The sequence below is a fragment of the Corallococcus sp. AB038B genome, assembly GCF_003668955.1.
Taxonomy (GTDB): Bacteria; Myxococcota; Myxococcia; order Myxococcales; family Myxococcaceae; genus Corallococcus; species Corallococcus exiguus.
On record NZ_RAWO01000013.1, the window covers coordinates 57672 to 171237 of the forward strand.

General features: G+C 69.3%; 94 protein-coding genes (2 of these 94 only partly in view). 30 read left to right on the forward strand and 64 right to left on the reverse strand.

The window, feature by feature from the left end; genetic code table 11:
* From D7Y04_RS34635 to sppA, 3 genes are all read right to left on the reverse strand, one after another.
* On the reverse strand, window positions 1-149 hold the beginning of the coding sequence (locus D7Y04_RS34635) for an AraC family transcriptional regulator (RefSeq protein ID WP_121762088.1). Its footprint begins 673 nt before the window's first position; only the first 149 of its 822 coding nucleotides appear in the window; it begins with the start codon at window positions 147-149; its stop codon lies beyond the left edge, outside the window.
* Window positions 150-152: 3 nt separating this feature from the next.
* A complete protein-coding gene (locus D7Y04_RS34640) occupies window positions 153-683 on the reverse strand; it encodes a YbhB/YbcL family Raf kinase inhibitor-like protein (protein WP_121762204.1) in 531 nt (176 codons plus the stop codon).
* A gap of 74 nt (window positions 684-757) precedes the next feature.
* Entirely contained in the window at window positions 758-2428 is a 1671-nt protein-coding gene (gene sppA, locus D7Y04_RS34645) for a signal peptide peptidase SppA (RefSeq protein ID WP_121762089.1), read from the reverse strand.
* A gap of 79 nt (window positions 2429-2507) precedes the next feature.
* Here sppA and D7Y04_RS34650 point away from each other — a divergent pair, with 79 nt between their 5' ends.
* Window positions 2508-2861 (forward strand): hypothetical protein, encoded by a 354-nt coding sequence (locus D7Y04_RS34650; RefSeq protein WP_120579930.1) that lies wholly within the window; start codon window positions 2508-2510, stop codon window positions 2859-2861.
* 19 nt (window positions 2862-2880) lie between these two features.
* On the opposite strand, the gene D7Y04_RS34655 is transcribed toward D7Y04_RS34650, so the two are convergent.
* The gene (locus tag D7Y04_RS34655) at window positions 2881-3957 is read right to left on the reverse strand and encodes an RNA 3'-terminal phosphate cyclase (protein ID WP_121762090.1); all 1077 of its coding nucleotides are present in this window, start codon (window positions 3955-3957) and stop codon (window positions 2881-2883) included.
* 103 nt (window positions 3958-4060) lie between these two features.
* Window positions 4061-5995 carry a CocE/NonD family hydrolase gene (locus D7Y04_RS34660; RefSeq protein ID WP_121762091.1) on the reverse strand — a complete coding sequence of 645 codons (1935 nt, stop codon included), beginning with the start codon at window positions 5993-5995 and terminating at the stop codon, window positions 4061-4063.
* Window positions 5996-6291: 296 nt separating this feature from the next.
* Here D7Y04_RS34660 and D7Y04_RS34665 point away from each other — a divergent pair, with 296 nt between their 5' ends.
* Window positions 6292-7884, forward strand: a complete 1593-nt coding sequence (locus D7Y04_RS34665; RefSeq protein ID WP_121762092.1) for an ADYC domain-containing protein — start codon at window positions 6292-6294, stop codon at window positions 7882-7884.
* Window positions 7885-8048: 164 nt separating this feature from the next.
* Entirely contained in the window at window positions 8049-9656 is a 1608-nt protein-coding gene (locus D7Y04_RS34670) for an ADYC domain-containing protein (protein WP_121762093.1), read from the forward strand.
* A gap of 9 nt (window positions 9657-9665) precedes the next feature.
* Here D7Y04_RS34670 and D7Y04_RS34675 read toward each other — a convergent pair whose 3' ends face one another.
* Both D7Y04_RS34675 and D7Y04_RS34680 read right to left on the reverse strand, forming a co-directional pair.
* Complete coding sequence (locus D7Y04_RS34675; RefSeq protein ID WP_121762094.1) at window positions 9666-12290, reverse strand: bifunctional serine/threonine-protein kinase/formylglycine-generating enzyme family protein; 2625 nt, start codon at window positions 12288-12290, stop codon at window positions 9666-9668.
* Window positions 12287-14071 carry a sigma 54-interacting transcriptional regulator gene (locus D7Y04_RS34680; RefSeq protein ID WP_253908874.1) on the reverse strand — a complete coding sequence of 595 codons (1785 nt, stop codon included), beginning with the start codon at window positions 14069-14071 and terminating at the stop codon, window positions 12287-12289. Before D7Y04_RS34680 ends, D7Y04_RS34675 begins: the two co-directional genes overlap by 4 nt.
* Window positions 14072-14198: 127 nt before the next feature.
* On the opposite strand from D7Y04_RS34680, the gene D7Y04_RS34685 reads away from it, so the two are divergent.
* Together D7Y04_RS34685 and D7Y04_RS34690 are read left to right on the forward strand one after the other, a co-directional pair.
* Window positions 14199-14693 (forward strand): peroxiredoxin, encoded by a 495-nt coding sequence (locus D7Y04_RS34685; RefSeq protein ID WP_120595737.1) that lies wholly within the window; start codon window positions 14199-14201, stop codon window positions 14691-14693.
* 123 nt (window positions 14694-14816) lie between these two features.
* On the forward strand, window positions 14817-16292 hold the full coding sequence (locus tag D7Y04_RS34690) for a hypothetical protein (RefSeq protein WP_121762095.1): 1476 nt from the start codon (window positions 14817-14819) through the stop codon (window positions 16290-16292).
* Here the strand turns inward: D7Y04_RS34690 and D7Y04_RS34695 are convergent, their stop codons facing one another.
* A complete protein-coding gene (locus D7Y04_RS34695) occupies window positions 16293-16658 on the reverse strand; it encodes a hypothetical protein (protein WP_121762096.1) in 366 nt (121 codons plus the stop codon).
* A gap of 186 nt (window positions 16659-16844) precedes the next feature.
* On the opposite strand from D7Y04_RS34695, the gene D7Y04_RS34700 reads away from it, so the two are divergent.
* The 3 genes from D7Y04_RS34700 to D7Y04_RS34710 all read left to right on the forward strand — a co-directional run bounded on the left by D7Y04_RS34700 (window position 16845) and on the right by D7Y04_RS34710 (window position 19532).
* A complete protein-coding gene (locus D7Y04_RS34700; RefSeq protein ID WP_233601717.1) occupies window positions 16845-18293 on the forward strand; it encodes a hypothetical protein in 1449 nt (482 codons plus the stop codon).
* A 115-nt stretch (window positions 18294-18408) separates the two neighbouring features.
* On the forward strand, window positions 18409-19050 hold the full coding sequence (locus D7Y04_RS34705; protein WP_233601718.1) for a hypothetical protein: 642 nt from the start codon (window positions 18409-18411) through the stop codon (window positions 19048-19050).
* 5 nt (window positions 19051-19055) lie between these two features.
* Complete coding sequence (locus tag D7Y04_RS34710; protein ID WP_120595741.1) at window positions 19056-19532, forward strand: SMI1/KNR4 family protein; 477 nt, start codon at window positions 19056-19058, stop codon at window positions 19530-19532.
* A gap of 283 nt (window positions 19533-19815) precedes the next feature.
* On the opposite strand, the gene D7Y04_RS34715 is transcribed toward D7Y04_RS34710, so the two are convergent.
* Window positions 19816-22116 carry a S8 family serine peptidase gene (locus tag D7Y04_RS34715; protein WP_121762098.1) on the reverse strand — a complete coding sequence of 767 codons (2301 nt, stop codon included), beginning with the start codon at window positions 22114-22116 and terminating at the stop codon, window positions 19816-19818.
* A gap of 235 nt (window positions 22117-22351) precedes the next feature.
* On the opposite strand from D7Y04_RS34715, the gene D7Y04_RS34720 reads away from it, so the two are divergent.
* From D7Y04_RS34720 to D7Y04_RS34735, 4 genes are all read left to right on the forward strand, one after another.
* Window positions 22352-23770 (forward strand): hypothetical protein, encoded by a 1419-nt coding sequence (locus D7Y04_RS34720; protein ID WP_121762099.1) that lies wholly within the window; start codon window positions 22352-22354, stop codon window positions 23768-23770.
* A gap of 69 nt (window positions 23771-23839) precedes the next feature.
* Complete coding sequence (locus tag D7Y04_RS34725) at window positions 23840-24652, forward strand: STM4013/SEN3800 family hydrolase (protein ID WP_121762100.1); 813 nt, start codon at window positions 23840-23842, stop codon at window positions 24650-24652.
* Window positions 24649-25962 (forward strand): STM4012 family radical SAM protein, encoded by a 1314-nt coding sequence (locus tag D7Y04_RS34730; protein WP_121762101.1) that lies wholly within the window; start codon window positions 24649-24651, stop codon window positions 25960-25962. The genes D7Y04_RS34725 and D7Y04_RS34730 overlap by 4 nt, the downstream gene beginning before the upstream one ends.
* On the forward strand, window positions 25959-26858 hold the full coding sequence (locus D7Y04_RS34735; protein ID WP_121762102.1) for an STM4011 family radical SAM protein: 900 nt from the start codon (window positions 25959-25961) through the stop codon (window positions 26856-26858). Before D7Y04_RS34730 ends, D7Y04_RS34735 begins: the two co-directional genes overlap by 4 nt.
* Here the strand turns inward: D7Y04_RS34735 and D7Y04_RS34740 are convergent.
* The 3 genes from D7Y04_RS34740 to D7Y04_RS34750 form a co-directional block, all read right to left on the reverse strand.
* Window positions 26825-27961: an STM4014 family protein gene (locus D7Y04_RS34740; RefSeq protein ID WP_121762103.1), complete on the reverse strand. Its 1137-nt coding sequence runs from the start codon at window positions 27959-27961 to the stop codon at window positions 26825-26827. The genes D7Y04_RS34735 and D7Y04_RS34740 overlap by 34 nt on opposite strands.
* A 9-nt stretch (window positions 27962-27970) precedes the next feature.
* Entirely contained in the window at window positions 27971-29326 is a 1356-nt protein-coding gene (locus D7Y04_RS34745) for a WGR domain-containing protein (RefSeq protein WP_121762104.1), read from the reverse strand.
* A 62-nt stretch (window positions 29327-29388) separates the two neighbouring features.
* Entirely contained in the window at window positions 29389-30612 is a 1224-nt protein-coding gene (locus tag D7Y04_RS34750) for an OmpA family protein (protein ID WP_233601719.1), read from the reverse strand.
* A gap of 298 nt (window positions 30613-30910) precedes the next feature.
* On the opposite strand from D7Y04_RS34750, the gene D7Y04_RS34755 reads away from it, so the two are divergent.
* Together D7Y04_RS34755 and D7Y04_RS34760 are read left to right on the forward strand one after the other, a co-directional pair.
* Window positions 30911-31633 (forward strand): biotin/lipoyl-containing protein, encoded by a 723-nt coding sequence (locus D7Y04_RS34755; RefSeq protein ID WP_158627637.1) that lies wholly within the window; start codon window positions 30911-30913, stop codon window positions 31631-31633.
* Between the two features lie 7 nt (window positions 31634-31640).
* Window positions 31641-32189 carry a hypothetical protein gene (locus tag D7Y04_RS34760; protein WP_121762106.1) on the forward strand — a complete coding sequence of 183 codons (549 nt, stop codon included), beginning with the start codon at window positions 31641-31643 and terminating at the stop codon, window positions 32187-32189.
* Here the strand turns inward: D7Y04_RS34760 and D7Y04_RS34765 are convergent.
* Complete coding sequence (locus D7Y04_RS34765; protein ID WP_121762107.1) at window positions 32177-33787, reverse strand: ribonuclease H-like domain-containing protein; 1611 nt, start codon at window positions 33785-33787, stop codon at window positions 32177-32179. The two genes, D7Y04_RS34760 and D7Y04_RS34765, sit on opposite strands and share 13 nt — an antisense overlap.
* Window positions 33788-33803: 16 nt before the next feature.
* On the reverse strand, window positions 33804-36224 hold the full coding sequence (locus D7Y04_RS34770) for a DEAD/DEAH box helicase (RefSeq protein ID WP_172817829.1): 2421 nt from the start codon (window positions 36222-36224) through the stop codon (window positions 33804-33806).
* Window positions 36225-36408: 184 nt separating this feature from the next.
* Here D7Y04_RS34770 and D7Y04_RS34775 point away from each other — a divergent pair, with 184 nt between their 5' ends.
* Entirely contained in the window at window positions 36409-37656 is a 1248-nt protein-coding gene (locus D7Y04_RS34775) for an SLC13 family permease (protein WP_121762108.1), read from the forward strand.
* Here the strand turns inward: D7Y04_RS34775 and D7Y04_RS34780 are convergent.
* On the reverse strand, window positions 37653-38465 hold the full coding sequence (locus D7Y04_RS34780) for a hypothetical protein (protein ID WP_171807475.1): 813 nt from the start codon (window positions 38463-38465) through the stop codon (window positions 37653-37655). The two genes, D7Y04_RS34775 and D7Y04_RS34780, sit on opposite strands and share 4 nt — an antisense overlap.
* Before the next feature lie 91 nt (window positions 38466-38556).
* Between D7Y04_RS34780 and D7Y04_RS34785 the strand changes: the two genes are divergently transcribed.
* Genes D7Y04_RS34785 through D7Y04_RS34795 form a run of 3 tightly spaced genes read left to right on the forward strand, consistent with a single transcriptional unit; the run spans window position 38557 to window position 43368 of the window.
* Complete coding sequence (locus D7Y04_RS34785; RefSeq protein ID WP_233601720.1) at window positions 38557-39315, forward strand: general secretion pathway protein GspE; 759 nt, start codon at window positions 38557-38559, stop codon at window positions 39313-39315.
* A gap of 7 nt (window positions 39316-39322) precedes the next feature.
* The gene (locus tag D7Y04_RS34790) at window positions 39323-41248 is read left to right on the forward strand and encodes a hypothetical protein (RefSeq protein ID WP_121762110.1); all 1926 of its coding nucleotides are present in this window, start codon (window positions 39323-39325) and stop codon (window positions 41246-41248) included.
* Entirely contained in the window at window positions 41245-43368 is a 2124-nt protein-coding gene (locus D7Y04_RS34795; RefSeq protein WP_121762111.1) for a hypothetical protein, read from the forward strand. The genes D7Y04_RS34790 and D7Y04_RS34795 overlap by 4 nt, the downstream gene beginning before the upstream one ends.
* A 7-nt stretch (window positions 43369-43375) precedes the next feature.
* On the opposite strand, the gene D7Y04_RS34800 is transcribed toward D7Y04_RS34795, so the two are convergent.
* From D7Y04_RS34800 to trpS, 23 genes are all read right to left on the reverse strand, one after another.
* The gene (locus tag D7Y04_RS34800) at window positions 43376-43888 is read right to left on the reverse strand and encodes a hypothetical protein (protein ID WP_120598872.1); all 513 of its coding nucleotides are present in this window, start codon (window positions 43886-43888) and stop codon (window positions 43376-43378) included.
* On the reverse strand, window positions 43885-47712 hold the full coding sequence (locus D7Y04_RS34805) for a type VI secretion IcmF C-terminal domain-containing protein (protein WP_121762112.1): 3828 nt from the start codon (window positions 47710-47712) through the stop codon (window positions 43885-43887). The genes D7Y04_RS34800 and D7Y04_RS34805 overlap by 4 nt, the downstream gene beginning before the upstream one ends.
* A gap of 2 nt (window positions 47713-47714) precedes the next feature.
* Window positions 47715-47996, reverse strand: a complete 282-nt coding sequence (locus D7Y04_RS44625; protein ID WP_158627638.1) for a hypothetical protein — start codon at window positions 47994-47996, stop codon at window positions 47715-47717.
* A gap of 32 nt (window positions 47997-48028) precedes the next feature.
* Window positions 48029-48670 (reverse strand): DotU family type IV/VI secretion system protein, encoded by a 642-nt coding sequence (locus D7Y04_RS34815; protein WP_121762113.1) that lies wholly within the window; start codon window positions 48668-48670, stop codon window positions 48029-48031.
* A 12-nt stretch (window positions 48671-48682) separates the two neighbouring features.
* The gene (locus D7Y04_RS34820; RefSeq protein ID WP_121762114.1) at window positions 48683-50329 is read right to left on the reverse strand and encodes a type VI secretion system baseplate subunit TssF; all 1647 of its coding nucleotides are present in this window, start codon (window positions 50327-50329) and stop codon (window positions 48683-48685) included.
* A 52-nt stretch (window positions 50330-50381) separates the two neighbouring features.
* Window positions 50382-51008, reverse strand: a complete 627-nt coding sequence (locus D7Y04_RS34825; protein ID WP_121762115.1) for a hypothetical protein — start codon at window positions 51006-51008, stop codon at window positions 50382-50384.
* A 13-nt stretch (window positions 51009-51021) separates the two neighbouring features.
* A complete protein-coding gene (locus D7Y04_RS34830; protein WP_121762116.1) occupies window positions 51022-52695 on the reverse strand; it encodes a hypothetical protein in 1674 nt (557 codons plus the stop codon).
* Window positions 52695-53084: a GPW/gp25 family protein gene (locus D7Y04_RS34835; RefSeq protein WP_120599258.1), complete on the reverse strand. Its 390-nt coding sequence runs from the start codon at window positions 53082-53084 to the stop codon at window positions 52695-52697. Before D7Y04_RS34835 ends, D7Y04_RS34830 begins: the two co-directional genes overlap by 1 nt.
* Window positions 53085-53089: 5 nt before the next feature.
* On the reverse strand, window positions 53090-54340 hold the full coding sequence (gene tssK / locus D7Y04_RS34840; protein ID WP_120579045.1) for a type VI secretion system baseplate subunit TssK: 1251 nt from the start codon (window positions 54338-54340) through the stop codon (window positions 53090-53092).
* Window positions 54341-54426: 86 nt separating this feature from the next.
* Window positions 54427-55011 carry a hypothetical protein gene (locus D7Y04_RS34845; RefSeq protein WP_120579046.1) on the reverse strand — a complete coding sequence of 195 codons (585 nt, stop codon included), beginning with the start codon at window positions 55009-55011 and terminating at the stop codon, window positions 54427-54429.
* 55 nt (window positions 55012-55066) lie between these two features.
* A complete protein-coding gene (gene tssC / locus D7Y04_RS34850) occupies window positions 55067-56554 on the reverse strand; it encodes a type VI secretion system contractile sheath large subunit (RefSeq protein WP_120579047.1) in 1488 nt (495 codons plus the stop codon).
* 41 nt (window positions 56555-56595) lie between these two features.
* Window positions 56596-57237: a type VI secretion system contractile sheath small subunit gene (gene tssB, locus D7Y04_RS34855; protein ID WP_120599256.1), complete on the reverse strand. Its 642-nt coding sequence runs from the start codon at window positions 57235-57237 to the stop codon at window positions 56596-56598.
* 136 nt (window positions 57238-57373) lie between these two features.
* Entirely contained in the window at window positions 57374-58270 is an 897-nt protein-coding gene (locus D7Y04_RS34860; protein WP_121762117.1) for a hypothetical protein, read from the reverse strand.
* A gap of 5 nt (window positions 58271-58275) precedes the next feature.
* Complete coding sequence (locus D7Y04_RS44630) at window positions 58276-59355, reverse strand: type VI secretion system protein IglI family protein (protein ID WP_158627639.1); 1080 nt, start codon at window positions 59353-59355, stop codon at window positions 58276-58278.
* Window positions 59348-59734: a DUF4280 domain-containing protein gene (locus D7Y04_RS34870; protein ID WP_120599259.1), complete on the reverse strand. Its 387-nt coding sequence runs from the start codon at window positions 59732-59734 to the stop codon at window positions 59348-59350. The genes D7Y04_RS44630 and D7Y04_RS34870 overlap by 8 nt, the downstream gene beginning before the upstream one ends.
* A gap of 13 nt (window positions 59735-59747) precedes the next feature.
* A complete protein-coding gene (locus D7Y04_RS34875; RefSeq protein WP_121762118.1) occupies window positions 59748-61463 on the reverse strand; it encodes a long-chain fatty acid--CoA ligase in 1716 nt (571 codons plus the stop codon).
* 6 nt (window positions 61464-61469) lie between these two features.
* Window positions 61470-62384 (reverse strand): hypothetical protein, encoded by a 915-nt coding sequence (locus D7Y04_RS34880; protein ID WP_147454792.1) that lies wholly within the window; start codon window positions 62382-62384, stop codon window positions 61470-61472.
* Window positions 62385-62492: 108 nt separating this feature from the next.
* Entirely contained in the window at window positions 62493-64394 is a 1902-nt protein-coding gene (locus D7Y04_RS34885) for a cyclic nucleotide-binding domain-containing protein (protein ID WP_121762119.1), read from the reverse strand.
* Window positions 64395-66512: a HEAT repeat domain-containing protein gene (locus tag D7Y04_RS46850; RefSeq protein ID WP_121762120.1), complete on the reverse strand. Its 2118-nt coding sequence runs from the start codon at window positions 66510-66512 to the stop codon at window positions 64395-64397.
* 97 nt (window positions 66513-66609) lie between these two features.
* Window positions 66610-69207 carry a pseudouridine synthase gene (locus D7Y04_RS34895; RefSeq protein ID WP_121762121.1) on the reverse strand — a complete coding sequence of 866 codons (2598 nt, stop codon included), beginning with the start codon at window positions 69205-69207 and terminating at the stop codon, window positions 66610-66612.
* Between the two features lie 27 nt (window positions 69208-69234).
* Window positions 69235-70236: an SMC-Scp complex subunit ScpB gene (gene scpB / locus D7Y04_RS34900; protein ID WP_121762122.1), complete on the reverse strand. Its 1002-nt coding sequence runs from the start codon at window positions 70234-70236 to the stop codon at window positions 69235-69237.
* Window positions 70223-71035 (reverse strand): ScpA family protein, encoded by an 813-nt coding sequence (locus D7Y04_RS34905; protein ID WP_167548464.1) that lies wholly within the window; start codon window positions 71033-71035, stop codon window positions 70223-70225. The genes scpB and D7Y04_RS34905 overlap by 14 nt, the downstream gene beginning before the upstream one ends.
* Window positions 71036-71237: 202 nt before the next feature.
* Window positions 71238-72251, reverse strand: a complete 1014-nt coding sequence (gene trpS / locus D7Y04_RS34910; protein WP_121762123.1) for a tryptophan--tRNA ligase — start codon at window positions 72249-72251, stop codon at window positions 71238-71240.
* Window positions 72252-72495: 244 nt separating this feature from the next.
* On the opposite strand from trpS, the gene D7Y04_RS34915 reads away from it, so the two are divergent.
* Genes D7Y04_RS34915 through D7Y04_RS34925 form a run of 3 tightly spaced genes read left to right on the forward strand, consistent with a single transcriptional unit; the run spans window position 72496 to window position 75438 of the window.
* Entirely contained in the window at window positions 72496-73683 is a 1188-nt protein-coding gene (locus D7Y04_RS34915; RefSeq protein ID WP_120597714.1) for a DUF4388 domain-containing protein, read from the forward strand.
* A gap of 4 nt (window positions 73684-73687) precedes the next feature.
* On the forward strand, window positions 73688-74668 hold the full coding sequence (locus D7Y04_RS34920; protein ID WP_121762124.1) for an RNA ligase family protein: 981 nt from the start codon (window positions 73688-73690) through the stop codon (window positions 74666-74668).
* Window positions 74665-75438, forward strand: a complete 774-nt coding sequence (locus tag D7Y04_RS34925; RefSeq protein ID WP_121762125.1) for a hypothetical protein — start codon at window positions 74665-74667, stop codon at window positions 75436-75438. The genes D7Y04_RS34920 and D7Y04_RS34925 overlap by 4 nt, the downstream gene beginning before the upstream one ends.
* Here the strand turns inward: D7Y04_RS34925 and D7Y04_RS34930 are convergent, their stop codons facing one another.
* The 3 genes from D7Y04_RS34930 to D7Y04_RS34940 form a co-directional block, all read right to left on the reverse strand.
* On the reverse strand, window positions 75439-75801 hold the full coding sequence (locus D7Y04_RS34930) for a DUF2019 domain-containing protein (RefSeq protein ID WP_121762126.1): 363 nt from the start codon (window positions 75799-75801) through the stop codon (window positions 75439-75441). It abuts the gene before it with no gap.
* Between the two features lie 71 nt (window positions 75802-75872).
* Window positions 75873-76235: a DUF2019 domain-containing protein gene (locus tag D7Y04_RS34935; protein ID WP_121762127.1), complete on the reverse strand. Its 363-nt coding sequence runs from the start codon at window positions 76233-76235 to the stop codon at window positions 75873-75875.
* Entirely contained in the window at window positions 76232-77485 is a 1254-nt protein-coding gene (locus tag D7Y04_RS34940; RefSeq protein WP_121762128.1) for a hypothetical protein, read from the reverse strand. Before D7Y04_RS34940 ends, D7Y04_RS34935 begins: the two co-directional genes overlap by 4 nt.
* Before the next feature lie 71 nt (window positions 77486-77556).
* Between D7Y04_RS34940 and D7Y04_RS34945 the strand changes: the two genes are divergently transcribed.
* Complete coding sequence (locus tag D7Y04_RS34945) at window positions 77557-77940, forward strand: hypothetical protein (RefSeq protein ID WP_121762129.1); 384 nt, start codon at window positions 77557-77559, stop codon at window positions 77938-77940.
* A gap of 18 nt (window positions 77941-77958) precedes the next feature.
* Here D7Y04_RS34945 and D7Y04_RS34950 read toward each other — a convergent pair whose 3' ends face one another.
* The 4 genes from D7Y04_RS34950 to xerD form a co-directional block, all read right to left on the reverse strand.
* Window positions 77959-78702, reverse strand: a complete 744-nt coding sequence (locus D7Y04_RS34950; RefSeq protein ID WP_121762130.1) for a glutathione S-transferase family protein — start codon at window positions 78700-78702, stop codon at window positions 77959-77961.
* Between the two features lie 62 nt (window positions 78703-78764).
* Window positions 78765-80681 carry a hypothetical protein gene (locus D7Y04_RS34955; RefSeq protein ID WP_121762131.1) on the reverse strand — a complete coding sequence of 639 codons (1917 nt, stop codon included), beginning with the start codon at window positions 80679-80681 and terminating at the stop codon, window positions 78765-78767.
* A 24-nt stretch (window positions 80682-80705) separates the two neighbouring features.
* Window positions 80706-82229 (reverse strand): hypothetical protein, encoded by a 1524-nt coding sequence (locus D7Y04_RS34960; RefSeq protein WP_147477260.1) that lies wholly within the window; start codon window positions 82227-82229, stop codon window positions 80706-80708.
* A gap of 291 nt (window positions 82230-82520) precedes the next feature.
* On the reverse strand, window positions 82521-83456 hold the full coding sequence (xerD, locus tag D7Y04_RS34965; protein WP_121762133.1) for a site-specific tyrosine recombinase XerD: 936 nt from the start codon (window positions 83454-83456) through the stop codon (window positions 82521-82523).
* A 125-nt stretch (window positions 83457-83581) separates the two neighbouring features.
* On the opposite strand from xerD, the gene D7Y04_RS34970 reads away from it, so the two are divergent.
* The gene (locus tag D7Y04_RS34970) at window positions 83582-83896 is read left to right on the forward strand and encodes a hypothetical protein (protein ID WP_147454726.1); all 315 of its coding nucleotides are present in this window, start codon (window positions 83582-83584) and stop codon (window positions 83894-83896) included.
* Window positions 83897-83921: 25 nt separating this feature from the next.
* Here D7Y04_RS34970 and D7Y04_RS34975 read toward each other — a convergent pair whose 3' ends face one another.
* Genes D7Y04_RS34975 through D7Y04_RS35000 form a run of 6 tightly spaced genes read right to left on the reverse strand, consistent with a single transcriptional unit; the run spans window position 83922 to window position 88998 of the window.
* Window positions 83922-84908 (reverse strand): hypothetical protein, encoded by a 987-nt coding sequence (locus D7Y04_RS34975; RefSeq protein ID WP_120598453.1) that lies wholly within the window; start codon window positions 84906-84908, stop codon window positions 83922-83924.
* Window positions 84909-84931: 23 nt separating this feature from the next.
* Complete coding sequence (locus D7Y04_RS34980) at window positions 84932-85552, reverse strand: L-threonylcarbamoyladenylate synthase (RefSeq protein WP_120581577.1); 621 nt, start codon at window positions 85550-85552, stop codon at window positions 84932-84934.
* A gap of 52 nt (window positions 85553-85604) precedes the next feature.
* Window positions 85605-86903: a cation:proton antiporter gene (locus D7Y04_RS34985; RefSeq protein WP_121762134.1), complete on the reverse strand. Its 1299-nt coding sequence runs from the start codon at window positions 86901-86903 to the stop codon at window positions 85605-85607.
* The gene (locus D7Y04_RS34990) at window positions 86900-88135 is read right to left on the reverse strand and encodes a sodium:proton exchanger (RefSeq protein ID WP_120598451.1); all 1236 of its coding nucleotides are present in this window, start codon (window positions 88133-88135) and stop codon (window positions 86900-86902) included. The genes D7Y04_RS34985 and D7Y04_RS34990 overlap by 4 nt, the downstream gene beginning before the upstream one ends.
* 32 nt (window positions 88136-88167) lie before the next feature.
* Window positions 88168-88506, reverse strand: coding sequence for a hypothetical protein (locus D7Y04_RS34995; protein ID WP_120579666.1), 339 nt, complete (start codon window positions 88504-88506; stop codon window positions 88168-88170).
* A 39-nt stretch (window positions 88507-88545) separates the two neighbouring features.
* Window positions 88546-88998, reverse strand: coding sequence for a general stress protein (locus D7Y04_RS35000; protein WP_120598450.1), 453 nt, complete (start codon window positions 88996-88998; stop codon window positions 88546-88548).
* Between the two features lie 349 nt (window positions 88999-89347).
* Here D7Y04_RS35000 and D7Y04_RS35005 point away from each other — a divergent pair, with 349 nt between their 5' ends.
* Window positions 89348-90058: a TVP38/TMEM64 family protein gene (locus D7Y04_RS35005; RefSeq protein ID WP_233597327.1), complete on the forward strand. Its 711-nt coding sequence runs from the start codon at window positions 89348-89350 to the stop codon at window positions 90056-90058.
* Here D7Y04_RS35005 and D7Y04_RS35010 read toward each other — a convergent pair.
* Window positions 90045-90950 carry a LysR family transcriptional regulator gene (locus D7Y04_RS35010; protein WP_121762208.1) on the reverse strand — a complete coding sequence of 302 codons (906 nt, stop codon included), beginning with the start codon at window positions 90948-90950 and terminating at the stop codon, window positions 90045-90047. The two genes, D7Y04_RS35005 and D7Y04_RS35010, sit on opposite strands and share 14 nt — an antisense overlap.
* A 102-nt stretch (window positions 90951-91052) precedes the next feature.
* Here D7Y04_RS35010 and D7Y04_RS35015 point away from each other — a divergent pair, with 102 nt between their 5' ends.
* On the forward strand, window positions 91053-91703 hold the full coding sequence (locus tag D7Y04_RS35015) for an NADPH-dependent F420 reductase (RefSeq protein ID WP_121762136.1): 651 nt from the start codon (window positions 91053-91055) through the stop codon (window positions 91701-91703).
* A gap of 144 nt (window positions 91704-91847) precedes the next feature.
* The gene (locus tag D7Y04_RS35020; protein WP_121762137.1) at window positions 91848-92900 is read left to right on the forward strand and encodes a hypothetical protein; all 1053 of its coding nucleotides are present in this window, start codon (window positions 91848-91850) and stop codon (window positions 92898-92900) included.
* A gap of 16 nt (window positions 92901-92916) precedes the next feature.
* Here the strand turns inward: D7Y04_RS35020 and D7Y04_RS35025 are convergent, their stop codons facing one another.
* On the reverse strand, window positions 92917-93837 hold the full coding sequence (locus D7Y04_RS35025) for a hypothetical protein (RefSeq protein WP_121762138.1): 921 nt from the start codon (window positions 93835-93837) through the stop codon (window positions 92917-92919).
* Between the two features lie 188 nt (window positions 93838-94025).
* Here D7Y04_RS35025 and thiD point away from each other — a divergent pair, with 188 nt between their 5' ends.
* A complete protein-coding gene (thiD, locus tag D7Y04_RS35030) occupies window positions 94026-94835 on the forward strand; it encodes a bifunctional hydroxymethylpyrimidine kinase/phosphomethylpyrimidine kinase (protein ID WP_120579660.1) in 810 nt (269 codons plus the stop codon).
* A gap of 347 nt (window positions 94836-95182) precedes the next feature.
* Here thiD and D7Y04_RS35035 read toward each other — a convergent pair whose 3' ends face one another.
* From D7Y04_RS35035 to D7Y04_RS44635, 9 genes are all read right to left on the reverse strand, one after another.
* Window positions 95183-98755: a DEAD/DEAH box helicase gene (locus D7Y04_RS35035; RefSeq protein ID WP_121762139.1), complete on the reverse strand. Its 3573-nt coding sequence runs from the start codon at window positions 98753-98755 to the stop codon at window positions 95183-95185.
* A 23-nt stretch (window positions 98756-98778) separates the two neighbouring features.
* A complete protein-coding gene (locus D7Y04_RS35040) occupies window positions 98779-100527 on the reverse strand; it encodes an N-acetylmuramoyl-L-alanine amidase (RefSeq protein ID WP_121762140.1) in 1749 nt (582 codons plus the stop codon).
* A gap of 84 nt (window positions 100528-100611) precedes the next feature.
* Window positions 100612-101379 (reverse strand): DUF3592 domain-containing protein, encoded by a 768-nt coding sequence (locus D7Y04_RS35045; RefSeq protein ID WP_121762141.1) that lies wholly within the window; start codon window positions 101377-101379, stop codon window positions 100612-100614.
* 60 nt (window positions 101380-101439) lie between these two features.
* Window positions 101440-102774 carry a hypothetical protein gene (locus tag D7Y04_RS35050; protein WP_121762142.1) on the reverse strand — a complete coding sequence of 445 codons (1335 nt, stop codon included), beginning with the start codon at window positions 102772-102774 and terminating at the stop codon, window positions 101440-101442.
* On the reverse strand, window positions 102771-104954 hold the full coding sequence (locus tag D7Y04_RS35055) for a hypothetical protein (protein WP_121762143.1): 2184 nt from the start codon (window positions 104952-104954) through the stop codon (window positions 102771-102773). Before D7Y04_RS35055 ends, D7Y04_RS35050 begins: the two co-directional genes overlap by 4 nt.
* Window positions 104944-106395, reverse strand: coding sequence for a hypothetical protein (locus tag D7Y04_RS35060; RefSeq protein WP_121762144.1), 1452 nt, complete (start codon window positions 106393-106395; stop codon window positions 104944-104946). The genes D7Y04_RS35055 and D7Y04_RS35060 overlap by 11 nt, the downstream gene beginning before the upstream one ends.
* A 249-nt stretch (window positions 106396-106644) precedes the next feature.
* The gene (locus D7Y04_RS35065) at window positions 106645-107742 is read right to left on the reverse strand and encodes a pectin acetylesterase-family hydrolase (RefSeq protein ID WP_121762145.1); all 1098 of its coding nucleotides are present in this window, start codon (window positions 107740-107742) and stop codon (window positions 106645-106647) included.
* Window positions 107743-108044: 302 nt separating this feature from the next.
* Window positions 108045-108395, reverse strand: a complete 351-nt coding sequence (locus tag D7Y04_RS35070; RefSeq protein ID WP_121762146.1) for a DUF2019 domain-containing protein — start codon at window positions 108393-108395, stop codon at window positions 108045-108047.
* Window positions 108392-108541, reverse strand: coding sequence for a hypothetical protein (locus D7Y04_RS44635; RefSeq protein WP_158620794.1), 150 nt, complete (start codon window positions 108539-108541; stop codon window positions 108392-108394). Before D7Y04_RS44635 ends, D7Y04_RS35070 begins: the two co-directional genes overlap by 4 nt.
* 120 nt (window positions 108542-108661) lie before the next feature.
* Here D7Y04_RS44635 and D7Y04_RS35075 point away from each other — a divergent pair, with 120 nt between their 5' ends.
* A complete protein-coding gene (locus tag D7Y04_RS35075) occupies window positions 108662-110014 on the forward strand; it encodes a hypothetical protein (protein ID WP_120598999.1) in 1353 nt (450 codons plus the stop codon).
* Window positions 110014-110364 (forward strand): DUF2019 domain-containing protein, encoded by a 351-nt coding sequence (locus tag D7Y04_RS35080; RefSeq protein WP_120599000.1) that lies wholly within the window; start codon window positions 110014-110016, stop codon window positions 110362-110364. The genes D7Y04_RS35075 and D7Y04_RS35080 overlap by 1 nt, the downstream gene beginning before the upstream one ends.
* A 32-nt stretch (window positions 110365-110396) precedes the next feature.
* On the opposite strand, the gene D7Y04_RS35085 is transcribed toward D7Y04_RS35080, so the two are convergent.
* A complete protein-coding gene (locus D7Y04_RS35085) occupies window positions 110397-111311 on the reverse strand; it encodes a DUF2381 family protein (RefSeq protein WP_121762147.1) in 915 nt (304 codons plus the stop codon).
* Between the two features lie 637 nt (window positions 111312-111948).
* On the reverse strand, window positions 111949-112656 hold the full coding sequence (locus D7Y04_RS45265; protein WP_199749782.1) for a hypothetical protein: 708 nt from the start codon (window positions 112654-112656) through the stop codon (window positions 111949-111951).
* A 245-nt stretch (window positions 112657-112901) separates the two neighbouring features.
* Here D7Y04_RS45265 and D7Y04_RS35095 point away from each other — a divergent pair, with 245 nt between their 5' ends.
* Window positions 112902-113566, forward strand: partial view of a hypothetical protein gene (locus tag D7Y04_RS35095; protein ID WP_121762148.1) — the 5' portion only. The gene runs 106 nt beyond the window's last position; only the first 665 of its 771 coding nucleotides appear in the window; it begins with the start codon at window positions 112902-112904; its stop codon lies off the right edge, out of view.

The window sequence follows — 113566 nt, forward strand, 5'->3', positions numbered from 1 at the left end:
TCGCCCCGCTGGATGTACATCAGGCCGGCCGAGAGCCACTCCACCCCCGCGTAGACGGGGTCGGCCTCGCGTTGACGGATCTTGAGGTACAGCGCCGCCGTCGTGTCCAGGAGCCTGGCGGTGCGTTCAATGGGCGAGGGCCTGCGCATGATTCAGGGCGTGACGGAGGTCGGGACGATCGTAGCGCGCGCCAGGGTGTGACCCAAGAGCACGAACGAGAGGTATGCGGGCGTGGCCTCCGCGGGGAGCGGAAGCGCCTCCACATCGAGTGCGTGCACGATGACGAAGTAGCGGTGCGGCCCGTGTCCTCGCGGCGGCGCGGCGCCGAGGTATTGGGCCAGGCGGGCATCGTTGGGGAGCTGCACCGCGCCCGACGGGAGGAGCCTTCCCTCGGCGCTCCCCGCGTTGCGCGGCAATGCGCTGACGCCCGCTGGGATGTTGAACACGGCCCAGTGCCAGAAGCCGCTCGGCGTGGGCGCGTCAGGGTCGAAGACGGTGACCGCGAAGCTCTTCGTCGCGGCCGGGAATCCAGACCAGGTCAGCTGCGGCGAGATGTCCTTGCCGCCCGTCTCGGACTGCGCGCTGCGGTGGTCCGTGTGCAGCAGCTGTCCGTCTTGGATATCCGTGCTCGTGACGTGGAACGACGGGACCACGGGGAGTGCTTCGTACGGGTTCGTTTTCATGAACAGCAATCTGCGGTTTTCGGACGAGGAGCGTTCGCCCGAGATCCGCAACGGCTGTCCCGTGAACCGCGAACTCACCGTCGGCGCTGGAGGCTCCACGCCGTGGAGCAGAACGCATACGTGGCCGGGTGCGTCGCGCCCATCAGCAGCTTGAGCAGCGACAGCCTCGCGCGAGCATCACCGTAGCGCACCAACTCGAAGTCGTCCGACGGGACGCGCGCCTCGTCCAGCGCGTGGCGGCAGACCTCCTCGAAGCCGCCGATGCGGTCCACCAGCCCCGCCTCCTTCGCGCGCAGCCCCGAGTAGACACGCCCCTCCGCGCGCTGGTGGATCTCCTCCTTCGTGCGGCCGCGTGCCTGGGCCACCAGCTCCAGGAAGGACTGGTAGCCCTCCTCCACCTCTCGCTCCAATGCGGCGCGCTCGTGCGGCGTGAAGCCCCGCGACGAGGAGAAGAAGGCCGCGTTCTCGCCCCGCGCCAGCGTGGTGCGGTGGATGCCCAGCTTCTCCAACAGCTCGCCGTACTCGAACTTGCCCACGAAGATGCCGATGGAGCCCACGACGGCATGGGGCGCGGACCAGATCTCCTTCGCGCCGATGGCCGCCATGTAGCCGCCGCTCGCGCAGATCTGATCCACGTACGCGATGACGGGCTTCTGCTTCGCCACGCGCTTCACGGCCTCCAATATCTGCTCGGACGCGAGCGCCGATCCGCCAGGGCTCCCCACCGCGAGCACCACCGCCTTCGCGCGCGGATCCCTCCCCGCCTTCCGCAGCGCCTTCACCACCGAGTCCGCCGCCGCGAACCGGCCCGCGCCACCGCTGCCCGGGATGATGATGCCCGCCACGTCCACCACCGCCAGCCGGGGCTTACGGCGCAGCCGGCGCCACTTCACCGGCGGGAATGCGAGCGTCGCCAGGTACGCGTCATAGGTGGGCACCGGGGGCTCCTCGTCCTTCTTCGCCTCCAGGCCCAGGTGCGCGCCCAGGTCCGCCTCGTGGACCAGCCCGTCCACCAGCCCCGCCTCCAGCGCCCGCTTCGCGCTGTAGGGCCCTGAATCGATGAGCGCCCGCGCCTCCTCCGGCGTCTTGCCCCGGTCGTTGGAGATGGCCTCCACCAGCACGCCGTAGCGCTCGTCCAGGAAGGACTCCAGCGTCTGGCGCTGGATGTCGGACACCTTGCCGTCCGTGAAGAGCTCCGGCGCTGTCTTGTAGTCGCCGCGCCGCGCGAAGTGCGCGTGGATGCCCACCCGCCCGAAGGCCTCGCCCAGCACCGTGGCCTCGGCGGCGTAGCCCACCAGCTCCACCCGGCCCATGGGTGCGAGCAGCACCTCATCCGCCGCGCCCAGGACGGGGTAGGCGTCCGTGTCCACCATCACCGCCCAGGACACCACCCGCTTGCCGGCGGCCTGGAAGTCCGACAGCAGGGTGCGGAGGGCCTCGCGCTTGGCGTCCGGGATGCCCAGGCCCTCCAACTCCAGGAGGATGCCCTCCACCTTCGGGTCCGCGGCCAGCACCTTGAGTGCGCGGCCCAACGCTTCCAGTGACGTCACCGTGGCGGGCTCTGGCGTGGCGCCGCCGAGACGGAAACGTTGCACGGGGCGCGGCCGGTACGGGAGCTCGCCCGCGAGCCGGAAGCGGATCCAAGTGGGTCTTTTGCGCGCCGCCATCAGACGAAAGGGCAGGCCCAGGAGGAGTCGCAGCCCCAGGAGGAGGTTCGCCAGGAGGAGGAAGGGAAGGCGGAGCATGCGCCGCGCGTAACGCCCCGCGCCGGGCGAAGCAACCCCTGTTCACCCGCGCCGGGAGGCTCTGTTAGGCTGAAGGCCCATGCCCTCCCCCTCCCTCCCCCGGCTTGTCCTCGTCCTCGCCCTTGTCTGGGGCGGCGCTGTCCTGGCGCAGCCCCAGCGCCGGCAGCCTCAGGAGTTCCAGAACCGCAAGGAGTTGACCCAGGAAGAGAAGGACGCCGCCAAGGCGCGCGCCATGGGCAACAACCTCAACGGTTACGGCAAGGACGTGCAGATCAAGGAGACGCCGATTCCCTGGATGGCCATTGGCCTCGTGGGCATCGTCTTCCTCGTCGCCGCGCCCTTCGCCATCCGCGCCTACCGCGGCACCGTCAAGGACATGTCGGACTCCAACACCTTCGGCGCCCGCGGCAACGCCACCGAGGACGAGGCTTAAGCGCCTCGCCCTTCCCTCCTCACGCCGGGCGGATCTCCACGCTTCCGCCCGGATCCACCTGAAGGTGCACCGGCAGGAAGCGCCGCAGCACCTCCGCCTGGACCGTCAGCTCGTCGGTGATGCGAGCGGCGGTGAAGCGCGTGGTTCCCGGCGTCACCGCCCCCAGCCTCCCTGACGCCAGGAGCGCCGCCGGCAGCAGCAACTGCTCCGCCAGGTGTTCGTCGAGCGCGCCGCCCGTCTCCATGAAGCGGGTCAGCGCCTCCGCCGCCTCGCGCCCCACCCCTTCGGCGTCCAGGCCCCGCTCGCCCAGCGACGTGAAGCCCGCCACGGTGTGCTCGAACTGCGCCAGCACGAGCGTCGCCGAGCCCTGCGAGCGCGTCACCGCCAGCGGCCGGTTGTCCGCCTCCGCCAGGATGCCCCGCTCGCGCAGCGCGGCCACCGCGGCGCGGGACTGACGCTCCGCCACCGCGAAGGGCAGCCCGCCCACGACGGACATCACTCGCACCTCTCGCAGCACACCGCGCGCGGGCAGGTCCACGCGCACGGGCGGCTCGGCCGGGGCGCCCACCTCCGCGGTGAACTCGCCCGCGCCCTCCGGAAGGAAGCCCGCGTGGGTGAGCGACAACTGCACGGGCAACCCGTACGCGCGCGCCACCGACTGCCACGCGCCGACGAGTTCGTGGAAGCTGGGCCCGCCCCGCAGGTGCGTGGCGCCTCGAAGCGTGAGCCTTCCGCCGCCCGCGAGCGCCAGCGGGTACACCAGACACTGGAAGAGCCGGGGCGTGCTGCCGGACGCGCCGGCCTCCAGCAGGTAGTCCCCCGCGCGCACTGGGCCGGGGGTGAAGCGCAGCTCCGTGGAGCCCACGGAGGCGCCCTCGCTGGTGCCGCCGCTCAGCGCCTCCGCGCCTCGCACGTAGGCCAGGTGATGGGGACGCAAGCCCGGCGGGTCGCGTTGCTCGCGCAGCCCACTGAGCTGGAAGGGACGGCCGGTGATGAGCGACAGGGACAGCGCGGAGCGGAGGACGTGGCCGCCCCCCTCCCCCAACTTTCCGTCGAGCAACACCCGCCCAGCGTCGGGCCGGTCGTGACCGGTCATGTCCCTCCCGTCATGGCGTGTCGTGGCGCGCGGCCCGGTGAAGGGCCACCCGCGTGGTGGCGGGCGCGCAGCCTAGCAGACCGCGCGCGAGCGGACCGGGGATCTACTCGTCCAACGCGGGCAGGACGTTCACCTTCAACGCACTGGGCTGGGCCGCCGTGTGGTGCAGCCGGTGCATCGCACGCACGAAGTCGGTGGGCTTCGCCTCGTAGATGCTGGACACGTAGGTCTGCGGGTTGCGGTCGATGAACGGGAACCAGCTCGACTGCACCTGCACCATCAGCCGGTGGCCTCGCTGGAAGGTGTGGAACACGTCGTTGATGATGAAGCGCACCTTCGTCACCTCGTTGGGCGTGAAGGGCTTGGGCTGGGAGTAGCTGTCGCGGAAGCGGCCGCGGAACGGCTCCCCTCGCACCAGCGTCTGCTGCGCGCCCCGGTTGTGCTCGCCGGACTGGTCCTGCTCCTTCGTCCAGCCGGGCACCTTCCCGGGGTTCACGTCCACCAGCTTCACCACCCAGTCCGCGTCACTGCCCGTCGTGGAAACCCACAACTCCGCCTCCAGCGGGCCCGCGAGCGTGAGGTCCTGGGTCAGCGGCTCCGTCTGGTACGTGAGCACGTCCGGCCGGCGCGAGGCGAAGCGCTGATCCTCCGTCATGTACGACTTGGACCAGCCGGGGCTCAGGTCCTGCGTGTACGGCACGGGCTTCGCCGGGTCGCTCACGTATTCGTCGAACGACGGCGCCGCCGCCTTGGGGGCCTGGAACGTCAGCGCGCCCTGCGGCTGGAAGTACAGGCGCGTCTCCTTGGTGCCCTTGGGCGGCCAGGCGTCCAGTTGGCGCCAGCGGTTGGCGCCGCCCTCGAAGACGAGCGCCTCCGGCACGGCCGCGTCCGGGCCGCCCTTCAGGTGCTGCTTGAAGAAGGCCAGCACCAGGTCCTGGTACGTGGCGCTGGTGGGGAAGCCGAAGTCCGCGTCTCCCAGCGACGCGCCCTCCCCGCGCATCCACCCGCCGTGGGGCCACGGGCCCATCACCAGCGTGTTGGCGATGCCGGGGTTCTGCTTCTCGATGGCGGCGTACGTGCGCAGCGGCCCGTAGAGGTCCTCCGTGTCGTACCAGCCGCCCACCACCATCACCGCCGCCTTGATGTTCTTCAGGTGCGGCAGCAGGTTCCGCGCCTGCCAGAAGGCGTCGTAGTTGGGGTGCGCGGTGATGTCCTTCCAGAAGGCCACGTCCCCGTGGAAGTGCTTCGCGTCCGCGTTGGCCACCGGGCCCAGGTCCAGGAAGAACTGGTAGGCGTCCGGGGTGCCGAAGTCGAAGGGCTTCCACTCCACGTCATCCGTGGGTGCGGGCCGGGGCTTGCCGAAGACGGAGAAGAAGCTGAACGCCAGCTGCAGGTTGAGGGCGCCATGCCGGTGCATGTCGTCCCAGAACCAGTCCGCGATGGGCGCCTGCGGCGACACCGCCTTGAGCGCGGGATGCGAATCGATGGCGCCCGCGGACGTGTAGAAGCCTGGATAGGACACGCCCCACATGCCCACCTTGCCGTTGTTGTGGGGCACGCGCTTCACCAGCCAGTCGATGGTGTCGTACGTGTCGCTGCTCTCGTCCACCTCCTTGCCCTTCTTGGTGTCGCGGTGGGGGCGCACGTTGACGAACTCGCCTTCGGACATGAACCGGCCGCGCACGTCCTGGAAGGCGAAGATGAAGCCCTCCTTCTCGAAGCCGGGCAGGCCCAGGGTCTTGGGATAGCGGCCCGCGCCGTAGGGGTGGATCGAGTACGGCGTGCGCATCATCAGCACGGGATAGCGCTTCTGGGGGCTCGCGTCGTTGGGGACGTAGAACGTCGTGAAGAGCTTCACGCCGTCGCGCATGGGGATGCGCACCTCGTACTTCGTGAAGTGCGACCGGACGAACGCGGCGCGTTCATCCTCTGGACTCGCGGGCGGCTTGGGCGGCGCGGCGGGGGCCTGCGCGAGTGCGGGACCGGACAGCGAGAACAGCGCGAGCGCGGCCACGAGGCCGCGGGGGTGGAAGGCCATGCTCCCCTCCTCTTTGCGGAAAAATGCGGGGGAAATTCGGAAGGAAATGCATCTTGGGCGATGCCGCCCGGGCACGGAAGCTGGATCGCCCGCCGCATCGCGCCGCGCTCGGAGCGTGCAAGGCTTGCACACGCTCCTCGCATGCGCGGCACGGCAAACCTTGCATGCACGGCAAGGTTTGCGCGCTCCGCACAAAACAGAAATCCGTAGCCAACTTCACGCGCACGGTCCGTTCCATATGCAGCGGGGACGCGATGGTGCGCCCCACGGATTCGAAGGCCTGTGGAGATGGACACATGAAGGCGAGCGGCAGGACGTTGACGCGGTGGTGCCTGGCGATGGGGCTCCTGACGGCCCTGGGCGCGGAGGCGGATCCGCCGCCGGTGAACAGCGCGCAGGGCACGAAGCTGCACGGCTCGGGGCGCTTCGAGAACGTGAACGTCCCTTTGAACTCCATCGAGGTCTCCGCGCCTCCCACCGGGCTGGTTTGCGAGCCACCCATGGCGGCGATGTCTGGCGGGCGGCTGGTCGGCGTCCAGATCTGTACGGGTGGCAATCCCCCGATGCCGGTGCGGGTCCTGGAGGGGGTGGGCCTCGTGGGCACGTCCTTCCGCGCGCCCTTCGAGGGGCGCTCGGTGAAGCTCACCATCGATCAGGTCCGGTGCCACGTCGGCATCACGGCGCCCACCTTCCCGTGCACGGACCAGAACGTGGCTGACGGCAAGGCGTTCTGGGAGTACCGCGTGACGGCGTCCACGGAGGACGCGGCGCCCCAGGCGCTGTGCCCCACGGGCAGCGGATTCGCGCTCGCGGTGCCGCATGCGTGGTCCACGGGCGGCGAGCTGATCCCCAACTACGAGTACTTCACCTTCGCCTGCGCGCCGAAGGACGAGGGCACGAGCCAGCCGTTCTTCGTGGGCGGCGGCGTCATCGCCAAGTGCATCGACTGGGGCTATCCGCCCTGGAACGCGACGTCCTCGCAGGGCGTCGCGCGGGAGTACCACCAGCTGTGCACGCGCATGGCCACGGCGGACTACTGCGGCGAGGGCCGGAGCAACACGCTGGACGGGACGCCGCTGAAGTTCATGGGCCCCCATGACGCGATCCAACTGAACGCGGGAAACCTGCCGGTCACCTTGGAGGGATACTCCCTGGAGGCCGTGTGGAAGGTGGATGACTGCGGCGGAGTGCGGCCGCTGTGCCTGAGCAAGAAGCGCTGGGACACGCTGCCCCTGGAGGCCACGTGCGTGAACCGCAAGCTCCTCCTGGCCCCGCGCGCGACGCGGCCCTGCGAGTCCCTGAACCTGTCGGCCTATGCCAGCTCGACGCTGCTCGTGTCCTATTCGCTCTTCATCGACCGGTCGCTGGTGATGTTCAAGGATGCCGCCAACAACGGCTACGTGACGACCACCGCGGTGACGGTGGATGAGTCGACCATCGAAGGCGGCAGCAGCGTGACCGGCGTCCACCTGGACCTGGATGCGGACGGAGCGGCGGACGTGACGCCGTTCACGCCGCAGCGCAAGGAGGGGCCCATCCTCTCCTCGAAGCTGCCGGCCGACATCCGCGCGCGCCTGGGCAGCCTCATCAAGCCGCTGTACCGGTGCGCGAACAGCACCGGGCGCTACCTGCTCACGGACGATCACCAGTGTGAACGCCTGGCGGGCTTCGCCCTCCAGCCCCTCAACGGAGACCAGGGCATCGAAGGCTTCGTGTACAGCTCCGTGGACGTCACCAGCGCGGGCCAGCGCCGGCCGCTGAAGCTGTGGCGGTCCCTGGTGGCGCCGGGCGTCTACGCCACGTCCACGCAGGCCCAGCCCGGGTTCTTCCTCGTCCGGGAGCTGGGCTACCTGCCGGCGGTGGGACAGCTGCCGGCGCGCGATCTCTGAGCGGTTCGGGATGCAAGACCTGCACGGGAGGCGGCGCGGACCCGTGCAGGGGTTGCATGTCCGGCAGGAGTTGCATGGGGGGAAACCACGGCCGTGCGTCGGGCGGGGCGTTGGCATCCGGCTCGCATTGAGGCGCGGGTGACCTCCGCCCGCGCGCGGAAGAAATGGGAGCCGTGGACGTGGGGACGATGACGGGCTGGAAGCGGTTGCTGGCGGGAGTGCTGTGCCTGGGGAGCGCGGTCGCGGGAGCGGAACCTCCCCCGACGAACAGCGCGCAGGGCACGCAGCTGCACGGCTCCGGGCGCTTCGAGTTCATCAACGTGCCGTTGCGGTCGGTGGAGGTGCCCGACGCCCCCGGGGAGCCCGACTGCGGGAAGCCGGTGGCAACGATCGCGGAGGGCCGGCTGAGGGTGACCCAGAACTGCGCAGTGGAGGGGACGCCCATGCCGGTGAAGCGGATCCTGGAGGGGCCCACGCTGGAGAAGGCCGTGTTCCGCGCGCCGTTCGAGGGCCGCACGGTGAAGCTCGTCATCGAGGCGGTCCGCTGTCACGAGGACATCACGCCGCCGACCTCCGCGTGCGACACCGGCAACGTGAGCGTCGGCAAGGCGCGCTGGGAGTACCGGGTCCAGGCCTTCACGGATGACAAGAACGCGACGCCGTTGTGTCCCACCGGCAGCGGCTACGCGCTGTCGGTGCCGCACGCGTGGTCCACGTCCGGGGAGCTGCTGGAGAACCCGAACTTCTTCACCTTCGCCTGCGCGCCGAAGAACGAGGGCAGCTCCAGCAAGCCGTTCTTCGTGGGCGGCGGCGTCATCGCCAAGTGCATCGACTGGGGCTATCCGCCCTGGGCCACGGAGTACCCGGAGACCGTCGCGCGCGAGTACCACCAGCTGTGCACGCGCATGGCGGTGGCGGACTACTGCGGCGAGGGCCGGAGCAACACGCTGGACGGGACACCGCTGGCGTTCATGGGGCCGGAGAACGCGGCCGTCCTGAGCCAGAACGGCAACCTGCCTGCGACGCTCGTACCCGATGGCTACGCGCTGGAGGCGGTGTGGACGATGGACTCCTGCGGCCTGGCGCGTCCGCTGTGCCTGGGCAAGAAGCGCTGGGACACGCTGGCCGCGGAGGCCACCTGCGTGGACCAGGCGCTCAAGATTCCGGTGCCGAAGCTCACCTGTGAGCAGGTGGACTTCCACGGGACGGCGCAGCGGATGCTGGTGTCCTATTCGCTCTTCATCGACCGCGCGCTGGTGCTGTTCAAGAAGGGCACCACCGACTACGTGACGACGACCGCCGTCGAGGGCATCCCAGGCGAATCCGCGGGAGGCGCGCTGCCGGGGGCCTTCATCCTGGCGATGGAGGGACTGGGGAGCGCGGCGCCCACCGACTACTCCCCGGTGCGGGTCGAAGGGCCCATCCTGTCCCCCACGCTGCCCGATGGCGTGATGGCGCGGATGAAGCCGTTCATCAAGCCGCTGTACCGCTGCGGAACGTCCACCGGGCGCATGCTGCTCACGGACCGGCAGGACTGCGAACTGGCGGCGGGCTATTCGCGCAGACCGCTCGCGGGGGATGGGGCCGTCGAGGGCTACATCTACAGCTCCGTCGACCCGGTCCGCGAGGGACAGCGGCGGCCGCTGAAGCTGTGGAGGCACCCGACGCTTGGTGTCTACGCCACGGCGACCCTGAACCCGGGCGCCTTCACGTTCGTGCGCGACCTGGGCTTCCTGCCCGCGGTGGGGCAGCTGCCGGGGCGGGACCTCTGAGTCATGGCGTCAGGGCATGGACGCGCACACGCGCATCCCGATGAAGGGGAAGCGTGTGCGGGGTTCGCCGTCGCCGTGGTTGAGGGCGCGGGCGGTGAGCGCGTCCTGGTAGAACGAACCGCCGCCGTACGCAGGCGTGCTGTTCGTGTCCGTCACCAGCCATTCCCACACGTTGCCGGATAGGTCCGCCACACCGAAGGGGCTGTCCGACGCGGGATGCGAACCCACCGCGTCCGGCCCGAAGGCGCGCGGCTTGCGGCCGTAGGTGGCGTCGAAGTTGGCGTCATCCGGCGCGAGCACCGGGCCGTGCGGGTAGTCGCGTCCATCCGCGCCCCGGGCCGCGCGCTCCCATTCGCGTTCGGAGCACAGGCGTGCGCGGGGCAGCCGGCCGGTGGCATCCAGCCACGCGGTGTACGCGCGGGCGTCCTCCCAGGAGATGCCGGACACGGGGAAGCGGCGCCAGTCCTGTTCGGCGCGCAGGGTGCGTTCCTGGTAGCGCAGTGGCTCCCCTTCCCTCGCCTGGTATGTGACGCCTTCGTGCTCCAGGTGGAAGGTCCAGGTGCTGTCGTTGGCCGGGCGCAGCTCGATGGTGCCGAAGTAGTTGGTGCCCCGGGGCCTGCGCGCGGCGCGCTCGGAGGCAGGCAGTTCGCGCAGCCAGGCGAGCCAGTCCGCATAGGTGACTTCGTGGCGCGCGATGAGGAAGGCGCCGGTGGTGAGCCGGTGCATCGGGCGCGTGCGGATGACAGTGCGGCGGATGGTCTCGTCGTCGCCGCTGCCGTAGAGGAAGCGGCCGGGGGGCACGTAGACGTAGCCTTCCGGGACGTGTTCGGGGATGGGGACCTTCGCCTGGAAGGTCTCTCCGCGCGTGAGCATGACCGGGTAGTGGACGGGAGGTCGGTCCAGGAGCGTGAAGGTCAGCCGGTGCGAGCCGGGCTCCAGCGTGAGGCCGGAGGTCATGGGCGTCTTGTCGAAGGCCCTGGGCTCGGACCAGCGCGGCGGGCCACCGGGCTGGGGCTCGAAGGATTCAACATGGATGACGGCGCCAGGGGGATCGCTGTCCAGCTCCATCCGGACGGGGGCGGTCAGCTTCTGGCTCGTGCGGGCGCTCGGGTCCAGTTCGTTCAGGCGTTGGGTCAGCGTGGTCTGGACGCCGGATTCGCGGTCGCGCTCCGCGAAGAGGATCCGCTGAAGGAGGACCTCCGCGACGCGTTGATCCAGGGCGAGGTTCGCGCCCCGGCCCACGCGTGTCTGCGCGGCTTCGAGGACGGTGCTGGCGTCTTCGTAGCGGCGGGCCTGCTTCGCGCCCAGCTCCAGGGCCTGGGCCCAGGAGGCCTCCGCTTCCGAGGAGCGGTCGGTGTCGAACGCGGTGAAGGCCTCCGTGCGGAGGGCTTCGATGCGGGTGTCCAGGGCGCGGCCTTCGTCGAGGATTGCGGAGGCGGAGGCCATGGCCTGCTCCGCGTCGATGCGCCGGGAGCGTTCGCCCCACCAGTCGCCGCCAGCGAGGATGGCCACCGCGAGCCCCGGGAGCGCGAGCACGCGGGTGATGCGCAGCCACCGTGGACGCGGGGGCGCGATGGCCGGGGTGACGCCGCGCGAGGTGATGGACTCCAGGGCTTCGCGCAGGGCGTCCGCGGATTCGAAGCGCGCCAACGGATCATGCGCGAGGCAGCGGGCGAGGATGGCGGCGAACGTCGCATCGGCGCCGGGGACCACGACGTCCAGGGGCTCGAAGCTCCGGGGGAGTCGGGGGGCCTCCGCGAGCGGTCCGGGCGTGGGGCCGCCGCACAGCTCGTAGAGGAGCACGCCCAGCGAGAAGAGATCGCTGCGGACCGTGGCCGGTTCTCCTCGCCAGACCTCCGGAGCCATGTAGAGCGGTGTCCCGATGCGGCCGGTGGCCAGCAGGTCCGCGGGACCGAGGAGGCGCTCCGGCGGGAGTGGCGTCGACGTCGCGGTCCGCAGTGCGAGGCCAGGATCCGAGGCCGCCGTCCCTGGACGGCCCGTGGCGGCCCCCTGCCTCGGCACATCGACGGTCGAGGTCCGTCGCGAATCCTCCACGCCGGGCAGATCCACCGTCGCCGCGCCCTCCACGAGCAGGGGACCTGCTCCTTCCGGTGGGCGCACGGGCCCGACGGGCGCCATCGCCACGTCGAGCAGCTTCGCCACGCCGAAGTCGAGCAGTTTCACCTGACCGTCCTCGGTCAGCAGCGCGTTCGCGGGCTTGAGGTCCCGGTGCAGCACCCCCTGCCGATGCGCCGCCGCGAGCCCCTTCGCCAGCCCGATGCCAATCTCCAGCACCCGCATCCAGGGCACCGGCCGGGCCAGCCGGTCCAGGCTGTCCCCTCTCAAGAACTCCGAGACGAGATAGGGCCGGTCCTTCACCTCGCCCACGCGGTGGATGCCCACCACGTTTGGATGCTGCACCCTCGCGATGGCCCGCGCCTCCGTGCGGAAGCGCTCGCGCTGCACTTCATCCGGCGCGACGCCCGCGATGAACTTCACCGCCACCAGCCGGTCCAGCACCGTGTCGTGCGCGAGGTACACCTCCCCCATCGCGCCCCGTCCCAGCGGCTGCAACAGGCGGTACTCCCCGAACGTCGCGGGCGGCTGCCAGGCTGGAAGCGGCTCGCTCCTCATTCACCCGCCGCGCCCCGGCCTCGTGAGGGTGCGATGCGGTGCTGCTTCAGCTTGAACGCGAACGTGCGCAGCGGCATCCCGATGAGCTGCGCCGCCCGCGTCTGCACCCCACCCGTCGCCTCCAGCGCCTCCACCATCCGCTGCCGCTCCAGCGTCCGCAGCTCCTCCGCCAGGTTCTGGAACACCCTCGGCGCCTCCGTGCCGCCCTCCTCCGCGCGCACCGCCTCCGGCTCGGGGGGAGGCAGCGCCCGCAGGGACTCCGGCAGGTGCGATGGCTCCACCACGGGCCCCGGAGACGTGGCCACCGCGTACTCCACCGTGTTCTTCAACTCGCGCACGTTGCCCGGCCACGCGTGCGCGCCCAGCACCTCCATGGTCGCGGCGGACAGGTGCAGCGGCGGACGCCCTGCCCTCGCGCAGGCGTCCTCCAGGAACGCCCGCGCCAGCAACGGCAGCTCGCGGGGCCTGTCTCGCAACGGCGGCAACATCACCACCGCCGCGGACAGGCGGAAGAACAGGTCCTGCCGGAAGCGCCCCGCCTTCACCTCGTCCGCCAGCACCCGGTGCGTGGCCGCCACCACGCGCAGGTCCACCGGCCGCTCGCGCGAATCGCCCAGCCGGGTGATCACCTGCTGATCCAACGCGCGCAGCAGCTTGGCCTGGATGGGCAGCGACAGCTCCGCTACCTCGTCCAGGAACAACGTCCCGCCACTGGCCCGCTCCAGCAGGCCCGCGCGCGCCCGGTCCGCGCCGGAGAACGCGCCTCGCTCATGGCCGAACAGCTCCCCTTCCACCAGGCTCTCCGGCAGCGCCGCGCAGTTGAGCGCCACGAAGGGCTGCGCCGAGCGCGGCGACCAGTGATGCACCGCCCACGCCGCGTTCTCCTTCCCCGCCCCCGTCTCGCCGTGGATGAGCACCGGCAGGGGGCTCGCCGCCAGCCGGCGCAGCAGTTCGAACAGCCGCATCAGCGCCGCGTCCGCCACCACCACTGAACGCTCACCCAGCGCCAGCCGGTACATCGAAGGTCCGCTGACCCGTGTCTCGCCGGGCGCCGCCGCCAGGGCCGCCGCCTTCGCCGAGCCCAGCAGCGCGTCCCCCTGCATCCCGTCCCCCGGCGCGGTCGCCAGCCCCGCCCGCACCCGCCCGGCCAGCGGCGTGAGCACCGACACCAGGTGCGCCGCCGCCGCTTCCGCTTCCTCGCCGGACAGGTCTGGCAGCAGCACCATCAGCGTGCCACCCACCTGTCCCACCCCGTCCATCAACCGCAGCGCGCCGTGCAGCGCCCGCACCAGCTCCACCTGCGGCACCCGCGCGGACTCCACCTCCAGCGCGAGCACGCTCACCGCCAGACCCGAGCTGTGCACCCGATCCAGCTCCTCGGAGAGCCGGGCCCGCAGCCCTTCGGTCTCCAGCGCCCGCCGCTCCGGCAGGGGCCGTTCGCCCCGGTGGAACACCAGCGTCACGTTGCCCAGCGTCACCACGTCGCCGCCGTCCAAGGGCCGCGTCCCCTGCACCCGCTCGCCGTTGACGCGAACGCCGTTGTGGCTGCCCAGGTCCGCGATGAACGCCTCGCCCTCCGCCACGCCCACCTTCGCGTGCTGGCGGCTCACCGACGCGTCCTCCACCACCACGTCCGCCCCCACCGCGCGGCCAATCACCACCGCCCCTTCCCGGGGCAACGGCACCAGCGTGGAGGTGTTCCCTTGCAGGAGCAGCAGGTACAGCCGGTCCGCCGGGGCGGCGCGGGAGGGCCCCCGGCGGGAGTCCTCGGTGTCCATCATGTCGCGTGGCTCCATTCCTCGAAAGAATGCCCAGGCCCTTGAATTCCGGGCAACCCGGTTGTCCTGATTGATTTGCGGGTCAGGCCGTGCGCGGTCCATGCTCCCACCCCGGAGGAGAGGGACTTTCATGGCCAAGATGCTGAAAGAAGGGGATGCGGTTCCGGATGTCACACTGCAGGGGCCGGGCGGCGCGCCGGTGCGCCTGCGCGACCTGCTGGGTGACAAGGCGCTGGTCGTCTACTTCTACCCAAGGGACGACTCGCCGGGATGTACGGTCCAGGCCTGCAGCCTGAGGGATCAGTACCAGGACTTCACGGACGCGGGCGCGGACGTGGTGGGCATCAGCAGCGACTCCGCGGAGTCCCACGAGAAGTTCGTCGCCAAGTACCGCCTCCCCTTCCGGCTCCTCAGCGACCCGGATGGCGCGGCGCGCAAGGCCTTCGGGGTGGGCACCAACTTCCTGGGGCTGCTGCCCGGGCGGGTGACGTTCGTCGCGGACAAGGGCGGCACCATCCGCTACGCGTTCGAGTCGCAAATCCAGGTGAAGAAGCACGCCGAACACGCGCTGGATGTCGTCCGGTCGCTCACGGGCCAGGGAGCCGCTCCCACCCGTTCTGCCTGACACACGTGTTTGCCGTGCGTTTCCCGGTAGACTGATTCCTGTCGTCCCGGCCGTGGGAGCCGGGACGCCGCACCCCCGTCGCTAGCAACATCGGAGCACATCGGGTGGGCCGGAGGTCATGCCATGCGGTTTCACTGGTTGCTGGGACTGTCGTTGTGCGTCGGCGGCTGCGCGAGCCTGACGAAGGACCTCCATGCCGACACGCCGGAGGACGAGGAGGTCCCCACCGAGGAGACGGTGTACCTGGTCCCGCTGGACGAGGCGCTCTTCACCATGCGGCGCGTCTTCGAGTCGCAGCGCTACGACGTCTTCGAGCGCGAGGGCCACCACGAGCTCTATACGTCCGCGCACGAGCCCGGGGTGAACCTGCCCGGCAACCGCACCTACGAGCGCTACTTCGTGAAGGGAGCGTCGCTGGGGCCGCGCCAGTCGGTCATCCGAGTCTTCCGGCTGAGCTACCGCGAGCAGGACACGAACATCGAGGTGAAGCCCAAGTGGCTCAACGAGCGCATCGCGGACGAGGAGAAGTACCTCTCCCGGAAGACGTTCGAGCGCTTCACGTTCGACGGCGTGCCGGACATGGAGGGCTTCAAGATGGTGCGCGGCACGCGCGACCTGCCGTTGGAGCGCAAGCTGCTGGCGAAGCTGGAGATGGTGCCGTCGCTGGAGTTGGTGGGTGGCAGGACGAACGCGCCCGTGCGCGCCGTGCAGGTGGAGGGCTGGGATGACGACACGGCCCAGCCGCCGCCGGTGAAGTGCGGTGCGCCGTTGCAGGGAGTGGAGCCGCTGCTCACGGCCGGGAACACGGTGCTGGTGGGAGATCCGCTGGGCACGCGTGAGCTGCCGGAGATCGCCACGCGGATGCTCTGCGACGCGGTGGAGAAGAAGCTGCCGGTGGCGTTGGCGCTGTCCATGCCGTCGGAGGACCAGGGCGCGCTGGACGAATACCTGGCCAGCGAGGGCCACGGCCCGGACCTGGAGCGGCTGCTGGTGGTCAGCTCGTTCTGGCGGCGCGTGTATCAGGACGGCCGCAGCAGCGGCGCCCTGCTCCGCCTCATCGAGCAGGCCCGGAGGCTGCGCGCGCAGGGGCACGCCGTGACGGTGCTGGCGTTCGATTCGAACAACGCCTCTGGCAACGCGCGCGAGGCGGAGATGGCGAAGAACCTCATCGCGTACCGCCAGTCGAATCCGGACACGTGGTTGCTGGCGCTTGCGGGTGACGTGCACGTGCGCACGAAGCCGGTGAGCTGGAACAAGGACTTCGAGCCGCTGGGTTGGCGGCTGACGAAGGCACTGCCCGCGTCGCCGGTGAAGGCGCTGGAGGTGGGCTTCGCGCGAGGTTCGCAGTTCTCCTGCCGGTTCAACGTCTGGGAGCAGGTGGACTGCAACGTCTTCGCGCTCAGCCCGACCCCGGAGCTGCGCCAGGAGCCGGGCACGCCGCGCAAGGTGGCCATGTTCGATGCGCCCAGCGACACGGGCTTCCACGGCCGGCTCTGGGTAGGAGCCCTCAACGCCTCACCCCCGGTCATCCAGCGCACCGCGCCGCCCGTGGCCCAGCAGCAGCCGGGCGCCGCGAAGCCCGCGGACACGGAGCACTGATCAATCAATGGAGGGAGGGAGCCCTTCGAAGGTCTCCCATCCGCCTGGAGGCGCCTGGACTCCCAGCGCATCCAGGCACTCACGGGCCTGGGCGTTCCATCCAGGGTCGAGGAGATGGCCGGTGGGCGCGGCCGCCAGGGACTCGGTAAGCGCCCGCACCGTGGGAGCCGCTGACCGGAAGCGCTCCGCATCCGGGCTTCCCCACGCCTTCTCACAGAAGGCGACGAGCGCCGCCATGCGAGTCTGGAGCACGGTCCGCAGTTCCTCCGCCGGAGCCTGGGTGCACCACCGCTCGTAGAGGCGCGGTGCGGCCAGGACGGTCAGGAGGTTGAGCGCCTCGACGACCCGGGTCGCTTCCTGAGCCAACGAATCCTCAGCTCGCGGCACGAGGCACCCCTTCGCTCCAGCAAATATCTGGAGTGTGGAGTGTTCCTTTCACGGCCGGGTTGCGCAATTTCCATACCCGGAGTGCTAGACTCAGGCGTCCGGGGATGGTGCTGCCTTGGGCCGTCCCCTTCCACGAAAGGGGGCAGGACCATGCGGATGCACTGGATGCTGGGTCTTCTGTGCATGACGGGTTGCACAGGCGTCTCACGTGGGCTGGATGGGGATCCTCTGGACACGGAGCCCATCCCCACCGTGGAGCGCGTGTACCTGGTGCCTCTGGATGAGGCGATGTTCGTCGCGCGCCGCCTGCTGGAAGAGCAGCGCCTGGACATCTTCGAGAACAACACCACGCATGAGCTGTACTCCCAGTCCTGGGAGATCGGCGTGAACGTCCGCGGCAATCGCACCTTCGAACGCTACCTGGTGCGCCCCGAGGAGGTCGGCCCGCGCCAGTCCATCGTGCGCATCTTCCGGCTCCAGTACCGCGAGGCGGACGACAACGCCATGTCGCAGATGCCGGAGCCGGGTAGCCAGAAGACCAACGACCACTACTACAACCACTTCCGCGAGGTGTTCGCCCACGAGACCTTCGAGGGCGTCCCGCAGATGGAGGGCTTCAAGCTGCGCCGCGGCTTCCGCGACCTGCCCCAGGAGCGCAAGCTGCTCATGCGCCTGGAGATGATGCCGTCGCTGGAACTGGTCGGCGGCAAGGCGTCCATCCCCGTGCGCGACGTGAAGGTCGCGGGCTGGACGCCGGAGACGCCGGAAGCCGCGCCCCGCTGCGGCGATCCCGTGGAGGGAGTGGACGCGCTGCTCACCCAGGGCGGCACCGTGCTGGTGGCGGACCCCATCGGCACGCGCGAGCTGCCGGACGCCGCCTCGCGGATGCTCTGCGACGCCACGGCGAAGAAGCTCCCCGTGGCGCTGGCCCTGTCCGTGCCGTCCGTGGATCAAGCCGCGCTGGATGAGTACGTGGCGAGCGCCGGCACGGACGCGGACCTGGAGCGGCTTCTGGTGCTGAGCGACTTCTTCCGCCGCGTGGATCAGGACGGCCGCAGCAGCGCGGGCGTCATCCACCTGCTGGAGGCCGCGCGACGCCTGCGGCACCAGGGCCACGCCGTGTCGGTGGTGGCGTTCGACTCCAAGCAGGCGGCGGGCAACGCGCGCGAGGAGGAGATGGCCGCGAACCTCATCGCCTTCCGCAAGGAGAACCCGGACGCGTGGATGCTCGTGCTCGCGGGCGACGTGCACGTGCGCACCGGTGGCGTGAACTGGGATGCGAAGTTCGAACCCATGGGCCACCGCCTCACCGCCGCCCTGCCCTCCTCACCCGTGCGGGCCCTGGACGTGGGCTTCGCGCGCGGCGCCCACTTCGCCTGCCGCTTCAACGTCTGGCAGCAGGTGGACTGTGACGTGCACGGCATCAACCCGGCGGCGGACGCGCGCCAGGAGCCGAACACGCCGCGCAAGGTGGCCCTCTTCGACGCGCCGGGCGAGACAGGCTTCCACGGCCGGCTCTACCTGGGCACGCTGAGCCCGTCCCTGCCCGTCCTCCAGCGCGCCACGAAGCCCGTGGTCCAGCAGCAGGCCCCCGCGCAGCCCGCCGAGCACTGACCGCGACGGCGCGGGCCCCGGATGCGACCGGAGCCCGCGCACGGAAGCGACCCAGAAGGCACGCCGCGACTTTCCGACTTAACTTGCCGCTTTCGCCGTGTTGTCATGGATTGAAGTGGCGGCCACTTTCACCATCCGCAGCCTCGCGAGCGCAGCCGTGCTCCTCGCCCTCGTCGGGTGCGGCTCGGCCACTGTCGGCGGGGGCGGCAGTCCGGCGCGCGCGAAGTGGGTTGGGTCGGTCGTCAGAACTCCGGACGGCGGACAGCTCCGCACGACCATCTACTACGGGCCCTGGCATTGCAGCGCCGCGTTCCTGTCTCGATGCGAGTCGAAATGCGCAGCGCAAGGCTACCCGCTCATGGGCTGCATGTGGCTGGCCGACATCAAGGGGGACTGGCAGGGGCGCTACCTCTTCCTGCCTGCGGAGGCCGGCGGCCGCCTTGCCATCACCCACTGCTGCTGCGACTACCCGAAGGTATCTGACGGAAAGTGGCGCCGGGACACATGGAAGAACTCTCGTAACGCGTTCCGCGATGAGTGGGGCCGCGAGTTCGGTGGCTGGCCATCGACGGGCGGTGCGAACTGGCAGGGGCACCATATTTTCGACCTGGGGCACGGCGGGGTGCCAGTGGCCCGCGACAACGTCCTCCCGGTGCCCGACGACGTACACGGCGTGCTCAACCGGGAGTATCCCGCCTGTTACGCGCCGGGTGGCCAGTGGCTGAAGCCGGGCCCCGAGCGCCCCTACGTGGATTGACTGTCATGCCCATGGACTCACTCCTGGCCGAAGTCTCCCGGCGCCACTTCCCCAACGCGCCCGCGACGCTCGCGCAGTTGGCCGCCTTCGAGGCGCGCGTCGGGTGGGAACTGGACGAGGACCTGCGAGCCTTCTACCTGCACTGCGACGGGTGCACACTCTTTGCGCCACGGGCCGATGCACTCTACCGCGTCTTGCCGCTCGCGGAGATCCGCCGCGCCCGCTTGGCCATCCGAGCCAGCGACGAGGACCGGGACGGGGCGCCGTCCGTATTCACGCTGGTGGACATGCAGGACTCCGACTACGTCGTCCTGGACAGCACCCAGCGCGAGGCGGGCCACTACCCACTGTTCGACGCCTTCCATGAGACATTCCCGGAGGAGATGGAGCGCATCGCATCCAGCTTCGCCGAGTTCCTGGAGCAGGCGCTGCGCAGCGGCAACCGTGCATTCTGGTTGAGCGGCGAGCCACCAAGTAGCTGAGGCTGAGACATCCAAGCGTCGATGCTGCTTGACCAGTAGCAGCTGACAGCAATGGATCCCGAGTATCCACCTCTTCGGGCTCGGGCGATTCCAGTATGTCAGGAGACGAAGGGCAGGCGCCGGAAGCCCAGGAGGTCGGGCCGGTGCTCCACGAGCCCGTCCCTGCCCGTCCTCCAGCGCGCCACGAAGCCCGTGGTCCAGCAGCAGGCCCCCGCGCAGCCCGCCGAGCACTGACCGCGACGGCGCGGGCCCCGGACACGACCGGAGCCCGCGCTCGCGACGGCTACGGCGACTTCGAAGTGACGGTCACGCCGCTCACCACCAGGGCGTAGTCAGCGTCCACCGCGGTCGTCTCCGTGTGGGCGTCCTGGACCACCTCATCCGCCAGGACCGTCACCGTCCACGTGCCCGCGGCCGGGTTCGCGAGGAAGACGTTCTCCACGGTGTCCACCTTGTTGGACACGCCGCCGGACGTGGACACGTTGCCCGCCGTCAGGCCGTTGTTTCCCCAGTACACGGTGCCGTTGGGCGCCGTCACGCGCAGGGACAGGTCGTTGATGCGCGCCCGCGCCGCGCCCACCGTGCCCATCGGATCCATGTAGACCATCGTGACGTTGAGCTCCGGCTCGCCACTGGCCACGGTGACGCTGTACGTCCGGGAGCCGAGCGGCGCGAGGACGTCCGTCTCGTCCACGACGAACGTCTTCGCGGCGCGGTCATACAGGCGCTTCACGTCCGACGTTCCCCAGCCCTGCTTGTTGCGGTCGATGTCCGCGTTGGCGCCGCCGGCCAGCCAGTTGTACTTGGACGCGCCGTTGATCATCAGCGCCTTGGCGGTGGTCATCTTCGGGCGGCTGGTGAAGACGTCCGCCTTCTTGCCGTGGCCGGCCCACACGCCCTCGTGCCACATCTGGTGCAGCAGGCCGAAGAAGCCCGCCGTCTGCGGCGTGGCGGAGCTGGTGCCGCTGAACTCCGTGTACGCGGTGTCCGAGGAGCCGTACGCGCCCCGCACGTTGTCGTAGTAGAAGGCCAGGTCCGGCTTGATGCGGCCGTCCGCCGCCGGGCCGATGCTCGCGCCCGACGACCAGCGATCATCCGTGCGGGCCTGCGTGTTGTAGTGCCGGATGCCGCCCACGGAGACGATGTTCTTCGCCCACGCCTGCGGCCGGGAGTTGCGCGTGCCGTTGTTGCTCTGCGACTGCGTGCTGAGGAGGGGCGCCTTGAACAGGTAGTCGTCCACCTCCGCGGAGATGGTCGTGTACGCCGTCGTCAGCGTGCTGCCCACGCTGGAGGTCTGGAACACCGCGCGGTAGGGGCCGTTCGGGTTGAGCAGCTCCTGGTTCATCGCGAGCCGGGACTTGGTGCCGCCGAACTGCGTGGTCTCCGAGTAGAGGAAGAAGATGCCCTGCCCACCCGGCAAGATGCCCTTGGCCAGCGGATCCACGCCACTGGCGAAGTTGTGGCTGTAGCAGCTGGTGCCGTGCAGCGAACCGGAGGACGTGCCCGTGCTGTGGATGATGGGCGTCGTCGGCCACTCGCGGTGGGTGGTGCGCAGCTCGGTGTCGAAGATCTCCCCGCGCACGCCCTGCCCGTTCCAGCCCTTGAGCCCCTGGACGTAGTTGGCGCCGCCCGTCTCGCGCACGATGTCCATGTCCACCTCGCCGGGGCCACCCCAGCGGTCGATGAACTGCACCTCATTGGCGCGCGCGACCGAGGCCAGCTGCTCCTGGTTGAGCGTGGCCTCCACGCGCAGGCCGCCCGGCTCCACCAGGTCCACCTTGCCGCCCAGCCGCTCCACCAGCGCCGTCACGCGAGCCTGGCGGGCCGCGCCGCCCTCACCCAGCATGATGGAGTAGCGCTGGGGTGCCAGCGCCGCCGCCCGTCCGAGCAGCGCGTCCCGCAGCACCGGTTCCACGCGCCACTCCGGGTGGTAGTCCCCCACCCAGCGCACGGCCGGAAGCTGGGACACCCGCGCGCGGACCTCCGACGGCATCTCCACCAGGTACGTGTGGTCCGACAGGAAGCGCAGCACCTTGCCGCCCGCGTTCTCGATCGTCTCCCGGTACTCCGGCAGCGGCGTGCCATGGAACTGCACCAGCGACAGGGTGTTGTCCCGGTCCGCCACCAGCGCGTTGCCCAGCAGCGGCGCGGTGCGAGCCAGCGGGTCGAACGACGCCTCCGCCAACCGGATGAGGTACTCCTCCTGCTGCACGCGGCCCAGCAGCTCCGAGCCGCCGCGCGTGTACGCGGAGAAGGCGCGCTCCGTGCCGTCCGCCTGCCGCTCGCGCCAGACGTGCAGCTGCACACCGGTGTCCCGCACCACGTCCAGGCTGCGCAGGCCGCTGACCGGTCGCGCCGTCTGGTGGAACACCAGCCCCGATGGAGTGGCCAGCGTCGTGCCCCCTGCCTTGAGCGCCGTCGCCACCGCCGCGCCCGGCGCCGCCGGAGCCCGCGTGGCCGATGAAGGGGTGCGCTCCGCCGCGAGCGCTCCAGCCGGAACCGCCAGGGTGCAACCCAGCACCAGCGCCGTCACCGGCCGCCAGCCACCACGAGACGTCGAGAACTGCTTCCGCATGTTCTGCATGTCGTGCACTCCCTTCAAAGTGAGAATAACCTGTAATACGTATTACGACCGTATTTCAAGTCCTTGCCACTCAGTTGCAATAGGGCGTGCTTTTTGCGTCCGGGATGTTCGCTCCGAGTAGGTCCAGGTGGTTCTGGATGGGCTGAAGTAGCCGGAATCTCTCAAGAATCAGGAGTGTAAGAGCCACACACTGAGCGGAAACAAACCGTCGGAAAGGTCGATAACCTCAATACACATGACTTCCATCAATCCGAACCGTCCCGCTCCGACCTTCCAGCCGACGCAGTCGACGGTTCCCGCCAACCGCCCCGCGAGCGCGCCGCAGCCGCAGGCGCCCGCGCAGCAGCCGCCCGAGGCTCAGGCCGCGGCGGAGCGCAACCGCGACTCGTTCTCGCCCGCCGCCGCGCTGCGCCCCTCGGGCCGCGCCCGGGTGACGACGCAGGGTGACAACTTCGTCCTGGAGGCCCAGGGCCAGGTGGGCAACCGCGGCTCGACGCCCCGTGGCGGCGTGCCGACGCGGCTGGGGACGGCGAACGCGAGTGGTTCGTTCGGGCTGCAGGGCAGCCTGCGCGTGGAGGTGCCGCGCGAGGGCGCCACGGACGCCATCCGCAATGGCCAGCTGCCCAACCCCGCCTCTCCGGAGACGTGGCCGGTGGGCACCCGCGCCCGGGCGGAGGTCCAGGGCCAGGCGGGCTTCAACGCGGGCCTGCGCGCGGGCCCGGGCCGGCTGGGCGAGCGGCTGGGGCTGAGCACGTCGTACGACCGCACCCAGACGCAGCGCTATGAGGTGCAGCGCACGTCGGAAGACACCGTGCGCGCCACGGTGACCAGCGACGGCCGCCAGCGGGACGCCACCAACATCCGCGGCCTGGAGGGCCGGCAGGATCAGCGCCTGGGGCACACCCAGTCCGCGGACTTCAACATCCGCACGCCGGAAGGCCGCGCGGCCTATGACGACTTCATGCGCACCGGCCAGCTGCCCCGCGAGAACGGTGCGGGCGTGAGCAACGTGAACCGCACGGACACGCTGGACCAGACCCGCGAGGGCCGCGTGCTGGGCCGCGAGGTGGCCACCACCGAGCGCCAGACGCGTCTCACGGCGGACGGCGCGGGTGATCAAACCGTGCGCCAGACGGACCGCAACGTGGCGGGCAGCACCCAGTCCACGGAGATGCAAGTGGGCGCGGACGGCAACGGCCGGGCGCGCACGGCCATCAACGACTCCGTGGTGGCGACCACCACCACGCGTCCCGGCCAGCCTCCGGAGACGAGCTACGAGCTGACCTTCACGGATCCGAACGCGGCGGCCATGGCGCGCGGCGCCTTCTCCAGCGACGACGCGGCGGCGTCCGGCACCGGCCCGTTCACGGCGCGCCTCAACGAGCAGCAGGCGCGCGCGCTGGTGGAGCGCACCATGGGCCAGGGCCTGCAGGGCGGCCAGCAGGCGCTGGACCGCGCCTTCCGCACGCTGTCCACCAACGGGCAGCAGACCTTCGCCACGACGCTCTACAACTCGACCGTGGACACCCGGAACCCCAACGCCGCGCGCCGCCCGCTTGAGTCCATGCCGCCCGAGGCCGCCGCCCCGGCGCAGCCGCGGACCCCGGCTCCGGCGCAGCCGCGCCCCCCGGCCGAGACCGTCCCGATGTCGTAGTCCCGCCGTCCCGGGCGGGGTAAGGGACCTCCCATCGATGAGGTCCCCTCCCCGCCCCGCCTTGTCCGCATGCATGACCTGAACGCGCTGGTCGGCACACACGACCTGCTCTTCCTCACGCTGGACACGCTCCGCTACGACGTGGCCCGGGAGGAGTTGGAAGCAGGCCGCACCCCCACCCTGGCCGCGCTGCTGCCCGGCGGCAGTTGGGAGGAGCGGCACACCCCGGCGAGCTTCACCTACGCCGCGCACCAGGCCTTCTTCGCGGGCTTCCTCCCCACCCCCGTCACTCCGGGTCGGCACGCTCGCCCGTTCGCCCTGCGCTTCGAGGGCAGTGAGACGACGGGCCCCGGCACCTGCGTGCTGGACGCGCCGGACCTTGTCACGGGGCTGGCCGGGCGCGGCTATCACACGGTGTGTATTGGCGGGACGGGATTCTTCAACCAGAAGAACCCCCTGGGCCGAGTGCTCCCGGGCCTCTTCTCCGAGGCGCACTGGGCCCCGGAGCTGGGCGTCACCGATCCCCAATCCACGGAAAATCAAGCATCACTCGCAGTGAAAATCCTGGGGTCGCTGCCCCGGGAGCAGCGGGTGTTCCTGTTCATCAACGTCTCCGCGCTGCACCAGCCCAACCGGCACTACGTGCCCGGGGCGACGGAGGACTCCAAGGCGACGCACGCGGCGGCGCTGGCGTACGTGGACAGTCAGCTGCCGCCCCTGTTCCAGGCGCTGCGACGGCGCGGCCCGGCATTCTGCATCGTGTGCTCGGACCACGGCACGGCGTACGGCGAGGACGGCTACACGGGGCACCGGCTGGGGCACCCGGTGGTGTGGACGGTGCCCTATGGCCAGTTCGTGCTGCCGGTAGACTCCGAGCCATGACGCGCCTGGAGTCGATGCTCGAAGGGACGCCGTACGTGGCGTACCTGTACGGCTACCCGCACAAGACGGCGTACCGCCCGCTCACGCCCGCGCTGCCGCTGGAGGACGTCTGGGCGAAGGAGCGGCGGGACGCGCTGTTCCTCTACCTGCACGTGCCTTTCTGCGAGATGCGCTGCGGGTTCTGCAACCTCTTCACCGCCGCGGGTCCGAAGGAGGACGTCGTCGAAGCGTGGCTCGCCGCGCTGAAGCGAGAGGCCCACCGGGTGAAGGATGCGCTGGGGGCGACCACGTTCGCGCGGGCCGCGATTGGCGGTGGCACCCCCACCCTGCTGGATGTCGCGGGGCTGGAGACGGTGTTCGATCTGGCGGCGGAGCTGGGCGTGGACCCTCGCGACGTGCCCATGTCCGTGGAGGTGTCGCCGGAGACGGTGGACGCGGACAAGGTCGCGCTCTTGAAGGCCCGGGGCGTGGACCGGGTGAGCATGGGCGTGCAGAGCTTCCTGGAGGCGGAGGTCGCCGCGGTGAAGCGGCCGCAGAAGACGGCGCAGGTGGAGGCCACGTTGGATCTGCTGCGGAGCGCGGGCTTCCCCACGCTCAACCTGGACCTCATCTACGGCATCGAGGGCCAGACGGTGGAGACGTTCCTCCACTCGCTGGAGGCGGCGCTGCGGCACTCGCCGGAGGAGCTGTACCTCTACCCGCTCTACGTGCGGCCCCTCACCTTCCTGGGCAAGAAGTCGCGCGCGTGGGACGACCTGCGGCTGTCGCTCTACCGGACCGGCCGGGACTTCCTCCTGTCGCGCGGCTACACGCAGGTGTCCATGCGGATGTTCCGCGCGGCGCATGCTCCCGCGGCTCGTGGCGCGGTGTATCGCTGCCAGGAGGACGGCATGGTGGGCCTGGGCGTGGGGGCGCGCTCGTACACGGGCACGGTGCATTACTCGTCCGAATACGCGGTGGCCTCGCGAGAGGTGCGCGGCATCATCCAGGCGTACAGCGAACGGGACACGGCCTCCTTCGGTGAAGTGCGCTACGGCTTCGTGCTGGACGCGGCCGAGCAGCGCCACCGGCACCTGGTGCTGTCGCTGCTGGCGGAGGGCGTGGACCCGGGCGTGTACCGCCAGCGCTTCGGCACGGAGCCCAAGGCGGACTTCCCGATGCTCGCGGAGCTGGAGGCGCACGGGCTGGCGCGCGACGTGGACGGCGTGTTCCAGCTCACTCCCGCGGGCGTGGAGCGCTCCGACTTGATTGGTCCCTGGTTGGACTCCGAGGCCGTGCGCGCGCGCATGACGGAGTACGCCTGGCGATGAAGCTCACCGTGCTCTACCGGGGCCCGCTGTCCGGCTGTAACTACGGCTGCGAGTACTGCCCCTTCGGCAAGTGGAAGCAGAGCGAGGAGGAGCTGACGAAGGACCGCGCGGACCTGGAGCGGTTCCTCCAGTGGGTGGAGTCGCGCACGCAGGACACCGTGTCCGTGTTCTTCACGCCGTGGGGCGAGGCGCTCATCTGGCCCTGGTATCAGCAGGCCCTCGCGCGGCTGACGCACCTGCCCCACGTGGAGCGCGCGGCGGTGCAGACGAACCTCTCCTGCCGGCTGGATTGGCTCACGGACTGCCGCACGGAGAAGCTGGGCATCTGGGCCACGTACCATCCGGAGTGGATGAAGCGTGCGCGCTTCCTCGCGCAGTGCGAGCGGCTGTCGGAGCACGGCGTGCGCCACAGCGCGGGCATGGTGGGCTTCCGGCGCTTCGCGGACGAGGCCGAGGCTCTGCGCCGCGAACTGCCCGAGGACACGTACCTGTGGATCAACGCGGTCAAGGACGGCCTGGACGCGTACACGCCCGAGGACGTGGAGCGCTTCACCCGCATCGACCCGCTCTTCCCCATGAACAACACCCGTCACCCCAGCCGGGGCCGGGCCTGCCGTGGCGGCGAGTCCGTGCTGTCCGTGGACGGTGACGGCACCGCGTACCGGTGTCACTTCATCAAGGAACCGCTGGGCAACCTCTACGCGCCGGACTTCGACGCGGCGTTGAAGCCGCGCCCGTGTTCGAAGGACACATGCGGGTGTCACATCGGCTACGTGCACCTGGAGTACCTGGAGCTGGATCGCGTGTTCGGCTCCGGGCTGCTGGAGCGCGTCCCGGCGACGCGGCTGTGGACGGGCGGCGCTCAGCGCAGCGCTTCGCGAATCTCCCAGTCGTAGACGGACAGGCCGTCGCGCGTGAGGCCGGGGAGCAGGTCCCCGAAGGCGTTCGCCTCCAGCACGCGGTGGCCGTGGAAGAAGTCCTCGAACATCAGGTCGATGCCCACGTGGAGGCAGTCGTGCGCACGGGCCACGGCGCGGCAGCTCTCCATCGCGGCCTCCAGTTCGTTGGGTGGCACCGCTGCGTGGAAGGCGTCCAGGTCTCCCCGGTAGCCGCCCAGGTGAAGGTTGGTGATGGGCAGGCGGCTCTGGCGCACGACGGTGAAGACGGGCTCGCCGCGCACCGTGAGGACGCGGCAGTCGAACAGGTCCCCACCCAGTCGTGCCTTGGGCCGGGCCTCCTCCACCTGTGAGCCCTCGCGCAGGAGGAAGGACAGCACTGCGTCCACCTCTCGCGCGTCCGTCACCCGGCGCACCTTGAGGGAGTTGAACCAGCCGGTGGTGCCCCGGTGCAGGCTGGTGAGCAACGAGCCTTGCGCCAGCCCAGGCCGGTACATGGCGAGGCACGACGCGGACGAACCGCAGGAGAGCTTCACGAACGCTTCGCGGAAGTTCGCTTCGCGCAACGCCTGGCGCAGGGCTTCCGGCGTGCTGCCCGGATCCACGTCCAGGAACGGCGGCACGGGGATGCCCAGGCTCGCGTACCGGCGTGACGTGATGCGCTTGTCGAACAGGTCCGCGATGGCGCGGGGTGAGGACAACACGCGCCAGTGGGGACGCTGCGCGAACCGATCGGACAAGTCCTCCAGCACGCGCAGGAAACCCAGGTGGTGCTGCCGGGGGCACAACACGCGGCCGTGCTCATCCGGCAGTGCATCCAGTTGCTCGGGCGTCACGGTGTCGCAGCCCGCGCCGAGCGCATCCGTGAAGCCGCGCTGGAGGATGGCGCGCTCCACGGCCGCGTCCTCCCCCGCCGCGTCGATGCGGACGATGCGCTCCGTGTCGGGGAGCTCCAGGAGGGTATCGGGCGCGCGGGCCACCGTCTCCCACGCCACCACGTGCGCGGGAGGTAGGCCGGCGCGGACCAGGGCCTCCTGGAAGAGCGTGACGCGCCGGTTCCCGGGGTTGCCGATGATCAGGAACGGCGGCGCGGCGGACGGCATGGAGCTGGGCTACTCGCCCACGGCGGCGTAGCGCGACTCCTCGTCGTAGGGCGTGCGCTGGTTGCCGCTCGCCACGGACTTCGCGACGTTGGCCACGGTCTTCTGCCCCGCCTTCGTGAGGAAGTTCTGGGTGACGTCCAGCGTCTTGAGGTGCGCGAAGGCCTTGGCGTTCTGGGCCAGCGTGTCCGCGCCCGCGTCGGTCATCGTGCCCATGGACAGATCCAACTCTTCGATTTGAGCGAGGATCTTCGACTTGGGCAGCGCCGCGCACAGCTCGTCCGTGAACTCGGAGTTGCGCAGCCCCAGCTTGCGCAGGGCCGGCACGCCCTCCGCGTCGAGCAGCGGCTTGAGGTCCTTCACCCCGCCGCTCGCGCCGTAGTTCTCCTGGCCGAACCAGACCTCCAGCGACTCCAGCTTCGGCCACTTCGCCTTCACGATGTCCTTCACCGTGCCCTGGTCGAGGCCTCCGGTCTCCACGGTGAACGACCGCAGCTCTGGCAGGTCGATCTTCCCGAACCCGATCTCACCGCCGCGCACGCGCAGCTCCTGGAGCTGGGGGTAGACCTTGTAGATCGGCTTGATGTCGCCCACCTGCGTCCAGGAGATCTCCGTCTCGTCCGGGAACTCGAAGTCGCCGATGAACAGCGAGCGCAACGGCGGCGCGGGCTTCGCCTTCGCGAGCACCTCCAGCGTTTCGTCGTAATCGTTCTCGCCGTCGAAGTTGGCCATGCCCAGGGTCAGGCGGCTCAGGAACCGCGCGGACGGATGGGCCAGCAGCTCGGCCAGCAGGTCCGGGATGTTCGCCGTGGAGTCGTAGTCCACCTGACCCAGCCGGGCCTCGCGGATGTAGCCCAGGTGCCACTCGAGCTTGAGGGTCTCGTCGGAGACGGCCTCCGCCAGCGACTCGCCCAGCAGCTCTCCCGAGTGGTCCTCGATGAACTTCGCGACCTTCTTGCGCGTGGCCGTGGCCGTCGCCGCGGGTACGTCCAGCGCGGAGTGCTGGAGCCGGATGAGCTCGGCGCGCGGATCGCCCTCTCCCTCCAGCCAGGCGGCGTACGCGAGGTAGCCCTTCGCGTCGTCGGGCTTCGCGAGGATGGCGGCCTCCAGGTCCGGGTTGACGGCGGACTCAGCGGTGGCCTCCGCGCCGTCGCTGTCCCCACCCTCGGCGAGCGTGTAGCCCTTGCGCTCCTTCTCGTGGACCTGCGCTTCGTAGGCCTTCTTCGCCTCTGCCTTGGAGTCGAACTCCTCGACCTTCTCCTGGCCGTCGGTGCCGATGCGGCCCCAGCGCTTGGTCAGCGTGGTGCCCTCCAGGGTGATCTCCCAGAACTTGCTGGAGCTGCCTTCCGTGAACTCGTAGCGAGGCATCGCGCGTCCCTTTGGCGAAGAACGCCCGGGACGCTAGAGGAGCCCTCCAGCAACCTCAAGGCTCAGGGACGCAGCAGCACCAGCTCCACGCGGCGGTTGAGCTCACGTCCGCGAGGAATCAGGTTGGGAGCCTTGGGATTGCGGTCGCCCAGACCCACGGCCTCCACGCGGGACGGGGCAACGCCGGCGCGGACGAGCATGTCGGCCACGGCGCGGGCGCGGGCGTCGGAGAGGCTCTGGCGCGCGGGCTCGGGGACCTCGCGCGAGTCGGTGTGGCCCTCGACGCGAAGGCGGGCCTTCGGGTCGCGCACGAGCAGGTCCACCGCCAGCTCCAGGCCCGCGAGCGTGGCCTTGGTGGGCACGGGCTTCTTCTCGTCGAAGCTCAGGGGGTCGGGCAGCTCGATGCGGCCCTCCTGCACCTTGGCGGCCTTGGCGGCCTTGGGCGCGGGCACCAGCGCGAAGGCGAGCGACGAGTCCGCCCCGGCGGCCAGCTCCACCTGGCGCGTCTGCGCGAGGAAGCCGTCGGCGATGAGGTCCACGGTGTACGCGCCCGCGGACAGGGGCACGTCCTGTGGCTTCTTGCCGGGCACGGTGAGCTTCAGGGGCTCGCCCGTGCCGCGCACGAAGGCGGTGGCGGAGGTGGGCTTCTTCGACGTCACCTGGAGGCGCAGGCGGCTAGGCGCCACCGGAGGGCGCTCCACAGGCGGCGTCACGGAGACGACAGTCGTCGTGGGCTTCACGCCCGCGTCCAGCGGCGGCGTGGGCTGAACGACCTTCACCGGGACGCCGGCATCCACGGGCGCGGGCTTCACTGGCGGCGGCGCGGTGACGACGGCGGGCTCGTCCTGCGGAGGCTTGATCATCTCTGCGGTGACGGCGTGGGTGAGCTTGAGCTTGAGGCGCGGATCCGGCGCGTTGGGCACGACGCTGGGGGACGCCTTCACCACGACGCGCAGGCCGCGCTGGGTCTGGAAGCCGACGGAGGCGGTGATCTTCCAGAGGAAGCCGTTGGTCTCGCTGAACAGGCTCCAGGAGCCGTTGGTGTACGTGACGCGCGAGACGAGGGTGTGCTCGCCGGGTTCGACCTTCAGGACCGCGAGCCGATGGACACCGGGCGCGTTGAGCTCCTCCAGTCCCGGGACGGCGAGCGGTTCGCCATCCAGAAGGAAGTCGGTCTCCACGAGCCGGTAGCCGTCCTCGGGCTTGAAGCCCGCGAAGAGCACCTGCACTTCGGAGGGGGACTCGGGGACCATGTCGCGCAGCTGGCGTTCCAGCTCCGCACGCACCTGTTCCTCGCGCGTCGGCTCAGCCGCGAACGCGCCCGGAGCAAGGAGTCCGGCGAGGACCAGGGACCCGAATCTGAGGAAGGAAGAATCCACGAGGCGCACGCAGCATGGCACAAGGCGCCCCGGGGTGATGCAGGGATACATCCCTGTAGGGCGAGCAGGCGTGCGCGTCCGTCAAGTTTCAGGGACCCGGTTGAAGGCCTCGCGGTGAATCCCGCGTTCCAACCAGTCCTGGCGCAGGGAGGCCGGGATGGATCATCCTGTTCCGCACATGGATCCGCGGCCTGAATCCCCTCCGATGCCTGTCTCCTCCCCTCCCAAGCCGACGCCCCGCTTTTCACGGCGGGCATGGACCTGGAGCGCGGTGGGAGCGGTGGTGACGCTGGGAGTGCTCGCGGGGATGGTGCGGGTGGACCGGTCCGCGAGGGGGCAGGTGCTGCTCCAGCAGGGCGAGTGGGTGGACGTCCCTGCTCCGGCCGCGGGGCGAGTGATGTCGGTGGACGTGGGGCTGACCGAGAAGGTCAAGGCCGGGCAGGTGGTGGCGCGGCTGGAGACGGCGACCGGGGCAGCGGAGGTGGTGGCGCCGCTGGAGGCAATGGTGGGCCGGGTGGCGGTGACGAAGGGGGCCCAGGTGGAGGCGGGCCAGGTGGTGGCGGCCCTGATGAACCGGAACGTGTTGCCGTCGCTCAACGTGCTGTTCCCGGAGGAGTACCGGTCGGAGCTGGCCCCGGGGATGACGTTGGAGTTCCAGATGCCGGACATGCGCCAACCACTGGAAACGGTCATCGAGCAGGTGGAGGGCCCGGAGGAGTCGCTCCAGTTCGCGAAGGTGCAGCGGCGAGCCGAGGCGTACCCGAAAGGCGCGGTGCTGATCCGGGCGCACGTGCCGGCCCGGACCTACGAGCGTGACGGCAAGAAGCGCGTGTACCAGGACGGCGAGTCGGGCCGGGCTTACGTGAAACTGGGCACGCAGCGGTTGCTCGTCGCGTGGTTCCCGGGCTTGCGTGATGCGTTGCCGTGAGGCGGCCGTGTTGCTGTTTCTGGGGATCGCCGCCGGGTGTGCACGCGGGGTCGTGGCGGGCGCTGCCCCGGTGGAGGATGACCGTTCGATAGTCTTCCCGCAGTTCTTCGAACAGGCACCGATCCAGGTCGGCACATCCGAACAGCCCGTCGTGCTGGATGGAGCCGTGCTCCGCGCCCTGACCCAGGCGGTGGATGACTATCTGCCTCCGGACCGGTCTGAAACGGCGTGCACCGAACGGCGCACGTCTCATGTCTTCAGGGTCATCCAGCGTGAAGACATCGTCTTCGTTCGCATCGACATGGACCCGTCGGCATGCGGCGGAACCCGGCCAGGACTCGATTCCGGGGTCCGGTATGCCATCAGCCGTGATGGCCGCATCCTTCGCCGGATCCTGGATGGGATGGAGCCGTACATCCCTTTCGCGGACGGCGGTGTCATGGAGAAGGCCGCCCCTGGCGTCTCACCCTCTTTCGATCCGGCGCATCCGCTGCCCCTGCCCTTCCAGGACGCATCCTCGGACGCTGGCCTTGCGCCCGACGCTCAGGCCCCCTGACGCGACAGGCGCCGCTCCAGGCGCTCCAGGCGGAGCTGGTGGTCCTCCGGCAGCTCCACCGGGGCGGCGAGTCTGGCGTGGTACAGGGCCCGGGGCAGGTCCTTGAGGGAGTGCTCGTAGAGCTTCGTCAGGGACAGGTGCAGCACCGCACCCTGTCCGGGCTTCGCGAACGTGAGCGCACGCTGCAGGTGCGCCACCGCCGTCTCGCAGTCCCCCGAGCGGCGGCAGAGGCGCGAGGCCAGCACCAGCGCTTCGATTCCCACCGGGCCTCCGCTCTCCGCGGCGGCCTTCGCGAACGTCAGCGCCCGCGCCGCGTCCCCTGCCCTCTCCGCCACCTGCGCGAAGCCCAGCAGATCCCGGGGGTCCTGTTGCTCCGAGCCTTCGGACTGGAAGCGGCGCACCAGATCGCCCATCAGCGCCGCCAGCAGCAGCAGGTCCTTCTGGTTGTGCTCCAGCACCGGCACCAGCTCCGAACCGTCCGTGCCGCGCAGGAAGCGGAAGTACAGCTCCGGGATCTGCGAGCCGTCCACGTCCCCCACCCGGTGATGCCCCAGCACCTTCGACTCCAGGTGCACCAGCCGCGCGCCTTCGCCCCGGTGCTTGAACACGCGCCGCGCGCAGTGCAGCAGGTCCAGGTGCGGCAGCTCCTTCGGCACCGGCACGCGGTTGAGCACGAAGCGCGTGCGCAGCAGTGGCCAGTCGAAGCTCTTGCCGTTGTACGTGACCAGACAGGACGACGATGCCATGCGCTCGGCCAGGAGGCGCAGCATGGGCGCCTCTTCTCCCATGCGCCGCAGGAAGAGCTGCTGCACGCGCATCGAGCGGCCCTCGAACCAGCCCAGGCCCACCAGGAACGGCACCGTTCCCGTTCCGCCCGCGAGCCCCGTCGTCTCCGTGTCCAGCATCAACATCCGCGTGAAGTCCACTGACTCCAACTCCGGATGCAGCGCCAACCCCGCGACCAGCCGCGCCTCCACGTCGAGCGCCGCCGCCACTGGCGCCGTGCCGTGACGGTGGTCCGGCGCATACAACTGCTCGGCCACGTGCACCGTGCCATGTGGCGTCGACCGGGCCTCCACTGGAAGCGCCCGGGGCTCGGGAGCCGGCGCCACCGCTTTCCGAGCGGACGCCGTGCCCTGACGTTCCGACCAGAACGACAGCATCTGGCGCAGCGCTTCCACCCGGGGATCCGCGGGACCGTCCGCCGCACCACCGCGCTTCGCCGCGAACCGCCGCCGCGCCTCCTCGCGCAAATCCACGAGGCCGTCCGCCCGCGTGGCCGCGCGGTCAGCGACTTCCGTCCGCGCGGAGAGCCCGCTCGCCAACGCAGCCTCGGGAGCCCGTCCGCCGTCCGTGCCTTCGGCGTCGAGCGAGGGTTCCCCCTCCCCGTCCATCGACATGCGCTTGCGCAGCGCCTGGACCAGCACCTCCGCGATGGTGGTCGTCCCCGCCTCTTCCACCGGCGGAATCGGAGCCACCGCCGCGTCCTGCGCGCGCGCCTCCACCGCAGGTGTCTCCACCACGGTGTTCACGGGCGCCCGGGCCTGACTGCCGGGGCCCGCGCTGGAGAGTCGGGACAGCTTGCGCTTCAGATCCATGCCGCGCCCGTGCTCCTCACTGCACCCCGGCGACGCCGAGCGCCGCCAGCAGGTCCAACGCCAATCGCTTGCGCGGATGCGACCCCGACTGCGCGCTCCCCGGCTGCCCACCCGCCGCCGGCCCGATGCATGCCGGACACCCGTCCTCGCACGGGCACGACTCCAGCAGCTTGCGCCCTCGCAGGAGCAGTTCCTCGCGCTGATCGTACAGCCGCGCCGCCAGGCCCACTCCGCCGGGCACGTTGTCGTAGAGGAACAGCGTCGGGTCGAAGCCCACGCCTCCTTCCTTGCGCGGCGGACCGTCCGGCTCGTCCTTGCTGCCCAGCGTGCGGCCCAGGTCGCGCGGGTCGCTCATCAACCCCACGCACGCCACCGTGCGCAGCGCGGAACCCAGGCCTCGCAGCGCGTCGATGACCGCGGGCCGGGGCGCATCCATGCTCCGCACCACCGCCTCCGGCACCGTCAGCCACAGCGCCGACGTGTGCATCTGCATCTCCGGCAAACGCACGTCGCCGTAGCCCACGTTCTCGTGCGTGTGGAACTTGATCTTCTTGTACCCGACCACCTTCTCGATGACGGACACCTCGCCCAGCCCCGCGTGCAGCGAGGGCCCCAGCGGCGCTCCCTGGTCCTCCTGGATGACGCTCACGCGCACGTTCGTCATCGCGTCCGTGAAGTAGTCCGGCGCCACCTTCCGCACGAACGCCTTGTGGTTCTCCAGGTCCAGCATCTCCACCTGATACTGCTCGGAGTCGTGCTGGTAGATGGCCTGCTCGTGCAGCTGCGTGTGCGCCGAGCGGAAGTCCATCTCCGCCAGCGTCTTGTCCGTGCCGCGCTCGATGACCACCACGTTGTCCCAGCCCACGCTGCGCAACGACACGTGGTGCGCCGGATACGCGTCCGAGGACCAGTGGAACATCCGCCGCCCGCCCTCCGGCGCCTGCGACGGGTGCACCACCTGGTGCTGCGTGAGGAAGTCCAGCGCCTCCGTGGTGTTCTCCACCGGCACGTCGCCGAACGCGTCCCCTTCCTCGAAGGGCAGCTCGAACGCCGCGCACTTCAGGTGCTGGACCAAGATCTCCACGTTGTCCGGATCAATCCGCGCATGCTCCACCGGCGCTCCCGTGAGCGCGCGCGGATCCGCCGCGAAGTACTGATCCAACGGCGCGCTGGACGTCACCAGCAGCGCCAGGCTCCCCATGCCTCGCCGGCCCGCGCGGCCGAAGCGCTGCGCCAGCGCCGCCACGGAGCCCGGGTAGCCCGCGCACACCACCGCGTCCAGCGAACCAATGTCGATGCCCAACTCCAGCGCGTTGGTGGCCACCACGCAGCGCACCTCGCCCGCGCGCATCGCGGCCTCCGTCGCTCGCCGGGTGCCCGGCAGGTAGCCGCCCCGGTAGCCCTGGATGAGCGACGGATCCAGCTTCTCCTCCACGAACCGGTCGCGGAGGTACTTGAGCATCACCTCCACGTTGTTGCGCGACTGACCGAACAGCAGCGTGGACACCCCCGCGCGCACCAGGTCCGAGGTGAGCCGCACCGCGCTCTTCAGATAGCTGGCGCGGATGCCCAACTCCGCGTTCACCACCGGCGGGTTGTAGACCAACACCCGGCGCTCACCGGACGGCGCCCCGCTCTCCGACACGAGCGCCACTTCGCGCCCCAGCATCCGCTCCGCATGCGCCTTCGGATTGCCGATGGTCGCCGATGCCAGGATGAACGTGGGCGACGCCCCGTGGAACCGCGCCACCCGCTGCAACCGCCGCAGCACGTTCGCCAGGTGCGAACCGAAGACGCCCCGGTACGTGTGCAACTCGTCGATGACGACGTAGCGCAGGTTCGAGAACAGCCGCGCCCAGTTCGCGTGGTGCGGAAGGATGCCCGTGTGCAGCATGTCCGGGTTGGTGAGCACCACGCCCGCGCGCTCGCGAGCCGCCCGGCGCGCGTCCCCCGGCGTGTCACCGTCGAAGGTGATGGCGCCGTGGCCCAGGCCCGCCTCGCGCATGAAGGCGCGCAGCGACTCTTCCTGGTCGCGCGACAGGGCCTTGGTGGGGAACAGGTAGAGCGCTCGCGCTTCCGGCTCGCGCGCGAAGCGATCCAACAGCGGCAGGTTGTAGCAGAGGCTCTTGCCGGACGCGGTGGGCGTGGCGATGACCAGGCTCTCACCGTCGCGGGCCCGCTCGAAGGCTTCGGCCTGATGGGAGAAGAGCTGCTCCACGCCCCGGCGCTTGAGCGCGTCCCGGACCTGGGGAGCCAACCCCTCTGGCATCGGCGCGAACACGCCAGCGCGGGCCGGTGTCACGGCGTCATGGACGATGTTCGGCCACACCTGCCGGTCCGTCCGCCATCCCTGGAGGACGGCGTCCAGCCCGCGAGCCCCAGACCACGGCGTGCGGCGCGGGCCGGAGAAGGCCTCGGTTTCCTTCTCGGGCTTCATAGGGCCGGCCACTGTACAGACGTGTACCCGGAAGGACAACGCGCGTCAGGACCCACCACGGCGGTCTTTTGGGGGCCCATCACCCACATTCCCACCCGACAGTAGCCGGCCCGATTCCCTGCTGGGCAGGCGGCTCCTGGGGACCTCGACGGGTCCGAGGCGCGGACCCTAGTGTCCCGCGCCCGTGGCGCTCGCGATCTTCCTGTTCACTTACATCTTCATCGCCGGGGCGAGGCTGCCCTTCATCAAGCTGGACCGTCCCGGAGGTGCCCTGCTGGGCGCCACGCTGATGGTCGTCGCCGGGGCCGTCACGCCCGCGGAGGTCTTCGGTCACAGCTCGGACCGGAACCAGCAGGCCATCGACATGGACACCATCGTCCTCCTGCTGGGGATGATGCTGCTGGCCGTGTACCTGGCGCAGGCGAACTTCTTCCGCGCCGCCGGAGCCAAGGCCCTCAAGGTGGCGCACACGCCGCGGCTGCTCCTGGTGGCCGTGACGTTCGTGAGCGCGTTCCTGTCCGCGTTCCTCGTCAACGACACCGTGTGCCTGTTCCTCACGCCGCTGGTGCTGGTGGTGGTGGAGGACGCGCGCCTGCCGCCCGTGCCGTACCTGCTCGCGGTGTGCATGGGCAGCAACAGCGGCTCCGTGGCCACCTTCACCGGCAACCCGCAGAACATGCTGATCCAGGGCGCGTCCGGCCTGGGCTACGCGCGGTTCGCCGCGTACATGGCCCTGCCCGCCATCCTCTCCACCGTCATCGTCGCCCTGGCGCTGCTCTACCTCTTCCGCAAGGAGCTGCCGTCCGCGCGCTTCGACACGCACCCGCCCCCGCTGGAGGTGGACCGCCGGCTGCTCTCGCTGGGGCTGGGAGTCCTGCTGGGCGTGGTGGTGGCGTTCTTCGCCGGCCTGCCCATGAGCTGGAGCGCGCTCGCGGGCGGCGTGCTGGTGATGTCCCTGTCCGGGCACGAGCCGCGCGAAGCGCTGGAGCGCGTGGACTGGGTGCTGCTGCTCTTCTTCGCCAGCCTCTTCGTTGTCGTGCACGGGGTGAACAAGGCGGGCTGGGCGGACGAGATCCGCCACCTGTTCTCCCCGCTGATGGCCGGGCCGCCGTGGCGCGAGACGCTGGGCTTCGCGGGCCTGACGCTCGTCGCGTCCAACCTCTTCAGCAACGTGCCGTTCGTGATGCTCGCGCGCGCGTGGGTGCCGACCATGCAGGAGCCGGAGCTGGCGTGGCACGTGCTCGCGCTGGGCTCCACGCTCGCGGGCAACCTCACGCTGGTGGGCAGCGTGGCGAACCTCATCGTCTTCGAGGCCGCGCGCGACAAGGTCCGCATGGGCTTCGTGGACTACCTGCGCGTCGGCGTGCCCGTGACGTTGCTCAGCTTCGCCGTGGGCCTGGGAGTGCTCCTGGCGGAGCACGCCCTCTTCTAGGCATCCGGATCCGGCAGCTCGCCCGCGGGCAACTGGAGCTCGGACGGGGCGGGCGTGACGGCGGAGGGCACGGTGTCCGGGGCGGTGTTGCCCGCGGGGGCCGCGCCCTTGCGGTTGGGCGTCAGGTCCTTCACGAACATGTCCGCGACCTTGTCCAACAGGGCCGTCATGGCCAGGCGGAACAGCTCCGGCTCCTTGCCGACCTTGAACGGATCCAGGTGCTGCGCGCCCTGCTCCACCGCGTCCAGATCAAACGGCCGGCGCCACAGCTCCGAGCGCCCGTCCACCCGGAACATGCGCCCGTAACCCTTGAGGTAGGCCCCGGCGTGCCCGTCATCGCTGCGCATGCCGTAGTCCTGGATGACGAACTCCACGATGGTGTCCGCGCCCAGCGGGGCCATCAAGTCGTAGTCCGGCGCGTTGGCGGGCACCTCCTCCACGAGGAAGCTCTCCAGCGCGGAGGCCACCCGGGCGGGGTCCACCGCGTCCGTCCAGGGGGCCTCTTCCGGCAGGCGCGACAGGGTGGTGACGCGCAGGCGCTCGGAGAGCTCGAAGCGTGTCACCGCCTGCTGCAGCTTCACGGTGAGCCGGCGGTCGGCCTCCTTGGGCTCCAGCTTCTTGAGCTTGTCGGAGTACGCGCTGTCCTCCTGGAACACCTTGCTCTTGGGCCCCGCGCCGTCCTCGATGCGGGAGATGAAGGCGGGCCGCTGGACCCGGTCCAGGTCCGCGCCGGACAGGCGCTGGGAGGCGCAACCGGCGGTGAAGGCGACGAGGACTGCGGCGAATAGGACGCTTCGGCTTCGCACCATGGGCCTCAGGCTAGCCCATCCCCGTGCCCCTGGCCTGTTTGTGACCCACCGAAGGCCTGGGGACTGTCCGGCACTGATATGCTGCCCGGCCGTGAATCCTCCCCCTTCTGTTCCTCCCGGCCCGGGCCCCAACCGCAAGCGGCGGTTGGGCGAGATCCTGATGGACGCCGGCCTGCTCACTGAAACCCAGCTGCGGTCGGCGCTCGCCGAGCAGCGCAAGTGGGGCGGCCGGCTGGGCCTCACCCTGGTGCAGATGGGCGTCGTGGACGAGAGCTCCATGGTGCATGCCCTGTCGCGGCAGCTGGCCATCCCCACCGTGAACCTGGACACGCACGTCCCCGTCCCGAACGCCCTCCAGGCGCTGCGCGTGGACATCGCCGAGCGCTACACCGTCTTCCCCATCGCCTACGAGTCCGGCTCCAAGACGCTCACCGTGGCCACGTCGGATCCCACCAACGTGGAGTCCCTCCAGGAGCTGGCCTTCCACTCCGGCCAGAAGCTCCAGGTGGTGGTGGCGACGGCGTCCTCCATCGAGCGCGCCATCCGGCACCACTACCACGGTGAAGTCACCTCCACGGCCGCCACGCCGCTGAGCTTCGGCATGGACGAGGCCACCTTCGAGCTGGCCCCGCCGCAGCAGGCCGAACCCGTCGCGCCCCCGCGCCTCCCCACCCCGCCGCCGCTGGTGCGCGACGTGGAGCTGGCGTCGAAGGTGGAGGCGCTCACGCAGCAGGTGGCGGACCTGGAGCGCATGGTGGCGCAGCAGGCGCGCGTGATGCGCGCGATGATGGACGCGCTGGAGGCCCGGGGCGCGTTGACCCGCGAAGAGGTCCAGGCAAAGGCACGGTGAAAACAGCATGACGCTCCTCTTCTCCGAAAAGCTGAAGCTGGAGCTCACCGTCACCGCGGGCGAGCAGGCCTTCGCCATTCCCGGTGGACAGGTGCGGGACTTCTCGCTGCGGATGACGCCCACGGGCTTCAGCTGCGAGCTGACGTTCTGGACCTCGCTGGAGAAGGCGGACGCGGCGCTGTTCACCGCGTTCAGCAAGCCGGACCTGGTGCGGGTGCGGCTGGCGCTGTCCGGCGTCTTCAACCCTCCGCCCACGCCGCTGGTGGTGCAGGGCATCGTCACGGAGAAGCGCGTCGGCGGCACCGCGCACGGCAACAAGGACAGCGTGGCGGTGGCCTTCCGCCAGTACACGGTCCTCTTCGAGGACCCCGCGCGCGTGCTCTGGAAGCAGCACCGCCCGGTGGAGCTGCACACGGCGAAGAAGCTGTCGGACCTGCTGGACGCGCACAAGCCCGGCGGCCTGCTGCTCACCTACGACTGGGACGCGCTGGAGGCGAAGCAGGCCCTGGTGTGCCTGGGCATCGGGGATGACGACGCGGCCGCGAGCTTCTACGACTTCGTCCTCTGGTTCGTGGACACGCGCGGCGGCGTGCTCACGTACGACAGCCCCAAGGACACGTACACCTTCTCCGCGAAGAAGCTGGCCACGGGCACCGTCACCGGACTCAGCCGCAAGCACGTGTCGCGAGTGGACGTGGAGATGCCGCCCGTCATCCGTCACAGCACACGGGTGCTCAACGGCTTCGGAGCCGGAGCGACCACGGTGGCGCTGGAGCAGTCCCAGGCGGTGGCGGGCATCCAGCACGACATGCTGGTGCGCACACCCATCGCGACGGAGGCAGAGCAGCGTCAGTCCGTGGAGAAGGGACGCCTGCGCGTGCGCAAGCGGCGGCTGCGGCTGACTTTCTCCGACGTGCCGCCCATCGCGCTGCACCCGGGGGCACTCCTCAAGCTGGACGGAGGCCGCTGGAGTCCGGACCTCACGGGCCTGGGAGAGGACCATCGTGTCGCGGAGCTGGCCTTCGACGGCGTGGGGCTCCAGGCCGGTCCGCACGACGGGCAGCAGGAGACCATGCAGGGCTACACGGTCTCCCTGTCCGTGCTGCTGGAGCAGAAGTCGGATCCGGTGCCGGAGCTGCCCGCGTACCGGCCGCCCCGCTACCCCATCTACGTCGAGGGCAAGATGCACAGCCCCGGCGGCGAGGCAACGGACCGCATCTACCTGCAGGTGGATGATCAGAAGACCTCCGTGACGAACTACCGGGTGGCGATTCCCCTGTGGAACAAGACGGTGAGCGTGCCTGCGGAGCCCGGTGAGTTCCCCGGGGAGTTCTACTTCCCGCCGTACAAGAACGAGCGGGTGCTGGTGGCGCTGCACTTCGACCACGCGGCGCTGCACCGCTTCCTGGACTGGGGCGACGGCGTGCGCATGCCCCAGGACAGCCAGGGCGATCAGATCCTCTTCGGCAAGAGCGGCGCGAACCAGACGGCGCTCACGCACGACTTCAAGGACAACAAGCCGGTGTGGAACCTGGGGCGGGTGAACTCCAACGACACGGAGATCATCCGCCTGTCGGAAGGGCACCTGCTCATCCAGACGAAGGAGAACGCCGGCGGCGCCGCCACCACGCCCACGTACGACGTGACGCCGCAGGTGGAGACGGCGAAGGGCGATCTCACCGCGGGCGTGGACGGCGCGGTGAGCGACGCGACGGCGGCGTACAAGGAGTCCTCCGCGGCGGTGAACTCCAAGTTGAACGCGGCGACGGAGGAGACGGGCGCGGCCCTCTCCGCCGCGGAGGCCCAGGTGAAGGGCAAGGCCGCTGAATCCCGCGCCAAACTTACTGGCGCGCTCAACGGCGTGGATGGCCAGACGGGCGCGCTCTCCGGCGCCGCCGCTGAAGCCAAGGCCGCGCTCGCGGGGCTGAAATGAACGAGCTGCGCGCCACCGTGGCGAAGCACAAGGCAACCGTGGAGGGCTTCGGCTCCGGCATCACGCCGCGCCTCGCCACCGCGAAGGGCGAAGTGGAGACCCTGGCCCAGGGAGTCGTGGAGCAGGTCGCCGCGCTCCGTCCCTCCATCAGCGCGTCGCTGGGAGCGCTGCTCACGCAGGTGAACGCGACGAAAGTGACGCTGGCGGACCCCTCCCCCCGCTTCGATGCGCTGGCCACGGAGGTGGAGGGCCACCAGAAGACTCTGACCGCCTCCAGCACCACGGCGCGCACGCAGGCGGAGTCACTGGGGAAGGAAGCGACGGCGAAGAGCCAGGGGATGGAGGCGCAGGCGAAGTCGTCCGTGGAGTCGTCGCAGGGACAGCTCACCGCGCTCCAGCAGCAGGTGGCCCAGAAGTGCGACGCGGACAAGAAGTCCTTCGACGCGAAGCTCGCGAAGCGCAAGGGCTCCAAGGAGGAGACGGAGGCCCGCCGCGCGCAGGGCTACGCGCTGATTGATCAAACGCGCTCGCAGCTCACGCAGGACCTCACGGGCGTGGGGTCCACCCTCACGGCGGCGCTGGCGGCGGTGCTGGTGCGGCTGACCACCTCGCGCGACGCGGCGACGAGCCGGAGCACCCAGCTCACCTCCACGCTGGACGGCGCGGTGAAGAACCCCGTGAGCGCGCTGAAGACGCTGCACCAGGAAATCCTCAACGCGGGCACCACGGCGAAGGACACCCACAAGCAACAGCAGTCCGTGCTGGAGGGCCAGCGCAAGACGCTGGTGGATCAGCTGATGGCCGCGGCGACCGCGTCGGCCGCCATCGTGGATCCGCTGGACACCCAGGTGGCCCCGTCGCTGACGGCGGGCAAGACGCAGGCGGACGGGGCGCTGGACACGCTGGGCAAGACGATTGGCGGCCAGGTGGCCAGCGTCACCGCGCAGCTCACGGCGGTGGAGAAGCTCATCGAGCAGGTGCAGAAGCAGGTGGAGACCGCCATCAAGACGGTGAGCGGCACCATTGACAGCGTGGTGCAGGGCGCGCTCACGGCGGTGGAGACCGTCAAGGCGCCGCTGAAGGCCACGCTCGAGGCGGCCTTCACCACGCTGGACACGCTGGTCGCGACCGTCAGCGCCCTCAAGCAGCAGGTGATGGCGCTGTTCGAAGCGCTGCCGCAGATGCTCGAGCAGCTCCAGACCCTCTTCCAGCAGATCGTCGGCTCGCTGGAGTCGCTGCTGGAGCGGGCCATGGGCCTCCTGGAAGCCATCCCGGCCGCGGATCTGCCCAAGCCGCTGGTGAACCCCGCGGTGCAGGGCATCAGCCAGGTGGTGGGGCAGATCACCACGCAGCTGGGCACCCTCTCCTCCCAGGTGGGCACGCAGCTGCAGGCGGTGCAGAAGACCATCGTGTCGCAGGTGGAGACGGTGCAGACCCAGGCGCAGACGCAGATTGACACGGCCACGACGCAGGCCGTGACGCAGATGGGCACGCTCACCCAATCCATCCTCCAGGGCATCGAGCAGGCCACCGCCCAGGTGGGCCAGATTGTCGCCGCGGCCGTCACGCAGATCGGCACCGTGAAGGATCAGGGCGTGCAGCAGATTGAGACCATGAAGCAGCAGGTCGCCGCCCGGGTGACGCCGCTGGACACGCAGGTGCCCCAGCGCCTGGAGGCCCTGGACGCGCAGGTGGGCTCCGGCATCGACGCGGCGGTGCAGGCCATGCAGACGGCGAGGGACTCAGCGGCGGGCCAGGTGACGTCCGCCAAGGGCCGGCTGGACTCGCAGCTGGGCGGCACGAAGACGTCCGTGGCGGCCGGGCTGACGTCGCTGGAGCAGGCTCGCAAGAGCGCGGACACGTCGCTCGCCACCCAGGCGGACTCGGCGCTCGCGGCCTTCAAGCAGCGCGCGGAGGGCCTGAAGACGGGCGCCCAGACGCAGGTGGACTCCATCTCCACCCAGGCCACGGGGCAGAAGCCCCAGCTCCTCTCCCCTCTCGACGCGATTGGCACCCAGCTTCAGGGGGGCGCCTTCGCGAAGCCAGTGACGGCGGCGAACGGACGCGTGACGTCCGCGCTCAACGCGCTGGGGCCCCAGCTGGACGCGCTCGCGTCCTAGCCGGCTCCTACTTGGGCGAGGCCAGGGTCAACGGAGGCTCGGGCGCCTTGGGCGCTTCCGGGGCCTTGGGCGGGCCGACCGGGGCCGGCGCGGAATCCTGGGCGGACAGGCTCTTCTGCAGGTCCGTGCGGATGCGGCTCTCCTGCAGCTCGATGTCCACCGTCTTGGGCACCGGCACATCCAGCAGCGCCTGCCACGCTCCGTTGGGCGTGGTGAAGAGGAAGCTCACCGCCACCGCCTGCTCCGGCGGCAGGGGGATCTTCACCTGCTTCGTGCGGCTCGGGTAGATGACCACCGTCTGGAGCACGGACTCGTCCGGGCTGATGACCTTGGCCGCGACGTCCGCGTAGCCCTCCGTCATCGACGTCTTCGACACCGTGCGGATGAGCATGTACAGCGGCCGGCCCTGGTTGGTGCCCGCGGGCGCATTGACGTTCACCGTCAGGCTGGGCGCCGCGCAGCTGCCCACCACCACCGCTGTCACCAGACCCGCCGCCAGCCTCACGCCCCTGTCCTTCATGGCACCACCCCACGGAATGGCGCCCAAGGCTCGCCGCGCAATCCGAAGCTGATCTCCAGCACCTTCTCGTTCGCCGCCAACCCGCGACCCGGCAGCACCCACACCACGTTCGACTGATCCGTCAGCGTCGCGGACTCCAGCAGTCGGAAGCAGTTCCAGGACGACTCGGACATCTCCATGGAGCGGTAGCGCTTTCCATCCCGCTGCGGCGAGCGCAGCTCCACGCCAATGGACGACGGCTGCGGGCTCCACCAGCTCAGGGGGAACTCACCCCACGCCGGCCGCTGGTTGAAGCCGAACGACGCCGCCCCGCCGCACTTCAAGAACGACAGCGTCACGAAGCTGTCCGGCGTGGGCGCCGTCGGCAGCGGCAGCGGCCGCACCTGCATGGCGATGGGACGGGCCTTGCCCTCGTCGTCCCACAGGAGCTTCGACAGGCGGCCCAGCTGGCCCAGCGCGGAGAGCATGCGCGGCGGCAGCAGCAGCCGGGACTTCAGCGGATAGCGCACCGACCAGTCCGTCCCGCGCTCCTCCACCACCGGCGCCAGCACCTGAGTGACGAAGCCCCAGAAGGCCCCGTCCTTGCGGCGCAGCACCTCCAGCTCCACCGGGTCCACTTCCTGCGACGCGCTGGGGTTGAACGGATAGCGCTTCACCAGCGGATCCAGCGTGCGGCGGGCCTGGTAGGTCCACTGCTCCGCGATGACGCGCTCCAGCTCCGAACGGCCCCGGTTGCGCACGACGATGAAGGGCTGGCGGAACGGCTGACGGAACTCGCCCACCAGGCCGTGCTGATCCAGCCACGCGTCCACCCGGCGCAGATACGAGTCCTCCTCCTCCAGCAGCATGCTCAGCGCCACGCGCCCCACCGGCGACAGCATCTCCGCCAGCTGCGAGCCCGCCGAGGACGCCGTCGCGCCAGCGGCTCCAGGTGCTGCGGGGTCCTTGGGCGCCGCGGGCTTCGCGGCCGCGGGCTTCGCGCCGGACAGCTCCTGCTGCAGCTGCGACACCAGCGTGGTGTAGGCCGCCAGCTCCACGATCGCGCCGCTCTTGTCCGGCGTCATCAGCTGCACGATCGGCTTGAAGGGCGCCACCGCGTCGCGCATGGGCGCGTAGTACTCACTCTCCAGCGGACCCACGCCAGCGCGGGTGGCCACGTCGCGCAGCATCGCCTCCAGCGGTGACGACGGCTGCAGCAGCACGGACAGGTCGCTGGACAGCGAGCCTCGCGGCGTGGTGCGGAAGCGGTAGCCCCGGTAGGTCGCGTAGAGGTCCTGGCCGTAGCGCTTCGCGAAGGTCTGCACCTTGCCCTGCACGAAGGTGGCGCGCTCCACGGCCTCCTCGCGCGACAGGCTGGACTTGGCGAGCCGCTCCGTGAACTCGTCCACCAGCGGGGCCAGCTGCGCCTCGAAGGCGGCCTTGCCCAGCACCTTGCCCACCACCGGGAGCGTCCCGCTGGTGAACTCCGTGTCGTCGTCCCCCACCCCTTCGGTCGCCACTTCCGACGTCGTCTCGCCCGCGCGCGGGTTGAACGAATCCGCGTTGAACGGCGTGCGGCCCGTCTCCTTCAGCGAGCGCAGCGTCTTGTCCAAGAGCTGCCGCGACACGTCCATGGGGCGGAACACGAAGTCGCGCCGGAGGACCTCCACCTGGTAGCGCGCGTCGCCGTCGCTGGGGGCGAAGAGGCCGTCCGCGCGGGTGAGCAGCTCCGCGGGCGTCATGCGGGCGGCGGCGCGCAGGGCGGCGTCCGTTTCGTCCTCCATGCGCAGGATGGCCTCCAGCGTCTGGCGGTTCTGGCGCAGCCAGTCCAGCGAGTCCAACAGGCTGCCCACGCCCTTCAGCTGGCTGGCGTCCGGCTCCGCGTCCGACGCGTTGATGAGGTCCATCACCTTGCGGGCGGAGCTGTACGGCGCGCTCTCCGCCAGCGAGGCGCGCAGGCGCTCACGGTCATCCGCCAGCGCGCGCCACCGGGCCAGGTCCAGCTCCTTCGCGGCCAGCGTGTCCTGCAGCTGCATGAAGTGGTCGCGCCACGGGCCCAGCAGGCCGTCCATCGTCAGCCAGGCGAAGGGCCAGCGCGTCCAGGGGACGTTCTCGTCGAAGGGCTTGTCGCTGGCGATGACGTAGTTGGCGATCATCGGCTCGGCCAGGCCCATCGCCTCCAGCCAGTTGTGCTCCTGGTCGGTGCTGGCCAGGCTCAACCCGAAGGCCTCCGCCGTCCACCCCAGCTGCTTCTTGTGCGCCCCCTGCACGCTGCGCAGCACGAACTTGCCAAGGTCCTCGTTGCGCGAGGCGTAGAGCACACCCAGCGTGTAGAGCACCTGCTCCGGACGGCACAGCGTCTCCATGTGGCAGCTGTCATCCACCGGGGACGCCGGGACCAACGGCGTGGCGCGCGTGCCCCGGCCGGCGAAGGCGGGCGCGGGCTGGCAGCCGGGAATCTGGCCCGGGCAGCGCCGGCACTGGTCCTGGCACTTCTCCAGCATCGGCTTCAGGTAGGACATCCGGATGCTGCGCGCGAGCCGCGCCCGCAGCTCCTCCCACTCGTCGGTGAAGCTGTGGGTCAGGGGCGGCCAGAAGCGCGTGGCGCCCCAGAGGTCCTCCATCGCCTTCACCGCGTCGGTCGTCTGGGACTCCACCACGGAGCCGGACACGCTCTGGTTGCGATCCTCCAGCCGCTGCACCGTCACCTGGAACGCGTCCAGCTTGTCCTGCGCGCGGAGCAGCAGCCGGTAGAAGTGCCCGTACGCCAGCAGCACCGGCAGGCACCCTACCGCGAGGATGGCCGCGCACCGGCGCAGGTGCGTCCAGCGGTAGTCCCGGACGAGCAGCTCCGCCGGTTGATCCGCCTGCACCGCCAGCGCCCCGGTGGGCCGGGCATCCGCCCCACCCGAGGACAGGTACACGCGCTGGAGCTTCAGCGGGTACGCCAGCGAGCCGCCCTCCAACAGCGTGGACACGAAGCGCCCCAGCGCCGCGAACGCCTCGCCGCCGCGCGAGTAGAAGGCCGCCAGCCGCTCGAACGCGTCCGGCGACAGCGAGGTGAGCCCCAGCGCCAGGTACTTCTCCATGGGCTGGAGCGCTTCCCCCAGCTCCCCTTCCCTGCCCGGCGGCGGCACCGTCAGTTCCAGCGGCACGCCGTTCTGGCGCAGCAGCTGCGCGAAGTCCGCGTAGCCGTCCAGCGTGTCCATGTGCGTGAGGACCAGCCGCGTCTCCACGGGCGACTGGCACACCTCCGACAACAGATTCACCTTGCCGCGCAGCAGCTGGGTGACGCGCTTCACCTCGTCCGGAGACGTCTCCAGCAGCCAGTTGACCTTCAGGACGATGACGGCGCGGCCCACGTGCCGGCGCCCGAAGGTGGCCTTCCACAGCCGGCGCAGCGCACGCCGCGCGTGGCGTGAGTCATCCTCCAGCACGGGAGCGGCCAGCTCCTGCACCACGACCTCGGGCCCCAGGAACATCTTGAGGAGCGGGTCGTCCGTGTAGCTGGGCATGAACTGGCGCTGCTGCCGCTCCCAGTCCACCTCCGCCTCGATGAGGTCCGACTTGCCGCTGCCCGCCGGGCCCAGCACCACCAGCGTGGGGAAGTCCCGCACGGACGCGCGGAAGCGCCACGGCAGCTTCGCCAGGAACTGCTTGCGGATGGCCAGCAGCTGCCCGGACCCGAGCGGCTTCTGCTCGCCCGCGAGCGACGGGCCGCGCTGCTGCCGCTTGCGCCACCAGAGCGTCACGCCCACGCCAATGGCCGCGAGCACCACCACGATGCCCAACACGAGCACCCAGTGGGCCTTCAATGCCGCCAGCATGGACTGGAGCGCGCCCACGGTCAGCCGCCGCTCCTTCCGCCCGGCTTCACGGCGAGCTGGAGCGCTTCGAGGACATCCTCCGCCTCCTCCAGCGTGGACGTCAGCTTCGCGCGCAGCTTCTCCTGCTCCTGCGGCGACGGAAGCATTCCATCCCCCGGTGGATCCAACGCCACCAGGCCCTCACGCACGGAGTCCAGCAGCGGCTGCACGCCCTCCTTCAGCGACCCCAGCTCCGAGCCCACCTGCTGCTCCAGCGCGTCCAGCAGCGCGAGCGTCTTGGGTGGAGCCTTGGGCGCCGGCACGGGAGGCCGTGCGTCGTGTGTCGGGAAGGGCCTCAATTGGAGACCCACCACAGGAAGACGGGCAGCCCCAGCACGATGGCCGCCGTCACGGCGTAGTAGTGCACCGGGAAGTCATAGACGGTGGGCACCGCCGCGGGCACCACCGGCGCGGACGGCGCCATGGCCGCCGGCTGCGGGATGCGCTGCGAGATGCGGTCCTTGATTTCGCGGATGCGCTCCGGCTGCCCCACGAGGCGGCCCGTGAAGCCCGCGGCCAGGCAGAAGCGGATCATCTCGAAGACGATGGAGGGGGTATCGTTGCGACGCAACTTCTCTTCCACGAAGTCGTAGAAGAGGTCTCCGCCTGCATCAACCTGAAACAGGTTCTGCTGCAGGAGTGGCCAGAGATGTTGCTCCGCGTCCGCCAGCCGCCGCAGCACCCACTCATCGAGGAAGTAGACGAAGGGACGGATCAAATCCTCCACCTCGTCCGGGCGCATGTCCGCGCCGAACGCGGCGCGCAGGCGCTCCAGCTCCACCATCAGCGCCTGCTCCAGGTGGCCCAGTGCCTCCGGCCCCACCCTGCCCTGCGGCCGGCGCGCACCCGGGGCGGGCTCGGCGGGCAGTGCCCGGTCGAGGAGCTGGCGCACGCGACGCTGCGTGGCCAGGAGTGCGTTCCAATGCTCCAGTTTCATGCGTGTGTTTGTCTATGTTGGAAGCTGTAGCGGTCCCAATCCCGCCACCGAGGCCTTGAGATCAACAGTTGCCTCGTTGTTCCAAGCATCAAGCAGGTCCCTCAACTGCTCAAGAAAGCAGATGACGACAGGCTCGAAGCTTTGGTCGAAGGGCTCCATCACGGCCTCGTAAGCGTGGCGGATCCCCGAACCCTTGAGAGCGCTGTCGGGCACCATATTGAACTTCAACTCCTTGAGCCATGGAAGGACGCGGCGGAACGGGCTCTCCGCGGGGGTCCCCAGGTGACCCAGCAGGGCGACCACCTCGTCGCGGCCCAGCGTGGGCTTGGCCTTCCACGCGAGGAATTGGGTCAACGCCTCGACATCATCCCGTAGCACGCTGTCGCGGTGCGGCTGCAGGCTGCCCACTGTCTGCCATTTCAAGCCTTCGATGTGACGGCCCGGCACGGACACCTCCACCCTGCCCGCCGCCTGCGCGGAGAACTGCGGCTGGTGCCACAGCGCCTCCAAGACAATCTTTCGCGGCGCCGTGAAGGCCTCCGGCATGCGCACGATGAGGCTCTGCCGGGACGCGAGCTTCTCGTCGAAGGTCTCGTCCACCTCGTAGCTGGGGCCCTTGCCGGGCAGGAAGGCGGGCCGCAGCGGGGCCAGGCCGGCCTTGGTCATCTCGAAGACGCCCGTCACCGAGTGCAGGGTGAACTCGCGCCCCGCGCTCATGCTGATGATGGGGTGCTCCGCGCGCGTGCCGTCCGCCACCACCACCTGCGCGGGCTCCGCCTTGAGGTTCACCACCGGCACGGTGAAGAGCTGGAAGAAGTCCGGGTGCAGCGAGCGCCCGACGCTCCAATCCTTGTCCAAGTCCAGGCAGATGCAGAACCGCATCCAGGAGCTGCCGCGAGGCGGCGGCACCTTCACGTGCACGAAGAGCTGCTGCTCCGGGAACTGGAAGAACGCGCGCAGGCGCTGGAACGGGTGCGCGTAGAGGCCGCTGTCGTCCGGCGCGGGCGGGTCCCGGTTGAAGGACACCTCGCAGGGGCTGCCCACGGAGTGCTCATCCGCCTCTTCGTCGTAGACGACGCTCACCTGTTTCACGTGCTTGCGCAGCGCATGAAACACCGCCAGCGACGAGCGGTAGTCGTCCAGGTGCCGCACGTGCAGGCTGAGCACGTCGATGGCGTCCTTGCGCGCGAAGCGGGACTCGAAGCGGAGGATCAGCCGGTGGCCGCTGCGCACCTGCGGCACCACGTCCGTGCCCTTGAGGAAGATGGGCAGCACGCGCAGGTCGCGCTGGAGCCGGAAGGAGCCCGCCACCCCTTCCGCGGGCGTCAGGCGCAGCTCCGTGCCCCGGGTGAGGAGCACCGGCTCCACCATCTTCTCCGTGGGCACGGCCTGCGCCATGGCGGTGGCGGGCACGGGCTCCAGGAGGAAGTCGAAGAAGCCCGCGAACAGCCGGCGCCAGGTGGAGCGCAGGTTGTGCAGCGTGGCGTGCCGCGTCTGGACGGAGAAGAACGCCATCGCCTCGATGAGGCGGCGCACGTCCGGGTCCTCGCGGTCCAACGGAGCCGCCGGGTGCCGCTCCTGGAAGCGCTGACGGAAACGCTCCAGCCCGTCCAATTCCGACAGGAAATCCAGGTAGATCTTCTCAGAGAAGTCCTTCACCGCCCGCTCTCCCGCCGTACGTCTGTCGTTGCCATGTGTGAGTCAGTCGTCTTCAGCCCAGCTTCACCAGGGTGCCGCCCACGCTGGTGATGGAGCCCTTCAGGTTCGCCATGCCGGAGCTCTCCAAATCGAGCTTGCCGGTGCCGGACACCTTGGTCATCGCGCCGGACATCTCCGCCTGCGACTTGCCGGCGAGCTTCAGCGTCACGCCGTCCACCTTGGCCTCGCCGCCGGACGTGACCATCTCCGCGCCCATGTTGCCCTTCATTGCCAGCTTGGACGTGGCCTCGATGTTCACGTTCGCGCTGGAGGACAGCTTCGCGTCGCTGGTGGCCGTCTGCGTGAGCTTGGCGCTCGTCTTGAGCGTCATGTCCTTGGTGCTCTCCACCGTGAACGTGTCCTGGCTGTTCCACTTGGAGACGCCCTTGGACTTCATCGTGATGGTGTCGGTGTCGAAGGTCAGGTCCTTCACCGTCACCACGATGCTGTCCTGCTTCTGCACGTAGGTGCTCGTCTCCTGCGGGCCCTTCACCGTGATGGTGATGCTGGTGCCGTCCATCACGATGGTCTGGGTGATCTGATCATCCCCGTTGTCGACCTGGACGGTGATGCCCCCCTTCTTGTCCAGTTCGATCTTGCAGACCAGCGTTCCTGCCGCTCCCGGTCCTGAAGCTCCCATCGTCCCTCCCGCCTCAGGCGGACTCTTCCTTCACCAGGATGAGCAGGTTGCCTTCCTTGAGTTCGACCTTCTCCGTGTCGCTCTCGTTCGTGCGCTGCAGGCGCCACAACGGCTTGTTGTCCTCGTAGAAATGCCGCATGGACGTGCCGCTCGTCGTGGTCTTGCCGACGAGCAGGTGCACGCCCTGCCCGTCCGAGGGCAGGCGCGCGCCCGCTCGCCAGTCCAGGTTGCGCTTGAGCCACGCGCGCAGGAAGTCCAGCGCCACCAGCACCCGGGCGCCCTTGTAGGCCGGGAAGTAGAAGTGCCCCGGCTGCAGGTTCGCGTTGAAGGGTACCTGGATGATCTGGTTGGCGAAGAGCGGCAGCTTCACCTTGTAGCTGTCCAGCGACGTGGCGTCGTCCGTGTACGCCTGCCAGGTCTCGTCCTTCTTCTCGCCCACCTCGCTGACGATGAGCCCCTCCACGAAGCGCGGGAACACCGGCGCGGTGAAGGGCGGCAGGTCCGTGTGCAGCTCGGCCTTCTTCTCCAGCCGCGTGGTGAACGAGATGAGATAGCGGCTCTCCGGCTTGGGTCGGCGCGTGGGCTCCTCCCCTTGCTCGCCCGCCGGGATCTCCCCCTCCTCCACGGGCAGCGGATCCGCGCGCAGGTGCATCCGGCGCACCCGGAAGTCCTGTGTGACGGGCACGCCCGCCGCCGTCCAACCAGCAGTGTCCGGCAGCTTCACCAGCGCGCCCGGGGCGAAGGCCACCGCCGGGAAGCGGTTCCAGGTGAGCTCCACCTCCAGGCCGCGCACCTTGAGGCGCGCCGTCTCCAGCGTGGCGCGGGCCTGCACGTCGTCCGCGATGTCCGTGCGCAGGAGCACGTCCTGACGGACGCCGGTGACGGCCTGGGCGTTGGTGATGGCCTGGTTCTTGGGGCTCTCCGCGGCCGCGTTGAGGATGGCCACGTCGTGGCGCGCGACCTCCGGGAACACCACCGACACGCGGTCCACGTCCGCCGAGCGAAGCGTGAGGGGCGTGGGGCTGGCGTCCTTCGCCGCGCGCAGCTGATAGCCCTGCGCCGTGTAGTCGTACGCCAGCACGCCGTTGCGCGTGTTCACGAACCAGACGACGAAGTCGTAGAAGCTGGCGCCGGATTCCGGGGACAGGCCCAGGAAGATGAGCGGCCGCGTCTTGGCCAGCTGCGCGTCCCAGTCATTGGCCAGGGTGATCTTGTCGCCCTTGTGCGCGTCCAGCACGTCCTGGAGCGTCTTCTGCGTGTAGAGCACGCACGGGTAATGCTGCTTCCACAGGAGCCGCGCGGGGTCCACGAAGCGCACGGTGTAGTGCCGGTAGGTGATGCCCGCGCCCTTGGCCTGGGCGACGCCCTCCTCCGTGAGGGACTTGTCCTGCACCAGCCCCTTCACCTTCAGCGACGTGAAGGTGGGCTTCGTCGCCGTGTCGGAGTGCACGGCCTTCAGCTCCAGCGCCACCTCCACCAGGTCCGGCTTGAGGAAGTCCGCCAGCAGCTTGTCCTGCTTCTGTCCGCCGTGGCCCGTCTCGTCGAGCACGCGGAACTCCACCCTCCCCTCGTGCCCCCAGCCGTGCAGGTCCAACTCGAAGGCGAGCACGTCCGCCGAGGGGATGGCGTGCGCCGTCCCGCCGATGGTGAGCGTCAGGCCCAGGTCCAGGCGGTCGGCGAAGGCCATCAGGTGTCCTCCGCCTGCACGCGAACCCGGCCGGTGGTGGAGTGGAACAACAACGACAGGTGACACGGCTGCCCGTTGAAGGTGCCCTTGCAGTCGAAGTACAGCCACAGCGAGCTGTCGCGGCCGCGCAGCTTCACTTCGGGCTCCACCAGCCGGGGCTCGTGCTGGGTGACTTCCTGCTGGATCTCCGCGGTGAGCGCCTCCACCAGCTCGCGCGTGCCCAGCTTCTCCGTGTACCCGCCCAGCCCGAAGTCATGCATGAAGAAGCCGTAGCCCTTCTTCGTGTTGAGCACGGCTTCGATGTTGCGCATCACGTGCTCCAGGCTGTCGCGCGAGTTGGTGCGCTCCCTGCGAGTCGCGAACTTGTCCAGGAACGGTGCGCGCGCCATGGCGTCTAGCTCCTCCGCCAGAACAGCGACGTCTGGGCGCCCCGGAGCGCGGGCGTCACGTAGAAGGCCAGGCCGTCCTCGCGCAGCGCGTGCTGCCACTCCTCGCCGTTGCTCAGCAGGTACCAGTCAATCTCCGGCCCCAGCGCGTGCGGGAACGACGGATACGGCACATGCTTGAAGGGCACGCCCTTCAGGGCCTGGCGGCGCACCAGCGGCAGCCGCGTGGGACTGGCCAGCTTCACGCCGTCCAGCGGCGTGCGCTCGCCGGGCTGGGTGCGCTGCACCAGGAGGTAGGCCTCGCTGGCGGAGCGGATCTCCGGCGGCAGCGGCGTCATCTGGTACTGCCCTTCCTTCGCCTGGAAGGCCTTGTGCGTGGAGCGCGTGGCCTCGGGCTGGAAGCTGCGCTGGAGCAGGCGGATCCACCCACCCAGGGCCTCGTTCAGCCCCTCGTGCTGGTACACCGGCATCTGCTCGTCCGGGAGCATCTCCAGGTAGCAGCACGCCTCGAAGTACAGCCGGCGAAGCGCGTCGAACAGGTGGTACGGGTGCACGTACACCTGCCGGAACATGTCCCGGCGCAGCGCGATGAGCCGCTGCACTTCAAAGAGCGCCCGGCGCGCGTTGGTGAGCCGGTCCGTGCGCAGGTACGTGTCGGAGATGTTGGTGAGCAGCTGCTGGCGCACCTGATCCAGCAGATCATCCAGCGTGGAGAGCAGCTTCTCCAGGAAGGGGTTGGGCCCCACGAGCAGGAGCGCGGGCACCCAGTCCGCGGACGTGTGCCACGCGCCGTCTTCGTCCTGGGATACGGCGGCCAGCCCCAGGGACGCGACGGTCCCGTCCAGCACCGGCTCCGTGGACAGTTGCAGCTTGTGCAGCACGCGCTGGATGACCGGCGGATCATCCGCGTACAGGCGGATGCCCTCCGCGCTGACGGTCTCCTTCAGCACGTGCAGGTAGACGATGAACTCCGTCTTGCCGACGGCTTCCAGCGACAGCGGCGCGATGACGGAGTTGCCCGGGACGTCCATCAGGTCCCCGGCCTTGGTGACGACGGTGAGCGCGGAGATGGACAGGCTGCCGCTCTGGAGGAGCGACTCGTTCCAGGCCATGTTCGCGATGCCGTACGACGGCAGGCCGGACAGGGTGGCATGGAGGCGGATCTCCGCGTCCAGCGCGTCCTCCTGCGCGACGAAATGCTCCGGAAGAAGCGTCTGGCCTACGTGCCAGCGGACCCGTGCGAGCTTGTACCGCTGCATACGCCGTTCTTTCCTTCCACCCGCCTGACCCAGGCCGGGAGCGAGACCTGCTCCCAGCCCGGTTTAGACTCAGACCGCGGCCAACGCTACTTGGCGGCCGCTTCGGTGATGCCCCACTTCTTCGCGATCTTCTTGGCGGACGAGGTCGCCAGGTTCAGCGACTGCTCGGCTGCCTGCGGCTTGATGCCAATCTGGAACGTGAAGTTCTTGGGCGACTGGACCTCGCGCGACTCGTTGTCCGCGACGGACATGTTCAGGTCGTCGCCGTTCTTCTCGAGCAGGCCCTTCATCTCCGCGTCGAGGAAGTTCGACTTGAAGTACTTCTTCCCGATGGGGTCGTACTCGTAGATGACGTACTTGAAGTTGACTTCAATGTTGCTGAAGTTGCCCAGCAGCATCTCCGCCACCTTCTGCTTGTTCGCCACCGACACCTGGCCGGAGAAGTACATGGCGTCCGTCACGCCCGTCTCCCACAGGTAGTGGTTGAGCACCGCGACGACCTTGTCGGCGATGGCCGCGTCCGGGTTCTCAGGATCCTTGATGGTCTCCTGATCCGGCGCCAGGGCCTGGCCGCCAATGGTGATGGCGGTGATGTAGCCCACGGGGGACTGCTTGTCCTTCTTGAAGTTGAAGCCCTGATACACGTCCAGGTTCCGCGAAAACTGGGGCATCTGTCACTCCAGGGTAAGCGGGGCAGGCACTCACCTGCCCCAGGTGGGATGCGGCTTAACCGAGCCGCGACTCGAGCATCAGCTCCACGTTGAGGCCTTCGAACTGGATGTGCGGGAGCACGGCCAGCTTGCAGTCGTACCAGCCGATCTCACCGGGACGCGGGAACACGGCCACGCTGCTCGCCTTGAACGGGAAGCGGCGCACGGTGAGGTCGTCCGGGTTGGCCACGGTCGTGACGTAGTTGGACAGCCACGAGTCCAGCTGGCGCTGGATGTAGGGCGCGTCCGCCGTGTTGCCGATGTTGTCGCGCATGATGCACTTCACGTAGTGCGCCAGACGCGTGATGGAGAACGTGTAGGCCAGGTTCGTGACGAGCTGCGAGTTCTCCGAGTCCTTGGGGTCCTTGAACGTCTTGGAGACCTTGGCGGACTGGGTGCTGAAGAACGTCGCGTCGCTGGAACCCTTGCGGTACACGAGCGGGATGAAGCCGGAGCGCGCGAACTCGTACTCGCGGTAGTCCGGGATGGCGATCTCCACCGGGGCCTTGATCTCCTCCTGGCCGCGCAGGGAGAAGGTGTCCACGGGCAGGCCGGAGATGAGGCCACCGCCCTTGGGGCCGCGGATGGACTGGCACCAGCCGCTGATCTCGAACGCCTTCACCATGTTGCGCGCGAGCAGGATGGCGGAGTTGCCCCACAGGTACTTGTCGGAGTCGCCGCGCGCCGTCTCGGTGAAGTTGAGGACGTCGCAGGGGTTCTTGTCCGGGTGCCAGGGCAGGCGCAGCACGTAGCGCGGGAAGGTCAGGCCCACGTACGCGGCCTCCTCCGTGTCGCGGAACGCGTTCCAGCGGCCGAACCGCGGGTGGGCGAGCACGCCCTCCAGGTTCTTGATGGCCTCCATCTCCTCGATGGTCTCGCAGCCGAAGAACTTGTGGTTCACGGCGGAGATGAACGGCGCGTGCGCGGCGTTGGAGACCTTGGCCATGCGCTGCAGCCAGGTCAGGTCCGCGGGCGACGAGGAGAAGTCGTACAGGCCGACGATGGCGCCGAAGGGACGGCCACCGTACTGGTCGTACTCCTGGATGTAGACCTTGTCGAACAGCGCTCCGGCGAAGATGTTGCTGGAGTTGTTCTCGAAGTCCTCCGCCAGTTCATCCTTGGCGACGTCCAGGATGTCGATGGCGATGTTGGCCTTGAAGTTGGTGTGGTCGACCAGGTCCTCCAGGCCGCGCCACGTGGACTCCAGCTTCTGGAAGGTGTCGTTGTGGAGGATCTCGTTCATCTGCACGTCGATCATGCGATCGATGCGGCTGATGACGTCCAGCACCTGGCCCTTGTCGAAGCGGGCGGTGTTGTCCGGGCCCTCCACGGGGGCCACGTTCTGCAGCAGCGCGGCGACGCTGGAGAGAAAGCGGCTCTCCAGGGTGACCTGCTGCTCGTCGCCGGCGGGCGCGAAGTTGGTGGTGATCATCGGCGCCGATTCCTGGGGCGGATCGAGCCGGACGCTGGTGAACAGGCGCTTCAGGTAGGTGGTCTCAGCCATGGCGGAGTCCTTTTAGAAGTCGAAGGGGTTGGGAAGGCGGATCAGGAAGCGGCCGGGGGCTTGGCGCCCGCGGCGACGGTGGCGGCGACCGCGGCCGTGGCGGCGGCGGCACCCCCGGCGGGCTTGCCAGCGGCGGGGGCGGCGGCGGCGGGCGCGTCCGTCTTCGCCGTCTCTCCGGCGGGCAGGCGCATGGTCTCGTAGCCCTTCAGCTCGTTGAGCAGCTCCTTGAGCGCATCCGGCTTGGAGAACAGCTCGTAGAGCTCGCGGCGCAGGTCCTTGCGGTTGTCGATGTTCGACTGCATCTCCACGAGGAGCGTCTTCAGGAGCAGCAGCGCCTTGAGCTTCGGCACGTGCTTGACGATCTCATCCGGGTGGAAGGACTTCATCCGGTCGATGGGGAGCGTGACGTTCAGCTCCTCCTCCACGTCCGGGTTGATGCGGTTGGCGACCTGGAAGTTGGCGGACATCTTCATGTCCTTCATCAACTCGTCCAGGTTGCGGCCGTCCACGGAGCGCAGCTTGCGCGTCTCCAGGTCCGTCTTGCGGTCCTCGGAGGTCCCCAGCGAGTAGTCGCCCATGACCAGGAGGCGCAACGGCAGGTTCACCGTCTCCTGCTCGCCGTTGATGGTGGTCCGGTACGTGAGGGTGATGCGGGATTTGGGAAGCTGGTCCTGAATGGCCACGGTGACTCCCTGACAATCGCAGAGCGCTTTATTCCCCCCGTCCTACTGGAGCCGCCCCGGGAGTACGCCCTGCCGAGTGAACATTTACAGCCTAGGCGCGATCAGGAATTCCCGTCAACCAGCCGACATGACAGGTCTACCGGGGTTCCGATGATCGCAGTTGAGCGGTGTCCCCCGTGAACAGGAGGACCTCCTGGGTTTGCTCCGGACCGCCTACCAGCGGCTCGTAGCCCAGATGACTTCCGTCGATGAGCCGGGCGTAGCTGCTCTGATCACGCAGGCACAGGATGACGGCGAGCACGAGCGGGGTCTCCGCGAGGCTCGGAAGGATGCGGGTGTTGAGGCGCCTGCGTGCCTCCACGGCCCAGGGGGTGCCGGTGCCGGAGTGCGGCTCGTTGAGGAACAGCCGCACCTCCACCCCGCCCGTGGGGACGGTGGCGAAGCCGCCCACCGCGCTGCCGTCTCCGAGCGCCGCGGCGCCCAGGCGGATCCCCTTGGCTTCGATGCGCTGGCGGCGCGTCTCGCGGCGCACCACCACCTCCGCCTCCGGGAAGACCTTGGCGAAAAGCCAGTGCAGGCTGCTGGGGCACGCGAGGCGAAGCAGACGCAGCCGATGCGCGGTGGAGTGCTCCCAGCCGGGCAGCAGGGATTCGTCGCGATCAGGAAACTGGCCCGCGAACCGGGTCCGCAGCAACAGGTGGTCAAAGTAACCCAGGAAGTCAGCCATCGTGTCCTGCTCCAGGCGATCCATGGCCTGGAAGAGAAAGGATGGCAGCGGCGTCTGGAGACTGAGCAGGCCCAGGTTGACGGTGATCACCACGCGCTTGCGCGGGTGGCGGGTGAATTCAATGGCATGCACCAGATGGGGCTGGTGCACGGTGCTGCGGTGGCTGCGGAACTCGACCTCCGCCTCGCCGTAGCCTTCCTTGGCGAGCAGATCCAGGAGGGCCGGCACGTCGAAGCTGCGGATGCGCTCGCTGATGCGCTCCTCGACGGTGAGCTTGCGGTTCGGCTGTTCGCGCTCCAGGGCCATGGGGGCTATTCGTCGTATTCCGAGCCGCCGCCGCGCGGCTGGCGCTGCTGGGCGACGAGGAACGCGTCCAGGTCCACGCGGTAGAGCTGATCCATGGCGCGGAAGGACAGCGTCTCCGTGTTGTGCAGCATGGGCTCAATGGCTTCCGCGTGCTGCGCCAGGCCATTGAAGAAGCCAGAGAAGAGCTGCGGCAGGAACACGCGCGGGTCGAAGCGCTCCACGGTGGCGAGCACGTCCACGGCGATGACGCTCGCCTTGGAGTAGTCCTCTTTCTCCACCAGCGCCTCAAAGGCAGACAGCTTGCGGACCAGCAGCGCGAGCGCGGGAGACATGGGCACGCTGGGGCCGGAGTCTTGTTCCTCCTGGCGGGCGGCCTTCTTGCGGCGCGCGGGGCGGATCTCCTCTTCCTCCTCCCCTTCGTCGTCCTCGTCCTCTTCCTCGTCCGGAGCGGCGGCGAGCTCGGGCTCCGGGGCCTCGGACTTGGGCTCCTCCGGCGGGGGAAGGAAGGGCACGCCCTGGGCGTGGGAGCGCACCGCGCCGAGCAGCGAGCGCATGGCGTCCATGCACGCGGGCTTCTGCAGGATGGCGAGCGCGGCGATGAGGGGATCCCCGAGGGTCAGGGCTTCCTCGATGGGCTCGCGATTGCCGGGCGCGGTCCAGGCCTGCCACTGGGCGTCCTTGAGGCGCGAGTGGTGTTCCAGGTGCTTGCCCATCATCTTCAGCAGCCAGCGCAGGCCGGTGTCCGCGAAGACGAGCTTCTTCTCCATCGGGCCGAAGAAGTCCCAGTTCTCCGTCAGGGTGCGCTTGAGGGAGCGGAACAGGACGGGCAGCGCCTTCATGCCCTCCGCGAAGAAGTGGCCGAAGAGGTACGGCCCCACCACGCGCACGTCGCGCACGCCCTGGCGCAGGAGCCCCTCGGCGGCACGGGCCGCGTCCGCGTACTCGCTCTTGGCGACGAAGCCGGTGATGGCCTCCAGGCGCGGATCCGGGCCCTCGGACTCGTCGAGCGGCACGGGGGCGGTGGTGAACTCCACGTCGAGCAGCGCGAAGTCGACGGCCTCCAACACCTGCGCGGGGCTACCCATCGATGGCCACCATCTGTCCGGGGGAGACGACCTGGATGACTCCGCCGTAGCTGCACATGCACTTGGAGTTGCTCTCCAGCGCCGGCATGTTGCCGATGAGCACCTTGGGGCACCCGGGCACCCAGGGGGCCGCCGTGGCGGGGATGCAGGGCATGGGGGTGAGGACGCCGAGGGCCGCCGCGGTCGCCGCCGCCACCATGGGGTTGGCCAATGACTGGCACATCCCGAAGGGCAGCACGTTCAGGAACGGCTTGTTGTCCATGATGTTCGCCGCGGGCGTGGTGGCCATGATCCGGTTCACGGGCAGCACCATCAGCGACGAGGGCGCCATCCCGAAGCTGCATTGGAGCATCGCTCCCATCACGACTTGAGCACCCATGTGCCGTTCCTTTTCAGCGCGCTGGCGACGGATCATCTTCGCCCGAAGCCGCGGAGCTTTCCAGCAGTCGTCCCCGCAGGGCGGTGAGGGCCTGGAACATCGGGTCCTTCGCCTTCTTGTGTAGCGCGCCGGTGAAGAACTGCGAGGCGCACCACGCGTCGTCGACCGCGCCCTTCACCCGGTGGGGAAAGAGCGGAAAGAACTCGATGCGGTCGGGCAGGAAATCCCCGCCCAGCAACATTTCGATGCGTCGGTTTATCTCCTGCTCGCCGGACGAGGGAGCAGGCGTGGCCCCGGTGAAGGCCAGGAGGAGGAAGCGGGAGTGGCTGGCGAGGCCACCGGTGGACACCGGCACCACGCTGGTGCCCGCGAGGAACGGCAGGCCCTCCAGCGCGGCGGTGACCTCCTTCGCGGAGTAGGTGCGGCCGTCGTGCCGGAAGCCCAGCGTGCCCGCGTAGTGGTAGCGCTGGCGGATCCGCGCGAGCAGGACGTGACCCGGCGGGTATTCCTTGTCCGGCAGGAGCGTGAAGACGCCCACGTCCGTGGGAGCGCCCTGCCCGCTCTGGTTCGGATCCTTCAGCGTCCACGCGCGGCCCGGGACGGGGAAGACGTCCGTGTGCACGTCGGTGGTCGCCTCGCTCACGCCGCGCGACGAGGCCAGCACCGCGCCGCCCGCGGACGCATCGATGAGGATGTTGGAGGACGGCACGGCCTGGAGGCCGCACTGCTTCACCCAGGTGCGCCACGCCTGGGCGTCGAAGGGCTCCTCCGGGCTGCGGAACCAGTGCTGCACGTTGCGCAGGGATGCGCGGTGGCGCACGAGCAGGTCGCGCAGCTTCGGCGTGACGCCCAGGGCGCGCAGCGGGTGCTCCAGGAGCGGGGCCGGGTTGAGCGCCAGGTCCGCCATCTCCAGGTGCAGGTACGTGGCGCCGCGCAGGAGCGTGGCGAAGAGGAGCGCGGGCAGGTGCTGGAGCACCGGGAAGTCCGGCGCCGCGAGGAGATCCCCCGGCGACAGGCCGAAGGTGAGCATCCCGTCGCCAATGGCGCCCTTCCACGCGTTCTCCGCGGTGAGGGGCACGGGCGTGTGCGGCGGATCCACCAGCGGCGAGAAGAGCAGCCCCACCACGTCCGAGGGCTTGTACGTGTGCGACGTGAAGCCCGGCGCTCCCCTCCCCTGGCTCTTGAGCAGCAGCTGCTCGTGGCCCTTGAGGAGCGGGAGCTGGTGGGGTTCCGCGGCGATGAAGTCCGGCGTCAGGGACTCCAGCCGGGTGGCCATGGCGCGCGGGCCCATGGGCGGCAGGAGCGTGAAGCAGCCCCCCAGCTTCAGCGTGGCCAGGAGCGACAGGAGCAGCTCCTGCCCCACGCCGTGCACCAGGCACACCTTGGCGCCCGGCTCCACGCCCTGATCCGCCCACTCGCTGGCGCGGCGCGCGGCCAGGTCATGCAGCGTGCGGTAGGCCAGGGCCTGCCAGCCCTGGATGCGCTGGTGCGTGCGGAACGCGGGGCGCTCCAGCGCGACGTGGCGCACGATGAGGTCGTGGAAGAAGTCGTACTGCTGGCCCGGGCGGCTCTTGGGTGGCGGGACGCCCCGGCCCGCGTGGGCTTCCGCAAGCGCTACGGCGAACCCTTCCGGATCCTCCCAGCTCTCCTGCCACCACTTCGGAGCGCCTGAATCCGGGGCGAAGCCGGCTTCCAGCTGCCGGAGGATGTCCTTCACGTCGAAAGGCATGGGTGTCTAGCGGGAGGGAAAGTCGAAGCCGACCTTCACCATGAAACGGACCTTGGAGCGCACGTTGCTTTCCGGGGCGTAGTCGATCGGGGTCGCCCCGCGCTTTCCTGGCGTCTGCTGCTTCGCGCGTTCGATGGACGTGGGCTCGACGGCGCGCACCAGCGGGTGGCGGGCCAGGAGCGGCGGCACGTGCATGTCCACGTCCCGGCCGAAGAGCCACGCGCCACAGCGCCAGAGGACGTCGTGGCGCCGGGTGAGCAGCGTCCAGAAGCGGTCTCGCGTCTCCGTGGCCTCGAAGAGCAGCGGCGAGCTGTCGTCCTCGCGGGCCTCTCCCGGGGCCGCGAGCAGGGCGCGCAGTTGCTGCGCTACGCGCTCCACTTCGTTCACGTCCTCGGGGGTGACGGGGGAACGGCCGGCGAGCTTCTCCTCGTGCCTGCGGAACAGCGCGACGAGTCCCAAGCAGTCCCCCACCACGTCGCGGTGGCCCTCTCCGTGAGCGGCGGCCACGTCCGCGGCGGCGAGGAAGGAGGACTCCGCGAGTGCCTCCGCGGTCTTGAGCAGCTTGCGGCGCAGCTGCTGGGCGCGGTCGAAGAGGGTTCCGAAGGAGCTGGCCCGCATGTCGCGCTGGACGCGCAACGCGGCCCAGGCCAGGCCCTGCGCGAGCAGTGGCAGTTCGCGCAGCTCCTCCACGTTCACGCCCGGGAGCGCGGCGACCTCCGCCTCACGGGCGAGGACACTCTCCACCCCTCGCTTGGTGTTGTGGAAGGCGAGCGCGATGTTGGAGCGGCACTCCTCCACGGCGCCTTCGAGGGCACGCGCAGGGGCAAGGAACACGTCATAGCCGGGCTCGGAGCCAATGGCTTCCAGCTCGGCGATGTCGTCGGGCCCCAATCCCGCTGTCGCGTGCTGGCCTCCAGCCATGCCGGGCAGGATAGCGGGGGCTTCCGGGCGTCACAACCTGGCGCCCTGTCTGGTTGCGTCAGGTGACTCGCGGGGTGGGCTTGAGGGCCGGGGACCCGCGAGGGCAGATCAGACGAGGATGAGGTCTTCGTCCTCGTCGTCCGGCGCGGTCCCCTCCTGGCTGTCCAGCACGTGCTGCGTGCGGCGCAGGCGTTCGTCGCTCAGGTCCGAGACGAGCATCAGGACCTGGGGGTGGCTGGAGATGAGCGAGTCGAAGTCCTCGCGCGGCAGGCGCAGCAGCGTGGTGTGGCGCGTGGCCTCCACGGTGGCGGTGGCCGGGGTCTTCTGCAGGAGGGAGATCTCTCCGAACAGGTCCCCTTCCTTCAGGCTCGACAGCCGCTGCCCACCCTTGTGGACCTCCACCTCGCCGGAGAGGACGACGTAGAGGCCGTCCGTGGCGTCGCCTTCGCGGATGATGACTTCGCCGCGCTCCACGTCGCGGGCCCGGAAGCGCTCCACCAGGTTGCGGCGATCCTTGCGGTTGAAGGGACGGAACAGCGCGGAGCTGTTCATCACGTTCGCGAGGAGCCGCTCGCGGCAGAACTTCTTGAGGGCCTTCGCCACGGGCGGATGGCTGCGCGAGAGCGTGGCCAGGACGGCGGCGGAGATTTCGAGCACCTGCGTGTCGTCGGACGCGGACTCCACGGAGGCGGCGCGCGGGGCTCCGGACAGGAGCGCCATCTCGCCGAAGAAGGCGCCGACCTCCAGCGTGGCCAGGTCCTGGCGGCGGCCGTCCTCCTCGCGGAAGACGCGCACGTTGCCTTCGCAGATGACGTAGAAGGCGTCGCCGTGCGAGCCCTGCGCGAGGATGCGCTCGCCAGGGCCGAAGCGCCGCAGCGGGCAGCGTTCGAAGAGCTGGATGAACGCGTCGCGCGGCAGGTCGGAGAAGAGCGGGATGGACGGCAGCGCGTCCCAGGTGCCGGGCCCGGCCTCCTCGGTCAGCTCGTAGACGGGCTCCTCCTCCGGCGCGTGTTCGGCCAGTCCCCTCTGGGCCGCGAGCTCCACCGCGTGCAGCAGCGAGTCCGCTTCGATCTCCAGCTCCGTGAAGCTGGAGACGCTCAGGGACGCGCGCCAGGGCTCCGGGGCTCCGGCGGTGGTGGGCACCACGGAGGCTCCGGCGGCGACCGTGGCCGTGGGCTTGGAGGGCGTGTCGACGCGGCGGGGGCGCAGGCCCGGGGGCGCGGCCTGTGCGGGAGGCTTTGGCGCGGTGGGGGCCGGCGTGGTTTCGGGGCCCGTGATGGGCGGCGCGAGCGCCTGCCAGCGTCCGCTGGGCGTCCGGATCTGGGGAAGCTCGGGCATGGGAGATGGGGACGGCGGTGCGACTCGAACGGACTGGCCCGTGGGTGCAGGGACGGCGGGTGGCGGCGCGACGGCTTCGGTCACCGGTGGCGATTGGGGCTCGTCCTGCGTGGGCTCGAGCTCGACTTCGACGGAGAGGACCACCTCGGTGTCATCCGCGATGGGCGCGTTCGACAGGGCCTGCTCGGGCGGGAGCGCATCCGACAGGTCCACCGGGGCACCGCCGGCCGCCAACGGCTCGGGGGGCACGGGCCTGGGGCTGGTGGCTTCGGGCGGAACCTCCCGAGGGGTGATGAGGCTCGCCGGACTGGATGGGAGCGCGGCGTCCTTCGGCTTCGGCCTGGACGTGGCCGGCGTGCCCCTTCGCGCGTACAGGTCCGCGAGCATCTGCTGCACGCCCTGGTGAGCCGGATCCAGCTCGAGGATCAGCTTGCTCGCGGCGATGGCGCGCGGGAGGAAGCCCTCCTTCGCGAAGCCCTCCGCCGCGGACTGGTACGCGGAGACGGCGCGGTCACGCTGACCGGCCTTGGACCACGCATCCCCCATGCGCAAGCGGCTCTGGTGGTCCTTCGGCTCGGCCTGGCAGTAGTCCTCGTACAGCTCGGCGGCCTTGGCGAAGCGGCCCTTGCCGAAGGCCTCCGTCGCCTTGTCCTTGAGCGCGCGCGACTCCATTCACTGCGCCCCGCCAGCCGCCGTGCCTTCCTTCGTCATCGAGGCCCCCGCCGCGACGCGGACCTCGCGGAAGTAGTCGCCCTTCAGCGCGTCCAGCGGCTCGGCCTGCGCGCCGGTGTTCATCTTGCGCAGCGCCGTGGCCGCCGCGGCCCGGATCTCCGGCAGGTCGTGGTACAGGTCCCGCCCCACCACCTCCGCGGACTTCGCGTCGCCCATGACGCCCAGCGCCAGCAGCACGTCGCGCCGGGCCACGCTGTTGGAGTCGTCCAGCGCCTTGAGAAGCGTGGGCACCGCGTCCTTCGCGCCCATCCGCCCCAGGAGCTGCGCCGCGAGCGCCGCCTCCGCCCCACCCTCCTTCACCACGCCCTGCAACGCCTCCGACGCGGACGCCGGCGGCGGCCCCACGCGCGTCAGCGCATCCAGGACCACCAGCTTCTCGCTGCCCATCTTCGGCAGCGATGCCACCAGCGCGAGCTGCCCGGCCTCACCCTGCTCCGCAAGCGCCAACGCCAGCGTCTTCTGCAGCTCGCGGTCGGGCTCCAGCAGCGCCGTGCGGGTCACCTCGATGCCTTCAGGCCCCACGGACGCGAGCCCCACCAGCGCCGCCGCGCGCAGCACCGGGCTCGCGTCGTCCGTGTAGCCCTTGAGGATTTCCAGCGCTCCGGGAGCCTTGAGCGCACCCAGCGCGGTGAGCAGCGTGGCCAGCGGCTGCAGCTTCGCGGGCTCCACGTCGTCGCTCAGCTCCGAGGGGACTCGCGGAGGCACCACCACGCGCCCGGCCTCCTTGGCGCGGGCCGCGTTGAGCGCCTGGAGCCGCTCGAAGAGCTGCGCGTGCTTGGACGACCGGTTGTCTTCCTTCGCCTTCGCCACCTCTGGACGCGGGGCCGACGGGTCCAGGTCCGCGGCGTACTTCCGCGGCAGCGCCTGCGGGATCCAATCCGCGCGCAGCGCCGTGAGCCCGGCGACCTCCTGCTCGTAGAGCTTCTGGATGACGGGCACCACGGAGGCATCACCTACGTGCGTCACCGCCTCCACCGCGAGCGTGCGCAGCCCGGCGTCCGGCTGGTTCAGCCACGGCGTCACCTTGGGCAGCAGCGCCTGCGCCGCCGGGCCCAGGCCCGTCACCGCCTGGAGCCCTGAAGCCGCGGAGGCCGGGCGCGACAGCCGGTCCGCGATGGGGTCCGCCGGGCAGCCGCCTCGCGAACGCATGGCGCGGGCGGCGTCGAGGGCCTCATCCCGGGCGCCGTCGAGCGCGATGGCGCACAGCGCGGCGTCCGTCGCGGGCGTGCGCGGGAAGGTCAGGATGGCGTCGGTGGCCAGCGGGCTCACCGAGCTCTTCTCCACCGCCACGGCCTGGAGCTTCGTCGCGGCCGTCGGATCCTGAAGCTTCATCAGCGCGCCGATGGCGGACTCGCGAAGCTCCGGGAAGCTCTCGTCGAGGAGCAGCGCGATGGGGGCCACCGCGCGGGTGTCGCCCGCGTCGCCCAGCCCGCGCACGGCTGCGGCGGCGAGGATGACCTGGCTGTCACGCACCATGGGGAGCAGCCGGTTCACCGCCTCCGGGCGGCCGCTCTTGCCCAGCTCTTCCGCGGCGCCCACGCGTTCCGGGAGCACGCCTTCGGTCAGGGCCAGGAGGTTGCGGTCCCAGAGGCCCTTGGATTCGGCGGCGACGACGGAGGCCATGGCGCCGGGGACGTTGGTGCTCTTGAGGGCCTGGACGATGACCTGGCGCGTGGCGCGGCCCCGACGTCCGTACTGGAGCGTGAGGTACGCCTTGGCCTTGTCGTTCTTCACCTTGGCGAGCGCCAATGCGGCCTGGCCCTGCACGGCCTCGTCCGGATCCTCCAGGAGCTCTCCGAGCAGATCCACGACGCGCGGGTCCTGGCTCTCCCCGAGCGCGCTGGCGGCTTCACCGCGGACGAAGGCGGAGAGGTCCTTGGCGGCGCGGGTGAAGAGGACCAGGTCGTCCGCGTTGTTCTGCTCGGCCAGCTTCCGCACGGCGGCGGCGCGGGTTTCGGGACGTGGGTCCTGGATCTCCGCGAGGAGCTGATCCCGGTTGCCGTTGCACCCGACGAGGAGGGTCAGGGCGAGGAAGAGGGGTCGCACGCGGATTCGCATCGTTCTCCCGGAGCGGCGGACGCTGGAGGTAGGCGGCGGTTATATCAACGCCCTCCCGGGCCGCCCACCGACGGAGCGACCCAGGAGGAGGGGTGTTCTAGCGGGAGCGGCCACCACGGGGGGGCGGACGGCCTGCCCCTCCACGCTCGCCCGGGGGGCCCTTCTTCACGCCCGCGCGAACGATGCGCTCGCCGGAGGCGCTGGACGAGGACTCACCGCCGCCGCGAGACCGGCTGCCAGAGTCTTCACCCCGGGGCTTCCACTCGCGACGCTCGGGACGGTCTCCGCGAGCAGCACCGCCTGCACCGGCGGGCTTGCCGAAGCGGGCACCACCGCGAGGAGCACCGCCCTCCGCACCGAAGCGGCCGGCGGGCTTGCCGAAGCTGCGGCCACGAGGAGCACCACCCTCGGAGCGACCGGCACCGGCGGGCTTGCCGAAGCTGCGGCCACGAGGAGCGCCGCCCTCTTCACGACCGAAACGGCCACCACCGGCGGGCTTGCCGAAGCTGCGGCCACGAGGAGCGCCGCCCTCGTCTCCGAAGGAGCGACCCCGCGGGGCGCGATCGTCACCGCCACGGCCCGCACCGGCGGGCTTGCCGAAGCTGCGACCGCGAGGAGCACCGCCCTCTGCACCGAAGCGGCCGGCGGGCTTGCCGAAGCTGCGACCACGAGGAGCACCGCCCTCTGCACCGAAGCTGCGACCGCGAGGGGCACCGCCCTCGGAGCGACCGGCACCAGCGGGCTTGCCGAAGCTGCGACCACGAGGAGCACCGCCCTCGTCACCGAAGCGGCCCGCCGGCTTGCCGAAGCTGCGGCCACGAGGAGCACCACCCTCGTCACCGAAGCGGCCCGCGGGCTTGCCGAAGCTGCGACCGCGAGGAGCTTCGTCACCACCCCGACCCGCACCGGCCGGCTTGCCGAAGCTGCGGCCGCGAGGCGCGCCACCCTCGTCACCGAAACGGCCCGCGGGCTTGCCGAAGCTGCGGCCGCGAGGAGCACCGCCCTCGTCACCGCCACGGCCCGCACCGGCAGGCTTGCCGAAGCTGCGACCGCGAGGCGCACCACCCTCGTCACCGAAGCGGCCCGCACCGGCAGGCTTGCCGAAGCTGCGACCGCGAGGCGCACCACCCTCGTCACCGAAGCGGCCCGCGGGCTTGCCGAAGCTGCGACCGCGAGGAGCTTCGTCACCGCCACGACCCGCACCGGCGGGCTTGCCGAAGCTGCGACCGCGAGGCGCGCCGCCCTCGTCACCGAAGCGACCCGCGGGCTTGCCGAAGCTGTGACCGCGAGGAGCACCACCCTCGTCACCAAAGCTGCGACCGCGAGGGGCACCGCCCTCGGAACGGCCCGCACCGGCAGGCTTGCCGAAGCTGCGACCACGAGGAGCACCGCCCTCGTCACCGCCACGGCCCGCCGGCTTGCCGAAGCTGCGACCGCGAGGAGCACCGCCCTCGTCACCACCACGCGCCGGCTTGCCGAACCGGCTACCACCGCGCGGCGCATCACCCTCGGAACGACCCGCACCGGCCGGCTTGCCGAACCGCGCGGCGCCACGGGGGGCACGCTCACCCTCGGGCTTGCCGGTACGGCCCGCGCCTCGCGCGGCCTTGCCGTAGGTGGCTCCCTCGGCGACGTCCGACTCCGCCTCGTCACCGTCGTCGTCGAACGTCGGCACGTCATCCAGATCCGCGTCGTTGTCCGTCTCCAGCGTCGCCCCGCGCTTCGCGAACTTCGGCGGACGCGTGCCGCCGTCCTGCACGCCCTTCCACTCCTTGCGCTCCGGACGCGCCTCGCGAGTCTTCGGCCCCGTCGGAGCCTTCTTCGCGGCGCGCTCCGTCTTGCGCGGCGCGGCCGGCGCGTCGTCGTCCATCGACAGCTCGATGTCGTCGTCCTCCGCCCCGCCGAAGCCCGGCGCCGAACGCCCGTGACGGCGCGGCGGCAGCTTCAGGTCCGAGGACGCCGGCTGCGCACGGCCTTCCGCCACCTCCGTGAGCTGCAGCACTTCCGCGACCTTCAGCGGCCGCAGCTCGCCAGGGCGCAGCCCTTCCACGCCCACGCCCGCGTAGTTCGGACGGAACAGGCGCACCACCGGGTGCCCCACCGCCGCGCACAGGCGCTTGATGAGGTGCGGACGACCTTCCGCCACGACGATCTTCAGCCAGGTGTTGCGCTCGGCCTTCTCGAAGATGTCCACGGACACCGGCGTGGCCATGCCGTCTTCCAGCCGCACGCCACCGCGCAGCTTCTCCAGCGTGGGGAAGTCCGGCACGCCCTTCACCTTCGCCAGGTACGTGCGCGGCACCTGGAAGCTCGGGTGCGTGAGCTTGTGCGCCAGCGCGCCGTCATCCGTGAAGAGCAGCGCCCCTTCGGCGTCGTAGTCCAGACGTCCCACGGGGAACAGGCGGCGGCCCGTCTCCTCCACATAGCTGGCCACCGTGGGCCGGCCCTGCGGATCCGACAGCGTCGTCACGACGCCCACGGGCTTGTACAGCAGGTAGTAGGACGACTCTTCCGGCGGCGTGACGAGCTTCCCATCCACGGTCACCAGGTCCACTCCGGGCTCCACCCGGCTGCCCAGCTCCGTCACCGTCTCGTTGTTCACTCCGACGCGACCGGAGGTGATGAGTTCTTCCGCGTGCCGGCGCGAAGCAACTCCCGCGCGAGCCAGGTACTTCTGCAAACGTTCCGCCGCCATTCCGTGCCTTCTTCCAGTTGCCGCCCATCACTCGGGCTTGGGGCCCTCGCTATCACCCTTCTCGGGCGAAGGGGGGCTTTCCAGGATGCTGGCGCTGACCTTCTGGCTCCGCTCCGCGGCGGCCATGGCCTCCTCCAGCTCCTCCAAGGCCGCCTCGCTGGCCGCCTCGTTCTTCTCCATCCGCTTCGTGAAGTTCGGGTCCGACAGCGCCGCCACCGTCCCCGACGCCACCGGTACCGGCGGAGCCGCCTCCTTCTCCACGATTTCCCGGTGCTCCTGGGTCAATTCATGGAATTCACGGAGCGTGGGCAGCGCGGAGAGGTCCTTCAGCGCGAAGAACTCCAGGAACTCGCGCGTGGTTCCATAAAGAATGGGGCGGCCGACTTCTTCCCGCTTGCCCAGGATTTTCACCAGCTTGCGGTCCATCAGCGCCTTGAGCACCGCGCCGCAGTCCACGCCGCGGATGTCCTCCAGCTCCGGCCGGGTGACGGGCTGCCGGTACGCGATGATGGCCAGCGTCTCCACCGCCGCGCGGGTGAGCCGCTGCGGTTTCACCCGGAGATATCTTCGGACGTACTCCGCGGAGTGGGGGTCCGTGCGGAACTGCCACCCGCCCGCCACCTCGTAGAGGACGACGCCGCTGATGCCCTCGCGGTGGATGCCGGAGAGCTGATCCAGTGCCTGGAGGATGGGATCCCTGGGGATGCCGGTGGCCTGGTAGAGCTCGTCCACGGACAGGGGGCGCTCGGCGACGAAGAGCACGCTCTCCAGCACCGTGCGGATGCGGTCCGGGGAGAGGTTGCGGCTCTTGGCGAGCAGCTTCTCGAAGGAGGACTGGAGATCCGGGACGTTCTCGGCGTCGTCCGAGTCCTCCTCGATGGCGGCCGCCTCCACCCCGTCCAGCTCCGCGTCGTCCGGGCCAGGGCCGGTGACCGCGGCGATCTCCTCCTCGGAGAACTGTCCGGGGCCGCCGGGCGTGCCGGGGGCGGGCGTCTCGTCACCGTCGTCGGGACCGTTACCGGTAGTCACTCTCGTCGACCTCCGTGGGGATGAGCTTTTCCAGCGCGTCCCCGTTGGGCGTCACCTGGATGGGGCCCAGGGGCTCCTCCTGGAAGACCTTGATGAGGCGGCGCTTCACCATCTCCAGCATGGCGATGAAGGTGATGACCACCTCCTGGCGCGTGGCCGCCTCCGTGAACAGCGCCTCGAACACCACCTGCCCGTCCTTCTTCACCCGCTCCGCCAACCGGAGGATGGCCTCGGACAGGCTGACGCGCTCCAGCACCACCTCGTGCTGCACCTTGGGCGTCAGCCGCTCGAGCACCCGGTCGAGCGCCTCCACCAGCTTCAGGACGGAAATCTCCTGGAGCCCCACCTCGTCCTCGGGGATGGGGACCGCCTCCACGGGCACCTTCCGGGCGAACACGTCCCGGTCCAGGATGTCCTGCTTGGCCAGGTGCTCCGCGGCGTCCTTGTACTTCTGGTACTCCAACAGCCGGCGCACCAGCTCCGCGCGAGGGTCCTGCGCCTCCTCCACCGCCGCGAGCGCGTCCGCCCCTTCCGGCACCTGGGCCGCGTCCTGCCGGGGCAGGAGCATGCGGCTCTTGAGGTGGGCGAGCGTGGAGGCCATCACCAGGAACTCCCCGGCGATGTCCAGGTTCAGCTCCCGCATCCGCTCCAGGTACTCGAGGTACTTGCCGGTAATCAGCGCCAGCGGGATGTCGAAGATGTCAACCCGGTGCTCCTTGATGAGATGGAGCAGCAGGTCCAGGGGACCTTCGAAGTTGGGCAGCGCCACCCGGAAGGCGTCTCCGGGCGTGCGCGGCAATCCCTCCCCGTCGGGGTCCGGCGGGAGGTCGTCCGGCGGTGGGGGCTTGCGACCTTCGCTCACCGGCCGGCGTCCTTCTGGGGGGATGGGAACTTCGTCATGCGAAAGGGTCCGAATTTCCGGCCTTTAGCGCGCGCCGGGGGGACAGACCTCCTTAGCAATGCCTCCCAGGGGGGTCAAACATTTGAACAGGAACGGGCGTTCAGGGGATTCCCACTGCCCGCCTCACCTGATCCATCAGGCGGGTGGCTTCCGCCCGGGCGCGGTCGGCGCCGTCCGCGAGGATGCGCTCCAGCTCGCCCGGGTCGTTGAGCAGCTCCTGCCGGCGCTGGCGGGCGGGGCCGAAGGTGACGTGGAAGGCCTCCAGGAGCTTCTTCTTGAAGTCGCCGTAGCCCTTGCCGCCGGCCTTCCAGGACGCGTCCACGTCGGAGAACTCGCCGGGCGGGAGCATCAGCTTGAGCAGGTCATACAGCGGCGCGTCCACGGTGGGCTTGGGCGCGTCCACGGGCGTGGAGTCCGTCTTGATGGACATGATGCGCTTCTTGATGTCCTTCTCCTCGCCGAACAGCTCCAGCGTGTTGCCGTACGACTTGGACATCTTCTGTCCGTCGATGCCGGGCACGGTGGCGGCGTTCTCCTGCACGAAGGCGGAGGGCAGCTTGAGGATGCCGGGCGCGTGGCCCCGCTCCTTCCCTTCTGGATCCGCCGGGTCGTAGCCGGGGACGTACTGGGTGTTGAACTTCACGGCCCAGTCGCGCGCGAACTCGATGTGTTGAATCTGATCCTTGCCCACCGGCACCTGATCCGCGCTGTAGAGCAGGATGTCCGCGGACATGAGGACGGGGTACGCGTAGAGGCCGAAGTCCGCGCTGATGCCGCGGGCGACCTTGTCCTTGTAGCTGTGGGCGCGCTCCAGGTGGGCCTGGGGCACCACGGTGCCGAGGATCCAGTTGAGCTCCAGCACTTCCTTCACGTCGCTCTGGCGGAAGAGGACGGCCTTCTTCGGATCCAGGCCCAGCGACAGGTACGTGAGCGCCGCGTCGCGGGTCAGCTCCAGCGCGAGCTTCGGGTCCCGGACGGTGGTGAGCGCGTGGTAGTTGGCGATGAAGTAGTAGGCCTCGCCCTGATCCTGGAGCTGCACGAACTGCCGCATCGCCCCGTAATAGTTGCCGATGTGCAGCTTTCCGGACGACTGGACGCCTGAGAGAATCCGCATCGCGATTCGCGCTCCCAATGACGGGTGGAGGACACGGCTCGTTCGCACACCCGCCGTCATGCTGCAACCTTCCGTTGGGACGGGTGGGCCCTTCCAATGCCTGACACTCGCGCGCCCGGCTTCCCTGGAACATTTCGCCCCGGCAATAAAAACCCAGCAGTTTCAGGGGGTTGAGACGTCTCAAGTCTCCCAGGTACCCTGGCGGCCGGCGCAGCATGCGACGTGCCTTGGAGGGCGCCCACGGATGGAAGCGTTCACAGGAAACCTGGCCAGCTACCGGCTCCAGTTGGTGTTGCCCCCGCTGTTCGCGACGCCTGGAGTGGAGGGGACGCTGAGGGTGGAGCGGGGCGCGGTGCGCCGGGAGTTCTACCTGCGGGACGGGCACCTGGTGGGAGTGGCCTCCACGGATCCAAGGGAGCACCTGGCGCAGGTGCTGGTGAACCTGCGCATCCTGGACGCGCCCCGGGCGGCGGCGGCGTTCGAGGCGGCGGAAGGGGCGAACCTGCCCTACGGCACGTTCCTGGTGCAGCGCTGCTTCGTGGAGCTGTCGCAGCTGACGGAGGCCATGGAGCACAAGGCGCGCGAGGCGCTGTTCGACTGCTACGCCTGGGAGTCGGGCGAGGTGGAGTTCACGCCGGGGCTGCCCCTGTCCGGGCGGGCGGTGGGCCTGCGGCTGCCATTGAGCACGCTGCACCGGGACGCGGTGGCGAGGGTGCAGGAGTGGGCGCAGTTCAGGGACATCTTCCCGCGCCTGGACACGACGTTCCGCGTGTTCCGCGAGTTCGCGGTGGAGACGTTCTCCGAGGAGGAGGACGTGCTCCTGGACCTGGCGGCCGGAGGCGCGACGCTGGGCGAACTGCTGGCGAGCGCGAGGGAGGCCCCGCTGTTCGCGGCGCGCTGGGTGCTGCACCTGTACCGGCGGGGAGCGCTGGCGCCGCACCGAGCGACGGGCCTCACGGTGGGTGAGTCCACGGAGTTCACGGAGCTGTTGGCGCTGGTGCGAGCGTTCCTGTCGTCGCGAAAGTACGACCTGGCGGTGGCGTTGGCGGCGCAGGTGTTGGAGCGAGGGCCGGTGCCGGAGGCGCACGCGCTGTACCGCGAGGCGGAGGTGGGGCTGACGCTGGCGTTGAGTGATGCGCTGTTCGCGTTGGACGGGAGGCTGGTGTTTGAGCCCATCCCCCGCCCTGCCCCGGCGGATCTGACGGCGGACGACCTGTATCTCTATTCCAAGCTGAGGGGCAGCCGGAGCATCCGTCAGGCGTTGCGCACGGCGGCGATGGGCGAGTTGGCCGCGTCACGGTCCGTGGATCGGCTGAGGGCCGCGGGGTTGATCCGCGTGGCCCCGCTGGAGCCGGGAGCACCGGAGCCGGCACCGAGGCGGACGACGACGGATCCCTACGGTTTGAATCTGGGGGACCTCGGCGGAAACTGAGGCCATGCGATTCCGACCCTTCCTGAAGATGTCCTCCGCGGGTGATGCACGGGGGCAGGCCAGTCCTTCCGGGAGCTGGGTGGCACTGGAGAAGCTCCATGGCGCGCAGCTCGTCCTGGGCGTGCAGGACGGGACGGTGCACTTTGGCAAGCGCAAGGCCTGGCTCGAGGAGGGGGACTCCTTCTTTGGATGGCAGCTGTTGCGCCTGTCCTTGAGCAACGCGGCACTGGAGGCGGTCCGGACGCTGGGGCTCACCGAGGCGCGCGTCTATCTGTACGGGGAGCTGTTGGGAGGCCGCTATCCCCACCCGGAGGTCCCGGCCGTGCCTGGAATGATGCCGGTCCAGACGGGCATCTGGTACGCGCCGGGCCTGCACTGGGTGCTGTTCGATATCCTCGTGGCCCGGTCGGACGAGGACGAAGGGGTGATGCTCTCGCATCGCGACGTGGAGACGGCCGCGAAGGCCGCCGGGGTGCTCGTCCCTCCCCTCGTGGCGCGAGGAACCCGGGCGCAGATGGAAGCCGCGCCCACGCGAGCGCTGACGCGACTCCCGGCGATGCTGGGCCTGCCGCCGTTGGCCGACAACCATGCGGAGGGGCTCGTCATCAAGAGTGAGCAGCCCGTGGCACCGGGGCAGCGCGTAGCGTTCAAGCGGAAGATCGAGGAGTTCAACGAGGCCCGCTTCGACGAGAGCACGGCCTGGGATGCCCACCAGCGGCTGTCCTTCACGGAGCTTCAGGACTGGTCCTCACGACTGGTGAATCCCGCGCGGATCTCCAGTGCCCTCTCGAAGTGCGGGCGCGACGATGCCGAGGCCGTGTTGAGCGAGGTGGAGCTGGATGTCCGGGTGGACCTGGAGTTGGCCTTCCCGACCGCGTGTCAGGCCCTGGATCCGGCGAGCGAGGAGCGGCTGTCCGCACATGTTCGTGAGCTTGCCCGGCCACTCATCCGGCAGGCCTTGGATGCCGCCTTGAAGTCCGAATGACGCTCCGCCCACGAACGCCCCCGCTCGCCTCGGGCCTCGGGCCGCACGACCAGGTGCGTGCCCTGCTTTCGCGTGGCTGTCCGCGACAGGCCCGGGCCTGTGCCGAGCGGCTCGTGGAGCGAGGTGACGATCCGCTCGCCACGGGGCTGCTCGCGGATGCGCACTTCGCGCTGCGAGGTTTCGACACGGCGTCGCGGCTCTATGCACAGTGGTTTGACGGAAACAGCCGGTTGGACGCGGCCCGCGTGTTGCGCCAATACATCACGCCCCTGATCCAACAGGACTTTGGCGAGGGACACCGTCAGGTGCGGCGGGCCTCCATGCGCGCCGCCGAGGCCTCACGGCTCTCCGAGCCCGAGGCACGAAAGGCGGGCCTTCGCGAAGCCTTCCAGATGGATCCGCTCTGTGGAGATGCCTGGACGAACTACGCCCCCCTCGTCGCGGAAGAAAATCCGGAGCAGTGCGCGAACGAGTGGGTGGCTGCGGTCTCCCTCGCGGGACACCTGGACGTGCGCCACCACATCCAGGCGCTGGCTTTGCTTTCGCGGGACTCCAGTGAGACGGCCGCGGTGCTCCGGCTCGCGGTCCTCCGGCTCACACTGGACCGGTATGGAGAGCGCTTCTTCGAGGAACTTCAGCGCCAGGATCCCGGTGCCAGCATCGGAGGCTCGGCCAGCTACCTTCAGTATCTGCGCAACACGGTGGACGCAGCACGGCAGGTCTTCCCGGATGCGGAACAGGAGCCCGTTCCCCGCGCGATCGGACCCTGATCAGGGGAACTTGAGCGTGCCCTCTCGCCAGGACTTGAGCGCGTAGAACGCAGCGATCCCATTGAACCCTGGACGTTTCGCGATCCAGAGCAGTACCGGCTCGCCGAACTCGGGAGCGAATTCCAGCGCGTGGGCCGCGACGTGGGAACGCACTGATTCGTTCTTGCTCTGAAGCAAGGGAAGGAGTTGGGACGTCGCGCCACGGCTCCGAAGTTCCCGGTAGGCCCCGATGATCTTGTCGGCAGCACGATTGGCGGACCGCGAGTCCGCAGCATCCAAGGCCTGTCCGTGTGCAATGGCGCTCTCCTCGTACCACTGGACGAGCTCTTCGATGCTGGCCTTCTGGAACCTGCGGGTACTCACGAAACGACTTCGTAGCGCAGACGGACGGTCATGCTGAAGTCCCGGTGAGAACTGAGCGCCGGCAGGCGCGCTCACGGGAATTTGAGCGTGCCCTCTCGCCAGTGCTTGAGTGCGTATTCTGCAGCGAGCCCATTGCGCCCCGGACGCTTAGAGACCCAGAGCAGTACGGGTTCGCCGAACTCGGGAGCGAACTCCAGGGCATGGGCCGCAACGTTGGTTCGGACGGTTTCGTTCTCGTTCTGGAGAAGGGGAAGGAGCTGGGACGTCGCATCACGGTTCCGAAGCTCTCGGTATGCTCCAGAGATCTTGTCGGCGGCACGATTGGCGGACCGCGAGTCCGCAGCCTTTAGCGCTTGTTCGTATGCGATGGAGCCCTCCGCGTACCACTGGACGAGCTCTTCGTTGCTGGCCTTCTGGAACTTGCGGGCACTCAAGGAATGGCTCCAAAGCGAATGAGGGTCTTCATGCCGAAGTCTCGTTGAGCCTGGAAGGACTGGCTGCTCAACCATTGGCGAATCGTGTGCACTCCCGTAAGAGCGACTTCCTTCGATGAATAGTACGCACTGATCCGTTGATGGGTGGCTTCGTCGATCGCGATCACGTTATCGGTGTTGTGCAGGGCCTGGGGTCCGAAGCGCCGCACGTTGCCGTCCGTCTGCTCGACGATGTGGTGCCACTGCTTCCCGGGACCCGCAGGGCCTCTGGCCCGCTTGAGGGCACTGAAGGAGCCCCAGGAACTCGCACCGGCCGGTGGTGCTCCGCGCCCCTTGGCCGCCATGGCAACCACCGTGGACGGAAGCGAGAGCGTGATGACTCCGCCCGAGACGGACACCGCCCGCACCTGCTCAAGGCCCGCGACGTTGACGCCAACTCGTGAGGCCACCGCCGCGCCTCCCGGGAAATTCGGCAGCGTCGCAAGCCGGGCCGCCAGCAACGACGCGCCACCGGTCATGCCATGGCTCACCGCGACCGTGACCGCGAGGACCAGGACTCGCGCGATGGATGGACCGACCCGGGTGGCGAAGCGTTGCCCGGATGCATCCAGTTCCTTCCAGGTGGTGGCCCCGTCCGTCGCGAGCTTCAGCTCCTGGCTCGCGTCAATCAGCTCCAGGAACGTCTCCGCGCCCAGGTAGATCAGCAGCAGCGCCGAGATGACCGCGGCGGCCTTGGTGAAGGCAGGCTCGGGATTGGCGGCCAGCGCCGCCCAGGTCACGAGGCCCGTGGCGATCATCGAGTAGAAAAGCTGCGGCGCCAGCGTCTCCTCCACGGCCCGGGAGATGCTCTCCTTGAGTGGGTCGAGGGACAGCGCCAGCGCCACGCCGAACTTGTCCCAGTCACTCAGTCCCATCACGTCTTCGAGCAACGAGATGCAGTCGCCCCTACGAAGTCCCGGCTCGCAGAAGCCCCCGAAGGCACGGTCCGACACCTGCGGTCCTCGGGAGTAGGAAGCGCGGACCCATTCACCCGGCCGTGAAGCCCGGAGGCGCAAGGGTGTGACCAGAACCAGCTCGGTCAGCGCCTTCTCGAAGGCACCCTCCCCCACCGTCACGGCCCGGACGGGAGCAGGCGGGCTGTACTCGATGGGTGCCCCCTCGCCCGTATCCAGCCGCACCCTGCCCCTTGGGGCAGCACACGCACCGAGCAAGGCGAGGATCAGGACAGCGAGCTGGACTCGAAAGGCCATGGACCCCTCCGGGCCCACTCCCTAGCGTGTGGCTCGCCCCCAGGGGAAGTTTCGAAGAAAGGAACATGCGGATGGACCCAGCAGCCCGTGAGCGGATCACCCTCGTGGAGGTGCTCGAACGGACGGCGCCCTTCCCTCTCTTCACCGCCACCCTGCAGGCCGCGGTACAGCGTCTGGAGACCGAAGGCGTGAGCAGCCTGCTCAGCATCCAGTTCCACGCCCGGCCTGACGACACGGAGGTCGGCGCGGTCATCACGTTCGCGGACTCGCACCAGGTCATGGAGCACATCCGGAGGATCTCCGGGTGGCCGGAGTTCAAGGCGCTCCTCGGTGTCGCGAAGCCCGTGGACGTGCGCGTCTACGGGCGGCTTGGCGAGGAGGCACATGCCTGGCTCCGGACCATGAACGTCGTGAGCAAGGTCTTCGAAAGTCCCGTGGCCGGCTTCGTCCGGTGAGCTGGCCATCGGAAGCACTCAGCTCGCTGCGCGCAGGGGCACGCTCGCGGTCCGGGTCGCCACATCCACCCGTCCGAGCCATGCGCTCAACCGCTCGCGCCGATCCACCTCCGCACCCTGCCAGGGCGTAAGCGGCGTCCGGAAGCTGTGCAACTGCCCGAACAGGGCCAGGTCCGCCACGCTTAGCGCCCCTGACAACCAGAAGCCCTGCTCCGGCGCCCGCGCATCCAGCTGATCCAACAGCGCCCCGAACCGGCGCCAGCACGCCTCCGGCCCCGCGCGCCAGACATCCCTTGCCACCAACCGCTCCACCTGTTTGCGCCTAATCAGCGTCGGAACCACCGCGCGCACCGGCGCCGGCATGAAGTGAAAGAACGTGGCGCGTGTCCGGGGCCAGTTGCGGTCATCCGCCCAGCGCGAGGCGACCAGGAAGCCGTTGAGGGACGTGTCCGCCAGCTCCTCCCAGAGCAGCGCCTCCGGCGACGCGTCGATGCGGCCCGGCGCCAGCTGCTGGATGCGCGCGAGGATGGCCGTGGAGTCCGGCACCGCCTCCGCCCCCACCAACAACACCGGCACCTGTCCCGTGGGATTGTGCGCGCGGTGCGAGGCCGGGTTGTCCGCGCAGCCTCGCGCGTAGGGCAGCCCCGCGTACTTCAGGGCCCGGTGGGCCTTGAGGCAGAAGGGCGAGTAGCTCTCGATGCCCGGCAGGCCGGTGTCAGCCAGCTCCAGCAGGGTCAGGGGTGGCAAGGCGTTCGGGGTCATGAAGCCACGCTATGCCCCCGCTGTGACAGCCGTCTGTCAGGATAGTGTGAAGGCGGTCCGGCTCAGTCCTCCCGGAGGATGTCTGCCCACTTCAGGGTGGAGATCTCCTCCTGGAACGGAGCGAGCATGAGCTTCCGGTAGTCCATCACCACCTGGGTCATCTTCGTTTCGAGGAACGTCCGGACCTCTTCATGGGTCTTGAAGTAGTCGTCGATCCCCTTCAGTGCGTCCCGGATGTCCGTCATCTCGTCCCCGGTGTAGCCGTTGGTGAACTCCTCGCGGGTCCGCACGCGCATGAGGAAGTGCGTGAGTTCGTCCGCGACGACCGGGGGGATGAACTCGTGGTGCATGGCGATGAAGGCGGCGATCTCGTTCTTCGTGCCACCCAGGAAGTTGACGTTCTTCGGATCCAGCGAGGCGCCGCTCAGGGTGTTGCAGTACGCCCGCATCACGTCCTTGAGCGCCGCCAACTGGCGCACGTCCGCGACGGATTGAATCTGATAGTTCGTCAGGGGCTTCAGCTTGCTCCCGAGATTTCCCTGGGGCGAGACCAGCATGAAAGAAGCCGCGCCCAGGACGTCGATGCGGCATCGCTCCGAGAACCTCTTCCGGAGCCCGATGGCGGCCTCCTTCACGGAGTTCTCGCGCTGCGACAGGCTCCGGAAGAGCCAGCCTTCGTCGCAGATGAGCTCCAGCTCTGACTCGTCGACCCCCCTGCCCTTCGGTTTGAGGAGGTCGCTGCTGACCAGCAGCTTCGCCACCCCCGAAGGACTGTCATTCACCTCCTGGCCGATGCAGTAGACGTAGATGTCGACGTCCTGGATGTCCGTGACGAGCGTCTTCTTCTTCGTGATGACTTCGTTCTCGCCCTTGCCCGTCTTCTCATCCTCCAGCGAGTAGGCCTGCACGCGGAGCTGCGTGCTGCTGGTGCTCGCGACCTCCGCCAGGCTCACCCCCTTCTTGAATTGCGACGTGACGGACTGATTCACATAGGTCCCGCTCTTGGCGATCTTGGGCGCGTGCACGAGCAGGGAGTTGGCGAGGATGTTCACGCCGGACCGCACCAGCCAGTGCACCTCATGGCCATAGCGGATGGCCTGTTCGACCGCGTCGATCGCCGCGTTCCCACCCTGGACGACGATCCGCTTGCGCTTCTTCCCGTTCACCACGAGGAAGCGCATGAGCTGATCCATGTCCATGATCCGCCGGTCCCGCTCCCACCCCTTGGGGACCTTGATGCCGTTGGCCTCCGTGGGCTTGAGGTAACTCCCGTTGCCCGTCATCAGGAGCAACTCGCGGGCCTTGATGGGGTCACGCACCTTCTCGGACTTCATCGGCGTGAAGGTGATCTCGAAGTGCGCCTTGTTCTCGTCGTCGTCCGCCTTCCACTCGATCTTCGTCACGTTGCCCCAGACACGGGTCAGGCCCCGGTTCATGGCGCGGCCGATGACGTTCAACCACTCGTCCTTGAAGCTCTCGCGGGTCGTGTAGCCCTGGGACTGCTCGAACAGGACATCCTCTCCGCCCACGGGGTCACTCGTGTTGAAGACCTTCTCCCACTCGTCCTTCACCGTGCTCCGGGACTGGGTGTTCTTGAAGGAAGAGAGCGGCCGGGTGCTGATGACCTGGCGGGTGTGATTGACGACGTAGTTGCCGCCTCGCCCCGTGTACCGGTCGTTCTTGCCGATGTGCCACGGATTGCTCATGCCGATGAGCACCGTGTTCTTGAGCACGGCGCGATTGGACGTGAGGTCCAGGAGCGACTTGTCCTCCGGGGCCTTCTGCATGTCGATGTCCTTGTCACCGACGAACAGCAGGTGCTTCAGCGCCTTCTTGCGAGCCTCCTCGTTCTTGATCTTCCCGAACTGCTTCTTGAACTGCTCCCGGACGTCCGACGTGAGGTCGGACCCCATGCGCGCATCGAGGTAATACATGGCACCGCCACCGGCGCCGATGATGGCCTTGTCGAAAATGGGCATGGGGTCCTCCCGGAAAACACAGGCCTACTGGCCGTTGTACTTGAGGTCGCGGGGGTTGACGGGCTGCGTGCCGCGGAGCAGGTCGACGGCCTCGAAGGCCTTCATGCCGCTGTTGCCCTGCGTCGCCGCCTGCCACGCGGGCAGCGACTTGAAGGCGAACACCATGTCGAAGTCCATGGGCACCGTCCCGGGATCCAGCGGCACGTTGCCCGGGTTGTTCTGGAACCACTTCATCCACGCCGCGGAACCGGGCTGCTCGAGGACCAGCGCGTCACCCACGACCGTCGGCGGCATCGTGGTGGTGGGCAGCAGGAACGTCTTCATGGGCCACTCCGCCACGCTGTGGCAGCTCATGCACGACGAGGCCTGCACGGCCGGAACAATCTGACCGTTGATGGAGGCCGGTGCCACCACCGCGCCGTCGTTCGGACCGGACAGACGGCCACCCCACCCCAGCGTCGCCGTGGAGTACGCGGGCGCCGCCGGGTTGATGACCGTCTCCTGCAGCGGCGTGCCCGGGTTCAGCGTGGAGTTGACGTTGGGATCATCCCCCCACATCGCGCCCAAGGGGATCATCTTGTCCCAGGGGCTGCCCGGCACTCGCATGTCGTAGACGAGCGTGGAGAACACCCAGCCCGTCTTGGGCGACGACTTCGTGTCCTTGACGATGATGTCGAACTGCATGATCGACGCGTTCATCGTCACCGGCTTCGCGCCCGTGGGCCCGTTGGGCGGCGGCACGTAGACGGGCCACAGCGACGCGCCCTGCATCACCGGCCAGTCCTTCGCCAGCGCGCTGGTCAACGCCACCTTGATGACGATGGACCCTTCCGGGAACTGCGCGGAGGTGTTGGTGAGCGTGGGGCTCATGGCCGTCTTGCCCCACACCTGCCCCAGCGCGGACGCCGCCACCTTGTCGTAGTAGGTCAGCACGTACGTCGTCATGTCGACCTTGAGGCCGGACGCGGCGAAGGTGGCCGCGGGGAACTCGGAGCCCACGTACGTGCCGTGGATGCTCTCGCGGATGGAGGCGAGCCACGGCTCGTTGTACCAACCCTCCTTCGCCGCATCCCACCGGGGATAGCTGTAGAGCAGCGTCTGCATGGACGGCGCGATGTAGGCCTTCAGCGCGTTGACGTACGCGAGCGCGTTCGCCTTGGAGATGGGCTGCCCCCTGAGCGCGGCGATCCACGGCGGATTGGCGGGCGGCGCCACGGGCGTCTGCGGATAGTCGTGGCTCAGGCTGAACATCGGGCCCGAGTACTGCCAGGACGGAGGAATGCTGCCGTTGTTGTCAGCGAAGGGGTTGGCGTTCACGGAGTTGCGCTCGAACGCCTCGCGAGCCGCGGCGAACGGCGTGCGGGCCTTCGCGGGCTCCGCGGGCGCGGTGGCGGAGACCGGCACCACGTTGGCGGTGGGCGCCTTCTTGGGCGGAGACTTTGATTCCGCCGCGTCGGCCTCCGGCACCTTGCAGCCGGAGAGGGACAGCGCCACGCAGCCGGTAAGGCTCAGGACGCCTGACATCAGGGATTGGCGAGAACGCTTCATGGACGAGCAGACCTTCGTGGGCCACACCGCGCCCGAGTGGGGTGGTACGCGAGACCGTGCGACAGGGCGGCGGACCCGCTGTCCGCCGCGTCCGTCCTGCACTGCACACGGCGATCCACTTCCCAGGAATGCGTCGTTTCCTCTGCGAACCGGCTTCGGCGGCACGCGCACGCGCCCAGAGCGCGTCTTCACCGCAAGCAATTGCGTTCGCGCGCGACGCACGCCTCGCATCCCTCCCCGCGGTCCAGGGTCCCCCTCACCCCGTGAGGGATGACGGCTCGACTCCTGGCGTCACGGCGCGGGCGGGCGCTTGCGTGCGGAGGGCTTGGGCTTGAACGCGTCGCTGCGCGGGTGGAACTCGTCGTACACCTTGCGCAGCCGGGCGCCGTTGACGTGCGTGTAGATCTGCGTCGTCGCCAGGTCCGCGTGGCCCAGCATCTGCTGCACCGCGCGCAGGTCCGCGCCGCGCTCCACCAGGTGCGTGGCGAACGAGTGGCGCAGCTTGTGCGGCGACAGCGGCTTCAGGATGCCGGCCTTCAACGCGTAGCGCTTGAGCAGCTTCCAGAAGCCCTGCCGCGTGAAGCCTTCCCCGCGCGGCGTGACGAACAGCGCGTCCGCCTGGCGCTTGCCCAGGAACTCCGGCCGCGAATGGGCCAGGTACTCCTGGACCTTCTCAATCGCCACGCGCCCCAGCGGGACGATGCGCTCCTTGGAGCCCTTGCCCCGGGTGACGAGGTAGCCGGACGTGAGCTGCACGTTGTTGAGCTCCAGCGTGCACAGCTCCGTCACGCGCAGGCCGGTGGCGTAGAGCACCTCCAGCATGGCCTTGTCGCGCAGGCCCGTGACGGTGCGCTCGTCGGGCGCGGCGAGCAGCTGCTCCACCTCCTCCAGCGTGAGGAACACGGGCAGCTTCCGGGGCGACTTCGGCGTGTCCACGTCCTCCGTGGGGTCCTTGTCCGCCAGCCGCTCCGCCACGAGGAAGCGGTGGAAGACGCGCAGCGCGGCCAGATGGCGCGCCTGGCTGCGGCGCCCCAGGCCCTGCTTGCCCAGCGTCACCAGGTGCGCGAGCACGTCCTCCTGTTTGACGCGCGCCACGTCGTCCTTGCCGCGCGAGCGCAGGTCCTCGAAGTACACGGTGAGGTCCGCCGCGTAGGCGTCCACCGTCTTGCCGGACAGGCCCCGCTCCGCGCGGATGAAGGCGATGAACGCGTCGAGCAGTCCTTCCATGGTCCCCGGAGGCTACCGGACGCGCTCCCGAGGGCAACTCCCTGACGGCCCCACCCGTCACGACGTTGCCTTCACCCCGGGAAGCGGTCCACCCTGCCGCTTCCCACACTCGAGGAGTGACGAAGATGCGTGCACAGGCATGGATGTGGATGGCGGTCCTCACGCTGGGCAGCGTGGGCACGACGGCCCTGGCGCAGACACCCGCGCCCGTGGCGAAGGAGCAGAAGACCCGGACGGGCAAGGTGAAGAGCGTCAGCCCGTCCAGCATCCAGTTGGAGGGCACCACCCCGGACGCCCCACCGCTCACCTATGTGGTGGACACGACGAAGCCCCAGCTCACGCAGACCCTCCAGGGCATCCGGGCCGGGGACTCCGTCAAGCTGACCTACGCCCCCAACGACGTGGGCGCGAAGGTCGTCACGGACGTGCAGAAGCAGTAGCGCCTGGCGGCGTCCCCAGGCGCCTTCAGGCCTGGGGTTCCGCCGAGGCCTCCTGGGCGTGCGCGCGCTCCAGCGCCTCCACCACCCAGGGCCAGCCCACCAGGATGTTGCCCGGCGAGCGCAGGCACGCGTCCGCCACCGCCAGCACCTCCGCCGGCCGCGAGCGCACCGCCAGCGCCAGGTGACGGCTCAGGAACGGGTGCGGCAGGTAGCTCAGGTTGTGATGCCGCACCGGCACCCAGCGCAGCGTGGGCTTCCCCGTGAAGCGCTCCACCGCGTACGCCACCGCCTGCGCCAGCACCTCCAGCGCGTAGAACGGCAGCCGGAACGCGCACATCAGGAAGGCCACCAGCGCGCTCGCCGCCACCGCGCCCGCGAAGGACACCGTCGAGGCGCTGCTCCACACCAGCATGGGCACCAGGCTGGTGGCGATGGCCGCCACCTGCACGTTGCGCACGGAGGGACCGCGCCCGCTGGACAGGCCGCCAATGCTCCCCGCGGACAGGCCGGAAACGATGCCCAGGCACAGGCCCACCATCATCGCCGCCGCGCCTCCATGCTCCGGACCGAAGGCGCCGCCCGCCGTGGCGTGCAGCCCCGCCAGCATGGACACGCTCGCCAGCGAGCCCAGCAGCACTCCCGACGCGAGCCCCGACACCAGCGCCACCACCAAGCCCACCGCGCTGCACAGCGCGGCGGAGACCAGGTACACGCCGCGCATCGGCACGCCCATCAGCCGCAGCCCCAGCCCCGCGAGCACCGTGAGGAGGGGCGACAGCACGACGAGCAGCAGCAGCATCCGCGCCACGAAGGCCCCTGCGGCGCGGCCTCCTTCGGCCTGTTCGCGCCACAGCTGCCCGATGCGGCCCGCGGGCGAGCGGATGCCCGCTTCGCGCAGCCGGTAATGCAAATCAATGGGACGGAGCACCAACAGGCCCAGCAGCGCGAGCGCGCCCGGCACCCGCTCCGGTGAGTCGACGACAGGCGTTGCTGGTAGGTCCCCCTCGGCCAAGGCTTCCCCCTCTGGAATGGATTTCAGGACTCCAGACTACCCTTGCCTTGCCTCAGGATTTCAAGCGTATCGCCTATCAGTGAAACCACCGTGGACGGCTCGTTCAAAGTGACGCCTCCGTCAAGAATCAAATCCAGCCCGTGCCCCAGCGCCGTCTTGATATCCCGAGCGTCCGAGAGAACCGTACCGTCGGTGTGGGTTGCCGACGTGGTGATGAGCGGGCGGCCGAGCGCTTTCGCCAGCTCGCGGGGCAAGGCAGCGTCCGGCACTCGCAGGCCCACCTGCTTCTGCTTCGTCATCATCACCTCTGGCACCAGGCGTGTGGCCTCCAGGATGAAGGTGAATGCACCGGGAGTGAGCCCCTTCATGGCGCGGTAGGCGAAGTTGCTCACGTGCGCATAGCGGGCCACGTCCGACAGGTCCGGACACAGCAGTGACAAGGGCTTCTTCTTGTCGCGGCCCTTGAGCTGGTACAGCCGCTCAATGGCTTTCTTTGCGTTCAAATCACAGCCGATCCCGTAGTACGTGTCCGTGGGATAGGCGATGAGGCCACCCTTCTCCAGCACCTCCACCGCGCGTGCGATGTGGCGGGGCGAGGGGTGATCCACGTCCACCTCGAGGATGGGAGCGACAGCGGCGGGCATGACGGGAGGCTCCTGGAAGAGGCCACCCCCGGGGTGAGGGGGTGTGCACCCACTATGCGCCGCCGCCCGCCTCCTCCGCACGGATTTCGCCACTGCCCATCAGCGCACGCCGGGTGAGGACGGGCCCCACCAGTTCGTGCGCGGTGATCATCGCGATGATGAGCACCTCCACCTGCGGCCCGAAGGTTGGGAAGGTGCGCGACACCAGCGCCGCCAGGCCGAACGTCACGCCCGCCTGGGAGATGAGCCCCATCCACAGGTAGCGCTTGAGGCGCGGGTCCTCCGCGGGCGCGAACCTGCGGCACGCGCCCCAGATGGCCAGGCCGCGCAGCGCCACGAGCAGCAGCGCTGCGGGCCCCACCGTCACCAGCGTGTCCAGCCGCAGCCCCGCCCCCGCCGCGGCGAAGAAGAGCGCGAACACTGGCAAGCCCGCCTGGTTGATGGCGTGGTGGATGCGCCGGCCCTCGCGCTCGTCCAGGTTCGCGATGAGCGCCCCGGCCGCCAGCGACACCAGCAGCGGCGACAGGTGCAGCCGCGCCCCGCCTTCCGCCGCCGCGAACGACAGCCCCACGAGGAACAGCGGCAGCTCCCGGTTGACGCCTCGCATGTACAGGAGCATCGCCACGGCGAGCAGGCACCCCACCGCCACGGAGCCAAACAGCTCCCACCCCACCCCGCCCACCAGCGCGGGCAGGTCCAGGCCGCTGCCGAACGTCGCTCGGGTGACGCCCGCCGCCAGGCCGAAGGCCACCATCACGAACAGGTCCCCGATGATGACCAGCGCCATCAGGAACTCCGTGAAGGAGCCGCGCGCGGACGTCTCCTGCACGATGGCGATGGTGACCGTGGGGGAGAACGACACCACCACCGTGGACATGAGCGCGCTCACCGCCAGCGCCTGCGGCACGGTCATGGGGGTCAGGAACGGCAGCACGGGCTTGAGCGCGAACGTCGCCGCGAAGCACACCGCGAACGTCAGCCCGCACACCGTCGCGCAGAGCATCGCCACGCGCGCGCCCACCCGGCGGATGAGCCCCAGGTGCAGCTCCGTGCCCGCGACGAGCGCGATGAGGCTCACCGCCAGCCCCTTCACCAACTCCAGCCCCTTCACGCCCGCGTTGGGGATGAAGCCCAGCGCGTACGGCCCCACCGCCACACCCACCAGCAGGTAGCCGGTGAGGCGCGGCAGGCCCATGCCCTTGGCCACCTTGCCCGCGAACAGGCCGCACAACAGCAGCGCGCCCGCCGCCAGCAGCACCGGCGTGCCCGCGTCCGCGCGCACCACCTGAGCCTGGGTGATGGCCGCCAAGAGCCCCATGAGCAGCAGCAACCGGAAGATGGACCCCTTCACGCCACCACCCCCGCGTCACCCTCGGAAGGTGTGTTGCGCGAAGTCGTGGCCCTGGGCTCCGCGGCCAGCACGTGCCGGAAGGCCCCGTGCGCGAGCATCTCGTTGACGACCGCGCCCACCGCCACCACGTCCAGCACACGCTGCGACAGCGAGCCCGGCACCAGCATCACGTACTCAGCCACCAGGCACAGCGCCAGGCCGCCCTGGGAGATGAGCGCGTAGCCGAAGCGCGGAGGCAGGTCCAACACGCCCGCCGTGAGCCGCTGCGCGAAGCGTCCCCCCAGCACCTTGCCCAGGAAGCGCAGCCCCACGAACGCGGGCAACAGCGCCCAGGCGGACATGTCACGCGCGTGGATGTGGCTGCCCACCAGGAACACCAGCACCAGGTACGTGGGCCGCTCCACGCGCGAGAGCGCCCGCGCTACCCGCTCCGCCGTGCGCCCGCCCATCAGCGCCAGCGTCGCGCCGCAGGCCACGCCCGCCAGCAGCGACGACAGCCGCAGGTACGCCGCCGCGCCGCCCACCAGCGCCACCATGCCCAGCGTCACCGTGGTCTGCTCCGCCAGGTCCTTCAGCGAATACGTGAGGAACGCCAGCAGCGCGCCGCACGCCACGCCCAGCAGCAGCGTCAGGCTCAGCAGACCCAGCCCTTCCGCCGCGTTGCCGGTGACGCCCAGCACCAGGCCCAGCGCGAGCACGCCCAGGCCCACCGCGTCGTCCATCATCGTGAGCAGCGCCACGCCCAGACCGCGCGCGCGCTCCATCCGCCCGTTGCGGTAGCCCAGCACCGCGAAGTGGCCGGAGGACAGGCTCGCCGCCGCGCCCAGGAGCGCCGCCGCGCCCACCGCCATCAGGGGCCTGAGGCCCATGGACAACAGCAGCGGGACTGACAGCGGCAGCGCGACGAAGAGGAACGCCGTGCCCGCGTGCGCGACCGCCGCCGCGTACACAGGCCGGGGCAACAGCCGCAGCAGGCGCGGCTCCAGGTTGAGCCCCAGGAGCACGCCCCCCGTCCCCAGCCCCAGCGCCACCAGCGGGCGCAGGGACTCCAGGTTGCCCACGGTGAGCACGCCCAGGAGCGACGGACCCAGGAGGGCCCCGAAGATGAGGAACATCAGGCCGCTGGCCGCCAGCTGTGCCAGCGCCGGGAAGCGGCCCGGAGCCAGGAGCGACCGGCTGGACGCGAGCAGCGACAACGCCGCGACGATGAGAAAGACGAGCAGCGCTTGCACGCAACGTGCTTACACCCGTGCGCCCCCGCGCGTCATCCACGCCGATGCGTGGGCGCCGCCAGGACAGGCAGGGCCACCAGTCGACCCATGGGTGGGTCGTCCGCGTCCATCTCCAGTTGCACGCGCTGGAGCATGCGATCCAACTCCTCCTGCGGGAGCGCGGGCAGCACGCTCACCAGGACGATGCGGTCCTCATCCGCGCCCAGCGCGAGGCTGCGCAGTCCGGCGAACACCGGGACCTCCGCGGACAAGGCCGCGGCGGCGCTGCGCGCTCGGATGACCATCGGTTCCGGGATGCCAAACTCCCGGAGCCGGCGGATCGCCCGCTCGGTCGTCTCCACCTGTTCGAGGAACGTGATGACGAGGTACACGCGGCCGTCATACCGGAAGACCGCGCATCCTGTCCCCCGTTACTCGTTGCCACCCGGCTGCGCGGGCTCTTCCGGGGGCTTCACCGGAGCGGAGGTGCCCTCGGCCGCGGGGGCAGTCCCGGCGGCGGCCTGGCTCTCCATGGCGGCTCGGGCGGCGCGCTTGCCCTCTTCAATCAGCTTCTTGACCTTCTGCCCGCCCTTGCGGCCGATCTCCTCATAGAAGTTCGGCCCGCGGGTGGCCTTGACGCGGTCGCCACCCTTCTTGCCGATCTCCTCGTAGAACTTCGCGCCGCGCTCGGCCTTCACGGTCTCGCCGCCCTTGCGGCCGATCTCCTCGTAGAAGGAGCGTCCGCGCTCGGCCTTCACCGTGGCTCCGCCCTTGCGGCCGATGGTCTCGTAGAACTCGCGACCGCGCTCATTGCGGACAGTCTCGCCGCCCTTACGCCCGGCCTCAGCCACCGTCATGCTGCCCTTGTTGTCCTTGTCCGACATGTCCGTGTCTCCTCTCGTGACTGCCCAACCCCGTCCGCGCCTTGGTGTCCCTTGCCTGAAACCTTGGGACGGAAGCGCCCCGATGCAAGCAAGCTCCGTACACCGCCAGCCGTTCTCTCCTGACATTGCATGCATAATCCCCAAGGATTTCGCGCGCTTGTCAGGCCTGCTGGGCATCCGGTCGGGACGGGTGATTGCCCGGCAGGACGCTCTCGTTGTTCACAACAATTCAGTCCACGTTGCCGATTCCCTGCTCGGATCCCACCTTGTGCGCAACGCCTGACACATGTGTCCGCGGGCGGTGGGGGAGGTTCTTTTGGCGAGTGTCAGGAACGGACTGAAGACCTGGTTGCGAATCCTCGCGCCCATGGTCGTCTCCATTGGCGGTCTGGTGATGCTCCGGCTGTTGGGGCCGGACTTCATCGATCAGCGCACCATCCGGGAGCTGCTGCTCCCCCTGGGCGACTACGCCCCCCTGGCGTACGTGGCCTTCCTGGCCGTGCGGCCCCTGACGCTCTTGCCAGGTCAGGTCCTCACCGCGGTGGGCGGCATGATGTTCGGGACTCTCGCCGCCACCCTCTATTCACTAACGGGCAGCTTCCTGTCCGCCACCCTGCTCTACTTCGTTGCTCGCAAGCTGGGCACGCGGCCCATGCAGCGGCTGTGCGGCAGCAAGTACCCGGCCATCGCCAAGGCGGCGCGGCGGCACGACTTCCAGTTCACGTTCCTGGCGTGCCTCAATCCGTTGTGCCCCACGGACATCATGCTGATCGCCGGCGCGGCGAGCGGCGCGCGCTTCTGGCCGTCCGTGCTGGGTGTCGTGCTGGGCACCATCCCGGGCACCTTCCTCACCGCGCAGTTCGGCAGTGGCCTCGCGCAGGGCCGCACGGTGATGACCGCCGTCTCCGCTGTGGGCATGGTGGTGTCGCTGGTGCTGGGCGTCATCTTCGGCCGCCGGTTCTACAAGGAGGTCAACGAGGCGTCGGTGGAGGTTCCCACGCCCGAAGCGGAAGCCCCCCGCGGCCTGCCCGCCGCGAAGGAAGCGCTCACCACGCCGTGACGTTGCGCAGCTCCTCCACCAGGTGCTGGAGGAGCGCGCGGACGCGGGGCACGGACTGGCGCCCCGGCAGGCACAGCGCATGGACTGGAGGCCCTTCCGCGGCGTACTCCGCCAGGACCTCCACCAGCGCGCCCTCGCGCAGCCGCGCGTCGCTCATGAAGTCCAGCACCTGGCAGAGCCCGGCGCCCGCGGCGGCCAGGTCCAGCAGCGCCGGGCCGTGATCCACGTCGATGGCCGCGCGCGTGCGCACCACTCCGGCCTTGTCGCCGCCGGGTGATTCGCGGAAGTGCCACTCACGGGTGATGCCGCGCGGATCCACGAACTTCAGGCACGCGTGGCGCTCCAGCAGTGACGGGTGCTCCGGCGTTCCGTGCCGCGCCAGATAGGACGGCGACGCGAGCGTCATCCATCGCGTGGAGAACAGCCGCCGCGCCACGAGGCTGGAGTCCTCCATCCCGCCCACGCGGATGGCCACGTCGACCTGTTCCTCCACCAGTTTGCTGAGCCGGTCGCTCATGCGCACGTGCAGCGTGAGCTGCGGGTGGCGGGCCTGGAGCCGCGCCAGCCGGGGCAACAGCACGGGGCCCAGGATGAACGGCAGCGACACCGTGACCGGTCCCCTGGGCGCGCGGTGCGCCTGGGCCACCGTCTCGCGGGCGGCGCGGATCTGCGCCACGGCCTCGCGCGCCCGCTCCAGGAAGGCGATGCCCTCGGAGGTGAGGGCCACTTGCCGGCTGGTGCGCTCCAGGAGCCTGGCGCCCAGCTCCTCCTCCAGCTTCCGCACCGCCTTGCTCACCGCCGCCACGGTGACGCCCAGCCGCTCCGCCGCCTTGCGGAAGCTCCGCTCCTCCGCCACGTGGAGGAAGGGCAACACGCCCGTGAACAGGTCCATGGGCCGCATTGTCAACCCAGGGTTGATGATGGTTCAACCTGGACGCGCTCACGATCGTCCGGGTTGACGATTAGGGTTCACCCCACACGAAAGGGAGTCCTCATGAAGATCGCGATCCTGGGTACGGGCATGGTGGGCGAGACGATCGGCAGCAAGCTGGTGGCGCTGGGCCACGAGGTGCGCATGGGCTCGCGCACGCCGGACAACGCGAAGGCCGCCGCGTGGGTGAAGAAGTCCGGGGGCAAGGCTTCGCAGGGCACGTTCCGGGACGCCGCCGAGTTCGCGGAGCTGCTCTTCAACTGCACGCTGGGCAACGCCTCGCTGGACGTCCTGAAGTCCGCGGGTGAGGAGTCCCTGCGCGGCAAGGTGCTGGTGGACGTGTCCAACCCGCTCGACTTCACCAAGGGCATGCCGCCGGTGCTCTCCACGCCTCCGGATGACTCACTGGGCGAGCAGCTCCAGCGCGCCTTCCCGTCGCTGAAGGTGGTGAAGACGCTCAACACGATGAACTGCGAGGTGATGGTGGAGCCGTCACGCGTGCCGGGAGATCACGACGTCTTCGTGTCCGGCAACGACGCGGACGCGAAGGCCCGCGTGAAGCAGCTCCTCACGGAGGGCTTCGGCTGGAAGCACGTCATCGACCTGGGCGACATCACCACCGCGCGCGGCACCGAGGCCTTCCTCCCGCTGTGGCTGCGCCTGTGGGGCACGTTGCGCACCGGCGACTTCAACATCCACGTCGTGAAGCGCTGAAAACCATGCCGGGTGTCTGGAATTGACCAGGCGCGTCAGGCACGGGATGTGGATTGCGGGGCCATGACGCGGGGGAACGCAACTTCCCGGGCAAGGAGCGGATAACCTACCCAAACCCACTTCCCCCGGTGGTTGGAGGTTGTCATGAGCACGATCGACCGCACCCGTTCCCTCGCCGTGCCGTCCTCCACTTCGAAGACGGCCGCGGAGCCGCTCGCGAAGAAGCCGGTGGCGCATCAGCCCGCGTTCCAGAAGTCCTCCTTCGAGCAGTCGCCGTCGCGCGCCGCCGCGGCGAACCTGGCGGGCGCCGCGCCTGCTCAGAAGAACGGATTGCTGGGCGGCCTCATCGACGCGGCGGTGGGCGGCATCAAGGACATCCCCCGCTTCCTGCAGATGGGCGCGGACGTCTTCAACGCCACGACGGTGAAGGAGATCACCAGCCTGTTTGGCGGCGCGAAGCCGGACCGCGCGCAGGACGGCATGTTCGTGGGCGCGGGCGGCAAGGTGCTCCCGGCGACGACGAAGCTGGGCGATGTGCCGGGCATCACGCCGAAGAACAACCCGAACCCGGACAAGACGATCCTCTACGTCAACGGCATCATGACGCCGACGGCGGGTCAGGTGAACGAGATGCAGGCGCTGGCGGACAGCTCCGGCGCGAAGGTGGTGGGCATCCACAACGCGACCGAAGGCCTGGTGAAGGACCTGGGCCAGTGCGTGACGGACAAGCTGGACAAGGGCAAGAACCCCGCCGTGGACACGCTGGCGGACACGCTCTACTCGGAGCTGAAGGCCGGCCGCGACGTGCACCTGGTGGGCTACAGCCAGGGCGGCCTCATCACCGCGCGAGCGCTGAACGACGTGGCGAAGCGGCTGCGCGTGGAAGACGGGCTGTCCCCCGCGCAGGTGGAGGCGAAGATGAGCCACCTGCAGGTGGAGACCTTCGGCGCCGCGTCCACGAAGTACCCGGACGGCCCGCAGTACGTGCACTACGTCAACAACGCGGACCCCGTGCCCACGCTCACCGGCCTGGGCGGCGATGTGGATCCGCTCGCCTTCCTGAAGGACGCGGGCAAGGGCGCGGTGGTGCACCGCTTCACCGACGGCAACCTGAACCCCATCAGCAACCACATGCTGGACACGCTGTACCTGAAGCACCGCGTGGACTTCGACCAGGCCCGGCAGAACCAGTTCTAGTTCCAGGGCCCCAGGACTAACGGACCGGGTGCGCCGTCCAGGTGCGCCCGTCGGTGGTCCGAGCCAGGACGTGGCTCCCCGCGAGCCACAAAGCGCCACCGCCCACGGTGAGCCGCCCCACGTCGGGCCAGTCACCCATCGACATCTCCGTGGGCGCGGCGCAGCGTTCGAAGCCGTCGTCGCCCAGGCGGTAGACGCGTTCGGAGTCCGCGACGTGGAGGACGCCGTTCCATCGCTCGGCGGAGTGGATGCGCCCTACCCTTCCAACGACCCGGCAGCTCCTGCCCGTGCCGACGATGACGTCTCCACGAGCCGTGCCGGCGACGACCTCGCCCGAGGGGAAGCACCGGACGAACACCACCTCACTCCCCAAATACGCATGGATGTGGGTCCACGCGCCCTCCGCGTGCATCCAGAGTCCCTGGCCTCCCGCGTAGAGCACCCGCGTTCCGTCCTCACCGGGACAGCTGTCGAGCGCGAGCACGCGCCCCGGCACCTGGCCCAGTGATTGGGTCCAATTCATGCGCCCTTCACCGCGCACGAGCAGGCCCACCTCGGAGGGGCTTTCGAGGTCGAACGCGCGGCTTCCGGCGAGGACGACGTCCGCACCGCTGAAGCACGCGACCGGACCGACGAGCCCCGACGGCAGGTTCCCGTATTCGAGTGCCTCCCCTCCGATGGATCCACCCGCACGAAAGGCCACGAAGGAAGCAGAGCCGCCGTAGGAGACCAGGGCGCCAAGGCCGGTGTCTCCGAAGTCTCGGAGCGCTTCGATGGTCCCGTAGCCCGGCAGCTCCTCCAGGGACCACACGCCGTCGGTGCACACCGCGACGTGGCGGAACTCCCGGACCTCGTAGCTCGCGTCGTCCGGGTCGAAGTCGCTGTCGACGAGGCTCGAATACGCATCGGAATCGCAGGGCTCGCGCCAGTCATCCACGGGCCCCGGCCCTCCACCGTGGTTGTTGTCTGGATGCGGGTGACTGACGACCAGTGCCAGGTTGCGCTCGTCGCGAACGCACCCGCTGTGAACGACCCCTCGAAACGCCTCGGCGCTGCCGTTCGTGCTCATGTGCTTTGCCGGTAGCACGCCGGAGTTCGTGGCTCCAGGGCTAGGATGCCGCGCCCATGAAGCCCTTCCCTGTCGCAACCGCCCTCACCATCGCCGGCTCTGATAGCGGCGGTGGCGCGGGCATCCAGGCCGACCTCCGCACCTTCTCCTTCCACCGCGTGCACGGAACCAGCGCCGTGACGGCCATCACCGCGCAGAACACGCGAGGCGTCACGCGCGTGGACCTGCTCCCGCCCGAGTCCGTCACCGCGCAGGTGGACGCCGTCGCGTCGGACATGCGCGTGGACGCGGTCAAGGTGGGCATGCTGGCCCAGCGCCCGCTCATCGAGGCCGTGGCGGATCAGCTGGCCCGTGTGTCGCTGGGCCCCATCGTGGTGGATCCCGTGATGGTGTCCCGAGCGGGCTCGCAGCTCATCGACAATGAGGCAGTGGAGGCGCTGCGCGCGCGCATGCTGCCCCTGGCGGCCATCCTCACGCCCAACCGCCATGAAGCGAAGCTGCTCGCGGGCATGGACATCCAGACGCTGGAGGACATGCGCGAGGCGGCCCGGCGCATCCACGCCCTGGGCTCCCGCGTGGTGCTGGTGAAGGGCGGCGGCATGCCGGGAGCGCTGCGCGGCACGGACGTGTGGTTCGACGGGACGCGCATGGAGACGCTGTCCGTGGCGCCCGTGGACACGCCGAACACGCACGGCACCGGCTGCACGCTGTCCGCCGCGATCGCCGCGAGGCTCGCGTTGGGGACCCCGCCGCTGGAGGCCGTGCGGCTCGCGAAGGAGTACGTCACCTCCGCCCTGCGCTACCCGCTCGCCGTGGGCCATGGGAACGGCCCGATCGGGCACTTCTTCCCGCTGACTCACGACTAAAACATAGACATAAAATGCAATTGATTGCATTCAATTGCAGATATTCAGTAAATGAAACATGTATTCAATTGATACATGTTTCATCGGGTGGGTCGAGACTCACTGAAGCTGTGTTCATGTGGGCATGGCAGTCCTGATCGGGCAGGTGGATGTAGGCCCCGGCGGTGATTGTCCGCCGACAAACGGCGCACCTTGCCCACCTGATCACTGTTTCATGTAGGCACGGCCGATCAGAACCCCAGGACTGATCAGCCGTTCAGATTTGAGTGCACTGAAAATGGCTAAAAGTCTGTTCAGCGCCTGTTCAGGCGCACGAATGGGTCCGAGAAAAACCACGGAAAGACCGTTCAGTGCTTCGTCGCGTCGGAATCGAGCCCGTCGATGCCCGGCATCCGCTGCGCGAGCAACCCGAGCAGCTCCTGGGTGGACAGGCGGGCGGCGGCGTCCTTGCCCTCCAGCACACCGGCCACCAGGGCCCGCTTCTGCTCATGGAGCGACAGCATCTGCTCCTCGATCGTCCCACGAGACACCAGCCGGTAGACCGTGACGGGTCGCTGCTGGCCGATGCGGTGGGCTCGATCGGAGGCCTGATCCTCCACGGCGGGGTTCCACCAGGGGTCCAGGTGGATGACGCTGGTCGCGGCCGTCAGGTTGAGGCCGAAGCCGCCCGCCTTGAGTGAAATCAGGAACAGAGGCGCGTCGCCCTCCTGGAAGGCACGCACGCGGTCCGCCCGGGCGCTGGCGGGGGTGGAGCCGTCCAGGTACTCGTAGGCGATGCCCTGGGCGTCCAGCACTTCGCGGACCAGCGCCAGGTGGGACGTGAACTGGCTGAACACCAGTGCACGGTGGCCCTCCTCGCGCAGTTCCTGGATGAGCTCCAGGAAGCGCTCCAGCTTGGAGGACTCCAACTTGGACGCCTTGTCGTACAGGCGCGGGTGCGACGCGAGCAGCCGCAGCCGCGTCAGCGCCGCCAGCACCTCGATGCGCCGCTCCTGGTCCTTCATCTTCGCCTTGCGCGTCTCCAGGTCGGACAGCGCCGCCAGGCGCGCGTCCTCGTAGAGCGTCCACTCCGGAGGGGACAGGACGACGGGCACATGCACGTCCGTGCGCGGCGGCAGCTGTGCCTCCACCTGGGCCTTGGTGCGGCGCAGCAGGAAGGGCTGGAGCACGCGGGCCAGCGCGGGCGCGGCAGTCGGATCCACCTGCTTCTCGATGGGCGCGGCGAAGCGGTTGCGGAACGCCTCCAGGCTGCCCAGGAGCCCCGGGAAGACGACCGCGAAGAGCGACCACAGCTCGCCCAGGTGGTTCTCCAGCGGCGTGCCGGACAGCGCGAACTTGAAGTCGCTCTGGAGCGCTCGCGCCGCGCGGAAGCGCTGCGTGGCCGCGTTCTTCAGCTGCTGGGCCTCGTCGAAGACGATGGTGGAGAAGCGCAGCGCGGCCAGCCGCTCGATGTCGCGCACGAGCAGGCCGTAGCTGAGCACCAGTACGTCGCGAGGCCCCAGCCGCTCCAGCGTGCCGCCCCGGTCCTCCGCGTCGGAGAAGATCGTCACCCTCAGCGACGGCGCGAAGCGCTTCGCTTCATCCCGCCAGTTGAAGGCCACCGACGTGGGAGCCAGCACCAGCGCGGGCCCATGCTTCGCGCGATCCAGCAGCACGGCCAGGGCCTGCACCGTCTTGCCCAGGCCCATGTCGTCCGCGAGCACCCCACCCGCGTTCCACGACGCCAGCCTCGTGAGCCAGCGGAAGCCTTCGAACTGGTAGTCGCGCAGCTCCGTCTTGAGCGCCGCGGGCACCCGGGGCTTCAGCTCCTTCGCCGCGAAGATGCGCTCGACCAGCGTCTTCCAGGATGCATCCGCGTCGATGAGCGCGCCCGCGGTGCCCAGCCCCGCCAGGGCCTCCGCCGCGGACGGGCCCACCTCCAGCCCGTGCTTTGACAGGTACGTGTGATCCGCCAGCTTCTCCAACTGCTCGCGCAGCGCCGCTTCGATCTCCACCCACGTGCGCGCGTCCACCTGGACAAAGCGTTCCTTGCGCCGGGCCGCGTCCAGCAGCCGCGCCAGCTCCACCCGCTCACCCTCCACGGACAGGCTGCCCAGCACGCCGAACCACTCGCGCTTGCGCTCCAGGACGACCTTCAGGTCGCCCGCGCCCCGCTTGGGCACGAGCCGCATGGACGCGCCCACCCACTCCAGCTCCGGCCGGGGCTCCATCTCCGCGCACGCGGCCAGCACCGCCAGCCCGCCCTGCGCGCTGTGGAAGAGGAAGCAGAACGGAAGCTCCTGCGGCTCCGCTGTCTGCAAGGGCAGTCGGGCCTGGAGCGCCGCGCCCGCCGTCAGCTCGCGCCCGAAGTCGCGCACCGCGTGGAAGGACCGCGTGTCTCGCCGCACGTGCACGTCGCGAGGCCCCTCGCCAGGCAGATACGCCGGACCATCCGGCAGCGCGCGCAGCCGCAGCTCCAGCCGCACCGCGCCCCCGGGTTGTCCTTCCAGCCTGAGCACCGGGAGCTGCTGCGGCGCGATGGATTCCCCCATCACGCTGCGAGGCATGGCCACCGGCAGGCGCACGGAGAGCTTCGACAGGTGCTCCAGCAGCGGCCCGTGGCTCTCCGGGGGAAACGCGTTGCCGTGCCGCTGGAGCACCGTGGCCATGGCGCGCACCTCCGGGCTCACGTCCAGCACCGTGAGCACGTGCGCGCCTTCGTCCCAGAGGAACACCGCGTCCTCCGGCTTCGCCTTGCGCACGCGCTCCAGCAGCGGCGCGGGCAGTACGGTGCCGTCCACGCCCGCGTTCACCAGCACGGTGCCGCCCCGGTCCTCGGCGACCAGGCCCACCTTCTCGCGCTCGATGCGCACGGGGATGTCCTGCGTGCCCTCCAGCGACAGGCGCGGATGATCAATCAACTCGAACAGCAGCGCGCGCGACGCGGGGGCCGTGCTGTCGGAGAGCAGCGCGGCGATGCGCGAGTCCGAGGGGCTGAGCTGCGAGCCATACTCCTGCAACAGCTTGCGCCGGCCGACCTTCGCCCCCGTCGTGCGCTGGCCCTTCTTCGTGCGCCGGTGCACGTAGGGCGCGACCTCCACGCCGTACCCTTCGATGACGTCCAGCCGCCAGGAGATCTCCACGCCTCCGCCGCCGCCCGGGCTCTCCTCCACCGCCCGCTCCAGCGCGCGCAGCGTCCGGGCCCACGCGGGCCGGACCAGCTCTTCCAGCGTCTCGCCGAAGTCCTCCGTCCAGCGCTGCCGCAGCCACAGGAGCGCCGTGTCCACCGCCGCCAGCTGATGCACGCAGAACGTGGCGCCGCACGAACAGTCCACTGTCACGCCGGACGGACTGAAAGTCAGGCGCGCATCCGCGAGGATGAAGCCCGAACCCGGCGGGGACACCGGCAGCTCGGAGATGCGCGTCTCCTTGAGGCGGAAGCCCGGCAGGTCCGGATCTTCCACCAGCGCCTCCAGCGCCAGCGCGCGCTCCGGACGCGGCGCGATGCTCGAAGGCACCCGAGCACGCCAGGCAAGCAACATCCCGTGGACCGTGTGCGTGCGCTTGTCGGCCGGGGGCGTGAGCCGTTCCGCGACAGAGGCCCGGGCGTCGAGGGTGGCCTGCCGCTCGTCCTCCACGTAGCGCCAGGCGAGCTTCGGCAGCAGGTCCCGCATGCGCGGCGTGGGCAGCATCTCCGCTGTCCAGCGGTCGACCGTGTCCTGGGCCAGCACCTCCACCAGCCTGCGGCGGGAGATGACCGCGCGCACCTGCGGCAGGTAGGCGGCCTCCACGCGAGGCGTGAGCAGCGCCAGACTCAGGCGCGCCAGGTGTTCCAGGCCCTCCTCCCGCAGCCACGCGCGCAGGTCCGCCTCCGTCTGGAACGGGGGCGCGTGGGGATCCTGCGCGGGCTTGGGGCTGGACGGGGGGGACTGCTCGGCCATGGGGACTGACGACAACGAACGCGTCAGTCTACCTTGGCCATGCGGCGGCGATCACCGAGGAACTCTTCCACTCCCAGCACGATGTTCTTCGCCACCTCGTCCTGGAAGCGCTCGGACGCCAGGCGCTTCTCGTCCTCCGCGTGCGACAGGAAGGACGTCTCCACGAGGATGGCGGGCATCTTCGCGCCCAGGAGCACGTAGAACAGCGCCTCCTTGTGGCCCAGGTCCTTGATGCCGTCGTACTGGCCGGACAGGCCCGTCACCAGGTTGTGCTGCACGGCGTTCGCCAGCCGCGACGACTCCTCCGTGTTCGCCTTGGTGGCCAGGTCCGCCAGGATGAACTGGAGGTCGCTGATGCCCTTCTCGGAGGAAGCGTTCTCGCGAGCGGCCAGGCGGATGGAGTAGCGGTCCGCGGACGTGTTGAGCGTGTACGTCTCGATGCCGCGCAGCTTGTGCGTCGCCGCCGAGTTGCAGTGCACCGAGATGAACAGGTCGCCGTGCGCCTCGTTGGCCAGCTTCGCGCGGTCCTCCAGGCGGATGAAGGTGTCGTCGTCGCGGGTGAGCACGACCTCCAGGCCCTTCTCCCGCAGGCCGTCCGCGACCTTCTTGGAGATGGCCAGGGCCACCTCCTTCTCCTTCGTCCCCGCCTTGCCCACCGCGCCGGAGTCATGGCCGCCGTGGCCCGGGTCGATGACCACGCGGCGCACCTTCAGCCCCAGCTGCTCCGCCAGCGTCAGCTCCGCGTGGCGCGACTGCTTCGCCACGGCCTTGAGCCGCGCCTGCGCCACCTGTGCGTCCACCGGCGCCGTCACCGGGCGCGGAGCCTCCGGAGCGGCCGGCTTCGTCTCCTGCTTCGACGCCACCGCCACGGGGGCGGCCGGCTTCGGAGCGACCGGGGCGCTGTCCACCACTGGAGCCGGAGCCTTCGACGCCACGGCCGGAACCTCCACGCGGACCTCCGGCTTCGACGTCCCGTGCGAGGACGCCACCGCCTCCGGAGCCTTCGCGTCCGTGGCCCGGTCAGCGACGGTGGGCGCGTCCACGATGTTCGCCGAGGAGTCCTTCGTCGAGGTCTCGGAGCCCGAGGCCGGGACGTTCGGATCCAGGCGCGGCAGCACCGGCGACGGCTCGCGAGCGAGCTTGGAGATCGCATCCACCAGCGGCGAACTGGAGGGCGCGGCGGCGACGGCGGTGTCCGGCGTGGACTTCACCACCGGGGGCAGCGGCTTCACGGTGGGCTTCGCGGGCGGCGTCTTGCCAGGCGGGGGCAGCGAGGCCAGCAGCGACTTCAGCTCCTTGGCCTGGTCGCCCTTGGGGTTGGTGGCCAGCGATTCGTTGAGGACCTTCCGGGCCGCTTCCGGCTTGTCCAGGCGGTTGACGTGGATGCGCGCCAGCGCCAGCGCCGCGTCATCCGCGAGCCGGTGCTTCGGGTGCGCCTCCACCAGCTTGGAGTAGTCAGAGATGGCCGACTGCAGGTCCTCATCCACGAAGGAGATGCGGCTCAGTTCCTGGAGCAGGTCGCCCGCGGTGAAGAGGGCATCGGGGGCGCGGTCGCTCTTGGGGAAGCGCGTGGCCACGGCCTCGAAGCGGTGCACCACGTTGAGCCAGTGGTGGCGCAGCTTGCGGCGGGACGCGTCGTCCTTCAGCGCGTAGTAGGCGCGGCGGGCCTGCTGGTACGCCTCCTCCGCTTCGTTGCGCTTGCCGGCTCCGACGGCGCTCGGGGCCGTGAGGAGCAGCACGGGCAGCACGAAGTGGGAGAAGCGAACGCGCATGGAAGCCTCCGGACGTTGCAGCTACAGGCGTGTGTCACACGGCCTCTGGGGGCCAGCAACTTTTCAACCCCACCTGTCCGTCTGTCAGCGCACCCAGCCCAGCGTCCGCGCCAGCTCCTCGTCGATGACGCGGCACCACCCCGGCTCGGAGGGAACCACGGCGGCCAGCACCTTGCCGCCATTGCGAACAGGGGCCCGCTGGGGGCGGCAGCGAGCCCGCACGGCATGTTTCACGTCCTGGCGGAAGAAGTGCGCGGGGAACACGGCCTCGCCCTTTCCTTCCGGCAGGTAGCCATCGTCCGGAGTGAGCCACACCAGCGCGCCCAGGCGCAGGGGCACCACCTCCCGGCGCCACAGCCGCCGCACCTCCCACGCGAAGCCGCCCAGGGCCACCAGCGCCCCCAGGCCCATGCCCCAAGGCAGCAGGCCCACCCGGGCCGCCTGGGCCCGAGCATGAGTCGCCTCGCGAGGCCGTCCCGGCTGGGACGGGTCGACCAGCAACTGCACCCGGGCACCGTGGCCCAGGCCCGCGGCATGTTCCGCGGCGGTGCGCACGCCCGACACGGAGTGATCCTCGCCCGCGAACGTGTAGAGGACGTCCAGCGTGCCTTCCGCGTCTTCGTGCTGACTCGGAGGGGGTGCGTGGCTCGCGCCCACCACCGCGTCCACCAGCTCCGCGCTGGACGTGAAGCGCTGCTCCTCGATGAAGTAGCGGCCGGCGTAGCTGGCCCCCAGGCCCAGCACGGTGATGATCACCAGGCCGAGCACCACCCCGCGCACCAACCGCGCCACGGCCCCAGGCACCTGGGCGAGTTTGACGCTGCGGGGGGCATGGGGGATGGCGAGCTGCATGGCGGGCGCGAAGCCTACTTCACGACCGGTGCTCGCGCTTCATTCGTGCCCGGTCCCAAGTCAGCCCCGATGCCGTTCCGCCTCCCGGAAGAACTGCGTGAGCGAATAGTCCAGCAGCGCCTCGCAAGACTGCATGTACCGGCGGGCGCGAAGGAAGGGGAGCCAGACGCGCTTGCCAACACGCACTTGCGACTCCTCCAGCTTTTGCCGTGGCACCCATGTCCCGCCCAGCCGCCGTACCAGCGTACGTCCCAAGTAGGCCCCCAGGGCCGGCGCGGTGTGACTGTCGATGAGGTCTCGCAGGTACCGCTTCGGGAAGCTCTCCTTCCAGAAATAGAAGTCGAGGTCCGCGAGGGACTCAGACGTCTCGTCGAAGATGCTGGGCACCTTGGTGTGCAGCGCCGCCACGAGGCCTTCGGACAGGTCATCGTAGTCGCTGAGGACACGCTCCGGATTCTCGACGTCCGCCGGGAGTGCGGCCGGGAGCCACTCCTCCGGCTCGGGCGGTCGGAATGCGTTCAGTTCGGCGATCTTCCGCTGCCGCTCACTGATGGCGAATTCGAATGGCAGGCGGGAGAGGAGCGGCGCCAGGTCGGGGTGGAAGCGCGGTTCCACCGGAGCGAGCGCGGCACTGCGCTCGCGCAGGGTCCGCAGCACCGTGTCGAAGTCGAGCTCCGGCCGAAGGTGCACATGGGCACGGGCCTGGGCAACGCGCGCTTCCTCACTGGCGAAGTCGGCGGGGGTGGGCCGCAGCACCAGGAGGACGGAGCCATTGGGGAGTTCCTCCACGAGGTGCGCGGGAGTCGAAAGCATCCGCTCGCGCCCTACCGTCTCCACCAATTTGGGGCCGAAGACGTTCAGCCAACCCACTTCATGAAGCCGGTCTCCGGCAGCCTCCTCGGAGTTCGCATCACTGCGGGCGAGGTCTAGAGTTTCCGCCAACTGATCTTCAGCAAGACTATTGGCTGTGGCACCGGTCACCGGGTAGTTGGAGGCCCAGGCGCGCACCATCTCTACGAACTCGCGACAGGGCTCTATTTCCCTGAAGAGCGAAAGAGGATGAACGGAAATCCAAGCATACAGCTTAGGGGCGGATGGTGGCAGCCAGAGCCTGAGAGCCATATCCAACGAAGGCCAATTCGCGCGAGCGAGGCCAATGGACATGCTTTTCTTCCCACGCTTCTCTTCAAGAGCCTTTAAAACAAAGGCTCGGGAGTAGGCGTAGGTTCGTTTTCCTTCGACAACGTCTGGCATCCACGAGCCTGCGTGCGCCTCGAGCGCATCTAGAAATGGCTCCAATGCCCGATCCAGGCCGGCCTGCGCATCAAGGGTCGCTTCGAACGAGAGACGAAGACGGTCGTCAGCAATGAGTTCGTGCGTCTCATTTTCATTCATTGAAACGACACCTCCACTCCATCGATTTCTTCCTGCGAATGACGCACTGCCGCCCTCAATTCTTTCGGGTCGGCAGGCTTGAGTTGACCGCCCTCGTAGACGAGGCGAACTCTTTGAATTTGCGCCGTCTGTTCGATTCCAGGGCGGCGAATGTTCAAGGTCTCGCCGTAGTAACTCAAGGCCGCGCTCGCGTCCTCGATCATTTGCGTCTCGAGAGCGTTGGCTCCAAGCCGCGAAAGGTCGCGACTCTTGAAGCTGAAGGTCTCCACGCGAGGAGAAGTACCGGGAGCCGGCCGCTCCTCGATGACGAGCACGTCCGCGAAGCGCAGGTCCGACTTCATCACTCCCACGTGCTTCTCGATGCGAGGTTGGTCGAAGTCCCCGAGCCATCGACGCTGCGCTCGTGGTAGGGCCGCATCCTTCTCCAGGAGGGTTACCATGGCTTTCTCGAAGGCCATGCCCCGCGCGTAGTGGGCGAACATCTCCTGATAGCCCGCCCACTTCAGGGGCCCCTTGACGTCCGCACCGCCCTGAATCTCCTGGAGCCGCCGCTCTCGGTAGGAGACGTAGTCGCGCCAGAGGCCCGCGCCCCTCTCGACTCCCGCCGGAGGTGCATCCAGTTCGGGCGCCAGTCCCTTCAGCACCTCCACGTCCTTGGGAAGGCGTGGGCCCGAGGCCTCCAGTTCGGCCTGGAGTAGCTTGGCCTTCGCCGCCTCCAGAGCGGACACTCCTGCATCCTGCGCCAGCAATGCGGAGCCGCCGGCACGCTTCCCGGCCACGCCCTTCGTTGCCGCGGCGCGGGCGGAATCGCGACGGGCCTCCGCCAGCACCGCGTGCGCCTTCGCCGGGTTGCCGCGCGCCTCGTACAGCGCCAGCAGCCCCGCCTCGCCCCACTCGGCGGCAACCCTCGCGCCCTCTCGGTTCGCCTGGAGGTAGCGCAGCAGATCGCGAGCAGCGTTGACGCCGAGCTGCTCCTCAATGCGCCCCAACAGCGCCTTCATCCCCTCCAGATCCAGCGCCGGCATCTGAAGCCGTCGTAGCCCTCCGCGCGCCTCCACAAGGGCCCTGGCGCCCTTGCCTCCTGCGTACAACGCCACCGCCAGTGCCGCCGGTGCGAGCTCCCGGCTGGCCTGCTTGTACTTGCCTTGCGCCAGCGAGTACGCCCCGTGCCCCGTCCCCGCAACCAGGTGGTAGAAGCCCAGCGGCACGCCAAACGTCAGGTGATCGAAGGCCCCTGCCGAGACGCTTCCCGCCGAGTAGTGCCGCGCCATCAAGGCCTTCTGCACTTCGTCGAGGGCGGCCTGGTAGGGCGAGGGCATTTGACCCCGCATCGCCATCAGGTCCGTGTACCGGGCCTCACCACTCACGGAAGTGCTGGAGAGCATGTCCCGGCCTGCTCGCCCCAACCCGCGCAGCACATCCGGTGCCTGCTCTCCTCGCTCCAGGAAGCCCTCCAGCGCCAGCCCCCGCCGCTTCAACTCCTCGCGGACGGCGGCCATGTTCCCCAGCGTCTCCGCCAACTGCTTGTCGCGAGCCAGCAGCCGCACCACCTCGCGCAACTCATCATCGAACGCCGAGTGGAGGACGAAGAGGGCAAAGACTTCTGCATACGGGCCGCCGTACTTCTCGGTGACGGCGACGAGGAATGCCGCGTGCTTGCGTCCGAGAACCTCCGAGGCCCGCGCGTCGAGTGGCCCCAGGGCGCCCAGCCGGACGGCGTCCCAATCCTCCAGCGACTCCACCAGCGAGCCCATGTCCACCCCACGCGGCATGGCCACGAACTCCGCCGGCGAGGCACACGCAAGGAAGGGCGCCAGTACCTCCCGGCTGGAGTCCAGGTGGGGCCACCCGGAAGGCACTCCCCCGCCGCCACACGCGAAGGCGACACCGTCCACCTCGCCCGAGCCGCGCACCCCCGTCCTTTCGACGGTGTCAGTCAACGGGCCGCGTCGAAAGCCCAGGGGCGCCGCCGCGCGCTCCCTGGTCGAGGAGCCCAACTCCTCCTCTGGGTACACACCTGCCGCCGTGCTCTTCTCCGCCTGGGCGGCCGAGAAGTTGGGATTGAAAGCCAGGGTGGAGCCATGGCTCGCCTTCGCGTGGAACGAGGCGCAACCCGAGGCGAGGAGGGCCACCATCAGCACGAGGCCGGGTCCGCTGTGCAGCCGCCGATCAGCGCACATGGTCCACCCCCAGCCCCACGGCCGCGAACGCTCCTGGCCGCAGCGTCCCCTCCGCTGTCGGGAATAGCAGCGTGCCGCCCTGCCCCACCGCGTACAGCCACCCTCCCAGGAAGCGCCACCGCGCCTCACCCGACGCGAGGTTGCGGGCTGCCGGCTGGCCCATTCCCATCGCCACGCCGCCTACCGCCACGGTGAGGTTCCGGTGAAACACCTGCGCCTCCAGGCGCCCATCCACGTCCACGCGGCCCCAGCTGAAGGCCTCCGCCCCCATCGTCAGGCGGAAGTGGCGCTTCCCCAGCACACCCAGGCCCTCCGCGTCCCAGCTGAGAATCACTTCGCCGTAGACCGAATACCCATCCGGGAAGGGCGCATCCGCCTGCGGCAGGGCGGACGGCCCCGCCACCTGGATGCGCGCCAACTCGTAGTCCGGACCGAAGGCGCCCTGACGGAAGCCGCCCCGTTGCAGGCGCGCTTCCAGGCGCGCCCTCAGGTCCAACCTCGACGACACGACCTCCACGCCCAGTCCCGCCACCGCGCCCCATGCGCCCCCTTCGCCGGGTCGCCCGCCCCAGCCGCCCATCGCCTGCAACTCAAAGCCTCCCTCGGGGTTTCCGCGCCGCACCAGGATGACCGTCCCATCCAGGTGGGCCAGCGTCATCGGCTCCGACGTCCCTCCCTCCTTCCCCCAGTCATGCACCGCGGACAGAGACAGCAGGTACTGCAAGGGATTGCGAGGGCGGCCGAAGAGCAGGTGTTGCGCATCCAGGACGACTTCCGCGCCCATCAGCCGCACACCGAGCACGTCCGAGGCGAAAGCCTCCACATACACAGGCGCCATCAGGCCCGTCACCACCACCCCGGCGGGGTGATAGTCGGGATTGCCCCGGTTGTTGTAGCGACGCACCAGGTGCCCGGACAGCAGGGTGTATGACTCCAGGGCGCCCATCCACAGCGAGTTCGGCGCATCCCCTCCCACCGTGAGGATGCGCACCACCTGGCCCCAGTCGGACAGCGTGTCCCAATCCTCTTTCCTGACGAGACCGGCCCCTTCCCCACCGCCCCACATCCGCAGCCGCACCGGGGCCCCCAGGCCGAGGTGAAGCACTCCGGGTCTGGCGACCACCAACCGCGGCGCCACCTGCAGAAAGCCCTCGTCTCGTCCCACCGTCCCCCGCGAATGCAACGCCAACGTCGTGGTCTCCAGGCTCACGAGGTTCGCCCAGCGCGGGCTTGAGTCGGGCGGCGTGGGGCGCGGAGGAGCGTCCTTGAGCTGTGTCTCTCCCTCCTCACCGGAAGGCTCGAGCGGTACGAACCCATCCGTCTCGGTGAAGAGGGAGTCCACCACCGCTTCAGAGTCCTGGGAGTCGGCAGGCTCCTCCGCCCACCCCGCTCCGGATAACAGCGGCAGCAACACGACGGCCCAGCACCGACGCACGAACATCGACGCCTCCCGAGAAGGCCCCAAGCAGGGGCCGCAAGGAGAGAGGTTCCCTGTTCGGTCCGACAGTGCGTCGGACCGCGCGCAGTCGAAGTGCTCAAGCATGAGTGAATGGACGTGCGCGTGATAGCTGCCGCACATCTGATCCACTTTCGGACGGCCGAAGCCAAAGCGGACCTGGAGGTGAGCAATGCTCCCTCACGTCCCCGCGATGCTCCTCGACGTTGGCGTGAGACTCAGGGAAACGTCACGTCAGGGGCCAGCGTGGTCCCAGGCCGGATCCTCCGCCGCGAACTGTTGGATCCACCCTCGCACGGTGAGTCCCGCGCCGTTCGCGGCTTCCGGCTGGGAGAGGAGCACGTGAGGATTGCCCGGCAGGTAGAAGGTCTTCACGTTCGGCGCCGCGGAAGCGCGGGCCGCCTCCAGGCCGGACTGCACCTGCGCGCCCTCCAGTCCGAAGTAGAGGGCGATGGTGCCGTCCTGGAGGTACCCGAGCATCCCGTAGCGCCGGGGAGCGGTGAGCAGCCGCGCGGACGCGCCCAGCACCGCCGACAAGCCCGTGTCGCACCCGGTGCAGCCGGGAGGGAACTCCATGCCCCAGCTCGCGCGCATCGTGCCGTAGCGGCCATCCCCCTGTGTGTTGATGATGAGCCCCGAATCATTCAGCACGTCCACCCGCGCCCAGGGCAGGGCCTTCTGCACGCGCCACGCGTGGAACGTCGCCCCGTAGCCGCCCGCGCTGATGCCGCTGAGCCAGACGCGGTCGGCCTGGGGGAAGGTCGGCTGGAGCCGTCGCAGGTACGCATCCATGTTCCGGGCGCCGACGTGTTCGACCTTCTTGGGGCCGAACCAGTCATACGTCTGGATGCGGGTGCCCGCGTGGAGGTCGCCCGTGCAGTAGGGGATGTAGACGAAGCTCGCGTCGCGGAAGGGATTGCGGACGTCGTCGCGGTCGAAGAGCGCCGCGAGTTCCGGCGCGCGGGCCTCGGCCAGCACGGGATCCGCACCCATCGTGTCGGTGATGTGGGTGGCCGTGCCCAACGCGCAGGCGGCGGCCTCCCAGCACGCGCCACCGCCCGCGAGGAAGACGACGACCCGCTTGGAGCGGTCCGTGAGGTTGACGGCCATGCCCGTGGACGTCCCGTTCGCGCAGTGGGCGTCGGAGACGGGCACGAACGTCCAGGATTCACGGGGCGCGTCGATGGGGGCGCCCGCGTCCACCGTGTAGGGGATGGACGGGAGATCGTAGTCACCCGCTCCCGCGTCCGGCGGTCCCCCGCTGTCTCCGGGAGGATTCGCGCAGGCGGAAAGGACCAGGGTGCCCAGGAGCGTCACGAGGCGGGTCGGCATGTCTTTCAATAACACACATGCCGTGCGGCGGGCCTCCTCCCCGGCGACGGCCTCCCTCCCTCAGCCGCGCTTCGCACGCAGCGTGGCCGACCTGCCCGTCGGCCCCACCGGCGACCCGATGTCGTCCCCCTGCACGGCGATGATCGCCAAGCCCAGCTCTACCCAGCACCAACCGCGCCACCGCCCCAGGCACCTGGTCGAGTCGGACGCTGCGGGGGGGCCATGGGGGATGGCGGGCGCGCAGCCTACTTCACGACCGGTGCTCGCGCTTGATTCGCGCCCGCGTCAGTGCTCGCTCCCTGTCAGGCTGGATCCAGGTTCCATGCCCCCTCCTCCCAGCGCGTCAGCACCTCCGAGGCCTCGAACACCGCCAACCCTTCGCCGCCCGCTGCATGCTCCAGGACGGCCTTCGCTTCGTGGGTCCTGTAGCGAAGCAGGTATGCCGCTGCCGCGACTCGAACATCCATTCGTGAGTGCTTCAGCAGGACCGTGAGTGCTTCGCGACCTTCGTCGCCGAGTTCCCGGAGTTTTCTCATCGCGGCCTGGTACTTCTTCGCGTGCTTGTTTCCGGTCTTGGAGTCTCCCCGGAAGATCGCGTCAGTCTGCGCCTCAACGTGAGAGGCGAATTCATCGACGAGTGCTGCAGGCGTCATCGCCAGATTCCCTTCTTGATGTTCTCGATGCTGCGCAGGCCGAATGCCCGTTGAGCATCAATCGTCTGAGAACTCAGCCACTGCCTCACGGTCAGCGATTCCGAGCCGGTGATGAACGGACTTTTGGACGAATAGAACGCGCTCACCAGCTCATGAAGCGCCTTGTCGAGCGGAATGACTGCCTGACAGTTTTATCTGGTATTGCTCGACATTGGGTCTACGCTGGACTCCCGACGAAAGGGGGCCAGCGACAGGAGTGCTCCTTCATGCTGCCACGATGGTCGATTCCCTTATTGGTTGTGATGCTGGCCGGATGCACCGGCACCACGAAGTCCGTGCGCCTGCACACGGGCAACGGCGAGCCCATCGTCCTCATCCCACGCAGCGGCGATGCCGCACCGGTGAAACTGGACGAAGACAACTTCGTTGAAGCCGTAGAAACGCTGGCCCGGAGCGTGAGGCCATTCCCCCGTCCCCAGGAAACGGCTCGGCGGGTGTTCGAGGTGGAGTCGCGCAGCGGCTCGTACCTCTACGATCCACGCGGCCACCGTGTCATCCCGCTGGGACCGGGCGAACACCTGGAGGGCGCGCAACCTGCGACAGAGGTGGAGTTGACGCGCGCCTACCTGCGCTGGTGCGAGCGCACGCACAAGCCCGGCGATTGCCTGCGCCTCCTGGTGGAGAGCCCCACTGTCACCGGGGATGGCCGTTACGCCCTGGCCATGGCCCTGGCCCAGGGCGTCGTGATGGACGAGATGATGGACGCCTTCAAGGACATGGCCGACCCCCAGGCCATGATGGCGGCGGTTCTTTGGACGTGGACCACGTACATGATCTTGCTCGCGGTGCCCGAGCCCTTCTCGAAGGGCGTGGCCGCCGTGATGACCGCCTCGCTCATTGCCTACGTGGGGGTCGATACGTTCTGGAGCCTCATCGTGGGCTTCAAGCGGTTGGTGGAGGATGCGGAGCGGGCTACTGCGTTTGACGATCTCCGCGAGGCGGGGGAGCGCTACGGCAAAGTCATGGGCCGCAACGCGGCGCGCGCGTTTGCCATGTTGGCCACGGCTGCAATTGGCAACACGGCGGCGGGGTTGGGGGCGAAGGTGTCAAAGCTGCCCGGCGCCGCACAGGCGGCAGTGCACGCCGAAGCACAAATGGGCATCAGGCTCGCGGCGGTCGCCGATGTGGGAACGGTGGCCGTGAGCGCCGAGACCGTCACCATCGCTCTCGCACCTGGGGCGGTGGCCATGTCGGCCAAGGGCATGGGCGGCGGTGCTACCGCCAAGGCGCGTCCCACTGGCTACAGGGCATGGGGATCATTCAGTGGCTTCAAGAAGGCCATGGGCCCGGCTGGCAAGAACAAGGAGTGGCACCACATCGTCGAGCAGACCCCAGGCAATGCGAAGCGCTTCGGCCCCCAGTCCCTCCAGAACACCGAGAACATCATCCCACTGGATAAGACCCTACACTCCGACGTCAGCGCGTTCTTTTCCTCGATTCGACGCGATATTACCGGCTCACCATTGACCGTGCGGCAATGGTTGAGCACGCAGTCCTACGAGGCCCAACGTGACTTCGGGTTGCTCGCTATCGAGAACGTCGGAAAGGGGCTCTGGTGATGAAGTTGGAGGATCTTGTCGAACAGTTCGCCCAGAACGTGGCCGCGCAGAACGAGGCCATCTTCCGGGGAGACGCCAAGACCGGGAACAAGCACGCCAGGAAGTACGGTGCCGCCGTCGACAAGCTCCTGGCCCACGGCAATGCCGGACGTGACGCTCTCGCAGTGCTGCTCAAGCATGAGCGAATGGACGTGCGTGTGATGGCCGCCGCACATCTGCTCCGCTATCGGACGGTCGAAGCCAAAGCGGTCCTGGAGGAAGCGGCCAAGGGACAGGGACTGGTCCCGTTTGGAGCGCAGCAGGCATTGAAACGCTGGGAAGAAGGAACCTGGGCGCTCGATCCAGAATAGCCAGCACGACTTCGGGCTGCTGGCGCGGGCCCTCAGGGGAACGTCACGTTGCCGAGCGTGATGCTCCGAGGCCCGTCTGATTCCCAGAGCTTGAGCGAGAAGGGCCCTTGGACAGCCACCACCGGAGCCTCGGCCTCAACCACGACGCGCCCACTGGTTCCCGGTAGTATTGGCGTCACTTGCCAGACTTGAAGGATCTTCAAGTCCTCGCCCGTCCTGCCATTGAGCGTCGCCCCTTCGGCCCTCCACGGCAAGACTCCAGCCTTTACCGCAATCAAGACATCCACTGCCACCAGCATTCTGGATCGATAGCCGTTGACGAAGGATGCCTCCAGTCCAGTGGCCGCCGTTTTCGCGACAGCCTTGGTAAGGACTTGACCCGCGACTCCATGCGGATCCAATCCCCCGTTGAAGAGGAGCCCCGTCAATCCCCCTGGTGTCTGATGCGCAGACGTCATTCGCGCCAGGTCTTCCTTGCAACGGGAGGTCTCTGAGCGCGCATCCCGGATCTCTTGCTGATACGTCTCGATCGTCCGCGGTTTCCGGTAGACTTCGACAGTGGCCTCCGCCTTCGCCGGATGTGCTTTCAGCAGGAACACCGCTGTCACTGGCGCCGCACCGTCCCGAAATCGCACCACCAGCTTGAACTGTTCGCCTGGGGTGATGTTGGCCGAGGGCACAAGCCGGATGGTGGCCTGCCCCACGTCCACCAGGGAAAAGCGCTCTCGATTTCCCAGTTCAAGAGCCTCCCGCTGCAACTCAGCGTCAAAGAGAAGCATCGTGGAAAGGCCCGGGCTCACCACTACTTCACTGACGCTCCCAGCACCCTCTGGGGTCAATTCGATGCGCCGTGAACCCGGGACTGTCGATGAAGCCTCCAACTGTGCAACCGCGGCATCCCCAGCGAGAAGCAGTCCCAGGAGAACGACAAATGATGGAGATGGCACCCGACAGTCTCTCCGTTGGAGGCGCTACTCGAACTCAGCCACAGCCTTCACATAGGCTGTCGTCCAGATACGGGCCCGGGAGGGAGAGTCATCGCCGGCTTCTCGCGCCATGCCTCGCGGTCCCTCTTCGGCATAAGCTTCAAGGCATACAGGGAAACTGTCGCCCTGTGGCGTCGTCGCCCAGGTGAGCCGGGCGTAGACGCGGTCACGCACGATGCTCCGCCCTGACAAGACGCTATTGTCTGGAAGCCCTTCCCAGTCAGTAATGAGGTGTACTTCAACGGGACCCTCTCCAATTGAAATGATCCGAGGGCTTCCCCTGGCGAAGAGCGCCGGATGTTTGTCCCCAATGACCATTCCCCGTTTTTCCATGGCCTTCACCGCGCCCACAGGACACGGCTCTGGCGGCGGAGGCGGTCGCACCTGCGTCCCAGGGCATGCGAGCGCCGTGCAGGCCGCCGCCGTGCTCACCGCACGGGCCATGACGCCAATGCCCTTCTTCGTAGGCTTCACGGGGAGCTGAAGGGACTGCGTGTCTTTCGGCGGCGTCGTCACGGTGGCTGAATCCTCCTGGAGCGTCGCGGGGAGAGCGACGGCCGCGGCGGTGGCCTCCGGCCCGGCGGGAGCTGCGGCGCGGTCAGCTTGAGGCGACTCGCCGGAGGTCGCTACTTCCTGACGAATGGCGACAGGCCCCGAGCCGCGCCACGCCCTGAGTCCCCACACCGCCCCCGACAGGACGAGCACCACGACGAGCGCCACCCAGGCGCGGAGGGCCCCGCGCTTCGCAGGCGCCACCGTCACGGCCGGAGTGGGAGGCCGCACCTCTGCGGCAGCGACAGCCCCTTTCAGAGGAAGGCGAAGGCCTCGGCGAGGACGGTGCCGGGGGTCGTTCCGCCACTGCGAGAGCAAAGGCCTCGGAGACAGGCCGGCCGCGCGCCACGCCCGCGCTCACCAGCGTCTCCAGTGAAGGGCCGTCCACGGACTCCATGACGACATGCAGCGCGCCCTGGTGCACCTTGCGGTGGAAGACCTGAGCGATGGCAGGGTGGCGCAACCGGAACGCCAGTTGAATCTCCTCTCCCAGGCGCGTGCGTTGAATATACGTGGAGGGGTTCGCCAGCCTCCGTACGAAGCAGAAGCCGGGCAGCGTGGGGACCCGCTCCGAGAAGCGCTGGGCCAGCATCAGCAACTCGCCCGTCTCCATCAGCACCAACTCGCGGACAGCCTCGTAGCGGATGCCGTCAATGGTGAAGAGGTGCAGAGGCCTGGCAGGCGTCGGCGGAAGCTGCCTGCGACGCGGGGAGGCTTCCGTGCGCGCCAGGTCATCGGTTGTCGATTCGGGCATGACTCCTCGGGAGGCGGGAGAAAGGCGCGGTGACGCCTTCCAGGGAGTTTGATTGCATGGACTTTTAAAGTCCACAATCAAGAACTCTAAAAGTTCATGGCCGGGTCAAGGCCATGACGAAGCCAATGCCCCATGACAAGTACCCATTCACGCCTGGCACGGTGTGCTGGAGTACGTCATGAGCGGCGCTCGTGGCCCTCGCAGCGTAGGATTCCGCACCGTCGGTCGGACCCACAGGGGGACTCATGAAGGCGAGCGGATTCGTGGTGGTGGTTGCGGTCGTACTGGCGTGGACGGGCGTGGCGAGGGCGGAGCCCCGGCCGGCTCAGCTCCTCATCTGGGGTGGCGGCAAGGACACCGCCGAAGCCGAGGCATCCCTGGGCCGGTGGCAGGAGCGCGCGAAGAAGAACGAATGGGACGGGACGCTCAAGGTGGCCGAGGGCTACCCGCGCATCGTCCAGAGCGACACCGTGCCGGGGCTCAAGCCGGGTTTCGTGGTGGTGGTGCTCGGAGCTTGTGAGCCGACCGCGGCGCCAAAGGTGATGGAGACGCTCAAGGCTTTCGAGCCGGCAGTGTACGTGCGCGACGTGACGTGGGCGGAGCCCCTGGCGTGCCCGCAGCTCGGCCCCGAGTGGAGTGTCGTCCAGTCGAAGTCGTGGAAGAAGAAGGACAACACCCTGACGGCCGTACTGCTGCAGACCCCGGAGACGAAGGATCCGAGCAAGTCGACCCGCCAGGCCTTGCGCGTGATGCTGCGAGCACCCGACGGGCGGCTGCTCGGCCTGGACGAGCGCAGCGGCTACCCCGGCGTGGATGACTTCACGGGGAAGGAGGGGTTCGTCCCCACCCTGGACGGAGCGGGCCCGACGGTGACGTACCTCACCATCGGGGGCGGCTGCACCGGGGGCCC

What these genes read in the sequence shown, in the direction of transcription:
- D7Y04_RS34640 (WP_121762204.1), bottom strand. Translation starts at nt 683, where the DNA reads ATGAAAACGAACCCGTACGAAGCACTCCCCGTGGTCCCGTCGTTCCAC.
- sppA (WP_121762089.1), bottom strand. Translation starts at nt 2,428, where the DNA reads ATGCTCCGCCTTCCCTTCCTCCTCCTGGCGAACCTCCTCCTGGGGCTG.
- D7Y04_RS34650 (WP_120579930.1), top strand. Translation starts at nt 2,508, where the DNA reads ATGCCCTCCCCCTCCCTCCCCCGGCTTGTCCTCGTCCTCGCCCTTGTC.
- D7Y04_RS34655 (WP_121762090.1), bottom strand. Translation starts at nt 3,957, where the DNA reads ATGACCGGTCACGACCGGCCCGACGCTGGGCGGGTGTTGCTCGACGGA.
- D7Y04_RS34660 (WP_121762091.1), bottom strand. Translation starts at nt 5,995, where the DNA reads ATGGCCTTCCACCCCCGCGGCCTCGTGGCCGCGCTCGCGCTGTTCTCG.
- D7Y04_RS34665 (WP_121762092.1), top strand. Translation starts at nt 6,292, where the DNA reads ATGAAGGCGAGCGGCAGGACGTTGACGCGGTGGTGCCTGGCGATGGGG.
- D7Y04_RS34670 (WP_121762093.1), top strand. Translation starts at nt 8,049, where the DNA reads ATGGGAGCCGTGGACGTGGGGACGATGACGGGCTGGAAGCGGTTGCTG.
- D7Y04_RS34675 (WP_121762094.1), bottom strand. Translation starts at nt 12,290, where the DNA reads ATGAGGAGCGAGCCGCTTCCAGCCTGGCAGCCGCCCGCGACGTTCGGG.
- D7Y04_RS34680 (WP_253908874.1), bottom strand. Translation starts at nt 14,071, where the DNA reads ATGATGGACACCGAGGACTCCCGCCGGGGGCCCTCCCGCGCCGCCCCG.
- D7Y04_RS34685 (WP_120595737.1), top strand. Translation starts at nt 14,199, where the DNA reads ATGGCCAAGATGCTGAAAGAAGGGGATGCGGTTCCGGATGTCACACTG.
- D7Y04_RS34690 (WP_121762095.1), top strand. Translation starts at nt 14,817, where the DNA reads ATGCGGTTTCACTGGTTGCTGGGACTGTCGTTGTGCGTCGGCGGCTGC.
- D7Y04_RS34700 (WP_233601717.1), top strand. Translation starts at nt 16,845, where the DNA reads ATGCTGGGTCTTCTGTGCATGACGGGTTGCACAGGCGTCTCACGTGGG.
- D7Y04_RS34710 (WP_120595741.1), top strand. Translation starts at nt 19,056, where the DNA reads ATGCCCATGGACTCACTCCTGGCCGAAGTCTCCCGGCGCCACTTCCCC.
- D7Y04_RS34715 (WP_121762098.1), bottom strand. Translation starts at nt 22,116, where the DNA reads ATGCAGAACATGCGGAAGCAGTTCTCGACGTCTCGTGGTGGCTGGCGG.
- D7Y04_RS34720 (WP_121762099.1), top strand. Translation starts at nt 22,352, where the DNA reads ATGACTTCCATCAATCCGAACCGTCCCGCTCCGACCTTCCAGCCGACG.
- D7Y04_RS34725 (WP_121762100.1), top strand. Translation starts at nt 23,840, where the DNA reads ATGCATGACCTGAACGCGCTGGTCGGCACACACGACCTGCTCTTCCTC.
- D7Y04_RS34730 (WP_121762101.1), top strand. Translation starts at nt 24,649, where the DNA reads ATGACGCGCCTGGAGTCGATGCTCGAAGGGACGCCGTACGTGGCGTAC.
- D7Y04_RS34735 (WP_121762102.1), top strand. Translation starts at nt 25,959, where the DNA reads ATGAAGCTCACCGTGCTCTACCGGGGCCCGCTGTCCGGCTGTAACTAC.
- D7Y04_RS34740 (WP_121762103.1), bottom strand. Translation starts at nt 27,961, where the DNA reads ATGCCGTCCGCCGCGCCGCCGTTCCTGATCATCGGCAACCCCGGGAAC.
- D7Y04_RS34745 (WP_121762104.1), bottom strand. Translation starts at nt 29,326, where the DNA reads ATGCCTCGCTACGAGTTCACGGAAGGCAGCTCCAGCAAGTTCTGGGAG.
- D7Y04_RS34755 (WP_158627637.1), top strand. Translation starts at nt 30,911, where the DNA reads ATGCCTGTCTCCTCCCCTCCCAAGCCGACGCCCCGCTTTTCACGGCGG.
- D7Y04_RS34765 (WP_121762107.1), bottom strand. Translation starts at nt 33,787, where the DNA reads ATGGATCTGAAGCGCAAGCTGTCCCGACTCTCCAGCGCGGGCCCCGGC.
- D7Y04_RS34770 (WP_172817829.1), bottom strand. Translation starts at nt 36,224, where the DNA reads ATGAAGCCCGAGAAGGAAACCGAGGCCTTCTCCGGCCCGCGCCGCACG.
- D7Y04_RS34780 (WP_171807475.1), bottom strand. Translation starts at nt 38,465, where the DNA reads ATGGTGCGAAGCCGAAGCGTCCTATTCGCCGCAGTCCTCGTCGCCTTC.
- D7Y04_RS34790 (WP_121762110.1), top strand. Translation starts at nt 39,323, where the DNA reads ATGACGCTCCTCTTCTCCGAAAAGCTGAAGCTGGAGCTCACCGTCACC.
- D7Y04_RS34795 (WP_121762111.1), top strand. Translation starts at nt 41,245, where the DNA reads ATGAACGAGCTGCGCGCCACCGTGGCGAAGCACAAGGCAACCGTGGAG.
- D7Y04_RS34800 (WP_120598872.1), bottom strand. Translation starts at nt 43,888, where the DNA reads ATGAAGGACAGGGGCGTGAGGCTGGCGGCGGGTCTGGTGACAGCGGTG.
- D7Y04_RS34815 (WP_121762113.1), bottom strand. Translation starts at nt 48,670, where the DNA reads ATGAAACTGGAGCATTGGAACGCACTCCTGGCCACGCAGCGTCGCGTG.
- D7Y04_RS34825 (WP_121762115.1), bottom strand. Translation starts at nt 51,008, where the DNA reads ATGGGAGCTTCAGGACCGGGAGCGGCAGGAACGCTGGTCTGCAAGATC.
- D7Y04_RS34830 (WP_121762116.1), bottom strand. Translation starts at nt 52,695, where the DNA reads ATGGCCTTCGCCGACCGCCTGGACCTGGGCCTGACGCTCACCATCGGC.
- D7Y04_RS34835 (WP_120599258.1), bottom strand. Translation starts at nt 53,084, where the DNA reads ATGGCGCGCGCACCGTTCCTGGACAAGTTCGCGACTCGCAGGGAGCGC.
- tssK (WP_120579045.1), bottom strand. Translation starts at nt 54,340, where the DNA reads ATGCAGCGGTACAAGCTCGCACGGGTCCGCTGGCACGTAGGCCAGACG.
- D7Y04_RS34845 (WP_120579046.1), bottom strand. Translation starts at nt 55,011, where the DNA reads ATGCCCCAGTTTTCGCGGAACCTGGACGTGTATCAGGGCTTCAACTTC.
- tssC (WP_120579047.1), bottom strand. Translation starts at nt 56,554, where the DNA reads ATGGCTGAGACCACCTACCTGAAGCGCCTGTTCACCAGCGTCCGGCTC.
- D7Y04_RS34860 (WP_121762117.1), bottom strand. Translation starts at nt 58,270, where the DNA reads ATGGCCCTGGAGCGCGAACAGCCGAACCGCAAGCTCACCGTCGAGGAG.
- D7Y04_RS44630 (WP_158627639.1), bottom strand. Translation starts at nt 59,355, where the DNA reads ATGGGTAGCCCCGCGCAGGTGTTGGAGGCCGTCGACTTCGCGCTGCTC.
- D7Y04_RS34870 (WP_120599259.1), bottom strand. Translation starts at nt 59,734, where the DNA reads ATGGGTGCTCAAGTCGTGATGGGAGCGATGCTCCAATGCAGCTTCGGG.
- D7Y04_RS34875 (WP_121762118.1), bottom strand. Translation starts at nt 61,463, where the DNA reads ATGCCTTTCGACGTGAAGGACATCCTCCGGCAGCTGGAAGCCGGCTTC.
- D7Y04_RS34880 (WP_147454792.1), bottom strand. Translation starts at nt 62,384, where the DNA reads ATGGCTGGAGGCCAGCACGCGACAGCGGGATTGGGGCCCGACGACATC.
- D7Y04_RS34885 (WP_121762119.1), bottom strand. Translation starts at nt 64,394, where the DNA reads ATGGAGTCGCGCGCGCTCAAGGACAAGGCGACGGAGGCCTTCGGCAAG.
- D7Y04_RS46850 (WP_121762120.1), bottom strand. Translation starts at nt 66,512, where the DNA reads ATGCGAATCCGCGTGCGACCCCTCTTCCTCGCCCTGACCCTCCTCGTC.
- D7Y04_RS34895 (WP_121762121.1), bottom strand. Translation starts at nt 69,207, where the DNA reads ATGGCGGCGGAACGTTTGCAGAAGTACCTGGCTCGCGCGGGAGTTGCT.
- trpS (WP_121762123.1), bottom strand. Translation starts at nt 72,251, where the DNA reads ATGCGGATTCTCTCAGGCGTCCAGTCGTCCGGAAAGCTGCACATCGGC.
- D7Y04_RS34915 (WP_120597714.1), top strand. Translation starts at nt 72,496, where the DNA reads ATGGAAGCGTTCACAGGAAACCTGGCCAGCTACCGGCTCCAGTTGGTG.
- D7Y04_RS34920 (WP_121762124.1), top strand. Translation starts at nt 73,688, where the DNA reads ATGCGATTCCGACCCTTCCTGAAGATGTCCTCCGCGGGTGATGCACGG.
- D7Y04_RS34925 (WP_121762125.1), top strand. Translation starts at nt 74,665, where the DNA reads ATGACGCTCCGCCCACGAACGCCCCCGCTCGCCTCGGGCCTCGGGCCG.
- D7Y04_RS34940 (WP_121762128.1), bottom strand. Translation starts at nt 77,485, where the DNA reads ATGGCCTTTCGAGTCCAGCTCGCTGTCCTGATCCTCGCCTTGCTCGGT.
- D7Y04_RS34945 (WP_121762129.1), top strand. Translation starts at nt 77,557, where the DNA reads ATGGACCCAGCAGCCCGTGAGCGGATCACCCTCGTGGAGGTGCTCGAA.
- D7Y04_RS34950 (WP_121762130.1), bottom strand. Translation starts at nt 78,702, where the DNA reads ATGACCCCGAACGCCTTGCCACCCCTGACCCTGCTGGAGCTGGCTGAC.
- D7Y04_RS34955 (WP_121762131.1), bottom strand. Translation starts at nt 80,681, where the DNA reads ATGCCCATTTTCGACAAGGCCATCATCGGCGCCGGTGGCGGTGCCATG.
- D7Y04_RS34960 (WP_147477260.1), bottom strand. Translation starts at nt 82,229, where the DNA reads ATGAAGCGTTCTCGCCAATCCCTGATGTCAGGCGTCCTGAGCCTTACC.
- xerD (WP_121762133.1), bottom strand. Translation starts at nt 83,456, where the DNA reads ATGGAAGGACTGCTCGACGCGTTCATCGCCTTCATCCGCGCGGAGCGG.
- D7Y04_RS34970 (WP_147454726.1), top strand. Translation starts at nt 83,582, where the DNA reads ATGCGTGCACAGGCATGGATGTGGATGGCGGTCCTCACGCTGGGCAGC.
- D7Y04_RS34980 (WP_120581577.1), bottom strand. Translation starts at nt 85,552, where the DNA reads ATGCCCGCCGCTGTCGCTCCCATCCTCGAGGTGGACGTGGATCACCCC.
- D7Y04_RS35000 (WP_120598450.1), bottom strand. Translation starts at nt 88,998, where the DNA reads ATGTCGGACAAGGACAACAAGGGCAGCATGACGGTGGCTGAGGCCGGG.
- D7Y04_RS35010 (WP_121762208.1), bottom strand. Translation starts at nt 90,950, where the DNA reads ATGGACCTGTTCACGGGCGTGTTGCCCTTCCTCCACGTGGCGGAGGAG.
- D7Y04_RS35015 (WP_121762136.1), top strand. Translation starts at nt 91,053, where the DNA reads ATGAAGATCGCGATCCTGGGTACGGGCATGGTGGGCGAGACGATCGGC.
- D7Y04_RS35020 (WP_121762137.1), top strand. Translation starts at nt 91,848, where the DNA reads ATGAGCACGATCGACCGCACCCGTTCCCTCGCCGTGCCGTCCTCCACT.
- thiD (WP_120579660.1), top strand. Translation starts at nt 94,026, where the DNA reads ATGAAGCCCTTCCCTGTCGCAACCGCCCTCACCATCGCCGGCTCTGAT.
- D7Y04_RS35035 (WP_121762139.1), bottom strand. Translation starts at nt 98,755, where the DNA reads ATGGCCGAGCAGTCCCCCCCGTCCAGCCCCAAGCCCGCGCAGGATCCC.
- D7Y04_RS35040 (WP_121762140.1), bottom strand. Translation starts at nt 100,527, where the DNA reads ATGCGCGTTCGCTTCTCCCACTTCGTGCTGCCCGTGCTGCTCCTCACG.
- D7Y04_RS35045 (WP_121762141.1), bottom strand. Translation starts at nt 101,379, where the DNA reads ATGCAGCTCGCCATCCCCCATGCCCCCCGCAGCGTCAAACTCGCCCAG.
- D7Y04_RS35050 (WP_121762142.1), bottom strand. Translation starts at nt 102,774, where the DNA reads ATGAATGAAAATGAGACGCACGAACTCATTGCTGACGACCGTCTTCGT.
- D7Y04_RS35055 (WP_121762143.1), bottom strand. Translation starts at nt 104,954, where the DNA reads ATGTGCGCTGATCGGCGGCTGCACAGCGGACCCGGCCTCGTGCTGATG.
- D7Y04_RS35060 (WP_121762144.1), bottom strand. Translation starts at nt 106,395, where the DNA reads ATGTTCGTGCGTCGGTGCTGGGCCGTCGTGTTGCTGCCGCTGTTATCC.
- D7Y04_RS35065 (WP_121762145.1), bottom strand. Translation starts at nt 107,742, where the DNA reads ATGCCGACCCGCCTCGTGACGCTCCTGGGCACCCTGGTCCTTTCCGCC.
- D7Y04_RS35070 (WP_121762146.1), bottom strand. Translation starts at nt 108,395, where the DNA reads ATGACGCCTGCAGCACTCGTCGATGAATTCGCCTCTCACGTTGAGGCG.
- D7Y04_RS35075 (WP_120598999.1), top strand. Translation starts at nt 108,662, where the DNA reads ATGCTGCCACGATGGTCGATTCCCTTATTGGTTGTGATGCTGGCCGGA.
- D7Y04_RS35080 (WP_120599000.1), top strand. Translation starts at nt 110,014, where the DNA reads ATGAAGTTGGAGGATCTTGTCGAACAGTTCGCCCAGAACGTGGCCGCG.
- D7Y04_RS45265 (WP_199749782.1), bottom strand. Translation starts at nt 112,656, where the DNA reads ATGCCCGAATCGACAACCGATGACCTGGCGCGCACGGAAGCCTCCCCG.